At 67.4% G+C, this 115343-nt stretch carries 103 protein-coding genes and 1 pseudogene (2 of these 104 cut by a window edge); 70 read left to right on the forward strand and 34 right to left on the reverse strand.

The features are described 5' to 3' along the window. The 3 genes from ABD259_RS02655 to ABD259_RS02665 all read right to left on the reverse strand — a co-directional run. Positions 1-30, reverse strand: the beginning of a protein-coding gene (locus tag ABD259_RS02655; RefSeq protein ID WP_344159932.1) for a glycerophosphodiester phosphodiesterase. It extends 966 nt beyond the left edge of the window; the window shows 30 of its 996 coding nt (coding positions 1-30); it begins with the start codon at positions 28-30; its stop codon lies off the left edge, out of view. A gap of 107 nt (positions 31-137) precedes the next feature. Then, positions 138-1259 carry a phosphoserine transaminase gene (gene serC, locus ABD259_RS02660; protein ID WP_344159935.1) on the reverse strand — a complete coding sequence of 374 codons (1122 nt, stop codon included), beginning with the start codon at positions 1257-1259 and terminating at the stop codon, positions 138-140. Between the two features lie 287 nt (positions 1260-1546). Continuing rightward, positions 1547-2653, reverse strand: coding sequence for a citrate synthase 2 (locus ABD259_RS02665; protein WP_344159938.1), 1107 nt, complete (start codon positions 2651-2653; stop codon positions 1547-1549). Between the two features lie 147 nt (positions 2654-2800). Here ABD259_RS02665 and pdxH point away from each other — a divergent pair, with 147 nt between their 5' ends. The 3 genes from pdxH to ABD259_RS02680 all read left to right on the forward strand — a co-directional run bounded on the left by pdxH (position 2801) and on the right by ABD259_RS02680 (position 6929). Next, entirely contained in the window at positions 2801-3466 is a 666-nt protein-coding gene (gene pdxH / locus ABD259_RS02670; protein ID WP_344159942.1) for a pyridoxamine 5'-phosphate oxidase, read from the forward strand. A gap of 288 nt (positions 3467-3754) precedes the next feature. Continuing rightward, the gene (locus ABD259_RS02675) at positions 3755-4465 is read left to right on the forward strand and encodes an iron-dependent transcriptional repressor DtxR (RefSeq protein ID WP_344099360.1); all 711 of its coding nucleotides are present in this window, start codon (positions 3755-3757) and stop codon (positions 4463-4465) included. A gap of 196 nt (positions 4466-4661) precedes the next feature. Beyond that, positions 4662-6929 carry an ATP-binding SpoIIE family protein phosphatase gene (locus ABD259_RS02680; protein ID WP_344159945.1) on the forward strand — a complete coding sequence of 756 codons (2268 nt, stop codon included), beginning with the start codon at positions 4662-4664 and terminating at the stop codon, positions 6927-6929. 62 nt (positions 6930-6991) lie between these two features. Here ABD259_RS02680 and ABD259_RS02685 read toward each other — a convergent pair whose 3' ends face one another. Then, entirely contained in the window at positions 6992-7177 is a 186-nt protein-coding gene (locus ABD259_RS02685) for a hypothetical protein (protein ID WP_017620257.1), read from the reverse strand. Between the two features lie 38 nt (positions 7178-7215). Beyond that, positions 7216-8358, reverse strand: coding sequence for an acyl-CoA dehydrogenase family protein (locus ABD259_RS02690; protein ID WP_344099354.1), 1143 nt, complete (start codon positions 8356-8358; stop codon positions 7216-7218). Between the two features lie 286 nt (positions 8359-8644). Between ABD259_RS02690 and ABD259_RS02695 the strand changes: the two genes are divergently transcribed. Together ABD259_RS02695 and ABD259_RS02700 are read left to right on the forward strand one after the other, a co-directional pair. Further along, on the forward strand, positions 8645-10687 hold the full coding sequence (locus ABD259_RS02695; RefSeq protein WP_344159948.1) for an MDR family MFS transporter: 2043 nt from the start codon (positions 8645-8647) through the stop codon (positions 10685-10687). Between the two features lie 116 nt (positions 10688-10803). Further along, on the forward strand, positions 10804-11946 hold the full coding sequence (locus tag ABD259_RS02700; RefSeq protein WP_344159951.1) for an acetyl-CoA C-acetyltransferase: 1143 nt from the start codon (positions 10804-10806) through the stop codon (positions 11944-11946). Between the two features lie 111 nt (positions 11947-12057). Here ABD259_RS02700 and ABD259_RS02705 read toward each other — a convergent pair whose 3' ends face one another. From ABD259_RS02705 to ABD259_RS02720, 4 genes and pseudogenes are all read right to left on the reverse strand, one after another. Further along, a complete protein-coding gene (locus tag ABD259_RS02705) occupies positions 12058-13278 on the reverse strand; it encodes a winged helix-turn-helix domain-containing protein (protein ID WP_344159954.1) in 1221 nt (406 codons plus the stop codon). A 337-nt stretch (positions 13279-13615) separates the two neighbouring features. Then, the gene (locus ABD259_RS02710; protein WP_344159956.1) at positions 13616-15553 is read right to left on the reverse strand and encodes an acyl-CoA dehydrogenase family protein; all 1938 of its coding nucleotides are present in this window, start codon (positions 15551-15553) and stop codon (positions 13616-13618) included. 306 nt (positions 15554-15859) lie between these two features. After that, positions 15860-17284, reverse strand: coding sequence for a sensor histidine kinase (locus tag ABD259_RS02715; RefSeq protein ID WP_344099344.1), 1425 nt, complete (start codon positions 17282-17284; stop codon positions 15860-15862). Between the two features lie 264 nt (positions 17285-17548). Further along, a pseudogene (locus ABD259_RS02720) lies at positions 17549-18265 on the reverse strand (response regulator transcription factor); the annotation flags it as partial. A 338-nt stretch (positions 18266-18603) separates the two neighbouring features. Here ABD259_RS02720 and ABD259_RS02725 point away from each other — a divergent pair. The 3 genes from ABD259_RS02725 (at position 18604) to ABD259_RS02735 (ending at position 22600) form a co-directional block, all read left to right on the forward strand. After that, positions 18604-19407 carry an exodeoxyribonuclease III gene (locus tag ABD259_RS02725; protein ID WP_344159959.1) on the forward strand — a complete coding sequence of 268 codons (804 nt, stop codon included), beginning with the start codon at positions 18604-18606 and terminating at the stop codon, positions 19405-19407. Between the two features lie 428 nt (positions 19408-19835). Then, positions 19836-20744 (forward strand): ribokinase, encoded by a 909-nt coding sequence (gene rbsK, locus ABD259_RS02730; protein ID WP_344159962.1) that lies wholly within the window; start codon positions 19836-19838, stop codon positions 20742-20744. A 1322-nt stretch (positions 20745-22066) separates the two neighbouring features. Further along, positions 22067-22600 (forward strand): hypothetical protein, encoded by a 534-nt coding sequence (locus ABD259_RS02735; protein ID WP_344099331.1) that lies wholly within the window; start codon positions 22067-22069, stop codon positions 22598-22600. 282 nt (positions 22601-22882) lie between these two features. Here the strand turns inward: ABD259_RS02735 and argS are convergent, their stop codons facing one another. Beyond that, entirely contained in the window at positions 22883-24619 is a 1737-nt protein-coding gene (argS, locus tag ABD259_RS02740) for an arginine--tRNA ligase (protein WP_344159964.1), read from the reverse strand. 439 nt (positions 24620-25058) lie between these two features. Between argS and ABD259_RS02745 the strand changes: the two genes are divergently transcribed. The 3 genes from ABD259_RS02745 to ABD259_RS02755 all read left to right on the forward strand — a co-directional run bounded on the left by ABD259_RS02745 (position 25059) and on the right by ABD259_RS02755 (position 27289). Next, positions 25059-26168, forward strand: coding sequence for a hypothetical protein (locus ABD259_RS02745; RefSeq protein WP_344159966.1), 1110 nt, complete (start codon positions 25059-25061; stop codon positions 26166-26168). A gap of 234 nt (positions 26169-26402) precedes the next feature. Next, positions 26403-26903, forward strand: coding sequence for a DoxX family membrane protein (locus ABD259_RS02750; RefSeq protein WP_344159968.1), 501 nt, complete (start codon positions 26403-26405; stop codon positions 26901-26903). Next, complete coding sequence (locus tag ABD259_RS02755; protein WP_344159971.1) at positions 26900-27289, forward strand: thiol-disulfide oxidoreductase DCC family protein; 390 nt, start codon at positions 26900-26902, stop codon at positions 27287-27289. The genes ABD259_RS02750 and ABD259_RS02755 overlap by 4 nt, the downstream gene beginning before the upstream one ends. Before the next feature lie 43 nt (positions 27290-27332). Here the strand turns inward: ABD259_RS02755 and ABD259_RS02760 are convergent, their stop codons facing one another. Both ABD259_RS02760 and ABD259_RS02765 read right to left on the reverse strand, forming a co-directional pair. Then, the gene (locus ABD259_RS02760; RefSeq protein WP_344159974.1) at positions 27333-28055 is read right to left on the reverse strand and encodes an SDR family oxidoreductase; all 723 of its coding nucleotides are present in this window, start codon (positions 28053-28055) and stop codon (positions 27333-27335) included. Between the two features lie 278 nt (positions 28056-28333). Then, complete coding sequence (locus ABD259_RS02765; protein WP_344099318.1) at positions 28334-28744, reverse strand: DUF3224 domain-containing protein; 411 nt, start codon at positions 28742-28744, stop codon at positions 28334-28336. Between the two features lie 117 nt (positions 28745-28861). Between ABD259_RS02765 and ABD259_RS02770 the strand changes: the two genes are divergently transcribed. The 3 genes from ABD259_RS02770 to ABD259_RS02780 all read left to right on the forward strand — a co-directional run bounded on the left by ABD259_RS02770 (position 28862) and on the right by ABD259_RS02780 (position 31003). Next, a complete protein-coding gene (locus ABD259_RS02770) occupies positions 28862-29854 on the forward strand; it encodes a helix-turn-helix transcriptional regulator (protein WP_344160180.1) in 993 nt (330 codons plus the stop codon). Positions 29855-29942: 88 nt separating this feature from the next. Beyond that, positions 29943-30455 (forward strand): SRPBCC family protein, encoded by a 513-nt coding sequence (locus tag ABD259_RS02775; protein ID WP_344099313.1) that lies wholly within the window; start codon positions 29943-29945, stop codon positions 30453-30455. After that, complete coding sequence (locus ABD259_RS02780; protein WP_344099311.1) at positions 30452-31003, forward strand: TetR/AcrR family transcriptional regulator; 552 nt, start codon at positions 30452-30454, stop codon at positions 31001-31003. The genes ABD259_RS02775 and ABD259_RS02780 overlap by 4 nt, the downstream gene beginning before the upstream one ends. Position 31004: 1 nt before the next feature. Here ABD259_RS02780 and ABD259_RS02785 read toward each other — a convergent pair whose 3' ends face one another. After that, positions 31005-32345 (reverse strand): hypothetical protein, encoded by a 1341-nt coding sequence (locus ABD259_RS02785; RefSeq protein WP_344159977.1) that lies wholly within the window; start codon positions 32343-32345, stop codon positions 31005-31007. A 143-nt stretch (positions 32346-32488) separates the two neighbouring features. Further along, on the reverse strand, positions 32489-33121 hold the full coding sequence (locus ABD259_RS02790) for a TetR/AcrR family transcriptional regulator (RefSeq protein WP_344099307.1): 633 nt from the start codon (positions 33119-33121) through the stop codon (positions 32489-32491). A gap of 67 nt (positions 33122-33188) precedes the next feature. Between ABD259_RS02790 and ABD259_RS02795 the strand changes: the two genes are divergently transcribed. Then, positions 33189-34490 (forward strand): MFS transporter, encoded by a 1302-nt coding sequence (locus ABD259_RS02795; protein WP_412759332.1) that lies wholly within the window; start codon positions 33189-33191, stop codon positions 34488-34490. A 294-nt stretch (positions 34491-34784) separates the two neighbouring features. On the opposite strand, the gene ABD259_RS02800 is transcribed toward ABD259_RS02795, so the two are convergent. After that, positions 34785-35546: an SDR family oxidoreductase gene (locus ABD259_RS02800; protein WP_344159980.1), complete on the reverse strand. Its 762-nt coding sequence runs from the start codon at positions 35544-35546 to the stop codon at positions 34785-34787. Between the two features lie 307 nt (positions 35547-35853). Continuing rightward, on the reverse strand, positions 35854-36207 hold the full coding sequence (locus ABD259_RS02805) for an ArsR/SmtB family transcription factor (protein WP_344099303.1): 354 nt from the start codon (positions 36205-36207) through the stop codon (positions 35854-35856). 137 nt (positions 36208-36344) lie between these two features. On the opposite strand from ABD259_RS02805, the gene ABD259_RS02810 reads away from it, so the two are divergent. Beyond that, entirely contained in the window at positions 36345-37451 is a 1107-nt protein-coding gene (locus ABD259_RS02810; protein WP_344099301.1) for an NADH:flavin oxidoreductase/NADH oxidase, read from the forward strand. Positions 37452-37509: 58 nt separating this feature from the next. Here ABD259_RS02810 and plsX read toward each other — a convergent pair whose 3' ends face one another. Then, complete coding sequence (plsX, locus tag ABD259_RS02815; RefSeq protein WP_344099299.1) at positions 37510-38601, reverse strand: phosphate acyltransferase PlsX; 1092 nt, start codon at positions 38599-38601, stop codon at positions 37510-37512. Positions 38602-39030: 429 nt separating this feature from the next. On the opposite strand from plsX, the gene ABD259_RS02820 reads away from it, so the two are divergent. Both ABD259_RS02820 and ABD259_RS02825 read left to right on the forward strand, forming a co-directional pair. Continuing rightward, positions 39031-40395: a KamA family radical SAM protein gene (locus tag ABD259_RS02820; RefSeq protein WP_344099297.1), complete on the forward strand. Its 1365-nt coding sequence runs from the start codon at positions 39031-39033 to the stop codon at positions 40393-40395. A 189-nt stretch (positions 40396-40584) separates the two neighbouring features. Continuing rightward, a complete protein-coding gene (locus tag ABD259_RS02825; RefSeq protein ID WP_344099295.1) occupies positions 40585-41619 on the forward strand; it encodes an ROK family glucokinase in 1035 nt (344 codons plus the stop codon). Positions 41620-41696: 77 nt separating this feature from the next. On the opposite strand, the gene ABD259_RS02830 is transcribed toward ABD259_RS02825, so the two are convergent. After that, positions 41697-42437, reverse strand: a complete 741-nt coding sequence (locus ABD259_RS02830) for a GntR family transcriptional regulator (protein WP_344099293.1) — start codon at positions 42435-42437, stop codon at positions 41697-41699. Between the two features lie 238 nt (positions 42438-42675). Between ABD259_RS02830 and ABD259_RS02835 the strand changes: the two genes are divergently transcribed. The 19 genes from ABD259_RS02835 to ABD259_RS02925 all read left to right on the forward strand — a co-directional run bounded on the left by ABD259_RS02835 (position 42676) and on the right by ABD259_RS02925 (position 62841). Next, positions 42676-43686, forward strand: a complete 1011-nt coding sequence (locus ABD259_RS02835; RefSeq protein ID WP_344099291.1) for a Gfo/Idh/MocA family protein — start codon at positions 42676-42678, stop codon at positions 43684-43686. A 73-nt stretch (positions 43687-43759) separates the two neighbouring features. Then, positions 43760-44770 (forward strand): 5-dehydro-2-deoxygluconokinase, encoded by a 1011-nt coding sequence (iolC, locus tag ABD259_RS02840; RefSeq protein WP_344159983.1) that lies wholly within the window; start codon positions 43760-43762, stop codon positions 44768-44770. Beyond that, entirely contained in the window at positions 44770-45645 is an 876-nt protein-coding gene (locus ABD259_RS02845; protein WP_344159986.1) for a Cgl0159 family (beta/alpha)8-fold protein, read from the forward strand. The genes iolC and ABD259_RS02845 overlap by 1 nt, the downstream gene beginning before the upstream one ends. Continuing rightward, complete coding sequence (iolB, locus tag ABD259_RS02850) at positions 45642-46532, forward strand: 5-deoxy-glucuronate isomerase (RefSeq protein ID WP_344159989.1); 891 nt, start codon at positions 45642-45644, stop codon at positions 46530-46532. The genes ABD259_RS02845 and iolB overlap by 4 nt, the downstream gene beginning before the upstream one ends. Positions 46533-46537: 5 nt before the next feature. Continuing rightward, positions 46538-48418 (forward strand): 3D-(3,5/4)-trihydroxycyclohexane-1,2-dione acylhydrolase (decyclizing), encoded by a 1881-nt coding sequence (gene iolD / locus ABD259_RS02855; protein ID WP_344159992.1) that lies wholly within the window; start codon positions 46538-46540, stop codon positions 48416-48418. Positions 48419-48446: 28 nt separating this feature from the next. Beyond that, entirely contained in the window at positions 48447-49952 is a 1506-nt protein-coding gene (locus tag ABD259_RS02860) for a CoA-acylating methylmalonate-semialdehyde dehydrogenase (protein WP_344159995.1), read from the forward strand. A 52-nt stretch (positions 49953-50004) separates the two neighbouring features. Then, positions 50005-50925: a TIM barrel protein gene (locus ABD259_RS02865; RefSeq protein WP_344159998.1), complete on the forward strand. Its 921-nt coding sequence runs from the start codon at positions 50005-50007 to the stop codon at positions 50923-50925. Positions 50926-51098: 173 nt separating this feature from the next. Next, positions 51099-52079, forward strand: coding sequence for a substrate-binding domain-containing protein (locus ABD259_RS02870; protein WP_344160001.1), 981 nt, complete (start codon positions 51099-51101; stop codon positions 52077-52079). Between the two features lie 6 nt (positions 52080-52085). Beyond that, positions 52086-53153: an ABC transporter permease gene (locus ABD259_RS02875; protein ID WP_344160004.1), complete on the forward strand. Its 1068-nt coding sequence runs from the start codon at positions 52086-52088 to the stop codon at positions 53151-53153. Positions 53154-53170: 17 nt separating this feature from the next. Next, complete coding sequence (locus ABD259_RS02880) at positions 53171-54154, forward strand: ATP-binding cassette domain-containing protein (protein WP_344099274.1); 984 nt, start codon at positions 53171-53173, stop codon at positions 54152-54154. Between the two features lie 203 nt (positions 54155-54357). Next, on the forward strand, positions 54358-55131 hold the full coding sequence (locus tag ABD259_RS02885) for an SDR family NAD(P)-dependent oxidoreductase (protein WP_344099272.1): 774 nt from the start codon (positions 54358-54360) through the stop codon (positions 55129-55131). 12 nt (positions 55132-55143) lie between these two features. Continuing rightward, positions 55144-55908: a crotonase/enoyl-CoA hydratase family protein gene (locus tag ABD259_RS02890; protein ID WP_344099270.1), complete on the forward strand. Its 765-nt coding sequence runs from the start codon at positions 55144-55146 to the stop codon at positions 55906-55908. Between the two features lie 395 nt (positions 55909-56303). Then, positions 56304-56705 carry a hypothetical protein gene (locus ABD259_RS02895; protein ID WP_344099268.1) on the forward strand — a complete coding sequence of 134 codons (402 nt, stop codon included), beginning with the start codon at positions 56304-56306 and terminating at the stop codon, positions 56703-56705. A 69-nt stretch (positions 56706-56774) separates the two neighbouring features. Continuing rightward, the gene (locus ABD259_RS02900; RefSeq protein ID WP_344099266.1) at positions 56775-57350 is read left to right on the forward strand and encodes a hypothetical protein; all 576 of its coding nucleotides are present in this window, start codon (positions 56775-56777) and stop codon (positions 57348-57350) included. Between the two features lie 187 nt (positions 57351-57537). Beyond that, a complete protein-coding gene (locus ABD259_RS02905) occupies positions 57538-57846 on the forward strand; it encodes a hypothetical protein (RefSeq protein WP_344099264.1) in 309 nt (102 codons plus the stop codon). Positions 57847-57860: 14 nt separating this feature from the next. Beyond that, positions 57861-58223 (forward strand): hypothetical protein, encoded by a 363-nt coding sequence (locus tag ABD259_RS02910; RefSeq protein WP_344099262.1) that lies wholly within the window; start codon positions 57861-57863, stop codon positions 58221-58223. Positions 58224-58352: 129 nt separating this feature from the next. Further along, positions 58353-58589 (forward strand): hypothetical protein, encoded by a 237-nt coding sequence (locus ABD259_RS02915; protein ID WP_344099260.1) that lies wholly within the window; start codon positions 58353-58355, stop codon positions 58587-58589. Positions 58590-58878: 289 nt separating this feature from the next. Next, positions 58879-60324 carry an amino acid permease gene (locus tag ABD259_RS02920; protein ID WP_344099258.1) on the forward strand — a complete coding sequence of 482 codons (1446 nt, stop codon included), beginning with the start codon at positions 58879-58881 and terminating at the stop codon, positions 60322-60324. 1056 nt (positions 60325-61380) lie between these two features. Next, a complete protein-coding gene (locus ABD259_RS02925) occupies positions 61381-62841 on the forward strand; it encodes a stealth family protein (protein WP_344099256.1) in 1461 nt (486 codons plus the stop codon). Between the two features lie 139 nt (positions 62842-62980). Here the strand turns inward: ABD259_RS02925 and ABD259_RS02930 are convergent, their stop codons facing one another. After that, the gene (locus tag ABD259_RS02930) at positions 62981-65074 is read right to left on the reverse strand and encodes an acyltransferase family protein (protein ID WP_344099254.1); all 2094 of its coding nucleotides are present in this window, start codon (positions 65072-65074) and stop codon (positions 62981-62983) included. 530 nt (positions 65075-65604) lie between these two features. Between ABD259_RS02930 and ABD259_RS02935 the strand changes: the two genes are divergently transcribed. The 14 genes from ABD259_RS02935 to ABD259_RS02995 all read left to right on the forward strand — a co-directional run bounded on the left by ABD259_RS02935 (position 65605) and on the right by ABD259_RS02995 (position 78709). Beyond that, positions 65605-66891, forward strand: coding sequence for a phosphodiester glycosidase family protein (locus tag ABD259_RS02935; protein ID WP_344099252.1), 1287 nt, complete (start codon positions 65605-65607; stop codon positions 66889-66891). A gap of 379 nt (positions 66892-67270) precedes the next feature. Next, entirely contained in the window at positions 67271-67561 is a 291-nt protein-coding gene (locus ABD259_RS02940; protein ID WP_344099250.1) for a hypothetical protein, read from the forward strand. A gap of 1051 nt (positions 67562-68612) precedes the next feature. After that, positions 68613-70685 carry a phage tail protein gene (locus ABD259_RS02945; RefSeq protein WP_344099248.1) on the forward strand — a complete coding sequence of 691 codons (2073 nt, stop codon included), beginning with the start codon at positions 68613-68615 and terminating at the stop codon, positions 70683-70685. Next, positions 70685-71551, forward strand: a complete 867-nt coding sequence (locus ABD259_RS02950) for a phage distal tail protein (protein ID WP_344099245.1) — start codon at positions 70685-70687, stop codon at positions 71549-71551. The genes ABD259_RS02945 and ABD259_RS02950 overlap by 1 nt, the downstream gene beginning before the upstream one ends. After that, the gene (locus tag ABD259_RS02955) at positions 71538-72593 is read left to right on the forward strand and encodes an alpha-crystallin domain-containing protein (RefSeq protein WP_344099243.1); all 1056 of its coding nucleotides are present in this window, start codon (positions 71538-71540) and stop codon (positions 72591-72593) included. The genes ABD259_RS02950 and ABD259_RS02955 overlap by 14 nt, the downstream gene beginning before the upstream one ends. A gap of 137 nt (positions 72594-72730) precedes the next feature. Next, positions 72731-73789: a hypothetical protein gene (locus ABD259_RS02960; protein WP_344099241.1), complete on the forward strand. Its 1059-nt coding sequence runs from the start codon at positions 72731-72733 to the stop codon at positions 73787-73789. Further along, positions 73786-74550 (forward strand): hypothetical protein, encoded by a 765-nt coding sequence (locus ABD259_RS02965; protein WP_344160007.1) that lies wholly within the window; start codon positions 73786-73788, stop codon positions 74548-74550. Before ABD259_RS02960 ends, ABD259_RS02965 begins: the two co-directional genes overlap by 4 nt. 152 nt (positions 74551-74702) lie before the next feature. Further along, positions 74703-75332, forward strand: coding sequence for a hypothetical protein (locus ABD259_RS02970; RefSeq protein WP_344099237.1), 630 nt, complete (start codon positions 74703-74705; stop codon positions 75330-75332). After that, a complete protein-coding gene (locus ABD259_RS02975; RefSeq protein ID WP_344099235.1) occupies positions 75329-75604 on the forward strand; it encodes a hypothetical protein in 276 nt (91 codons plus the stop codon). The genes ABD259_RS02970 and ABD259_RS02975 overlap by 4 nt, the downstream gene beginning before the upstream one ends. A gap of 183 nt (positions 75605-75787) precedes the next feature. Continuing rightward, positions 75788-75943, forward strand: a complete 156-nt coding sequence (locus ABD259_RS25785; protein WP_425573475.1) for a peptidoglycan-binding domain-containing protein — start codon at positions 75788-75790, stop codon at positions 75941-75943. Positions 75944-76655: 712 nt separating this feature from the next. After that, positions 76656-77081: a hypothetical protein gene (locus tag ABD259_RS02980; RefSeq protein WP_344099234.1), complete on the forward strand. Its 426-nt coding sequence runs from the start codon at positions 76656-76658 to the stop codon at positions 77079-77081. Between the two features lie 110 nt (positions 77082-77191). Beyond that, positions 77192-77449 (forward strand): hypothetical protein, encoded by a 258-nt coding sequence (locus ABD259_RS02985; RefSeq protein ID WP_344099232.1) that lies wholly within the window; start codon positions 77192-77194, stop codon positions 77447-77449. A 113-nt stretch (positions 77450-77562) separates the two neighbouring features. Further along, the gene (locus tag ABD259_RS02990) at positions 77563-78342 is read left to right on the forward strand and encodes a peptidoglycan recognition protein family protein (protein ID WP_344099230.1); all 780 of its coding nucleotides are present in this window, start codon (positions 77563-77565) and stop codon (positions 78340-78342) included. A 118-nt stretch (positions 78343-78460) separates the two neighbouring features. Beyond that, entirely contained in the window at positions 78461-78709 is a 249-nt protein-coding gene (locus tag ABD259_RS02995; protein WP_344099228.1) for a hypothetical protein, read from the forward strand. A gap of 168 nt (positions 78710-78877) precedes the next feature. Here the strand turns inward: ABD259_RS02995 and ABD259_RS03000 are convergent, their stop codons facing one another. The 3 genes from ABD259_RS03000 to ABD259_RS03010 form a co-directional block, all read right to left on the reverse strand. After that, the gene (locus ABD259_RS03000; protein ID WP_344099226.1) at positions 78878-79420 is read right to left on the reverse strand and encodes a DUF4352 domain-containing protein; all 543 of its coding nucleotides are present in this window, start codon (positions 79418-79420) and stop codon (positions 78878-78880) included. Positions 79421-79599: 179 nt separating this feature from the next. Beyond that, positions 79600-80430 carry a hypothetical protein gene (locus tag ABD259_RS03005; RefSeq protein ID WP_344099224.1) on the reverse strand — a complete coding sequence of 277 codons (831 nt, stop codon included), beginning with the start codon at positions 80428-80430 and terminating at the stop codon, positions 79600-79602. Positions 80431-80480: 50 nt separating this feature from the next. Beyond that, the gene (locus tag ABD259_RS03010; protein ID WP_344099222.1) at positions 80481-80711 is read right to left on the reverse strand and encodes a helix-turn-helix transcriptional regulator; all 231 of its coding nucleotides are present in this window, start codon (positions 80709-80711) and stop codon (positions 80481-80483) included. Positions 80712-80892: 181 nt separating this feature from the next. Between ABD259_RS03010 and ABD259_RS03015 the strand changes: the two genes are divergently transcribed. After that, positions 80893-81366: a helix-turn-helix domain-containing protein gene (locus ABD259_RS03015; protein ID WP_344099220.1), complete on the forward strand. Its 474-nt coding sequence runs from the start codon at positions 80893-80895 to the stop codon at positions 81364-81366. 253 nt (positions 81367-81619) lie between these two features. After that, on the forward strand, positions 81620-81826 hold the full coding sequence (locus ABD259_RS03020; protein ID WP_344099219.1) for a hypothetical protein: 207 nt from the start codon (positions 81620-81622) through the stop codon (positions 81824-81826). A gap of 257 nt (positions 81827-82083) precedes the next feature. On the opposite strand, the gene ABD259_RS03025 is transcribed toward ABD259_RS03020, so the two are convergent. The 5 genes from ABD259_RS03025 to ABD259_RS03045 all read right to left on the reverse strand — a co-directional run bounded on the left by ABD259_RS03025 (position 82084) and on the right by ABD259_RS03045 (position 88376). Continuing rightward, complete coding sequence (locus ABD259_RS03025; RefSeq protein WP_344099217.1) at positions 82084-83091, reverse strand: TIGR03842 family LLM class F420-dependent oxidoreductase; 1008 nt, start codon at positions 83089-83091, stop codon at positions 82084-82086. Positions 83092-83124: 33 nt separating this feature from the next. After that, positions 83125-84540: a dihydropyrimidinase gene (gene hydA / locus ABD259_RS03030; protein WP_344099215.1), complete on the reverse strand. Its 1416-nt coding sequence runs from the start codon at positions 84538-84540 to the stop codon at positions 83125-83127. A gap of 103 nt (positions 84541-84643) precedes the next feature. Then, entirely contained in the window at positions 84644-85486 is an 843-nt protein-coding gene (locus ABD259_RS03035; RefSeq protein ID WP_344099213.1) for a nitrilase-related carbon-nitrogen hydrolase, read from the reverse strand. A gap of 345 nt (positions 85487-85831) precedes the next feature. Then, positions 85832-86581, reverse strand: a complete 750-nt coding sequence (locus ABD259_RS03040) for a hypothetical protein (protein WP_344099211.1) — start codon at positions 86579-86581, stop codon at positions 85832-85834. 436 nt (positions 86582-87017) lie between these two features. After that, positions 87018-88376, reverse strand: a complete 1359-nt coding sequence (locus tag ABD259_RS03045; protein ID WP_344160184.1) for an aspartate aminotransferase family protein — start codon at positions 88374-88376, stop codon at positions 87018-87020. Positions 88377-88695: 319 nt separating this feature from the next. Between ABD259_RS03045 and ABD259_RS03050 the strand changes: the two genes are divergently transcribed. The 6 genes from ABD259_RS03050 (at position 88696) to ABD259_RS03075 (ending at position 95964) form a co-directional block, all read left to right on the forward strand. Continuing rightward, positions 88696-90150: a gamma-aminobutyraldehyde dehydrogenase gene (locus ABD259_RS03050; RefSeq protein WP_344160009.1), complete on the forward strand. Its 1455-nt coding sequence runs from the start codon at positions 88696-88698 to the stop codon at positions 90148-90150. Positions 90151-90166: 16 nt separating this feature from the next. Beyond that, positions 90167-91318, forward strand: a complete 1152-nt coding sequence (locus ABD259_RS03055; RefSeq protein ID WP_344160012.1) for an ABC transporter ATP-binding protein — start codon at positions 90167-90169, stop codon at positions 91316-91318. 128 nt (positions 91319-91446) lie between these two features. Then, entirely contained in the window at positions 91447-92670 is a 1224-nt protein-coding gene (locus ABD259_RS03060) for an ABC transporter substrate-binding protein (RefSeq protein ID WP_344099205.1), read from the forward strand. A gap of 2 nt (positions 92671-92672) precedes the next feature. Beyond that, positions 92673-93584: an ABC transporter permease gene (locus tag ABD259_RS03065; protein WP_344160015.1), complete on the forward strand. Its 912-nt coding sequence runs from the start codon at positions 92673-92675 to the stop codon at positions 93582-93584. Next, positions 93581-94432 (forward strand): ABC transporter permease, encoded by an 852-nt coding sequence (locus ABD259_RS03070; RefSeq protein ID WP_344099201.1) that lies wholly within the window; start codon positions 93581-93583, stop codon positions 94430-94432. The genes ABD259_RS03065 and ABD259_RS03070 overlap by 4 nt, the downstream gene beginning before the upstream one ends. Before the next feature lie 104 nt (positions 94433-94536). Next, on the forward strand, positions 94537-95964 hold the full coding sequence (locus tag ABD259_RS03075) for an NAD(P)/FAD-dependent oxidoreductase (RefSeq protein WP_344160018.1): 1428 nt from the start codon (positions 94537-94539) through the stop codon (positions 95962-95964). A gap of 191 nt (positions 95965-96155) precedes the next feature. Here the strand turns inward: ABD259_RS03075 and ABD259_RS03080 are convergent, their stop codons facing one another. Genes ABD259_RS03080 through ABD259_RS03090 form a run of 3 tightly spaced genes read right to left on the reverse strand, consistent with a single transcriptional unit; the run spans position 96156 to position 99039 of the window. Then, positions 96156-97628: an ASCH domain-containing protein gene (locus ABD259_RS03080; RefSeq protein ID WP_344160021.1), complete on the reverse strand. Its 1473-nt coding sequence runs from the start codon at positions 97626-97628 to the stop codon at positions 96156-96158. Between the two features lie 3 nt (positions 97629-97631). After that, on the reverse strand, positions 97632-98246 hold the full coding sequence (locus ABD259_RS03085; protein WP_344099194.1) for an AAA family ATPase: 615 nt from the start codon (positions 98244-98246) through the stop codon (positions 97632-97634). After that, positions 98230-99039, reverse strand: coding sequence for a hypothetical protein (locus ABD259_RS03090; RefSeq protein ID WP_344160024.1), 810 nt, complete (start codon positions 99037-99039; stop codon positions 98230-98232). The genes ABD259_RS03085 and ABD259_RS03090 overlap by 17 nt, the downstream gene beginning before the upstream one ends. Positions 99040-99424: 385 nt before the next feature. Between ABD259_RS03090 and ABD259_RS03095 the strand changes: the two genes are divergently transcribed. Next, positions 99425-99958, forward strand: a complete 534-nt coding sequence (locus ABD259_RS03095; protein WP_344160027.1) for a dienelactone hydrolase family protein — start codon at positions 99425-99427, stop codon at positions 99956-99958. A gap of 359 nt (positions 99959-100317) precedes the next feature. Here the strand turns inward: ABD259_RS03095 and ABD259_RS26040 are convergent, their stop codons facing one another. Beyond that, positions 100318-101028, reverse strand: a complete 711-nt coding sequence (locus tag ABD259_RS26040; RefSeq protein ID WP_486348481.1) for a DUF8175 domain-containg protein — start codon at positions 101026-101028, stop codon at positions 100318-100320. A gap of 710 nt (positions 101029-101738) precedes the next feature. On the opposite strand from ABD259_RS26040, the gene ABD259_RS03105 reads away from it, so the two are divergent. Next, positions 101739-102062: an SRPBCC domain-containing protein gene (locus ABD259_RS03105; protein ID WP_344099184.1), complete on the forward strand. Its 324-nt coding sequence runs from the start codon at positions 101739-101741 to the stop codon at positions 102060-102062. 37 nt (positions 102063-102099) lie between these two features. Then, positions 102100-102225, forward strand: coding sequence for an SRPBCC family protein (locus ABD259_RS03110; protein WP_344099182.1), 126 nt, complete (start codon positions 102100-102102; stop codon positions 102223-102225). Between the two features lie 125 nt (positions 102226-102350). Here the strand turns inward: ABD259_RS03110 and ABD259_RS03115 are convergent, their stop codons facing one another. Further along, positions 102351-102560, reverse strand: coding sequence for a hypothetical protein (locus ABD259_RS03115; RefSeq protein WP_344160033.1), 210 nt, complete (start codon positions 102558-102560; stop codon positions 102351-102353). Continuing rightward, on the reverse strand, positions 102557-102922 hold the full coding sequence (locus ABD259_RS03120) for a hypothetical protein (RefSeq protein ID WP_344160036.1): 366 nt from the start codon (positions 102920-102922) through the stop codon (positions 102557-102559). Before ABD259_RS03120 ends, ABD259_RS03115 begins: the two co-directional genes overlap by 4 nt. 334 nt (positions 102923-103256) lie before the next feature. On the opposite strand from ABD259_RS03120, the gene ABD259_RS03125 reads away from it, so the two are divergent. The 6 genes from ABD259_RS03125 (at position 103257) to ABD259_RS03150 (ending at position 108467) form a co-directional block, all read left to right on the forward strand. After that, positions 103257-104096: a helix-turn-helix domain-containing protein gene (locus ABD259_RS03125; RefSeq protein ID WP_344160039.1), complete on the forward strand. Its 840-nt coding sequence runs from the start codon at positions 103257-103259 to the stop codon at positions 104094-104096. 7 nt (positions 104097-104103) lie between these two features. Beyond that, positions 104104-104307 (forward strand): DUF397 domain-containing protein, encoded by a 204-nt coding sequence (locus ABD259_RS03130; RefSeq protein WP_344160042.1) that lies wholly within the window; start codon positions 104104-104106, stop codon positions 104305-104307. Positions 104308-104549: 242 nt separating this feature from the next. Further along, positions 104550-105560, forward strand: a complete 1011-nt coding sequence (locus tag ABD259_RS03135) for an ABC transporter ATP-binding protein (RefSeq protein WP_344160045.1) — start codon at positions 104550-104552, stop codon at positions 105558-105560. Between the two features lie 103 nt (positions 105561-105663). Then, positions 105664-106461 (forward strand): ABC transporter permease, encoded by a 798-nt coding sequence (locus ABD259_RS03140; RefSeq protein ID WP_344160048.1) that lies wholly within the window; start codon positions 105664-105666, stop codon positions 106459-106461. 150 nt (positions 106462-106611) lie between these two features. After that, positions 106612-107865 (forward strand): sensor histidine kinase, encoded by a 1254-nt coding sequence (locus tag ABD259_RS03145; protein ID WP_344160051.1) that lies wholly within the window; start codon positions 106612-106614, stop codon positions 107863-107865. Next, a complete protein-coding gene (locus ABD259_RS03150) occupies positions 107862-108467 on the forward strand; it encodes a response regulator (protein WP_344099169.1) in 606 nt (201 codons plus the stop codon). The genes ABD259_RS03145 and ABD259_RS03150 overlap by 4 nt, the downstream gene beginning before the upstream one ends. Before the next feature lie 14 nt (positions 108468-108481). Here ABD259_RS03150 and ABD259_RS03155 read toward each other — a convergent pair whose 3' ends face one another. Further along, positions 108482-110653 carry a SpoIIE family protein phosphatase gene (locus tag ABD259_RS03155; RefSeq protein WP_344099684.1) on the reverse strand — a complete coding sequence of 724 codons (2172 nt, stop codon included), beginning with the start codon at positions 110651-110653 and terminating at the stop codon, positions 108482-108484. A gap of 344 nt (positions 110654-110997) precedes the next feature. Here ABD259_RS03155 and ABD259_RS03160 point away from each other — a divergent pair, with 344 nt between their 5' ends. Next, positions 110998-115290, forward strand: coding sequence for a HAMP domain-containing protein (locus ABD259_RS03160; protein WP_344099167.1), 4293 nt, complete (start codon positions 110998-111000; stop codon positions 115288-115290). A 2-nt stretch (positions 115291-115292) separates the two neighbouring features. Beyond that, on the forward strand, positions 115293-115343 hold the beginning of the coding sequence (locus ABD259_RS03165; protein WP_344099682.1) for a response regulator. The gene runs 594 nt beyond the window's last position; the window shows 51 of its 645 coding nt (coding positions 1-51); the start codon lies at positions 115293-115295; its stop codon lies off the right edge, out of view.

Raw genomic sequence — 115343 nt, forward strand, 5'->3', positions numbered from 1 at the left:
GATGCTGGGTTCCTGCTTGTTCCTGCGCACAGCCGAATCCATCCCCCGCGGGCCCGCAAGCCCGATCTACCCCGACATGATGATGACCGGCCCAGACGACACCGGACCGGCCATCATGTCTATACGTTTCCCGGCGGTCAGGCCAACTCGCCGACGACGTGGTCGACGCACTCGGTGAGCGCCTGCACGTCGGCCGGCTCGATCGCCGGGAACATACCGATGCGCAGCTGGTTGCGGCCCAGCTTGCGGTACGGCTCCGTGTCGACGACGCCGTTGGCGCGCAGCGTCGCCGCGACCGCGGCGGCGTCGACGTCGTCGCTGAAGTCGATCGTGCCGACGACCTGCGAGCGCTGCGCGGGGTCGACCACGAACGGGGTGGCGAACGACGCCTTCTCCGCCCAGGTGTAGAGGATCTGCGAGGACTCGGCGGTGCGGCGCACGGCCCAGTCGAGGCCGCCCTGGCCGTTCAGCCACTCGATCTGCTCGGCGAGCAGCAGCAGGGTCCCCACGGCGGGGGTGTTGTAGGTCTGGTCCTTGCGGGAGTTGTCGATCGCGGTCGGCAGGGAGAAGAACTCCGGCACGTAGCGTCCGCTGTCGGCGATCTCGGTGACCCGCGCCAGGGCCCGGGGCGACATGAGCGCGATCCACAGCCCGCCGTCGGCGGCGAAGCACTTCTGCGGCGCGAAGTAGTAGACGTCGGCCTCGGCGATGTCGACCGGCAGGCCCCCGGCGCCGCTGGTGGCGTCGACGAGCACCAGGGCGTCGTCGGCGGCGCCCGCCGGGCGGCGGATCGGCGCGGCCACGCCGGTGGAGGTCTCGTTGTGGGTGAGCGCGTAGGCGTCCACCCCGTCCTCGGCGCGCGGCTCGCCGTGCGTGCCGGGGTCGGTGGCGATGACGGTGGGCTCGGCGAGCCACGGCGCACCCGAGGTGACCTTGGCGAACTTCGAGGAGAATTCGCCGAACGACAGGTGCTGGGACTTCTCCCGGACCAGGCCGTGTGCGGCGATGTCCCAGAAGGCGGTGGTGCCGCCGTTGCCGACGACGACCTCATAGCCGTCGGGCAGTGAGAACAGGTCCGCCAGCCCGGAGCGGACGCGTCCGACGAGGGACTTCACCGCCTTCTGCCGATGGGAGGTGCCGAAGTAGGTCGACCCGGACGAAGCGAGGGCATCCAGTTGCTCGGGACGGACCTTCGACGGGCCGCAGCCGAAACGTCCGTCTTTGGGCAGGAGGTTCGCGGGAATCTGTATTTCGGTCACGCGGACAGGGTACTTGCCGGGGTTGTCGCGCCGCAGGTGAGGGGGTGGGCCTCCAGGGGGTGAAGAAGGGGGGATTCCGTGCTGAAAATCCCTTTCTGCGGAGTTCGTCGAGTGGAAGGTTAATTCCACCGCGGAAATGTGTGCCGAGAAGTGACGGGACACCGCGACGTCACATTCGGAGGGTGGTTGTGCGGGTAGATGACGGCGTGCTGCTGGCGACCGCGCGCCCGGCGTCGCGGGGTCGGGCGCTGGTTGTCCGCCTCCCGGCGGGGTCGCCTCGGGCGTGCCTAGACGCCCTCGGCCAGCGCCTCCTCGGCGCCGGGGACGGTCGACAGGTCCCGCTCCGCCGGACCGATATAGCGGGCGCTGGGCCGGATCAGCCGGCCGGTCCGCTTCTGCTCCAGGATGTGCGCCGCCCACCCGGCGGTGCGGGCACTGGTGAACATCGACGTGAACAGCGCCGGGGGGATCTCGGCGAAGTCCAGGACGACGGCCGCCCAGTACTCCACGTTGGTGGCCAGCACCCGGTCGGGCTTGCGCGCGTGCAGCTCCTCCAGGGCGGCGTTCTCCACGGCCGCGGCGACCTCGAAGCGGGGCGCGTCGAGCTCTTTGGCGGTGCGCCGCAGCACCCGCGCCCGCGGGTCCTCCGCCCGGTAGACGCGGTGGCCGAAGCCCATGAGCCGCTCGCCCTTGTCCAGCGCACGACGGACATAGGTGCGGGCGTCGCCGATGCGCTCGGTCTCGTCCAGCATGTGCAGCACGCGCGCCGGGGCGCCACCGTGCAACGGGCCGGACATCGCGCCGACCGCGCCGGACAGCGCGGCCGCCACGTCGGCTCCGGTGGAGGCGATGACACGGGCGGTGAACGTGGAGGCGTTCATGCCGTGCTCGGCGGCGGAGGTCCAGTAGGCGTCCACCGCCTTGACGTGGCGCGGGTCCGGCTCGCCGCGCAGCTCGATCATGAACCGCTCGACCACGGACGTGCCCTGCTCGGCGCGGCTTCGCGGGACGCGCGGCGCTTCCCCGCGCGCGGTGCGCGCGATGAGGGACAGGGCGGTGGCGGCGGCGCGGGCGAGGTTGTCGCGGGCTTCGGCGTCATCGATGTCCAGCAGCGGTTTGAGGCCCCAGCGCGGCGCCAGGGTCGCCAGGGTGCTCTGCACGTCGACGCGGACGTCGCCGGTGCGCACAGGGTCGTCAATGGGGTCGGGGAAGGGAAGCCCGGGGCTGAAGTTGTCGTCGACCAGCAATCCCCATACCCGCCCGAAGGTCACCCGCCCGACGAGGTTCTCGATGTCGACGCCGCGGTACCGGAGGGCGCCGCCTTCCTTGTCGGGTTCGGCGATTTCGGTCTCGAACGCCAGGACTCCTTCGAGCCCGGGTCTGAAGTCCGACATATCGGCTTCCTCCGTCTCCTCGGTCCAGCGGATAGACGCGTCCATCCATTGAACCGGTAGGGGATTTTCCGATGACGGGTGAGGTGGCGGTTACGGGCCCCTTATAGGGTGGCGCCTACCCCGCGGGTCGTGTGAAGATGCTTCACTGTGAACCATTTTGACCCTGCTGAGCTGCGCGAATCCTATGGCCGTTCACCACTGCGCCGCTCCGACCTCGTCCCGCACCCCATGGAGCAGTTTCACACGTGGTTCACACAGGTACACGGATCCGGAGTGGTCGAGCCGAACGCGATGATCCTGTCGACCGTCGAGCCGTCGGGCGCGCCCCGGGGCCGCACGGTCCTGATGAAGGGCTACGACAGCTCGGGGCTCCGCTTCTTCACCAACTACCGCTCGCGCAAGGGCCGCGCCCTGGAGGCGGACCCGCGTGTCTCCGTGGTCTTTCCCTGGCACCACATGTCCCGTCAGGTCATGATCATGGGCCGTGTCGAACGTCTCAGTGACGAGGAGAACGACCGCTATTTCCGGTCCCGCCCCCGCGGGTCACAGATCGGGGCGTGGGCCAGTGAGCAGCAGTCGGCCCCGGTCGAGGGCCGGGCGGAACTGGACGCGCGCTACGAGCGGATGCGCCACGCCTGGCCCGACGACGTCGAGGTCCCCCGGCCCGCGTATTGGGGCGGGTACCGCGTTCACCCAGCTGAGGTGGAGTTTTGGCGGGGCAGCCCGGACCGGATGCACGACCGGTTCCGCTACCTGCTGGTCGAGGGGGAGCCGTCCGACGGGAAATGGGTGATCGAACGCCTCTCTCCTTGACGGTGTCCCCGCCTCCCGAGCCGCGCGTCTGGTAATCATCGGACCGCCGTGATATCAGGGGTTTCCGGTCGCGCCTTAGATGTGGTGCGGTGCACACCTCGTGGAATCGGCGTGTCGCCTGCCACGCTATGATGTAACCATCGGTGGCCGCTCCCGCGGCCAGGGGCGCACGGGATGGGCATCGACTCGGGGATCGGGTCAGCCGCCCACGGAATCCGCCGCCACTGGCCCGTGTTGAGAGTTCTACCGTTGTCAACTCTCAACGGGCCCATGATGGGAGGGAGAGCCTTGACCGCACACGGCCTTATCGACACCACGGAGATGTATCTCCGTACGATCTTCGAGCTCGAAGAAGAGGGCATCGTGCCGCTTCGGGCGCGGATCGCGGAGCGTCTCGCGCAGAGTGGCCCCACGGTCAGCCAGACGGTCGCCCGCATGGAGCGCGATGGTCTGCTCCGGGTCGAGAACGACCGCCACCTGGTGATGACCAGCGAGGGCCGTCGGCTCGCGACGCACGTCATGCGCAAGCACCGACTGGCCGAACGCCTGCTGGTCGACGTCATCGGGCTGCCCTGGGAAGAGGTCCACGTCGAGGCGTGCCGCTGGGAGCATGTCATCTCCGAGGCCGTGGAGGAGCGGCTGGTGCGGTTGCTCAACGCCCCCTCGGTCTGTCCGCACGGCAACCCCATCCCCGGGCTGGACGAGCTCGGGCTTGAGGACTATTCTCCCGAGCCTTTCACCGACGACTCGATCGTGCCGATGCTGGACGTCGCGAACGGCACGGAGACCAAGGTGACGGTGCGGCGGATCAGTGAGCAGCTGCAAAGCGACACCGATGTGATGCTGGATCTGAAGCGTGCCGGGGTACAACCCGGGAAGGAAGTGACGCTTCTGCTGAGCGATGAGGGCGTGCGCGTGATTGGTGGTAGCGACAGGGATGGCGAGCGCAGCGAACTGGATCGGCATATCGCCGGCCACGTTTTCGTCGCCAAGCCATAACTACGTCGCGGGGTGCCCCAGGGTGTCCCGCGATGCCGGAATGTCGCGTTGTTAAGCGGAGATCTCCATGCGGGGGCTATGCTCATGCCATGGCCAGGGCCGGTCGGCATGATCTCTCGTTCGCCCGTCCCGCAGGGGCGATGTGGATCGCGCAGGGCATCGTGAAGACGGTCCATGACGGCAAGGTGGCTGCTGTATGAAGCGGTGGGGGGAAGCCTTCTACGACGATGGCGCGCTCTCCGGTGCTGAGGTCTTCGAACAGGCGCAGATCGCCGTCTTCGTGGCCGACCGCTTCAGTCACCTCATGTACTGGAACACCTACGCGCGCGAACTGCTCGGCTTCGCGAACGACCGCGACCTCCTGGGCATCTCCCTCCTCGACATGGGCGTGCACGAGGCCGACCACGAGCGCGCCGCCCAGCTCGCCCGCCGTGTGCTGAAGGGCGAGACGTGGGAGGGCACCTTCGCCGTCCTCCGCTCCGACTCCACCTGGATCCACCTCCGCTCCCACGCGGTGCCGCTGCGCCACAGCTCCGGGTCGATCGAGGGCATCGTCCTCTTCGCCCACGAGGCCATGCGCTACGGGCGGGTTGAGGAGCAGTACGGCCTGCTCGACCGGGTGGGCAGCCGCCTGGCCAGCTCACTGGAATTCGACACGACCGTGAAGGCGGTCGCCGAGATCCTCGTCCCCCAGTTCGCGGACCACTGCTTCGTCGATCTCTTCGACCACGACCGCCTCGTCCGCCGTGTCTCGGTCCACGCCGAGGGCTGGACCCCGCCTCCGAACACCTGGTTCGACGTCGGTGAAGAGGTCCGATATCCGGATCGGCACTTTGTCTACGAGGCGATGCGGACCCTGCAGACCCAGGTCGTCACCGACCGCGTGCACCCCGTCGACGTCGCTGGAGAGCGCTCGACCCAGGTCTCCGAACAGGTGGGGGTGACATCGGCGATCGCGGCGCCGCTGCGCGCCCGCGGTGAACTGCTGGGCGTGCTCACCCTCGCCCTGTCCCACCTGTCCCCCCGCGAGAAGACGAGCTACGGGGGCTTCGACCGCGACCTGGTCGGCGCCATCGCGTCGCGGGTCGCGCTCGCCATCGACAACGCCCGGCTGTTCGAAGAGGAGCGCAGCACCGCGCTGGCGTTCCAGAACAGCCTGCTGCCCAGCTCCTTCCCGCAGTTCGACGGCCTGTCGATCGCGCACCGCTACGTCCCGGCCAAGCCGTTGGAGGCCCACGGCCACGGCGTCCAGACCCAGGTCGGCGGCGACTTCTACGACGTCATCCCGCTGTCGGCGGGACGGGTCGGGCTGGTCGTCGGCGACGTTGAGGGCCGCGGCCCGCACGCCGCCGCGGTCATGGGCCAGCTGCGCGCCGCCCTGCGCGCCTTCGCCCAGGCCGACCGCGAGCCCGCCGACATCCTGCGGGAGCTCGACGAGTGGGTGCGCCGCCTCGGTCGCCCGGACGGCGATGGCGGCACCTGGGTGCCCAGCGTCAGCTGCCTCTACATGGTCTACGACGCATGGTCGCGGTCGCTGTCGTACGCGAACGCCGGACACCAGGCGCCGCTGCTCATCAGTGACGGGCAGGTGTCGGAGCTCGCCCTCGAAGTCTCCGACACGCTGCTGGGCGTCAAGCACAAGGGCGTCCCCTTCGACGACGCCATCTACCACCAGGCCGACGTGACCCTGCCCCCCGGCGCCACCCTGCTGCTCTACACCGACGGGTTGGTCGACCGCCGTCCGCTGGGCGGCACGGTCAACCTGCACCGGTCGCTGGCCCAGCTGGTGGAGGGTGTGCGCGCGGTCGCGGAGAAGGGCGTCGAGCAGATCGCGGAGGCCGCCGTCACGGCGGTTCCGGGGGAGATGGACGACGACACCGCCCTGCTCGTGGTCCGCTCTCACCCTGAGGAACTGGCGATCCAGGAGGGCTGGTTCGTCGCGGAACCCGCCACGGTCGGCGAGGCCCGCCACATGGCCTCCAGCACCTTCCGCAGCTGGGGGATGGACCGCGATCAGGCCGAACTGGCGTGCCTGCTCGTGTCGGAGATCGTCACCAACGTCGTCATCCACGCGACGCCGACGCCGGTCCAGCGGGAGTTCACGACGGACGGCGTCAAGGATTCCGAACTTCCCTTCGCTCCTGGTAGCGCGATGGGCCTCGACGACTTCGACGAGGACTGGTCGGATCTGCTGGAGGAGGTCCAGGAGGCCGAGGCGTCGGCCGCGGCGGAGGAGGACGACGAGCGCCGCCGCTTCCTTCTGCGCCTGCGCCGGGGAGCGTCGTCGGTCTGGGTCGAGGTGTTCGACCACGACCTGCGCCTGCCCCGGATCCGCAGCGCGGGCGCCGACGACGAGGGCGGCAGAGGCCTGTACCTCGTCGACCAGCTGGCATCCAGATGGGGATCGCGTCCCACGCCCGATGGCAAGGCCGTGTGGTTCGAAATCCCGCTGAAGGGCGAATGACGCCAGGAGCTGATCCGTGGTGCCGTGCGGCTGGCTGATGGTCCGATGATCCGCGAGTGGCCTCAGCGCCAGGACCAGGCCCACAGCAGCAGACAAAGAAACACGAAGAACACGACGATCCCACCAGTCGTCCAGGGGATGTGAACTCGGGGGCGGAGCTTGCGCACGCCGAGGACGAGGAGGATGACCAGGAGACCGAGGACGATCAAGCCGTCCCACGCGCCGCTCGCCGCAGCTGCGACTGCCATGCGATGTGACCCTTTCGCCGAGACCCGTCGGGAGGCGGCTACAGGCCGAGCGAGCGCCCCACGATCTCCTTCATGATCTCGGTGGTTCCTCCGAAGATCGACTGGATTCGGGCGTCTTGCCAGGCTTTCGCCACCGGGTACTCCATCATGTACCCATACCCGCCGTGCAACTGCAGGCACCGGTCCATGACTTTGTTGGCCAGCTCGGTGGTCCACCACTTGGCCTTGGCCGCGTCCTCGATCGTCAGCTCACCGCGGTTGTGCAGCGCGATGGCGCGGTCGACGTAGGTGCGCGCGATGTCCACCTCGGTGGACAGCTCAGCCAGGACGAAGCGGGTGTTCTGGAACTTGCTGATGGGGCGTCCGAACGCGGTCCGCTCCTTGCAGTACTCGATCGTGGCCTGGAGCACGAACTCGGCGCCGGCCACCGCCGCCACGGCGATCGACAGGCGCTCCTGCGGCAGGTTGTTCATCAGGTGGATGAACCCCTGGTTCTCTTCCCCGATGAGGTTGGCGGCAGGGACGCGCACGTCGCTGAAGAACAGCTCGGCGGTGTCCTGCGCCTTCAGGCCGATCTTGTCCAGGTTGCGCCCCCGGTCGAAGCCGGGCATGCCGCGCTCGACGGCGATGAGCGAGGTCCCGTGCGCGCCGCCGTCCTCGCTGGTGCGGGCCACCAGGATCACCAGGTCGCAGTTGATCCCGTTGGTGATGAACGTCTTCTGGCCGTTGACGATGTAGTCGTCCCCGTCGCGGACCGCGGTGGTCTGGATGCCCTGCAGGTCGCTGCCCGCCCCGGGTTCGGTCATGGCGATCGCGGTGATCAGTTCGCCGCTGCAGAAGCCGGGCAGCCAGCGCTGCTTCTGCTCCTCGGTGGTCAGCCCGACCATGTAGGGCGCCATCACGTCGTTCTGCAGGGTGAAGCCGAGGCCGGTGGCGTGCGCGCGGCAGATCTCCTCGCTGACGACGGCGTTGAACCGGTAGTCGTTCGTTCCGGAGCCGCCGTACTCCTCCGGGACACCGAGGCCGAGGATTCCGACCTTTCCGGCCTTCTCCCACACCTCGCGGGGGACGATCCCCTCCTTCTCCCACTCGGCGTGGAAGGGGGTCACCTCACGTTCGAGGAACTCCGCCACCGATTCGCGGAACAGGTCGTGCTCGGTGTCGAAGAGTTCCCTCTGCATGGACTCGCTCCTTCACTCGCGCCGGTGCGGCGAAACGGGGGCACTGGGACCGTGGGCTCTACGGTAACCGAATCGTGTTCGGTTTTACAGGGGCCGGGTCCGTGTAGAGCTATGACGCGGCGGAGCGGTGGCGGTGTCGTGAGCGACCGGGGTCTGGGCCGGGCGCCGACCGAACCGCGCCCGCGGGGAGTATGCGGAGGGCAAATACGAGGTGTCGCTCCCGCCGCGCCCACGCTGGTGAAGCGTAAGGTCAGGCTGCGGATTCGATGCTGGACGGGGGATCAGCATGCAGGCACGGGCCGCGGATCTTCGCGAGCGCAGGGAGGGCGGACGACGTCCCGCCGTCCTCGTCATCATGGGGGCGCTCCTCCTGACGGTGCTGCTCGCCGCCCTGGACCAGACCATCGTCTCGACGGCGCTGCCGACGATCGTCTCCGACCTGGGCGGCCTCAACCACCTCTCCTGGGTGGTCACCGCCTACCTGCTCGCAGTCACCGCGAGCACACCGTTGTGGGGGAAGCTCGGCGACCAGTTCGGCCGGAAGTGGGTCTTCCTCGGCTGCATCGCGATCTTCCTGGCGGGCTCGGCGCTGGCCGGGATCTCCGCGACCATGCTCCAACTCATCTGCTTCCGCGCTCTGCAGGGCATCGGCGGCGGGGGCCTGATGGTGTTGGCCTCGGCGATCATCGGCGATATCGTCTCGCCGCGCGAGCGCGGCCGCTACCAGGGACTCTTCGGCGCCGCCTTCGGGCTGTCGAGCGTCGCCGGGCCGCTGATCGGCGGCCTGTTCGTCGACCACTTCACCTGGCGCTGGGTGTTCTACGTCAACATCCCGCTCGGATTCCTCGCCTTCGTGGCTGTGCTGTTCGTCCTGCCCGCCAGCGCCTCCGCGCGCGAGCGGCACCGCATCGACTATCTCGGGACCGCGCTGGTCGCCGCGGCGGCCGTGTGTGTCACGCTGCTGGCGTCCTGGGGCGGGAGCACCTACGCCTGGACCTCCCCGGTCACCATCGGCCTGGGTGTGGCGGCGGTGGTCCTCGGGGTGCTGTGGTGGCGGAGCGCGAAGCGCGCGGCCGAGCCGGTGCTGCCGCTGCGCCTGTTCTCCTCCCCGGTGATCCGCGTCGGCATGGCGATCAGCTTCTGCGTCGGCTTCGCGATGATGGGATCGATGGCGTTCCTGCCGCTGTTCCTCCAAGTCGTCCACGGCTACTCGCCGACAGCGTCGGGGCTGTCACTGCTGCCCATGGTCCTGGGCATGCTGATCACGTCGATCGGCAGCGGGATTCTGGTGACCAAGACCGGGCGGTACAAGGTCTTCCCGATTCTGGGCGGCGCCGTCCTCACGGTCGCCCTGGCCCTGCTCTCCCTCCTCGGCCCGGACACGAGCCTTCTGGAGATGGGGGCGTACTTCCTGCTCCTCGGCCTGGGGTTAGGACTGGCCATGCAGGTGATCGTGACGGCCACCCAGAACGCCGCCGAATACCGCGACCTGGGGGTGGCCACGTCCTCCGCCACCTTCGCCCGGTCGATCGGCGGGGCGTTCGGCACTTCGGTGTTCGGCGCGGTGTTCTCCGGACAGCTGGCCGGCAACCTGCGGGAGCGCGCGGCCGAGATCACCCTGCCGCCGGGCGTCACCTTCGAGTCGATCGAGGGGAACCCCCAGGTGGTGGACCAGCTTGCGCCCTCCGTCCAGGCGGGCTTCCTCACCGCCTACGCCGACGCGATCGACATCGTCTTCCTCGCCGCGGTGCCCGTTGCCCTCCTCGCGTTCGTCTTGGCGCTCATGCTGAAGGAGATTCCGCTGCGCACCACGGTGGCCTCCCCCGACCTGGACGAGGCGGTGGCACCGGTGTGGACCTGCCGGGAACCGCTCGACCGGGTGGAGCGGGCCGTGTACCACGTCGCCGACGAGCAGGGCGCGCGCAAGATCTACGCCGACCTGGCGCGCGCCGCCGGGCTCGACCTCTCGCCGGGCAGCTGCTGGGTCCTGACCCACCTGGCCTGCACCGGTCCGATCACCCCCGAGGAGCTGGCGCGGCTCGCGCACTGCCCGCCCGGCGTCACCGAGGAGGTCCACGACGAGCTGCGGCTGGCCCGACTGCTACGCGAGGAGGGTGGCCCCGCCTGGGAACTGAACGCGCGCGGAAGGGACGCCGCCCGGAGGCTGTATGACGCGCAGCGCACGGTCCTGCGCGCGATGCTGGAGGAGTACGCGGCACAGGAATACACCGAGCTGGTCGCCCTGCTGGAGGAACTGACGCGGGACACGCTGGGTGACGAGCATGACGCCGGCCTCGTCCGCGATCCGGTGCCCCACCGACCCCTGTGAGAAGGGGCTGGCGTTTCGGGTGATCAGCTGAACAGTGCCCCGCCCCCTTGCCAGGGGAGCGAAACCGAATATGGTTCGGTCAAGACGTACATCCGAGGTCCCTCCAGGAGGACACCGTGGCTGATGCATTCATCGTCGGGGCCGTTCGTACACCAGTAGGCACCAAGAAGGGCGCGCTCGCGGGCGTCCACCCGGCCGACATGGGGGCGCATGTCCTCAAGGAGCTCGTGAACCGCACCGGAGTCGACCCGGCGGCGGTCGAGGACGTGATCATGGGCTGCGTCAGCCAGGTCGGGCCGCAGGCGCTCGACCTCGCGCGCACCGCCTGGCTCTCGGCCGGGCTTCCCGAGACGACCGCGGGTGTGACCATCGACCGCCAGTGCGGCTCGTCCCAGCAGGCCGTTCACTTCGCCGCGCAGGGCGTCATGTCCGGCACCCAGGACCTGGTGGTGGCGTCCGGGGTGGAGAACATGGGCATGGTGCCGATGGGCGCCAACGTGCAGTTCGCCATCGACAACGGGCTCCAGCTCTTCGGGGAGGGCTGGCTGGAGCGCTACGGGACGCAGGAGATCTCGCAGTTCCGCGGCGCGCAGCTGATGTGTGAGAAGTGGGGGTACAAGCGCGACGAGCTGGAGCGGTTCGCGCTGGAGAGCCACCGGCGGGCCGCCGCCGCCCGCGATGCCGGGCACTTCGACGCCGAGATCGCGCCGATCGGCGGGGTGACCCACGACGAGGGCGTCCGCCCCGACACCACCCTGGAGAAGATGGCCGAACTCCAGGTGCTGCGCGAGGGCTGGGAGCTGACCGCGGCCGTCGCCAGCCAGATCTCGATCGGCGCGGGCGCCCTGCTCATCGCTTCGGAGCGCGCGGTGGAACAGCACGGGCTCGCCCCGATGGCCCGCATCGTCCAGCTCGCCCTTCAAGGGGACGACCCCGTCTACATGCTCACCGCGCCGATCCCGGCCACCCGGGTCGCCCTGGACAAGGCCGGTCTGGGCATCGACGACATCGACGTCACCGAAATCAACGAGGCGTTCGCCCCGGTGCCGATGGCGTGGACGCAGGAGCTAGGCGCCGACCCGGCCCGGGTCAACCCCAACGGCGGCGCGATCGCCCTGGGGCACCCGCTGGGCGCCACCGGTTCGATCCTCATGACCAAGCTGGTCCACGAGCTGCGCCGCACCGGCGGGCGCTACGGCCTGCAGACCATGTGCGAGGGCGGAGGCCAGGCCAACGTCACCATCGTCGAGCGGGTCTGACAGAACGACGAACCCCAGCAGGTTCGGACCCCTCCCCGTTGATCTCGGCGATATCGACCGAATAATCGCCGACATTCGGTCGATATCGCCGAGATCAACGGGGGAAGCGGGTCAGGCCGGTTTCGGTCCGTCGGCGATGCCGTCCTCCAGGCCCAGCCACGCCGCCATCCGCTCCAGCTCGGCCCCCAGCTCCTCGTTGGTGTCCGGTGGAGCGTGGTCCTCCAACGTCGTGCGCCGCACCCGGAGCAGACCGGCCTTGCGGTCGGCCTTGAGGTCGACGCGGGCGACCAGCCGGTCCCCGAGCAGGAACGGCAGCACGTAATACCCGTGCACGCGCTTGGCGGCGGGGACGTAGATCTCCAGCCGGTAGCGGAATCCGAAGAGCGCCTCGGTGCGGTCGCGCTCCCAGACCAGCGAGTCGAACGGGCTGAGCAGGGCGCGGGCGTCGACGCGGCGCGGAACGCGGGCGTCGCGGTGCAGGTAGGCGGGGCGCTGCCAGCCCTCGACGCTGACCGGAACCAGCTCTCCGGCGCTGACGAGGTCGTTCAGGGCGGCTCGGGCCGGGGCGGATTTGAGGCGGAAGTAGTCGCGCAGGCACGGTTCGGTGGCGACGCCGTGCGCGCGGGCCGCGATGGCCATCAGCTCGCGCCGGGCGCCGTCAGGGTCGGGGTCGGGCGCGTTCCACACCTCGGCCGGGAGTACCCGTTCGGGCAGGTCGTAGCGGCGTTCGAACTGCTTGGTGCGGCCGTTGGCGGTGACCTCACCGCACCAGAAGAGATATTCCAGTGCCTGCTTGACCAGCGACCAGTTCCATCCCCAGTGCTCCTTGGCGCGCGGGGCGTCGTGCTCCAGGACCGCCTCGACCTCCCGCGAGGTCGCCGGGCCGATCCGCTCCACTTCCGCGCGTACCGACTTCGCGAGCTCGGGGTGGCTTTCGGCGATCCTGCGCATGGGTCCCCACGCCTCCTCGCGGGCGCGGCGCATCCGCCAGCGCAGCAGCCGATGGGTGGAGGGAGGGATGAGGCTGGCCTCGTGCGCCCAGTACTCCACGAGCCGCCCTCCCCGCCGCGTGCTCGCGTGGTCCAGCAGCCCGCGGTCGTAGTCGCCGAGGCGCGCGAACACGGGCAGGTACTGGCTCCGGGACAGCACGTTCACACTGTCGATCTGGATGACCCCGACCCGGTCGATCACCCTCTGCAGGTGTCGCGCCGTCACGGCCCCCGACGGCCGCCGATCGGCGAACCCCTGCGCGGCCAACGCGATCCGGCGCGCTTGGGGGAGGGAGAGGGCGGAGTCACGCCGGGGGTGCGGCGCGGGGGGAGATTCGCACATGCGTACTAACGTACTGGCGGTGATCGTCGCGTGCCACCTGTGGTCCTGAGACCGGTGGCCACCGGGGGGATCGGGTCTGCCGGGCGGCCCGAACGTCGGACTGTGGGCCGCTGCGCGTCGGGTATGTCCGGCTTGCCACACGTTCCCGGCGATGATCATGGGAACGATCCCGGTTTTGCCTTGTATGTCGGGATTATTGCCATGATCATCGCCGGAGGAGCCTCCCGGCCAAGGCCGCTCAGCAGACGCGGGTTCCGCGCCCCGCCGCATGCCGCGGTGATCACGGCGACAAGAACCAGGAGAATCGCCGTGACCATCGCGGGGCGCCGGTGCCGGGTCAGCCCATCTTGCGGTGCACATCCTCCTTCACCGTGGGGCCGGGGGTAGCGGGGGCGATCAGGGGGCCGGGGACAGAGGGGTCGAGGATGCCCTCCTCCATCCACGTGTACTGGTCGTTCAGCACACGGCGGGCGAGCTTGCCGTCGATGGTGTCGGTGTTGGACCACAGATCGTTGAAGAGCCGATCGATGCGCAGGCGCGACTGGTGGCAGAAGGTGTCGGCCAGCTCGTGGGCCCCCTGCCTGCGCTCGGGGCGCTCCTGGCCGTCGCTGTGGGCGCGGAGCACGACCGCGGACATGGCGAACAGCTCCGCGCCGATGTCGACGACGCGGGACAGGAAGCCCTCCTTGGTCTGCATCCCTCCTTGCCAGCGCGACATGCCGTAGAAGGTGGAGCGGGCGAGCTTGCGCGCGCTGCGCTCGACGAACCGCAGATGTCCGGCGAGCGGCCCGAACTCGGTGAAGGAGGACGGGTTGTGTCCCTGGCCGACGATCAGCGTGGGGAACCAGGTGGCGTAGAAGCCGCTGGCGCGGGCGAAGGCCTTGGCCTTGGCCGCGTTGTCCGCGTCGGGGTCGATGATGTCCCCGGCCACGGACAGGTGGGCGTCGACCGCCTCGCGGGCGATGAACAGGTGCATGATCTCCGTGGAGCCCTCGAAGATCCGGTTGATGCGCAGGTCGCGGAGCATCTGCTCGGCGGGGATGCCGCGTTCGCCGCGCGCGGCCAGCGAATCCGCGGTCTCGAAGCCGCGCCCGCCCCGGACCTGCACGAGTTCGTCGGCGACCTTGTAGGCCATCTCCGAGGCCCAGAGCTTGGCGATGGCGGCTTCGAGGCGGATGTCGTTCCGCTCGTCGTCGGCGAGCTGCGAGGCCAGGTCGACCATGGACTCCATGGCATACGTCGTGGCCGCGATGAAGGAGATCTTCTTGGCGACCTCCTCGTGCTCGCCGACCGGCCGCCCCCACTGCACGCGCTCGCGCGCCCACTCGCGGGCGATCTTGGTGCACCACTTGCCCGCGGAGACGCACATCGCCGGCAGGGAAAGCCGACCGGTGTTGAGCGTGGTCAGAGCGATCTTCAGGCCCTGGCCCTCCTCGCCGATGCGGTGAGCCGCGGGCACGCGTACCTGGTGGAAGCGGGTCACGCCGTTCTCCAGGCCCTTCAGGCCCATGAACCGGTTACGGTTCTCCACGGTGATGCCCTCGGAGTCGCCCTCCACGACGAACGCCGTGATACCGCCGCGGTGCCCCTCGCTCTTCGGGACGCGGGCCATGACCACGAGGAGGTCGGCGACCACGCCGTTGGTGGTCCAGAGCTTGACGCCGTCGAGGAGGTAGGCCTCGCCGTCCTCGGTGGGGGTGGCGGTGGCGCGCAGCCGGGCCGGGTCGCTGCCGACGTCGGGTTCGGTCAGCAGAAAGGCGCTGATGTCGCTGGTGGCGCAGCGTGGCAGGAACCGCTGCTTCTGCTCCTCGGTGCCGAACATCTTGATCGGCTGCGGCACCCCGATCGACTGGTGGGCCGACAGAAGCGCGCCGATGGCGGGGGAGACCGACCCGACGAGGGTGAGGGCGCGGTTGTAGTACACCTGGCTCAGCCCGAGCCCGCCGTAGGCCTGGGGGATCTTCATGCCGAGCGCGCCGAGCTCCTTCAGGCCTCGCATGACCTCGTCGGGGATGCACTCCTCGCGTTCGATGCGCTGGGCGTCGATGGTCTCGCAGTACTTGCGCAGCCGGGCGAGGAACTCCTCGCCGGTGCGCTCCGCGGCGACGTCCGGCCGCGGGTAGGGGTGGACGAGGTCGAGGCGCAGGCGACCGAGGTACAGCTCCTTGCCGAAACTCGGGCGGCGCCATTCCTTTTCTCGCGCGGCCTCGGCGACCGCGCGGGCCTGCCGTTCGTCCACGCGCTCGGGGCCGACATCAGGATTCACCGCGGTCATACGGGGATCACCTCATCACGGGGGAGCCACGCGCAACGGACCCGGCGAGCGGTGGTGCGGGCTCGGTGCGCGGTGGTGCCGGGTATGTGTGCGTCTGTCTGCGTCGTCCCACGTGCTGTTCACGTGGCGTGTGCCACGTTATTACCCGCCAGTAGTCGGGCTGAAGCATCCTGTCGCGGCGTTCTCGCGTGCGAGTCGGTGCGGGTTCGCGGACTCGTTCCGCCCCTGACCCCGTCGGCCCCCCTGACCCCGTCGGCCCCCTTACCCCGTTTCCCCGCTCCTGTCCGCGCGGGGCGGGGCCGCGGCTCACGGTGCCGTGTCGTCGTGTCGGAGCGGAAGCCGCACCGTCACCGTGGTGCCCGCTCCGGGCTCCGACGTGATGTCGACGTCCCCGTCGTGCGCGGAGGCGATGGCGTGCACGATCGACAGCCCCAGCCCGCTGCCGCCGCCCGGCTCCCGGGTGCCCCGGTAGAAGCGGTCGAAGGCGCGCCGCAGGTCTTCCTCACCCATCCCCGGACCCTCATCGCTCACCTCAAGTACGGCGATGCCTTCGGCGTCCCTGCTCTCCAGCCGTACCGCGGCCGGTGTTCCCGCGGGCGTGTGCTCGCGGATGTTGGCCAGCAGGTTCGCCACGACCTGGCGGATGCGCGGCTCGTCCACATCGCACCACAGCTCCTCGGGGACCTCCAGCGAGATCGCGCGCTCGGGCTCCAGCGTGCGCGCGTCGTCGACCATGTCGCGGACTGCCAACGCGAGGTCGGCGCGGCCCAGGTGCAGGGAGCCGACCCGGTCCAGCCGGGCCAACTCCAGCAGCTCGGCGACCAGACGACTCATCCGCTCCGCCTCGTTCTCTATGCGGCGCATGGCGTCGGGCAGCTCCTCGGAAGGGATCGCCCCCTGCCGATAGAGCTCGGAGTAGCCGAGGATGGTCGTCAGCGGAGTGCGCAGCTCGTGCGAGGCGTCGGCGGCGAACGCGCGGACGCGCTGCTCCGAGGCGCGCTGGGCGTCGAAGGCGTGTTCCAGGCGGCGCAGCATCGTGTTGATCGCGCCGGCCAGCCGCCCGGCCTCGCTGGAGGACTCCGACCCCGGCATTCGGGCGGACAGGTCGGAGCCGGTACTGATGCGGTCGGCGGTCGTCGCCATATGGCTGAGCGGTTCCAAACCGCGGATGATCAGCCAGCGTCCGGCCAGAGTGAGGACCGTCAGCAGCAGGAGCACGGTGATCAGCTGGGTCAGCACCAGCTGCCAGGAGTACTCCTCGCGGTCGTTGGTGGGTACTCCGGTGACCAAAATCGATCCGGTCCGCAGCCGCGCGGTCGCCCGGTGCGGGGGAACGGACGCGTTACCGCCCTCCAACTGGAAGATCTCGCCGTCGCGGGCGCGGGCGGTGAGCTCCTCCAAGGGGAGCGCCGCGATGCGGTCCAGGACGACGTCCTCGCGCATGGCGTCGCCGAACACCTGCTGGACATCGCCGGTGCGGGGGTCGAGCAGCACCACGATGTAGGGGGATGAGCTGGGTGCGTCCACTCCCACGGGCGGGATGTCGTTGTCCAACCGCACCATGGCGCGCTCGGCGGCGAGCACGAGCTGGGCGTCGAGTCGCTCGGTGATGAACGTCCGCAGGGTGAGGAAGCCGACGACGCAGGTGAGGAGCAGACCGGTACCGGTGACGCTGAGCAGTCCGATGAGGAGCCGCGCTCGCAGCGATCGGCCGGGCACTCCGTGCAGCATCTGGTTGGGTCCGTGCTCCTGCTTGTCCGGTGTCGGTAGGCGGTGGGCGGGGCGGGTTGGCGGGTCGTTCGCGGCCGACGGTCGCTCGTGCCCGGTCTAGCGCTCCGGTCCTGCCTGGTCGTCCCGCGTGCGCGGACCGGTGCCATCCCCTGTGTCAGCGTCGGACACCGGCCGTCCCTCGCCACCGCCATCGAGATCGGGCGCGTCCGGTGCCGTTTCCCTCCGGTCCGCCTCGCGGTCGGCGGAGGCGTACACCTCCGCCTTGGGCACGCGGATCGAGTACCCGACGCCGCGCTTGGTGTGGATGAGGGCCGGGCCCAGCGGGTCGAGCTTGCGCCGCAGGTAGCTCACGTACGTCTCGACGATCTGGGACTGACCCGCGTAGTCCCATCCCCAGACGTTCTCCAACAGCTGCGCGCGGGTCAGGATCCGCCCGGCGTGGTTCATCATGTAGGCGAGCAGGCGGAACTCGGTGGGCGACAGCTCGACGGGCACACCGGCCCGGCGCACGCCCCACGTGCGCTCGTTGAGTTCGAGGTCGGCCACGCGCAGCACCCCGTGCTCGTCGCGGGTCGCCTCGGTCAGGGCGGTCTCCTCGCGTCGGGTGCGCCGCAGCATCGCGTGGATCCGGGCGATGAGGGCCTCCACGGAGAAGGGCTTGGTGACATAGTCGTCACCGCCGAGGGACAGTCCGGTGACGGTGTCGGAGGGGGTGTCGCGGGCGGTCAGGTAGATCACCGGGACGTTGTCGCCGGCGTGGCGCAGCCGCTGGCAGATCTCGAAGCCGCTGATGTCGGGGAGCATGATGTCGAGCAGAATGAGGTCGGGGTGCCGCTCGCGTGCCAGGGCGAGTCCGTCGCCGCCGGTCCCGGCGGTACTCACACTGAAGTTGTGGAAGCGCAGTGCGGCTTGTACGAGTTCGCGGATGTTGGGCTCGTCGTCGATCACGAGCACGTGGGGGTGTGTCGTGGCCTCGATCATGTGTCACCTCGGAGATGGGGCCCAATGCCCCAGCGGATTCCGTCCCCATGATGCCGTAGAGCGGCGACGCCTTCGGTGGGACACATGCGTCACGCTGGGCAATCTCCCGATTTCATGGCGCGAATCCGCGGGATCTTGTGAACCTGGAGGCCGCGCCGGACATCACATCTGACGTGGCGGACCGCGGTTCGTGCGCGTGCCGGGGTACGTGCGGAGAGGTCTCGGTGTGGAGGACGGCCACACCGAGACCTCGTTCCACTGTTTCGGCACTGTCCACGGGTTCCGTGCACCGCCGTCGGACGCCTCCGCGCGGGCGCGAGGGGCGCTAGCCTGGCGGTGTGCGAATTGCTACGTGGAACGTGAACAGCATCCGGGCGCGAGCCGAACGGGTCGCCGCCTGGATCGAGCGCAGCGATGTCGACATCGTCGCCATCCAGGAAACGAAGTGCCGCGACGACCAGTTCCCGGCGACCGTCTTCGCCGACCTCGGCTACGAAGTCGCCCACCACGGGCTGTCGCAGTGGAACGGCGTCGCGATCGCCTCCCGCGTCGGGTTGGACGAGGTGCGGATCGGTTTCCCCGAGCAGCCGGGGTGGGGCGACCCCGCCGCCGCGGAGGCCCGCGCCATCGGCGCGACCTGCAACGGCGTCGAGGTATGGAGCCTGTACGTGCCGAACGGGCGCGAGATCGACGACCCGCACTACATCTACAAGCTGAACTGGCTGGAGAGGCTGCGCGCCTACGGCGCGGCGCGGTTGGCCGAGCGGCCCGACGCGCGGATCGCGCTCTGCGGTGACTTCAACGTGGCCCCGCAGGACGACGACGTGTGGGACATGGCGGAGTTCGAGGGCAAGACGCACGTGACCAAGGCCGAGCGCGAGGCGTTCGCGGCGCTCGTCGACGCCGGATTCGCCGAGGTCGTCCGCCCCTACGCCCCCGGTCCGGGTGTCTACACCTTCTGGGATTACCAGGGGCTGTCCTTCCCCAAGAAGAAGGGCATGCGCATCGACTTCGCGCTCCTGTCCCCGGCGCTGGCCGGACGGGTGTCCGGCGCGAAGATCGACCGCGAGGAGCGCAAGGGCAAGGGGGCGTCCGACCACGCACCGGTGATCGTCGACCTCGACGGCCTCTCCGACGCCTAGGGAGCCCACAGGGGCCGAGCGCGCGAACAGGCGCCCCCGTTCGCGGCGGTGCCGCGCTCCGTCACGGCTTCGCCCTCTGAGTGCGGGCGGAGCCGGACCGCGCGCCAGCTCCGGGGCCGGTTCCACCCGCGGGGCGGTACGTCCGCTTCCTCCTGCGCCACGTCAACTCCTGCCGTTCCACCGCCGACGTCGCGGTCCCTCCGCCCCCGTTGACCTTTGCGACCAGCGGGAACGGAGGGGCGCGGCGGAAACCGACATCGCGCGTGCACAGCCCGGGAGGAAAGCGCTGCCGGGGGCGAGAAGTGCGCCTGCTCATCCTCGCGTATCCCGACGGCCGGTGCTGTGCGGTATCGCCCTGACCGGCCCGCGTGCCGCGGTCCCTACAGCCGCAGCGGCGACGCGGTCAGGCGGCCGGTAACGTACCTTTCGTGACTGGAGCAGCAGCGCCGCGCATCGCGGTATTCGGCAGCATCAACATGGACCTCGTCGCCTATGTGGACGTGGCCCCGTCCAGCGGGGAGACGGTCAGCGGGACGGCGTTCCGCGAGGTCCCCGGGGGCAAGGGGGCCAACCAGGCCGTCGCGGCGGCGCGGGCGGGGGGCAACGTCTCCTTCCTCGGAGCCGTGGGCGACGACGCGTTCGGCACGCAGCTCCGCAGCAACCTGGTGGAGACCGGGGTCGACGTGTCCGGGCTGCGCACGGAAGAGGGGTCGTCCGGTATCGCGCACATCGTCGTCGAGGACAGCGGGGCCAACCGCATCATCGTGGTGCCCGGCGCTAACGGAACGGTGACCTCCCTGCGCGCGGGTGACGACCGGCAGATCGAGGGTGCGGCCGCGCTGCTGCTGCAGTTGGAGCTGCCGATGGACGGGGTGATCGCGGCGGCCCGCGCCGGACGGGACCTGGGCGTTCCCACCGTCCTCACCCCCGCTCCGGCGCGCGAGCTGCCCGACGGGCTGCTCGACGCCGTCGATCTGCTCGTGCCCAACCAGCACGAGGCCGCCGCCCTCACCGGCGAGGCCGATCCGCGCCGTGCGCTCGATGCGCTGCTTCAGCGGGTCCCGGAAGCGATCATCACGCTGGGTGATGACGGTTCGATCTACGGCCGACGCGGCGCGGATCCCGTCACGGTCCCCGCCTACACGGTGACCCCGGTCGACACGACGGCCGCCGGCGACACGTTCTGCGGCGCGTTCGCCGTGGCTCGGGCTGAGGGGCGCGCTCCGGCCGACGCGCTGAGCTTCGCCTCGGCCGCTTCCGCCCTGTCGGTGCAGCGCCAGGGCGCGGGGACGTCGATGCCCACGCGCGCGGAGATCGACGCGTTCATCGCGGGTTGATCCTGCGGTGGTTCTCCCCTCGTCGGGAAGACCGCCGACCGGAGCGTGGGGGCGAGATCTACGCACGATCGTTCAGTCGCCCACGCGACTGTCGCGCGTCCAGCAGCGGCGGCCCGTGGATCTCATACCGCGATATAGGTGAAAAGGGCCCGGAGCCGGTGATTGCGTGTTGTGTTCATCACACGGCAATGGTGGAAAGCCAGCATCGGGCGGTGATTGCGACGATTCGTCGCTCATGGGGGGCTGTGGGGGATTCGAAGTTTTTCTACAGTTCTGCGGAGGTGTGGCCGCTGAGGCGTAGTTAGCCCGCGGCCGCCAATCGGAACTCCTGGCATCACCCGCGGACCGGTGGGTGCCAGGTGCCCTCCCAACGAGAGAACTAGCGAACCCCCATGAGCGGTGATCACCCAGGGCCGCCCGGCCCATCCCGGAGCGCACGGCGCCGCCAGGAGCGCCGACGCAGGCGCAGGCTGATGCTGGCCTCGGTCGGCCTCGCCGCTGTCGGCTTGGCCGGCGGCGGTGCGGCGTTCTTCAGCGCGAATTCGTCCGCGGAGCCCGAGGTCCAGGTGGACGACCCGCCCGCGCCGACTCAGCCGCCATCGGCGTCCGCGGAGGGCGGCGGGAGCGGCGGAGGCGGCGCCCCGATCGAGGCCTCCGCGAACGCGAGTGCCCAGGTCGACCAGGGGGCCGCGGGCACTGACGGACGATCAGGCGCGGGTACGGCCGGGCGCGCCCCGGACACGCCCCCGAATTCGGGCCCGGAACGGGGGACGTCCGGAGGGGACCGCTCGTCGACCGACGCGGACGGCCCGACACCGAAGAACTCCGAGAAACCAACGGATCGGTCCGAGAAACCACCGAAACGCGATCCCGCTCCCGGCCCCGAGCCTCAGCCCGACCCGAGCCCCGGCCCGCCGGACCCGGATCCCGGGCCCGATCCAGAGCCGTCGGGCGGAGACGACGGGGGACAATAATGGTCCTCTCCCGGACAACACGCACCTAAGTGCGGTATACCGGAATCACCGGTGTGTCGGTCGAGAGGGCGTGAGCCGCTCGACGCGCGTCCGTCTCGACTCCCCTGTCAGGTGATCCCGCGGGTGAGTAGACGCCGACGGCTTGCCAGAGCACGTCCCGTTGGATGTGGCCGAACGCTGGAGACTGTCCGATAGACGACCTGCCGCTTCCGAGGGCCCTGCGGGCCTCGGTGCGCTAGGCGCCTCCCCCCATCGAGAAGTCTGCGATCGATGTCTATGAGCGGTGACCCCCAACTGTCGCGGCGTGCGTTAAGGCGCGAGCGGCGACAGCAGCGGCGAAGGAACAGCATGCGGCTGGCCGGCGCCGGCCTGCTGGCAGTGGTCCTGGTCTTCGCCGGTGCGGCGCTGGCCGCGTTCGACCTTTCCGGCGCGCCTGAGGGGTCGAAGGGCGATGATGCTCCCCGGGATGCCTCGATCTCGGAGCTCCAGGGAAACGACGACGACAGCGCCCCCCTGGAGCCCTCAGTGGACCCCAGCCCCGTCTCGGTCGGCAGCACGACCAAGGAAGAGGGCGAGGACGAGACGGAGGAAGACGAAGACGACACCGAGGAGGAGAGTCCGGAATCGGAGTCCGGTACCGGGCCGGAGGCGTCCGAGCGTGACGCGGTGACGTCTGGCCCCCAGCACCCCAAGGACCCCCAGTCCGATGGGGCGGCCGAGGACCCCGCCCAGTCCTCGAACCCCGAGACCGCCCTCGATCCCGCCCCTGACACCACCTCCGACTCCGGCTCGGATTCCGAACCGGAGCCCGAACCCGAACCGACAAAGGACGATTCCGGCGGCAACGACGACTCCTGTACCGCCTGGTGGCTCTTTTGCTAGGCGGGGTGCCGTTCCTTCCCCATCGCGGAGGCGGCCGGAGCCAGGACGTGGTGGTGGCGTTCGCGGCGGATGTTCGGGGGTGGACCATGGTCGCCCCCGATCGCCGCAGGAACGGACGCCTCTGAGTCCGCGGAGTGGTCGGGGAAAGCACATCGCCGCGGAACAACAGGATGGGGGTGGCCCCGGCAAACGGGGCCACCCCCAACCTGATTCGCGCGGTGGACGTTCCCGGCCCGTGACGGGCACACGTTCATCCGTGCGCGGGCGCAGGAGCGGTTACACCTACATCTGCTCCGGCGCGTGCACACCGAGCACATCGAGTCCTTGGACCAGGGTGCGCAGTGTGGCCGCCGTCAGGGCCAGGCGGGAGGCGCGCAGCTCGCCGTCATCGGCCTTGAGGACCGGGCACTGGTCATAGAACGAGGTGAAGGCCTGGGCGAGGTCGAACAGGTAGGCGCACAGCCGGTGCGGCTCCAGGGTTTCCCCGACCTGCTGGACTGTGGGAGCGAAGCCCAGGAGCGCGAGCGCGAGGTCCCGCTCGGCCGGCTCCGTCACCTTGATCGTGCCCTCAGCGGCTTGCTCCGGCGTCACTCCGCCCTTGCGGAAGATCGAGCGGATACGGGCCTGCGCGTACTGCAGGTACGGGCCGGTGTTGCCGGTCAGCGCGAGCATGCGGTCGAAGTCGAAGACGTACTCGGTGTCGTGCGACACCGACAGGTCCGCGTACTTCACCGCGCCGATGCCGACCTCGCGGGCGATCCGGGCGCGCGTCGCGTCGTCCAGGTCGGGGCGGTTCTCCGCGACGACCTGCGTGGCGCGCTCGACCGCCTCGTCGAGCAGCTCCATCAGGCGGATCGACTTGCCGCTGCGCGTCCGCAGGATCTTGTGGTCCGACCCGAGCACGTTGCCGATCTGCACGTGGGTCGTCTCGACGGTGTCCGGGACCCAGCCCGCCGTGCGGGCGGTGTCCCACACCATCCGGAAGTGCAGGTTCTGCGGCGCTCCGACCACGTACAGGATGCGGTCGGCCTTCAGCTCCTCAACGCGGTACTTGACGGTGGCGAGGTCGGTGGTGGCGTAGCCGTAGCCGCCGTCGCTCTTGCGGATGATGAGCGGTACGGGGTTGCCCTCGCGGCCGGTGTATCCGTCGAGGAACACGCACAGCGCGCCGTCGCTGACCTGGGCCAGGCCCTGGCGCTCCAGCTCGTCGCAGATCTCGGGGAGCATGTCGTTGTAGGTGCTCTCCCCGGCGAGATCGTCGTCGGTGAGGGTGACGCCGAGGGTGGAGTAGACCTTGTTGAAGTAGACCTTCGAGAGGTCGACGAGCTCCCGCCACAGGCGCAGCGTCTCGGTGTCGCCGCCCTGCAGCAGCACCACGCGCTGGCGGGCACGGGTGGCGAACTCCTCGGAGGCGTCGAACTTCGCCTTGGCCGCCTGGTAGAAGGCGTTCGGGTCGGTCTTGAGGAGGTCGGCCTCGGCGGAGTGCTCACCGGCGTCGAGCAGGTGCTCGATGAGCATGCCGAAGGGCGTGCCCCAGTCGCCGATGTGGTTCTGCCGGATGACGTTGTGCCCCAGGAATTCCAGGGTGCGGGCCAGTGCGTCGCCCACGACCGTGGTGCGCAGGTGCCCAACGTGCATCTCCTTGGCGACGTTCGGCGCGGAGTAGTCGATCGGGATGTTCTGCGGCTGCGGCCGCGCGACGCCGAGACGGGGGTCGGTCAGCAGGGCCTGGGTCTGACCGGCGATCCAGTCGTCGCGCAGGGTCAGGTTGATGAAGCCGGGCCCACTGATCTCGACCTCTCGGCAAACGTCGTCGACGTCCAGACGCTCCTCGATAGCGGATGCGACATCGCGCGGCTTTCGGCCCAGTCGTTTGGCGAGCGCCAGCGCGACGTTGGCCTGGTAGTCGGCGAACTGCGAGGGACGGATGACGGGGTCGGTCTCAGCGAACTCAGCACCGAAGGCGGCGCCGAGTGCGGATTGGACCCGTTGCGAGAGAACTTCCTGCGGGTCGGCCATTCCTCAAGCCTACCGACATCCCCTATCCCCCACCGACATGTTGTGATCTGCCGAGATCACGTCCGCCTCGCGGCCCCGCGCTTCCCCCTGCCGCGGGGGCGCCGCGCGGATCCGCGGCGGCTCGGTGCGGCCGAGCGCCGTCGGTGGCGGGCCACCGGTAGGACACTCGACATGGGCCGGGGCGGCGTGCGCGTCACGCGGCTCGATGACATCCCGCGCGACGCGTTCGGCGCCGAGCGCTCAGCACGATTCTCGCCGCATTCCCGCGGCGGCGCGGGGCAAAGGTGTGTCCTCGGGCCGAGGCGGGGAAAGATCGCCGTGGGCGATCACCGGGGGCGATAATCCAGTGACACGAGCGCGTAGGACGGGCAAGTGCGCACGGTTCGGCAAGGCGCTGGCACGCTATCTGCGAGATGTTCTTACCGAGACCCACAGAGCCATGTACGTCCCGGTGGTCTGGTCGCTGGTCGTCGTCGGCGTCGTCGTGGTGGCGGGCCGGTGCTTCTTCCAGGCGGGGATAGGCGAGGGAACCGTTCCCGTGCCCTCCGCCGCGGGGAGTGCTGAGCGGCGGTCCCTGGCACTGCTGGGCCTGAGTACACGGGCGATACCGGACCTGACGACGCCGTGGATGATCTGGTCGGTCGCGGCCGCGTTCACGGTCGCCGTATCCGTCGGGCTCTTCGGGTGGGGGGTAGGCCAGGTCGTCTCTCTCACGCGCGCGGGCACGCGCCCCGACTACGGGCGGCACGTGCTGTCCCTCGCGGCGTGCGCGGCGGTCCTCGCATTCGCTGTCTTCCGGTCGCTGTACGGCGCCGCCGCGAGTATCGGGCCTGCGAGCGCGGACTTTTCGGTCCCTGGGGTTGGCCGCAACATGATGTGGGTGCTCGCCCTGGGCGTGATCGCCGCGGTTCCCTGGATCACGCTCACGTGGATGCTGCACGCGAAGTGCCGTCTGCTCGGCCCCGATGACGGGTCGAGGGCGGTGCCTCCGAAGGATGGCACCGCGCGGTCGAGCCGAACCGGGGGCCCCGAAGAGACCACGCGCACGGGCCCGAACATGGGGAAGGAGCCGGAGGGGGTCTGCGGAGAGAACCTGGCCCTCCCCATCGGCCGACTCAACGACCTCTGGCACCGCATCCGGTTCTGCGTGACGAGCTTCCTGATGCTCGCCATCGCGGCGATCGTCACCACCGGCGCGCTGCGCGGCGTCTACCTGGCGGAACACGAGGGCAGCCACGCCAGGGCACTGGCCTTCCCTGCCGAGAACGTGCTCGCGCTGGGAGCGGCGCTCACCGGGGTCGTTGTCGCGGTCGCCGCACCACTGGTGCACGCCTGGTACTCCACGGCGAGGAGACTGCTCAACGCCGGAGTCCCCGTCCTCCCGGCCGGCGAGGTCGCCTCGACGGAGTGGATCGAGCGTCGACAGCGGCTGGTCCGGTACCTCGGCCTGAACACACCCGAGATCCGCAGCCCACTGAACTACCTCAGCCTGGCGGTCCCGCTGGGTGTAGCCGTGCTGACGGTGGTAATTCCCCAGCTGGTGCCGTGATCCCGGAACGTCGCGTCGGTGGCGGATGCTCCGCCGGGAGCGCTCCACCGGCCAGGTGGTGGCGGTGGACGCGGACGGGCTGGGCGGCGGTCCGACTTTCGTCGGGCCGGTGGGGCTCAGCGATCGCCCTTGGTCCGCTGTGGAACCCCTCCCGCGGGGGATGTGGACGCGGGGGAGGTACGGGAGAGTCAGGGCTGTCCCAGAACCCGTCGACCCTGCCAACGGTGATCGCTCATGGACAGGCTGCTGGATCTGCTCAGCGACATGCACGCCCGCGTACGCCAGGTCGTGTGGTTGCACTACTTCACCTGGTTTGTCCGGATCATGCTCGCGTTGGCGTTCCTGCCCTCGGGGTTCAAGAAGGTCATCAACGAACGCTTCACCCGGGGCGAAGCAGGCGAGATGAACGTCATGTTCAACGCGCTCTACGACCACTTCGGGGCCCTGTACGTCGTCATCGGCATCTGCCAGCTGACCGCGGCTCTCCTGCTCCTCGTGCCGCGCACCGCCGCGCTCGGGGCGCTGATATACCTGCCGATCAACATCGGCATTGTCGTCATCACCACCTTCCTGGACTTCGGCGTTGGGACCCCGGCGGTCACCAGTCTCATGCTCCTGGGCACGGTCTACCTGCTGTGCTGGGACTGGCACCGGGTGGTGGGGATCGTCTCGCGGCCCGGCCTGCCGCAGCGGTCGGCTCCGTCCGCCACGGCGGAACCGGGGGCGCGGGTATGACCAGGGCGGCCCCGATGCTCATCTATGACGGAAACTGCGGTTTCTGCACGCGCAGTGTCCGCCTCACCGAACGGCTGCCGGTGCGCGTGACACTGACGCCCAGGCAGGAAATCGACCTCGCGGAGGTGGGTGTGGACCAGAGCCGGGCCGAGCGCGAGGTGCTGTGGGTGTCTTGTTCCGGCAGGGTGGCGGGCGGCGCCGACGCCGTCGCCGAACTACTCACGCACGCGCGCGGTGTGTGGCCGCTGGCCGGACACATGATGAAGCTGCCGGTGATCCGGCCGTTGGCGGCGGGCGTGTATCGGGTGGTCGCGTCGCATCGGTACCGCCTGCCGGGCGTCACCCCGGCCTGCCAGCTGCCGCCGGAGCAGCGGCCGGGGCGGTGAGCGTAGGCGGGGCAGCAGCGCCGCGCCGCGGGCGACGGATGTGTCACACGGCCTGGCCCGTGGCGGCCAGCGCGATCTCGCGGATACACACGTTGTGCGGCTGACGGTAGGCATAGAGGATCGCGTCAGCGACGGTGGTCGCGCTGAGTCCGCCCTCCAGGGCCGCCTCGGCCGCCTGGTAGTTCGCGCGAACGTCCGGGTCGGTGATGTGCGAGCTCAGCTCCGTGTCCACGAAGCCGGGGGAGATCACGATGACCCGGACACTGCTGGGCGCGACCTCCGCACGGATGGCCTCGGAAGCGGCATGGACGGCGTGCTTGGTGGCGCTGTACACGGCGCTGCCGGGGAAGGACTTGCGTCCCGCGATGGAGCTGACGTTGACGATCGTGCCGTGCTGGCGTTCCGTCATCCCCGGGAGAACGGCGTGGACACCGTTGAGGAGGCCGCGGATGTTGATGTCGATCATGCGGTCCCACTCATCGGGGTCCTGCGCGGCCGCGGGGTTATTAAGCATCACCCCCGCGTTGTTGACCAGCACGTCGGCGGGGCCGTAGGCGTCCTCGGCCTCCTTGACCGCGGCCATGACGGCGGAGCGGTCGGTAACGTCCACGGCGCGACACATCGCGTTGGGAAGCTCCAGCTGCCGCATCCTTTCCATCCGCCGCGCCAGAAGAAGCAGCGGATGCCCGGAACCGGAGAACGCCCGCGCCGTCGCCGCGCCGATTCCGGAACTCGCCCCCGTGATTACTGTCAGTGATTTCCCCATGTGCGACATGCTATGAACTGCATCTCAGGATTCACAAGAGCGCGTTTCGGAAAGATTCCAACATCATCCCGTCTTCAGGCGTGGATTGTCCGCGCCGCCACGGCAACTACCGCTGAGCAGGTGTTCGGGTCGTTCCACTCCGTTCGGGGCCGCCTCGTAACCGCGTGGCCGTCGTGGCTGTGGCCGCAGCCAGAACCCCCCGAGAACTGTCGCCGCCCCTCTGGCCGTGCCGGGCGAGGGGCGGCGTGGCGTTGTCATGTCGACACGGCGCCGACTCCTCAGCCGTGGCCGTAGTCAAACGTGTAGCGGGTGGACGGCTTGCCCTGGTGGGTGGTGAAGTGGCCCCTCCCGGTCAGGCCGGTGAGCTCATCCGTTCCGGAGCCGGGAACGACCTCGAAGGTGCAGTGCACACTGCTCTCGGCGTCAAATGATCCGCGCTCCTCAAGGACGAAACTTCCCTTGCGGCCGTCAAGCACGCCATTGACGAGTTCGAGGCCGGTGAAAGTCCCCGTCGTCTCGGTCAGGTAGGCGATGGTGTAGGCGCAGGTGGTTGTGGCCGCCTCCATGCCGCCGGAGAAGGTGTTGGTGACGGAGGCGTGGGCCAACTTTGGGCCGTCTTCGAGCTGTCCGATGGTGTGCTCTTCCCAGTTGGCGAAGGTGAATTCGCCGGTCGTTCGTGTGGTCTGCACGGGGTGCTCTCCCTCAACGGCCACGCGGCGGTTCCGCGCGGTAGGCGGTAGATCGTGATCATCACCCTGGTGGCCGTACATGTCATCTGCTGTCATGTACGCGGGGAAAATGGCACTATGCGCGCCGACCGGCTGATGTCCCTGCTACTGCTGCTCCAGACCCGCGGACGCATGACCGCTGCCGAGCTGGCCGAGGAGCTGGAGGTGTCGGTCCGCACGATCCACCGGGACGTCGAAAGCCTCAGCACGGCCGGGATTCCCATCTACGCCGATCGGGGGCCGCTTGGCGGCTTCCGCCTGATGGAGGGCTACCGCACCCGGCTTACCGGTCTCACCGGAGCCGAAGCCGGATCTCTCTTCCTCGCCGGGTTGCCCGCCGCAGCGGCCGACCTGGGTCTCGGCGCCGAACTGACCACGGCGCAGCTGAAGCTCCAAGCCGCTCTCCCCACCGAGCTGGGCGAGCGGGCCAAGCGCATTCAGGAACGATTCCACCTCGACGCGACCGCGTGGTTCCGGGAGGCCGACGCGGTGCCGTGCCTCGCGCAGGTCGCCGAAGCGGTATGGGGGCAGCGTGTTCTCCGCGCTCACTACCGCCGGTGGCGCGGCGAAGTGTGCCGAGACCTGCGTCCGCTCGGCATCGTCCTGAAAGGCGGCATTTGGTACCTGGTGGCTCTGGTCGCGGGAGGAGCGGGAGCCGCATCGGAGGACGCGGTTCGCACGTACCGCGTCTCGCGGTTCATAGCGCTCGACAGCACGGAAGAGCCGTTCGAGCGGCCGACGGGATTCGACCTGGCCGCCTACTGGGAGGAGTCATCCCAACGGCTCGAAGCGATGCACCGGCAGGGAACCGCCATCCTTCGCGTCTCTCCGCGCGCCCTGCGCCTGCTGCCCATGCAGTTCGGTGCGGTGGGCCGACAGGCCGTGGAGACTTCCGGGCCGCCCGATGCCGACGGCTGGGTGCGGGTGGAAATGCCCGTCGAAAGCCAGCCGGTGGCCGTGTCCGACCTTCTCCGCCTGGGCACTGAAGCAGAGGTGCTCGGCCCACCAGAACTGCGCGATGCCCTCACGCGGGCGGTGGGCGTGCTGGCGCGCCGCTATGGGGTGTCGTAGGTCGTCCGGGACGGCGCCCGGCGGCCTAGCCTTGGTGGGCTAACTTTGTTAGCTTAGAGTTGGACTAACAAAGTTAGCCGAGGTTGCCATGCTCGTTTTCGTTGCGGTTCTTTCTGCTGCCCTGTTCCTCGTCGCCGTAGCTGGCCTCTACATCTGGACGCGGCTCAGGCCGCGCCGGATACGTGCCGAGGTGGAGATCGACGCCTCCGCCGAGCTGGTCTGGGAAGTGCTCACCGACTTCTCCGCCTACCCGGAGTGGAACCCGTTCATCGTGAAGGCGACCGGCCAACCCAGTGCGGGGGAGAAGCTCCGCGTGGAACTGTCGACTGGCAGCCGTGAGATGTCGTTCGCCCCCACGGTCCTGGTCGCCGAGCCGGAGCGCGAGCTCCGATGGATAGGGCGCTTCGGCGTCCCCGGTGTGATGGATGGCGAGCATTACTTCTCCATCGAGCGCATCGAGGACGGCCGCGTCAGGTTCATCCACGGGGAGACATTCACCGGTGTTCTCGTGCCGTTCGTCGGCAGAGCACTTGACGTGGAGGGCGACTTCACCGCGATGAATGCGGCGTTGAAGGATCGCGTTGAGAAGATGCGCCGATGAGTAACCACCCCGAACTCGCGCCCTTGACAGCGCGAGCGGCGCAGATCGTCGGGGAGGCCCGCACGCTTCTCGAAGAGGAGGGGCACGAGGCGCTGACACTGCGTGCGCTGGCGGCGAGGCTCGGTATCCGGGCGCCGTCGCTGTACAAGCACATCCCGGACAAAGCCGCGCTCGAAGTGGCGCTCATCGAGCAGGGCCTGGCCGGACTGGGCAGCGTCCTGCACGCGGCCATGAAGGAACCGGACCCCTTCGCCGCGGTCCTCCGCGGGTACCGCGAGTACGCACTAGCCAACCCCAACCTCTACCGCTTGGCCACCGCTGGGCCGCTCGCCCGCGGGCGCCTCGCCCCCGGCCTCGAAGACTGGTCGGGGGAGCCGTTCTTCCTTCTCACTGGCGATCCGGAACGCGCGCAAGGGCTGTGGGCGTTCGCCCACGGCATGGTGATCCTGGAGATCGACGGCCGCTTCCCGCCGGGGTCTAATCTCGATCGCACCTGGGAGAAGGGGAGCGCGGCATTCCGAGCGAGCGGCGGCGAGGCCGGAGAGTAAGTCAGGGCGTGGACGCCGCGGCTCGACGTTCTCCGGAACAACGACGGACACAGCGGCGCCCGGCATAGATGGCCGCCGACCACAGCAGAAGCAGCGCGACCGCGGTGCCGACGTGCCAGGGGGCGCGCCACCAGTCGGGGACCTCGGCGGTGGGGTTCCTTCCGGCATGGGCGGACTCCCCTTCGGCGGTCAGCGACCAGACGAGGAACGCGTCGCCGACGGCTACGACGCCGCCGAGATACGAGCGCTGGCCTCCGTACTCGATGGCCATGCCGGCGGCCTCAGCGAACCCGGTGAGCGCGTCGGCGGCCGGTGTGTCGTGAAAGAGAACAGCGTCGCCAAGGGCGACGGTACTCGCTGATGCCGAAAGACCGAAGAGCAGTGGGCCGGAGTCCACATCGCCTGGTGAATCATTGCCGCGCGGGTACTCCCGGACACCGGGCATCATGCCGATGTCCGAGGTGAAGTGGGACCGGAACACGCGGTAGTCCTCGGCGGCCCCGTCCGGGTCGATCTCGGCCAGGAACCGCAGGAGAAGGGCCTGCGAGCTGCCTCGGGCCCCCTGGACCGGCTCGCCCGTCGCAGGGTCGACCTGGTGGGGGATCAGCCCGGTCTCCGGGTCGAGGCGTGCTTCGACGGCGTGCTTCCAGGCGGTGATGGTGGCGGCGTGTGCGTCCGAGTCACGGAGGCGGTCATCGAGCTGGAGCGCCGCCATCGCCACGACGCTGTCCACAGGCCATGCCTGACCGGGGTAGGCGGTGAGGTAGGGCGTTTGGGAGTTGAGCGCCGCGTCGAAGGCGTCGTGGAGTTCCGTCGCGGCCGATGCCAGCGCCCGGGCCTCGTCCGGAGCTTCCTCGGGGCCACCTGACAGCTCGACGATTCGACCGCGGAGCCAGGCCGTCCATCCCGCGTAGAACACCCCGTAGGCGGGGGCGGCATCCGCCGGGAACGGCCCGGTGCCCGCGGGGGACTCCAGCCGGGACAGCGACCATCGGGCTTCCCGGAGCGCCTCGTCCCGGTGGTCAGCGTCGAGGGTTCCAACATTGATCCAGCTCAGTCCGTGCAGGACGTGGGTGAAAAAGAAGCCCTCGGGAAACAACGCCTGCATCCGCTCGCCCGCGCCGGACTCCAACTCCGACCGGAGGAAGCGGAGCCGCGGAAGGGCATCCGCGGCGACCTCGGGCCCGCTCTGAGACAGGGGAGACGACGTATACGACCGCACCGTCGAGAGAGTGACCACGGCCGTCGCCACCATCGCGAGTATGACCAGGAGGGAGAACACGGCGAAAGCCAGCGGTCTCCGCTCGGCTCGTTCTGGTGAGACCGATGGGTGCAAGCGCACTGGCGGAGGTGTGGGTGACGGTGAGGGGCGGGGAGTCGAGGACATTGGTCGGCGAGCGTTTCCGAGTGGGCGAACCTCGGCACATCGTAGGCCTTACCCGCTCGACGTTGGGAGCGCGGGGGTGAGACGTGTCGGTCGCTGGCTCACCGGTCCTCTCGTGCGTCCCGGTCACGCCCTTCAGCGCCGTCGCCGGTGCGCTGTGCTCCCACACTGGCGTCGATCCAGGCGCACAGGTCGTCGAGAGCCGTTTCCGTCCGCTCCCGGTCACCGGTCATCAGGTAGTCGGTTTCCAGGCCGCTGAAGGCAGCGTTGAGCATCGTTGCCTTCACCAGCGCCGCGTCGCGCTGCATGCCCCGAGCGACCAGGCAGGAGGCGACGAACTCGGCGCGGCCTCGGACGAAACCCGGAATGGGGTGGGACAGCCTGTCCGCTGCGGCCAAACCCTCGATCTCACGGATGAGTCGAGTCGCCGCCAGCTCTTGGGGGCCCAGGTTGCGCTCCCACGTGGCCTTGACGATGGTGCTGACCGGTACGGACGGGTCATCCCAGCCGGGTGTGGTGCGCAGGGCCTGGTGCTGCTGCTCGTCGAGCCGCTCTAGGACGGCCGTGACCAAGGCCTCCTTGTCTGCGAAGTGGTGTGTCAGCACGCGCGTGCTCTGGCCGAGTCCCTCGGCCAGAGCACGCAGCGAGAAGTTGCCTATGCCTGTTCGGGCCAGTTGCTCGATGACAGCGTCGACGACGTCGCGCCTGCGCCGGGGGTCTGCGATTCGCGGCATGGGTCGCCTCACCTCCGGACAGGTACTCTGACACACGCATTAGGGAAACAGGTGTTACCTTTATGCCATGAGTACATCCCGACGACCCCCCGCGTGGTTGCTCGCCCTGGCACTGGCGGCCTTCGCGGTCCAGACAGACGACTTCATCATCATTGGTGTGCTCCCGGCGATCGCTTCCGATATCCACGTATCGGAGTCCGCGGCCGGGCAGCTGGTCACCGCCTACTCACTCGTTTATGCACTCACCGCTCCCATCTGGGCGATCCTGTTCGCCCGGGTGCCGCGCAGGAGAGCCCTCTTCTGGGCGCTCACCACCTTCACGGGGGCGAACGCTGCTGTTCTCCTCGTGGACGTCTATCCCGTCCTCATGGCGCTGCGGGTGGTGGCCGCTCTGGCCGCGTCCGTGGTCTTGCCGACGGCCCTGGCTGCGGCGAGTACGCAGGCGCCGCCAGACCGCCGAGGCCGCTACCTGGCCCTGGTGATGATGGGTCTGACCGGCGCGATCCTGGCGGGTGTCCCGCTCGGTACGTGGGTTGGCGCTCTCCTGGGGTGGAAGGCGACCTTCGCCTTCGGCGGCCTCATGGGCGGTCTCTCCCTACTCCTGGGGCTCGCTACCCTGCCCGCTGGCGCCGACGCGACCGACGAGGAGCGCCGCACCTTCGCCGATCTGCTGCGCCCCCTGTTCGACAGGGCCGTGGCCGTCGTCCTCATCCTGACGATCCTGACCGTGGCCGGGAATCTCGCCTTCCAGACCTACATCGCGGTGATCCTTTCCGGTCTCGCTGGAGTCACCCCCTCCGTGCTGGGCGTACTGCTGGTGTGCTCTGGGGTTGGCGGGCTGCTCGGCACCCAGGCGTCCGGCCGACTGGTCGACCGCTTCGGCGCGCTTCGCTCCTTCCTGGCGGCCGGTGCGGTCTTCGGCCTGGCGATGGCCGGGCTGGCCCTCCTATGGCTGGTCAGCCCAGTTCCCGTCTGGGGTGTAGCGCCGATTCTCATGGTGTGGTCGGCCGCCGCTTGGGCGGTGCCGCCCAGTCTCCAGGCACTCATGCTCGACCGGGCGGGGGCCGAAGCCGCGTCCCAGGCGATGGCCGTACACAGCAGCTCCGTCTACGTCGGAGCCGCAGTGGGCGGTGTACTCGGTGGTGCGGCAATCGCCGTCAGCCCCGGACTCGTCCCAGCCGCGGCTGCGGCTGCGGCCGTGCTCGGCCTCGCCCTGAGCCCACTGGCGCGCCGCCCCGGCGGGCAGGGCGCTGATCGACCGCGAGTTGTACCCGCCGCAGACGGCCTTCGCGGCCAAACCGGTCCAGGCGCAGGCGATGCTGGAGCGTGCTCTGGACGCCCGAACGCCGGCGGTCGGGGTGACCGCTGATGGGGCCGACGGGCGGGACTCCGTGTTCCGCGGCTTTCCCCGGCACTTCCTTGCGGCCACCTGACCGCTCGGTGATCCGCCCACGCGACCAGGCGGTCCACCCCGCGTGGAACACGCCGTAGGCAGGGTCGGCATCAGTCGGGAATAGTGCCGTACCGAGCTGAGGGCTCCAGCTCGGACCATCATCAGCGGGCCTCCTCAATCGCCTCCCCGACGGTGATCAGAATCCACATTCCCGACGTTGAGCCGGATCAGCCCGTCCACGACATGGGTGTCTGCCGCCCCACGCGCCCCCTACACCTCGCTGGAAGCAGCCCCACCGGCCGACGGGGAGGCCGTCGGCTCGAAAGCGAAGGAGCGGATGAAGCAGTCCCGGGGCTGGTTGACGGCGAAAAGGACGCAGTCGAGCAGTGACCGGGAGGTGAGCTGGGAATCCGGCCCCCGCTCGGCCTGATCCCACTCCTCCCGGAGCGGGTCGATGTTGCGGAAGTCCGGCGGGTAGAGGGAAATGACCCGGACACCCAGGGGGCGGAGGCGCTGGGACATGATCTCGGCGAAGTTGGCCTGGGCGCCCTTGGCGGCGCAGAAAGCCGGGTTGCCGACGCCCATGTCGCCGCGTGGCGAGGCCACGGACGAGATCAGGTTGACGATGTCGGGCCGCTCCGAGGCGCGCAGCAGCGGGAGGAAGTGCTTGGTCATCAGGACCGTGCCGGAACCGCCCGAGGCGATCGTGGCCGTGATCTCGTCGTCGCCGACAGCGTCCAGGTCGGTCGCGTCGAGCCACCGCGCGCCGTTGTTGAGCAGGATGTCCACTCGGTCGGTCCGCTCGCCCACCTGCCGCGCGAACTCGCGGACCGACTCGGGATCGCCGAGGTCGCAGGCGAACGCGTGCACGTGGTCACGACCGAGCGCCCGAATCTCGTCCCGCGTCGCCTCCGCCGCCGTGAGGCTGCGGGCCGATAGGAAGACCTCGGCGCCCAACTCGGCGAAGCGGATGGCCAGCGTCCGCCCGAAGTCGCGCGCGGCGCCGGTGACCACTACACGAGTGTTCTGCATGCGCTTCCTACTCCTCATTCTTCGGTTCGCGGTCGGATCCGCTCACCGTAGAACCTCAACCGCACCGCAGCTCAAGTAGGGCTGAACGGGTGACCGCCGTCGGTTTCGCAGCGAACAGCAGGCCGCATACCCGGCGTGGGCCCGTGTGCTCGTAGCGGTGGGGGCGGTGCGTTCGGTCATTGCGCCGGGCTCGGTCGTTGAAGGGGAGGGCGCTTGAGCGCACGGATCACCCGCACGGGGTCAGCGGAGGCCGCGTGGCGTGTGTGGGCGGTGGGGGATTGCGGTTGAACGCACGAAGCGTCGTTCGTCAGACGGGGCGGTGGGATCGCCGGTAGGCCTCCAGGACCGCTGAGAGGAGGCCGGGGAAGAGTGCTTCCAGGTCGTCTTCGCGCAGTCGGCTCATGCGTGCCGTCCCCTCGTAGTGCTGGCGGATGACGCCCGCCTCTCGCAGCACTCGGAAGTGGTGCGTGCACGTGGACTTGCTCACCGGCAGCTCGAAGGCGATGCAGGCCATCTCGGTGTGGCCGTCCGCGAGCTCGCCCGCGATGCGCAGTCGGATGGGATCGGCCAGCGCGTGCAGCACGGTCTCCAGCCTGATCTCCTCCCGCTCCGGGTGCGCTAACCGGCGCCCGGACCCGGCGGTCGGCTCGGGGGTGTGCATGGCGACCTCCGCGCGTTGAGACTCACCGCACAAAGTACGAGCATCGTCATACTTTGACAAACATCGTAGTACGTAGATTATCGTACTAATGGCTGGCCGGTCGTGGTCAGCCGCTTCTTGTAGCGAGGAGACCATCGGTGAGTGCTCTGTTCACCCCCGTGACCCTGCGGTCGCTGGAGATCCCCAACCGCGTCTGGATGTCCCCGATGTGCATGTACTCCGCGGCGCCCGAAGGCCCGGAGACCGGCGCCCCAACGGACTTCCACCTCACTCACCTGGCCGCCCGCGCCGCTGGCGGCGCCGGGCTGGTCATGGTCGAGGCCACGGGCGTGCGCCCCGACGGTCGCATCAGCCCGTGGGACCTGGGCCTGTGGAACGACCGCCAGCAGCAGGCGTTCGCCAGCGTCACCTCGGCGATCCGCGAGTACGGGGCGGTCCCCGCCATCCAGCTCGCACACGCCGGGCGCAAGGCCTCGACCGACAAGCCCTGGCTGGGCGACCGGTACCTGCCCGAGGCCGAGGGCGGCTGGCCAACCGTCGGCCCCACCGCGGAGCCCTTCCCCGGACTCCCGGCGCCCCGCGCGCTGACGCAGGCGGAGATCGGCGAACTCGTCCGCGACTTCGCCGACGCGGCCCGGCGCGCGCTCGCCGCCGGCTTCGAGGTCGTGGAGGTGCACGGCGCCCACGGCTACCTGATCAACTCGTTCCTCTCCCCGGCCGTCAACGACCGCACCGACGCCTACGGCGGCAGCTTCGAGAACCGCCTGCGCTTCCCGATGGAGGTCGTCGATGCCGTGCGCGAGGTGTGGCCCGACCACCTTCCGGTCTTCTTCCGGACCTCCGCCACGGACTGGCTGTCGGAGAACCCCGCCGACGCCCGCGAGGGCTGGACGGGGGACGACACCGTCCGGCTGGCCAAGGAGCTCCAGGCGCGCGGCGTCGACCTGCTCGACGTGTCCACCGGTGGCATGGCCCCCGACGCCCAGATCCCGGTGGAGCCCGGCTACCAGGTCCCCTTCGCCGCCCAGGTCCGCGACGCGACGGGGCTAGCCACCGGAGCCGTGGGCCTGATCACCGAGGCGCGGCAGGCGGAACAGATCGTCGCCTCCGGCCGGGCCGACGCCGTCCTCCTCGGCCGGGAACTGCTCCGCGACCCCTACTGGCCCCAGCACGCCGCCACCGAACTCGGGGCTGACCCGCGCTGGCCGGAGCAGTACGGTTACGCCGTCCGGCGCCGCGGGTGAGGTGATCGCGCGGCGGGTGCCGTCACCCCGCCGCGCGCCGGGACAGACCGGCGGTGGGCTATTCCTCGCTGTGGCTCAGGCGGTGCAGCCAGCCATGAGGGCGAGGAGTGGTGTGGAGGCGGCGGCGGACCTGGTCGACGATGTGGCCGCCGGCCAGGTCGTTGGCCAGCAGGCAGGCGCGTTCGATGCCCCGGGGGCTGCTGGCGCCGTGGGCGATGACGACGGTGCCGTTGAGGCCCAGCAGCACGGCGCCGCCGTAGGTGTCGCTGTCGAAGCGGTCGGTGAGCTCGCGGAGCGATTTGCGTTGCAGCAGGGTTCCAGCCTTGGCGAGGCGGCTTGAAGTGAGGGCCTCCCGGATGGTGTCGAAGGCGAAGCTGACCGCCCCTTCGACGGACTTCAACGCCACGTTGCCGGTGAATCCGTCGGTGACCACCACGTCGACCTCGCTTGACAGCAGGTCGTGGCCTTCGATGTTGCCTCGGAAATCGAGGCGGGGCGCGCCCGCGGTGGTGTCCGCGGCGGTGGCGTGGAGGAGTTCGGCGGCCTTGCGCGCGAGTTTGTTGCCCTTGCCCGGCTCCGAGCCGATGGTCAGCATCCCCACCCGCGGTTCGGCGACGCCGTAGGCGGTCTGCGCGTACGCCGCGCCCAGGTGGGCGAACTGCACCAGCATCTCCGGTTTGGCGTCGGCGTTGGCCCCGGCGTCCAGCAGGATGGTGGGAACCGGGCGGGTCGGAAGCGCCACGGCCAGTGCGGCGCGCAGCACTCCGGGCTGGGTGCGCAGCCGCACCGTGGACGTGGCGACCACCCCGCCCGTCGATCCGGCCGACACGAGCGCGGCGGCGTCCCCCTGCCGGATGAGTTTGCAGGCGACGGCCACGGTCGAGCGCGGTCGCCGCCAGCTCGCCAGCGCGCCCTCGTTCATGGCGAGCGTGTCCTCGGCGTGCACGACCGGGATCTCGCGTGTGGCCTCCTGCTCGGCGAGCAGCGCCGTGATCTCCCGTGCCCGTCCGACCAGTACCAGCCGCAGCCCGTACTCGCGGACCGCGTGCACCGCCCCTTGGACGACCGCGGCGGGCGCATGGTCGCCCCCCATCGCGTCGACCGCGATGACCGGCGCTTCGGAGCGTTTCACCGGGGATCCGCCGCTCAAACGGGTTCCTCGCTCTCCATTGGACAGCGCTCTCCACGCTCTCCACACGGTCCGACTGGCCTGCCGGCTTTGCCCTGGGGCGGTGGGGACGGTGAGGGGCGCTGTGGCGACCTCCGGCTTCAACGGCCGGACGTCTGCTCCCCGCGCCGCCCTCCCCGGGGTCAGGCTACGGGAGAGCTGGGAGTCTCCCGCAGGCGGCCCGAATAAACCCAGGTCAGCGGTTTATCTTCGTAAAGTGGGTAAGTATCGCCCTAGATCGGGTATGCCCGTTCGCTGGCCCGGTTTCTGCATCACCCGCCGGGCCCGGTTTTAACCACATTGTTCACGTTATGGGTGGTCCGCTGGCGTGCGAACACGCCGGGATCCCCGTGTCAGCGCCGCCCCGTGGACCCGCCTGGGCGGCCTGCCGGTTGTCATGAGAGGAGACGCGTGAGCTTGACGCACGACGCGGCACTGTCCCCGTCCGCCGGACGTCGGTTTCGTGCCTACACGACGAAACATCTGGACGAACTGACGGCCCGTGCCGGCCTGAGCGCGGAGGAACGTCTGGCGGCGCGGGCGGTGGCCACAGTGCTGCCGTTCCGGGTCAACACCTACGTCATCGACGAGCTGATCGACTGGGACGCCGCACCCGACGATCCGATCTACCGGTTGGTGTTCCCGCAGGCGGACATGCTCCCGAGCGAGGACGTCGACAGGATCGCCGACCTGCTGCGTCGGGAGGCCCCCCGCAAGGAGCTCAACGAAGCCGCCAACGAAGTCCGTGCGCGACTCAACCCTCACCCCGCCGGGCAGATGGAGCTCAACGTCCCCAAGATCGGCAACGAGGACCCCATCCCCGGCGTACAGCACAAGTACGCCGAGACGGTGCTCTTCTTCCCCAAGCAGGGGCAGACGTGCCACGCGTACTGCACCTACTGTTTCCGCTGGGCCCAGTTCGTCGGCGACGCCGACCTGAAGTTCGCCTCCAGCGACATCGACCAGCTGGTCGAGTATCTGCACCAGCACCCCGAGGTCACCAGCGTCCTGTTCACCGGCGGCGACCCGATGATCATGGGCGAGGGCGTCCTGTCGCGCTACATCGAACCGCTCCTCGGGATCGAGACGCTGGAGTCCATCCGGATCGGCACCAAGGCGCTGGGGTACTGGCCGCAGCGCTTCGTCACCGACCCCGACGCCGACGAGACCCTGCGCCTGTTCGAGAAGGTTGTCGAATCCGGCAAGAACCTCGCGTTCATGGCGCATTTCTCGCACCCCAACGAGCTCCTGCCCGACCTGGTGCACGAGGCCGTGCGCCGGATACGCGACACGGGTGCGGTGATCCGTACGCAGGCCCCGCTGATCCGGACGATCAACGACGACCCGGCCACCTGGGAAACCATGTGGCGCACCCAGACCCGCATGGGCATGGTCCCGTACTACATGTTCGTCGAGCGCGACACCGGTCCCCAGGACTACTTCGCCGTTCCGCTGGCGGAGGCCTACGAGATCTATCGCCGCGCCTACATGAAGGTCTCCGGCCTGGCCCGGACCGTGCGCGGCCCGTCCATGTCGGCCACGCCCGGCAAGGTCTGTGTCGACGGCGTCACCGAGATCGCCGGCGAGAAGGTCTTCGTGCTCCATTTCATCCAGGCGCGCGACCCGGAGCTCGTCGGCAAGCCGTTCTTCGCCAAGTACGACGAAACCGCCAGCTGGCTGTTTGACCTGGAACCGGCGCTGGGGGCGACCCACTTCCCCTACGAGTCGGCGCCGCCGACCGACGCGTCCGCGCTGGTGACCCCCACGCGGTTGTAGCGACCCTGGCGGTGTGTGGCGGCGGCGTGAGATCGGCTGGGCAAGGGGGCGCCCCCACCACGGACCACCGGCCGTATCCGACCCGAAGGGTCGCCGGGCCCGGCCCCGTCCTGTCAACGCGATGCGACGGGGCCGGGGCCTTTGCCGTGCAGCGTCCGCGCCGCGCGGCGCCGATAGAGTGAGCGGGTTATGGCTTTCTCCAGGGGAACCGGTCGGCACGTTCGCGGACTCACGATCGGCATCGACATCGGCGGAACCAAGGTCGCCGCGGGCGTCGTGAACCCGTCGGGCCGCGTTCTGGCCCGGCGGCGCGCGGAGACGCCCGACAAGAGCAAGAGCCCCAAGGTCGTCGAGGACACCATCGCCTCCCTCGTCGAGGAGCTGCGCCGCGCGTACCCCGTGCACGCCGTCGGCGTGGGTGCGGCGGGCTTCGTCGACGAGCACCGCGCCAGCGTGCTCTTCGCTCCCCACCTCGCCTGGCGGAAGGAGCCCCTGCGCGAGGCCCTGACGCAGCGGCTGGATCTTCCCGTTGTCGTGGAGAACGACGCTAACGCCTCCGCCTGGGCGGAAGTCCGCGTGGGGGCCGGACGCGGCGTCGACGACATCGTCGTGGTGAACCTCGGCACCGGTATCGGCGGCGCGATCATCCTCGACGGGAAGCTGCACCGCGGCCGCTACGGCATCGCCGGAGAGTTCGGGCACATGACCGTCGTCCCTGGCGGTCACCGCTGCGAGTGCGGCAACCGCGGCTGCTGGGAGCAGTACGCCAGCGGCAACGCGGTGACCCGCGACGCGCGCGAACTGGCGGCGGCCGACTCCCCGGTGGCGCGCCGCCTCATCCAGGCGGTCGGCGGCGACCCGGCGCTGATCACCGGCCCTCTGGTGAGCGACCTCGCCCGCGAGGACGACCGCGCGAGCGTGGAACTCCTGGAGGACGCGGGGGGCTGGCTCGGTGTCGGCCTGGCCAACCTGGCCGCGGCCTTCGACCCGGAGCTGTTCATCATCGGCGGCGGCGTCTCGGACTGCGGCGAGCTGCTGCTCGGCCCGGCCCGCACGGCCTTCCGCCGCCATCTCACCGGGCGCGGCTACCGGCCGGAAGCCCGCATCGTCCGGGCCGAGCTGGGCAACGAGGCCGGGCTGATCGGCGCCTCCCTGCTGGCCCGGGACGCGACCACGCGCCGCTTCCCCCGGCGCTCCCGCCGCGCCCGCTTCCGGGCGCGGTGACGGGGCGCCTCAGCCGCCGTCACCGCCCCACCCGGTCCCCCGTTGATCTCGGCGATATCGACGGGGGCTTTGTCGTTTCAGGCTGTGAGGGTGAGTTCGAAGGAGTAGCGCGTCGCGCGGTAGACGTGCGAGCCGACCTCGACCACCCGGCCGATGTCGTCGTAGGCGGTGCGGTCCATCGTCAGCAGCGGTGCCCCCCGCGACTCGCCGAGCATCCGGGCCTCGGCCGCCGTGGCGCCCCGGGCGCCGATGCTCTGCGAGGCCATTTTCAGCGTGATCCCCGCCGCCCGCAGCAGCTGGTACAGGCCGGTCTCGGCGAGCTTCTCCCGGGTCAGTTCCACGCGGTCCAGCGTGAGGTAGTTGTGCATGAGCGCCAGCGGCTCGTCGCCCGCGTAGCGCAGGCGTTCCACCAGGTAGATCTCGGTGCCGGGGGCGACCTCCAGGGTCGCGGCGACCGCGTCCGGCGCGGGCCCCACGCTCAGGTCGAGCACCTCGGTACGCGGTCGCTGGCCCGCCTGGCTCAGGTCGTCATACAGGCTCGACAGCTCCACGGGGCGGCGCACCCGAGGCGTGACCACCTGGGTGCCGACCCCGCGTTTACGCACCAGCAGGCCGCGGTCGACGAGGTACTCGATCGCCCGCCGCAGGGTGGGGCGCGACAGGCCGAGTCTGCCGGCGAGCACGACCTCGTTCTCCAGGCGGGTTCCGGCGGGCATGTCGCCGGACTGGATGCGCTGCTCCAGCTCCTGGGCCACCTGGAAGTACAGCGGCACCGGGCTGCTGCGGTCGAGGGGGATCGACAGGGGCGACTCTGACACGCGACTCCGTTCTCCTGATGGACGTGCGGGCGCTGGGATGAACCTCTCTTTACCGCGCGTTCGGCCGCGGGAGTTCCCACCCAGTCTACGTATTCGGCATGTTGCGTGGATATCACGACGTCCATATGTCTAGACAAACTATTGACAAGATCTTCACATTCGGCGTACAAACTCTCTCAAAGGATGTGACCCACGGAACAACACCCTGTTACCTGGATCAACGTGTAGGAGGATGGGTATGCGGATCGGACTTGTCGGCACCGGCCGGATCGGCGCCTCGCACGCCGCCGCGATCTCGGCGCGCCCCGAAGTCTCCGAACTCGTGCTGGCCGACGCCGACAGAGACCGCGCCCGCGAGGTCGCCGGGCGCGTCGGCGCCCATGTCGCGGGTGACATCTCCACACTGCTCTCTCCGGGCGCCGTCGACGGCCTGGTCATCACCGCCGCGACAGCGGCCCACCCGGAGCTCATCCTCGCCGGGGTCCGCGCCGGGATCCCGGTCTTCTGTGAGAAGCCGGTGGCGCCCGACATCCCCGGGACCGTCGAGGTCCTCCGCGAGGTCGAGAAGAGCGGAGTCCCGGTGCACATCGGCTTTATGCGCCGGTTCGACGCCGGCTACACGCGCGCCCGCCAGGCACTGCGCGACGGCGAACTCGGCGAGCTGCACCGCGTACACGCGATCACCTGCGACGCCGCCCCGCCGCCCGCCGCCTACGTTCCGACCTCCGGCGGCATCTTCCGCGACTGCCACGTGCACGACTTCGACATCCTGCGCTGGGTGACCGGCCGCGAGGTCACCGAGGTGTACGCCTACGGCGCCAACCGGGGCGCCGCGTACTTCGCCGAGGCGGGGGACGTCGACACCACCGCCGCGGTGCTCCGGATGGACGACGGGACCGTGGTCACCCTCCAGGGCTCCCGCTACAACGGCGCCGGGTATGACGTCCGTATGGAGCTCGCCGGCTCCCGCGGCACCATCGCGGTCGGCTTGGATGAGCGCGCCCCGCTGGTCTCCGCCGAAGCGGGCGTCGACTTCCCGACCGGACAGCCGTGGCAGGAGTTCTGGTCCCGCTTCACCCCCGCCTACGAGGCGGAGATCGGGGCCTTCATCCGCATGGTTTCAGGCGGGGGAGAGAGCCCCTGCACCGTCGCCGACGCCCTGGAGGCCGTGCTCGTCGCCGACGCCGCCGACAGGTCCATGCGCGAGGGGCGGCCGGTCCAGGTCGCCGAGGTGCGGCCCCAGCCGTAGCGCGACCGCGCGCCGATCCCGACACCGGCCGGGCGACACAGGAAACCGGCCACCTACACCAACGGAGGTTCGAGTGAAACCCAGTGACCGCCGGCACTCTGATGGCCGCTTCGAGGTCATCACGATGGGCCGCGTGGGCGTCGACATCTACCCGGAGCAGGTGGGTGTCGGGCTGGATCGGGTGCGGTCCTTCGGGAAGTTCATCGGGGGCAGCCCGACCAACGTCGCCGTGGCCGCCGCCCGCTACGGGCGCGGCACGGCCCTGATCACCCGCACCGGCGAGGACCCCTTCGGCGCCTTCGTGCACTCCGCGCTGCGCGGCTTCGGGGTGGACGACCGCTTCGTCAGCCCCGTCCCCGGCCGCCCCACCCCGGTGACCTTCTGCGAGATCTTCCCGCCCGACGACTTCCCCCTCTACTTCTACGGCCGCGACCCCAAGGCCGCCGACCTGGAGATCGACGCCGCGGACCTCGACTACGACGCCATCCGCGCCGCCGACATCTTCTGGGTCACCGTCACCGGCCTGTGCCGGGAACCCAGCCGCACCGCCACCCTGGAGGCGCTCCGGGCCCGCGGCAAGCGCGGTACCACCATCATCGACCTGGACTACCGGCCGATGTTCTGGGAGTCGCGCGACACCGCCCGCGAGGTCGTCGCCCAGGCGCTGCCCCACGCCACCGTGGCCGTCGGCAACCTCGACGAGTGGGACACCGCCGTCGGCCGCACCGACCCGCATGAGGCCGCCGCGTCCGCCCGTGACAACGGCATCGACCTCGCCGTCGTCAAGCAGGGCCCCAAGGGCGTCCTCGCGGTGGACGGCTCCGGTGAGGTGGCGGTCCCTCCGGTCCCGGTCGACGTGGTCAACGGGCTGGGCGCGGGCGACGCCTTCGGCGGCGCCCTCTGCCACGGCCTGCTCTCCGGGTGGGACACCGAGCGCGTCATGCGCTTCGCCAACGCCGCCGGTGCCATCGTCGCCTCCCGGCTCTCCTGCTCCGACGCCATGCCCACGCAGGACGAGGTCGAGGCCAAGCTGGCCGGGACCGCCCTGGCGTTCGGCACCACCTCGACGCGCGGGAGCAGCTGATGGCGACCGACCGACTGCGGGAGATCATCGAGACGCGCGTGCACAACCCCGAGGCGATCGCCGAGGCCGCCGCGCGGCGGGTGAAGCCCGGCACGCTGGTGGGGGAGCACGGCAAGGCGATGATCATCGCCGCCGACCACCCGGCGCGCGGGGCGCTGCGCGCGGGTGCGCGGCCCATGGCCATGGCCGACCGGGCCGACCTGCTCGACCGGCTGTGCACGGCGCTGGCCCGGCCCGGCGTCACCGGGGTCCTGGGCACCGCCGACATCCTGGAGGACCTGCTGCTGCTCGGGGCGCTGGAGGGCAAGAGCGTCTTCGGGTCGATGAACCGCGGCGGGCTGGCCGGGGCGTCGTGGGAGATCGACGACCGGTTCACCGGCTACGACACCGCCGGTATCGCCGCCATGGGCTTCGAGGGCGGCAAGATGCTGCTGCGCCTCGACTACAACGACGACCGCACCCCCGCCACCTTCGAGGCCTGTGCCAAGGCGGTCGACGAGCTCAACGCGGCGCGGCTTATGGCCATGGTCGAGCCGTTCATCTCGCACCGCACCGACGGCGCCGTCAAAAACGACCTGTCGCCGGACGCGGTGACCCGCTCGGTGGCCATCGCTTCCGGCATCGGCCGCTCGTCCGCCTACACCTGGCTGAAGGTGCCGGTGGTGGACGAGATGGAGCGCGTGCTGGCCGCCTCGACCCTCCCGGCGCTGCTGCTCGGCGGCGAACTGTCCGCTGACCCCGAGGCCACCTACGCCCGCTGGGGCGCGGCACTGAAACTGCCGACGGTCAGGGGTCTGACCGTCGGGCGATCCCTGCTCTATCCCGCCGACGACGACGTCGTCGGCGCCGTCGACACCGCTGTGGGGCTGCTGTGAGCACTACCGATTCCAAGCACTACCTTCCGGCCGGGAGCACCGCCTCCGGCCCGTTCCGCACCGTCGTCACGCCCGAGTCCGCGGGATGGGGCTACTCCGGGCTGCGCGTACTGGAGCTCGCGCCCGGCGGCAGCCAGGAGGTCGCCACATCCGACTCCGAGACCCTGGTGCTGCCCCTCAACGGCGGCTGCACGGTGACCGTCGACGGCCAGACGTTCGAGGTCACCGGCCGCCAGGACGTGTTCTCCCGGGTCACCGACTTCGCCTACCTGCCGCGCGACGCCAGCGCGACCATCGCCAGCACCGGCGGCGGCCGGTTCGCGCTGCCCGCCGCGCGCTGCGAGAAGAGGCTGCCGGCCCGCTACGGCCCCGCCGAGAACGTGCCGGTCGAGCTGCGCGGCGCCGGGCAGTCCAGCCGCCAGGTCAACAACTTCTGCACCCCGCAGACCTTCGAGTGCGACAAGCTCATCGCCTGCGAAGTGCTGACCCCCTCCTCGAACTGGTCCTCCTACCCGCCGCACAAGCACGACGAGGCCACCGAGACCGAGCGCGAGCTGGAGGAGATCTACTACTTCGAGGTCGCCGACGGCCCGGTCGGCCCCGGCGTCGCCTACCAGCGGGTCTACGGCACCGAGCGGCGGCCGATCGACGTGCTCGCCGAGGTCCGCAGCGAGGACGTGGTGCTCATCCCGCACGGCTGGCACGGCCCGTCCATGGCCGCGCCCGGCTACGACCTCTACTACCTCAACGTCATGGCGGGTCCGGGGGACGACCGCGCCTGGCTGATCTGCGACGACCCGGCGCACGGCTGGGTCCGCCAGACCTGGGCCGACCAGGCGACCGACCCCCGCCTCCCGCTGTACACGGCCCAGGGAAAGGAGCAGTGAGCCCGGTGACCGAGACCGTCCGACTGACGACCGCCCAGGCGCTGGTCCGCTTCCTCGCCGCGCAGTACTCCGAGCGCGACGGCGTCGAGCAGCGCCTGATCCCCGGCGTGTGGGGCATCTTCGGGCACGGCAATGTGGCGGGCCTGGGCCAGGCCCTGCTGCAGGCCGCCACCACCGGCGAGGCCGATCTGCCCTACTACCTCGCCCGCAACGAGCAGGGCATGGTGCACAGCTCGGTGGGCTTCGCCAAGATGCGGGACCGGCTGCAGACCTTCGCCTGCACCGCCTCCACCGGCCCCGGCTCGACCAACATGGTCACCGGCGCCGCGCTGGCCACCACCAACCGCGTCCCGGTGCTGCTCCTGCCCAGCGATGTCTTCGCCACCCGCGGCCCCGACCCGGTGCTGCAGCAGCTGGAGGACACCCGCGGCGGCGACGTCACGGTCAACGACGCGCTGCGCCCGGTGTCGAAGTACTGGGACCGCGTCACCCGCCCCGAGCAGCTCATCCCCGCCGCGCTGGCCGTCGTGCGGGTGCTCACCGACCAGGCGGAGACCGGCGCGGTCACCCTGTGCCTGCCCCAGGACGTGCAGGCTGAGGCCGCCGACTGGCCGGTGGAGTTCTTCCGCAAGCGCGTGTGGCACATCGACCGTCCGCGGCCGGACACCGACACGCTGGCCCGCGCGGCCGAGGCGCTGCGCGGCGCGAAGAAGCCGCTGATCGTCGCGGGCGGCGGCGTCGTCTACTCCCAGGCCATGGCGGCGCTGTGCGACTTCGCCGCGGCGACCGGCATCCCGGTGGCCGACACCCACGCGGGCAAGGGCGCGGTCCCCTGGGACCACCCGTGCGCGGTCGGCGGGCTCGGCTCCACCGGCACCAAGGCCGCCAACACCCTGGCCCGCGACGCCGACGTGGTGCTCGGCGTCGGCACCCGCTACAGCGACTTCACCACGGCGAGCCACACCGTCTTCGCCAACCCCGACGTCCGGTTCGTCAACCTCAACATCGCGCGGCTCGACGCCGCCAAGCACCAGGCGTCGATGCTCGTCTCCGACGCGCGCACCGGGCTGGAGGCGCTGCGCCGCGAGCTCGACGACTGGCAGGTCGAGGCGGCCTACCGCGAGCGCGCCCGGGAGCTGGCCGCCGAATGGGCGCGGATCACCGATGAGTGCTATCACGCCGACCACGGCCCGCTGCCGGCGCAGACCGCGGTGCTCGGCGCGCTCAACGAGGTACTCGACCCGCGCGACGTCGTCGTCAACGCCGCCGGAAGCATGCCCGGCGACCTGCAGATGCTGTGGCGCGCCAGCGACCCCAAGGCCTACCACGTCGAGTACGCCTACTCCTGCATGGGCTACGAGGTGGCCGGCGGCACCGGCGTCAAGATGGGTGACCCCAGCCGCGAGGTGGTCGTCCTGGTCGGCGACGGCTCCTACCTGATGATGGCCCAGGAGATCGCCACCATGGTGTCCGAGGGACTCAAGGTCATCATCGTCGTGGTGCAGAACCACGGGTTCGCCTCGATCGGCTCGCTCTCGGACGACCTGGGATCGCAGCGCTTCGGCACCAGGTACCGCTACCGCGACGCGAAGAGCGGCCTGCTCGACGGCGGGATCCTGCCCGTCGACCTGGCCGCCAACGCCGCCAGCCTCGGCGCCGACGTCATCCGCGCCGAGGGCATCACGGAGTTCCGCGATGCCATCGCGCGCGCCAGGGCCGCCGACACCACCACCGTCGTGCACATCGAGACCGACCTGTACGGGCCCAACCCGCCCGGTTCGGCCTGGTGGGACGTACCGGTGAGCCAGGTGGCCGACCTCGACAGCACCCGCGAGGCCGCCGCCACCTACGCCGAGCACAAGGCGCGGCAGCGCCACTACCTGTGACGTGCCCCAACGAGAACGGACGCATGCAGTGACCACCACCAACACCATCCAGCACTGGATCAACGGGGCCGCCACCCCGGGGGCCTCCACCCGCACCGCACCGGTGTGGAACCCGGCCACCGGCGCCGAGCAGGCCGCGGTCCTGATGGCCGAGGCCGGTGACGTCGACACCGCCGTCGCCGCGGCCGCGAAGGCCTTCGAGAGCTGGAGCGAGTCGTCCCTCACCCAGCGGACCCGTGTCATGTTCCGGCTGCGCGAGCTGCTGGTCGAGCACGAGGACGAGCTGGCCGGAATCATCGCCGCCGAACACGGCAAGGTCATCGACGACGCCCGCGGCGAGATCGTGCGCGGCCGCGAGGTCGTGGAGTACGCGTGCGGCATCATCAGCGCCCTCAAGGGCGGCTACTCCGACCAGATCTCCACCGGGATCGACACCTTCGACTTCCGCCAGCCGCTGGGCGTGGTCGCCGGGATCACCCCGTTCAACTTCCCGATCATGGTGCCGCTGTGGATGCACCCCATCGCCATCGCCTGCGGCAACACCTTCGTCCTCAAACCCAGCGAGCGCGACCCGTCGGCCGCCTCCTTCGTGGCTGGGCTGTACAAGCAGGCCGGGCTGCCCGACGGCGTGTTCAACGTCGTGCACGGCGACAAGGTCGCCGTCGACGCGCTCCTGGACCACCCCGGAATCGAGGCGGTCTCCTTCGTCGGCTCCACGCCCATCGCCAGGTACGTGCACGAGCGCGCCACCGCCGCGGGCAAGCGCGTGCAGGCGCTGGGCGGCGCCAAGAACCACGCCGTGGTCCTGCCCGACGCCGACCTGGAGTACGCCGCCGACCACCTGACCGCCGCCGCGTTCGGCTCGGCCGGGCAGCGGTGCATGGCGATCTCCGCCGCCGTGGCGGTGGGCGACGCGGCCGACGCGCTGCTGCCGGTGCTCGCCGAGAAGGCCGCGGCCATCAGGGTCGGGCCGGGCCAGGACGTCGGCAACGACATGGGCCCGGTCATCACCGCCCAGGCCCGCGACCGCGTGGCCTCGTATGTCGCCTCCGGCGTCGAACAGGGAGCGGTGGCCGTGGTCGACGGCCGCGACCTCAAGGTCGAAGGGCATGAGGACGGCTTCTTCGTCGGGCCCACACTGCTGGACCGGGTCACCACCGAGATGGACGTCTACACCGACGAGGTCTTCGGCCCGCTGCTGGTGGTCGTGCGCGCCGCCGACCTGGACGAGGCGATCGAGCTGATCAACGCCAACCCCTACGGCAACGGCACCGCGATCTTCACCAGCGACGGCGAGGCCGCCCGCCGCTTCCAGCGCGGGGTGCACGTCGGGATGATCGGCGTCAACGTGCCGATCCCGGTGCCCATGTCGCACTACTCCTTCGGCGGCTGGAAGGACTCCCTGTTCGGCGACTACCACGTCCACGGCCCCGAAGGCGTCCACTTCTACACCCGCGCCAAGGTCGTCACCAGCCGGTGGCCGCACGTCTCCCGGTCCGTCGAGGCCGCGTTCAACTTCCCCACCCACGGCTGATTCCGCTGATTCCGCCGCTGGCCAGCCACACCGCACACGAAAGGTCCACGCAATGACGGAGATGAGCCAGAAGCTGGTCCTGGGCTCCGCCCCCGACTCCTGGGGGGTGTGGTTCCCCGAGGACGAGTACCAGACGCCGTGGGACCGGTTCCTCGACGAGCTCGCCGAGTCCGGATACGACTGGCTGGAGCTCGGCCCCTACGGGTACCTGCCCACCGACCCCAAGCAGCTCGCCGACGAGGTCGGCAAGCGGAACCTGCGGGTCTCGGGAGGCACCGTGTTCGGCTCGCTGCACCGCCCGGAGCGCTGGGACGACATGCTCTCCACCGTCCGCAAGGTCGCCGAGCTGACCGCCGCGGTGGGCGCGCACCACCTGGTGTTCATCCCGACGATGTTCCGCGACGAGAAGACCGGACAGTACTCGGAGTCGCCGACGCTCGACGACGACCAGTGGGCGGCGCTGAACAAGGGCGCCGACGAGCTCGGCCGGATCCTGCTCAACGACTACGACGTCCGGTTGTGCCTGCACTCCCACGCCGACTCCCATATCCAGACCCAGCCCGAGATCGAGCGGTTCCTCGACGGGACCGACTCCGACCTCGTCTCCCTGTGCCTGGACACCGGGCATGTCGCCTACGGAGGCGGCGACGCCGTCGACCTGATCCGCCGCTACTCCGAGCGGGTCGGCTACGTGCACATCAAGCAGATGGACCCGGACATCATCCGGCAGGTCAACGAGGAGAACCTCTCCTTCGGCGAGGCCGTCAAGCGCGGGGTGTGCGTGGAGCCGCCCGCGGGCGAGCCGGCCCCGGCCGCTGTGGTCGACGCGCTCAAGGAGGTCGACGCCCGCCTGTTCGTGATCGTCGAGCAGGACCTCTACCCGTGCGAGCCGGAGGTGCCCAAGCCCATCGCGGTGCGCACCCGCAAGTACCTCAACAGCTGCGGGCTCGGCGCCCGCTACCAGAAGGCGTGAGTCGCAAACACAGTGTGCACCTCGCCTGACCACCACCGCTGAAATCCGGGCCGGATTCCCCCGTCGGCCACAAGCCCGCCGCCGGCCCGGATTGCCCACACGTCGTACCACCCACCGCGACCACGAAAGGTTCTCACCGATTCACCCCGCACCCCGCCTGAGAGGTTCCCGTCATGTACTCCACCCGCAAACTCACCATCGCCCTCGCCGGTGCCGCCAGCATCGTCCTGGCCGCCTCGGCCTGCAGTTCCCAGGGCGGTAAGCAGGACACCGCCGCCGGCGGCGCCGACACCCCGGAGCTCACCATCGCGATGATCACCCACGAGGTCCCCGGAGACTCCTTCTGGGACAAGGTGCGCGCCGGTGCCGAAGCCGCGGCGGAGAAGAGCGACATCACCCTCGAATACTCCTCCGACCCGGAGGCCGCCAAGCAGGCCACGCTGATCCAGACCGCCATCGACAAGAAGGTCGACGGCATCGCGGTCACCCTGGCCAAGCCCGAGGCGCTCAAGGGCGCGATCAAGAAGGCCAACGAAGCCGGGATCCCCGTGGTCGGCCTCAACGCCGGGCTCGACCATTGGGAGGATCTCGGGCTCACCGAGTACTTCGGCACCGACGAGTCCGTGGCGGGCGAGGCCTTCGGCGAGCGGCTCAACGAGGTCGGGGCCGAGAAGACGCTGTGCGTGATCCACGAGCAGGGCCACGTCGCCCTGGAGACCCGCTGCTCCTCGCTCGCGAAGACGTTCGACGGCGACGCCGAGACCCTGTACGTCGACGGGGCGAGCATGCCCGACGTGAAGTCGAGCATCACCTCCAAGCTGCAGGAGGACAAGGACGTCGATTACGTCGCCACGCTCGGCGCTCCCTACGCGATGGGCGCGCTGGACGCGGTCGCCAACGCGAGGAGCGACGCCAAGGTCGCGACCTTCGACACCGACAAGAACCTGATGGGCGCGATCGAGGACGGCCTCGTGGAGTGGGCCGTGGACCAGCAGCCCTACCTGCAGGGCTATCTGGCCGTCGACGGCCTGTGGCTCTACAACGTCAACGGCAACGTCTCCGGCGGCGGCAAGGCCGTGCTGACCGGCCCGAGCTTCATCGACAAGAGCAACATCGACGACATCAAGGTGTTCGCTGAGAAGGGCACCCGGTGACCCACCATGAGCCAGACACTGACCGTTAGGGAGCCCGCACCACCGGCGTCGGAGAAGACGCTGCGGGTGGGCCAGCGCTCCCTGCTGAGACGCTTCATGAGCCGCCCCGAAGTGGGCTCGCTCCTGGGCGCGATCGTGGTCTTCGCGGTGTTCTTCGCCGTGGCCGAGCCGTTCCGGCAGGCGTCGTCGCTGATGACGGTGCTGTACGCCAGCTCGACCATCGGCATCATGGCCGTGGGCGTCGCGCTGCTGATGATCGGCGGGGAGTTCGACCTGTCCGCCGGTGTCGCCGTCATCACCGCGTCGCTGACCGCCGCGATCCTCAGCTTCCAGCTCAACCTCAACGTGTGGGCGGGCGCGGGCCTCGCACTGGCCCTCGCGCTGACCATCGGGTTCGTCAACGGTGTGATCCTGGTGCGCACCAAGCTGCCCAGCTTCCTGGTCACACTGTCGATGTTCCTGATGCTGCAGGGGCTCAACATCGCGGTGACCAAGCTGATCACCGGCAAAGTGTCGACCGACAGCATCCGCAACATGGACGGGTTCGCCTCCGCGCAGGTGGTGTTCTCCTCCTACGTGCCCATCCCCGGCCTGGGCGTCAGCGTCCGGATCACCGTCCTGTGGTGGCTGCTGTTCGTCGCCGTGGCCACGTGGGTGCTGATGCGCACCAAGGTCGGCAACTGGATCTACGCCGTCGGCGGCAACGCCGACAGCGCCCGCGCCGTCGGCGTACCGGTGGCGAAGGTCAAGATCGGGCTGTTCATGACGGTCGGGTTCTTCGCCTGGTTCAGCGGGATGCACCTGCTGATGGCGTCCGGCGTACAGCAGTCCGGTGAGGGCGTCGGCAACGAGCTGCTCTACATCATGGCCGCCGTGGTCGGCGGATGCCTGCTCACCGGTGGCTACGGAACCGTCATCGGCGCGGCCATCGGATCGCTCATCTACGGCATGACCAAGCAGGGCATCGTGTACGCCGGCTGGGACAACAACTGGATCATGTTCTTCGTCGGAGCGATGCTGCTGCTCGCCGTCGTCGTCAACATGTGGGTCCGCAACCAGACGTCGAAGAGGTGACCAGCGAGGTGAACACGATGACCAAGACCACCAAGCCGGAAACGGGGGTGGCCGCGCCGGCGCCTCGGCGGCGGAGCGACTCCTCGGCGCCGGTCCTGCAGCTGACGGGTGTCGGCAAGTCCTTCGGCAACATCAAGGCGCTGTCCGGGATCGATCTCAAGGTCAGTGCCGGTGAGGTGACCTGCATCCTGGGCGACAACGGCGCCGGGAAGTCCACCCTGATCAAGATCATCGCCGGACTGTACGCGCCCACCACGGGCGAGTACCTGGTCGACGGGAAGCCGGTGCGCCTCTCTTCGCCGCGCGAGGCCCTGGACCGCGGTATCGCCACCGTCTACCAGGACCTGGCGATGGTCTCGCTGATGCCGGTCTGGCGGAACTTCTTCCTCGGATCGGAACTGCGCACCGGGTTCGGCCCGGTCAAGATGCTCGAAGTCGACAAGATGCGCCGCATCGCCGACGAGGAGCTGAAGAAGATGGGCATCGACCTGCCCGACATCGACGCGCCCGTCAGCAACCTCTCCGGGGGCCAGAAGCAGGTCGTGGCGATCGCCCGCGCGGTCTACTTCGGCGCCCGCGTCCTGATCCTGGACGAGCCGACGGCCGCGCTCGGTGTCAAGCAGTCGGGGGTGGTGCTGAAGTACATCAACGCGGCGCGCGACGCCGGGCTGGGCGTCATCTTCATCACCCACAACCCGCACCACGCGTTCATGGTCGGCGACCACTTCGCGGTGCTCAAGCTCGGTCAGATGGAGCTGGACGCTCCGCGCGCCGAGCTGAGCCTGGACGACCTCACCCACCACATGGCGGGTGGCGCGGAGCTCGACGCGCTGGAGCACGAGCTCAAGCGTGGCGGGACGCCCGAGGTCGATCCGCTGCACGACGTCTCGGCCAAGGAGCTGAGGGGCGTCGGCGCGGCGATCCAGGCGGCGGACGCGGTCTCCGAGGAGGGAGCGGAGAGCGCGTCGGCGGGATCCTCGGGGCGCGCGCCGGCCGACTGAACGGGACGCGGACCGCCGACGCCCCGAACCACGTAGCAGGAGGGACCGCCACATGACCGTCGGAGTCGGCGTCATCGGCGCGTCCGCGATCACGTCACGTGGGCCTGGCCGTGCCCACGTGACGTGCCGTTTCTCTTGGTTGAACCGAACAAAACCGAACCCGGTTCTAGTTTTCGCGGCGACAAGTCTGTAGAGTGCCGCGCATGGAGCTGAATGGAGTTGCCGCCCTGGTGTCCGGCGGCGCGAGCGGACTGGGTGAAGCCACCGTCAAGGAACTGGCCACGGCCGGTGCGACCGTTGTCATCGCCGACCTGAACGCCGAGCGCGGCGAGGCGCTGGCCAAGGAGGTCGGTGGCGTCTTCGTCACCACCGACGTGTCCGACGAGGACCAGGTCGCCGCGGCGGTCCAGGCCGCCGTCGACACGGGCAAGCCGCTGCGCGTCGCCGTCTCCTGTGCCGGGATCGGCTGGGCGACCCGCACGGTCAACCGCGACGGGCAGCCGCACGACCTCGCGAGCTACAAGAAGGTCATCGACGTCAACCTGATCGGCACGTTCAACGTGGTGCGCCTGGCGGCGGCCGCGATGGCCAAGACCGAGCCGATCAACGAGGACGGCGAGCGCGGCGCCATCGTCAACACCGCCTCGCTGGCCGGGATCGAGGGGCAGATCGGGCAGATCGCCTACTCCTCCTCCAAGGGCGGGATCATCGGCATGACGGTCCCGGCCGCGCGCGACCTCGCCGCCATCGGCGTCCGCGTCAACACGGTGGCTCCGGGCATCCTGGACACGCCCATCTACGGCCAGGGGCCGGAGTCCGACGCGTTCAAGGAGCGCCTGGCCGCGCCGGTGCCCTTCCCCAAGCGCCTGGGGACCGCCGCCGAGTTCGGCAAGCTGGTCCGCTCGCTGGTCGAGATCAGCTACGTCAACGCGGAGGTGGTCCGGATCGACGGCGGCCTGCGCATGCAGCCGAAATAGGGGGAGGGCGTCATGAGCGACGAGGTGCTGTACACGGCCGAGGACGGCGTCGCCGTCATCACGATCAACCGGCCCAAGGCCAAGAACTCCGTCAACGCGGCGGTGGCGCGCGGCATCGCCGACGCGCTGGACGACCTCGACGCCCGCACGGACCTGGTGGTCGGCGTCATCACCGGCGCGGAGGGCACGTTCTGCGCGGGGATGGACCTGAAGGCGTTCATGCAGGGCGAGGTCCCCATCGTCGAGGGCCGCGGCTTCGCCGGATTCGCCCAGCGCGGACCGAAGAAGCCCCTGATCGCCGCGGTCGAGGGCTACGCCCTGGCCGGCGGCTTCGAGGCCGTCCTCGCCTGCGACCTCGTGGTGGCCGCCGAGGACGCCACGTTCGGCATCCCGGAGGTCACCCGCGGCCTGGTCGCCGGCGGCGGCGGACTGCTCCGCCTGCAGCACCGCGTCCCGCGCAACATCGCCATGGAACTCGCCCTCACCGGCGACAAGGTGGCGGCGCCGCGCATGGCGGAGCTCGGCCTGGTCAACCACGTCACCCCCAGCGGCGGCGCCCTGGCCGAAGCCAAGGAGCTCGCCGCCAGGATCGCCGCCAACGCGCCGATGGCGGTCGCGGTGTCCAAGCGGGTGATCACGGAATCCGACGACTGGCCGACCGACACCATGTGGTCCCGGCAGGACGAACTGATCAGCCCCGTCTTCACCAGCCACGACGCCATGGAAGGCGCCGCGGCCTTCGCCGAACGCCGCCCCCCGGTCTGGAAGGGCGAGTAATCACCCGGCTTTCGGATCGCCGAGGCATGAGGATGGCGCCACCCCGCCGCGGGGTGGCGCCATCGTCGTTTCGAGCAAAGAAATTCCTAGACCGTTTTCTGTCGCCCGCTGTCCCAGAATCATTCCCGGGATGGCTCAAGCGTCGCCCTCGGTCGGCTGAAGAGCTGCGCTGACCAGCAGATTCTCTCGCTTCGGGTGTCGGCTTCGGTGTGGTTGCACGACCGCCGACCCATTGGCACGATATTTCGCAGCACCACAGGTGTATCCAACGCCCGGCTGATCGCCGGGCTTTTTTCTTGCCACTTTTATTTGTTTCTCTTAGCGCGTCCGGTGGGCGGAGTTCGAATTCGTCTCAGCGGCCTGCTATCGACAGGATCCGAAGCGAGATCTTTATTGTGATCATCCAGCCTTTTGCCGATGTGGAGGGGCTCGTCGTCGAGTACCTCGAATCCCGGCTTCCCGACTTTCCAACGGAGTGGCGGTCGACCGCCGTCAGGGCCGAATCGTTCAGCGAACGGTCTCCTGGTGAGGATCCGCGGCTGTCCGTCCGCAGCGAAGAGGTGACGGGGAACTACCCGATCACCCAGAACGCGGCTGTCCGGGTGACCGCGTGGACCGACGACCGCGACAGTGCCAAGGCCCTCGCCCACCTGGCGCACGCGGCCCTGATGGAGCACGTCGGGGACCGCGACGTGGTGGCCGTCCAGCAGGTCGACGGGGTGGTCGCCGGATTCGACCCGGACGTCCCCGAGCCGTTCGCCTCCTTCACCGTGCTGGTCACCCAGCGCCCCAGCTGACCGGAGCACCCGGTCGTCACAAGCCGTCCCGCGATCGCGGGACACCACCGAATGAGAGGAAATCAATCCATGGGTAACGCCAAGAACGCCGCCGTGTGGGCCTACGCCGACGTCTACGTGGCTCCGCTGGACGCCGCCATCCCGCAGGGCGGTGAGCCGTTCGGCCCGGAGTGGGAGCAGGTCGGCCTGCTGGACGGCGAGGAGGGCTTCACCGAGGCCATGGAGGTCGAGACCGAGGACCTCTACGCCTGGGGCGGCGTCCTCGTCGCGAGCACGCACAACAACTTCAAGCTGACCCGCAAGTTCCTGCCCTTCGAGGACAACAAGGTCGTCTACGACCTGATGTACCCGGGGCACAGCGTCAGCTTCGACGGCGACGGCGGCTACTCGGGCGCGATCAACGTTCCGGATCTGCAGGCGAAGTTCAAGATCGCCTTCGAGACGCGATCGGGCAACATCATCAAGCGCACCGTCTCCGCCAACTACGCGATGGTCGCCGAGCGCGGTGAGGCCACGGAGAACGCCACCGAGCTCGCCAAGCGCGAGATCACCGTGGCGATCTACCCGACCGACGCGGACGCCGACGGCAAGTCCACGCTCTTCCACACCTACAAGGGCGAGCCGACCGCCGCGCCGGCCGAGTAGCCCCGGCCGCCCCCGACGGTTCGACCCGCACCACCGCGAGTCACCCGTCCTCAACCGGACCGGGCCGGGAGGTTCGCGCGGTTCACCCCGGCCCGGTCCCGCCCCCCATCACCTAGAACCGCGCGTCCGATGAGCGATCGCCCGACCACGGGCGGTCTGTGTCCATAGTTACGAAAGGAACCGCGCCATGACCGAGACGAACACCCTGAGCGAAGGCAGCACCGCCCCCGCGATCCAGGCCGAGGCTGTTGGGTCGACCGAGCCCAAGCGCCTCACGCTGGCCGGGGCCGAGTACCGACTCCCGGCCACCTCCGAGCACTGGCCGCTGGAGACGATGGAGGCCTTCGAGGAGGGCAAGGTCGTCACCGCCCTCCGCGGCCTGCTCGGTCCCGACCAGTGGAAGCAGCTCAAGTCCACCGGCGCCACGCTCAGCGACCTCAACACGCTCGCCGAGCAGATCGCCTCCGCCTACGGCTTCGACACCGCGGGGGAATAGGTCGCCTCCTCCGCGTGATCCGGACCCATCCGGACGCGGTGGAGGCCGACCTCGCACGCTACTACCGAATCGAACTCGCCGACCTGTGGAGGGGCCGGCTGACCCTGCGCCGCCTCGCGGTGCTGGTCCGCCACCTCCCCACGGACTCGGCGACCTACCGGGCCCTCGGTGGGGACGGCTGGACACTGGGCAACTACCTGCAAGCCGACCTGGTGCACGCCATGACCGGCCAGCCGCACCCCGCCGACCCGCGCGTCAAACAGGCCGAGGACGAGAAGAGGGCCCGCCTGGCTGAAGCCCAACGCCGCGCCGAGAAGCGCAAGCGGGACCTGAATCCCCATGGCCTCGAGGGTGGGGAGGACGGTCCAGGAGAATGACCGACGAATCCGCGGGTCCGTGCGCACCACGGCCAGCGTGTGCACGGGCCCGCGATCGTTTTTCCCTCGGGAGATCGTCATCGCAGCTGGGAGCCCAAGAACGCAAAGGAGTGGAAGAGGAGATCCCGCGTGAGTGACGAAAAGCCCTATGCGGTGGTGACGGTAGCCGATGTGTTCGCGGAGGTCCGGGCCATGTCCGGGCAGCTGTCCACCATCGGAACCCAGCTCGCAGCCATGGAGCGGCGTGTGGCTGAGCTGGAACAGCGGGCGGATGCGACGGACCGGTGGCGTTACGCTCTTCCGGTCTCGACCCTGTCCGCCCTGGTCGCCGCGGTCGCCGCGGTCCTGACGGCTGTCCTCAGTTGACAGGGGGCCGGTCGCGGTCAGCTTGGGGCCCGTTCCCCGTCGGCTATCGCGAGGGGGAACGGGCGTCGCTCCGGAGGACCCGCGGGCACTCGAGAGGTCCCCGCACTGGGATCACGCCAGAAATCTACGGCCGGGTAACAGCGAGAAAACCCCTGCGGTGTCGGATTTCCGACAGAGTTCACCGGAAATTATAGGATGACCCCTTGTCCGAGTCATTGGGTGACCTCCGTTACGCTCGCTCCTTGGGCCAACCGGCCTGACTGCAACGGAGCAGAGAAGCAGGGGATCCATGAGCGAAGAGACTCTGGAGCGTGACCCCGAGCGTTCGACAGGAACACACGTCGACGCCGGAGACGCCGGGTACAGCAAGTCGCTGCAGGCCCGCCACATCAACATGATCGCCATTGGCGGCGCTATCGGTACGGGGCTCTTCCTCGGAGCGGGCGGACGGCTGCATGAGGCCGGGCCCGCGCTCGCACTCGTCTACGCGGTCTGCGGAGTCTTCGCCTTCTTCGTGGTCCGGGCATTGGGCGAGCTCATCCTGCACCGCCCGTCATCGGGCTCCTTCGTCTCCTACGCGCGCGAGTTCATGGGGGAGAAGGGCGCTTACGTGGGCGGTTGGCTCTACTTCCTCAACTGGGGAACCACCGGCATCGCCGACATCACCGCCGTGGCGATGTACACCCACTACTGGAGCATGTTCAGCGACATTCCGCAGTGGGTGATGGCGCTGTCAGCGCTGGCCGTCGTGCTCGTCGTCAACCTCATCTCGGTGAAGATCTTCGGCGAGCTGGAGTTCTGGTTCGCGATCATCAAGGTCGCGGCGCTGGTCATCTTCATGCTGATCGGCATCGGGCTGCTGGTGACCGGCCATCAGGTGGGCGGCTACGAGAGCGGCCCGCACCTCCTCACCGATAACGGCGGGTTCTTCCCGGCCGGCCTGCTTCCCGTCGTCATGGTGGTGCAGGGCATCGTCTTCGCCTACGCGTCCGTCGAGCTGGTCGGTGTCACGGCGGGTGAGACCGCCGAGCCGGAGAAGATCATGCCCAAGGCGATCAACTCCATCATGTGGCGGATCGGCATCTTCTACGTCGGCTCGGTGCTGCTGCTGGCCATGCTGTTGCCCTTCAACGTCTATGAGGAAGGGACCAGCCCGTTCGTGACGGTGATGACCGAACTGGGGGTCCCGGCAGCGGGCGACGTGATGAACCTGGTCGTGTTGACCGCGGCCATGTCCAGCCTCAACTCCGGTCTCTACTCCACCGGCCGGATCCTGCGCTCCATGGCGATGTCGGGCTCGGCACCCGCCTTCACGGGTGTGATGAGCCGGAACCACGTCCCCTATGGCGGAATCCTGCTGACCTGCGCCGTCTACGCGGTCGGAGTCGGCATCAACTACATGGTGCCGAGCCAAGCCTTCGAGATCGTGCTGAACTTCGCCGCGATCGGCATCATCGGCACGTGGGGCATGATCCTCCTCAGCCACCTCCTCTTCTGGCGCCGGACGGAGCAGGGCCTGCTCGATCGTCCCTCCTACCAGCTGCCCTGGTCGCCCTGGACGCAGATCATCACCCTCGCGTTCTTCGCGATCGTCCTCGCCCTGATGTGGTTCGACGAACCTGCGGGGCGGATCACTGTGTTGTCCATCCCAATAATCGCTGCGGCACTGGTGACCGGCTGGTTCTGCGTGCGAGGCAAAGTCGCCGCAGTCACTCACGAGAAAGAAGGCAGCTGAGCTGCGGAAGAGGCCGACTGATCCGAAAAACGCACCAGCCACGGGTCGACGCGCGTAATTAGCACCAAGTGGTCGATAGAAGTTATGCCTGTCAAGCATTGATATGAGGCAAACTGTGATCAAAGGGCTCGTGTCGTACACTGGATACGGCTGTGTCTCATTTGCTCCTAACGACGCCGTATGGCAGCGGTGTCGCATGAGGTAGGGGTACTGCCAACGCCCTGCTGAAGAGGTGGTTGTCGGATCCAATTCGGGCCACTTGATGGCTTCGGTTCCGAGCGGTTCGGCGCCTTGCCCCACAGTTCTGGCCTCCCTGCGTGCCGGGAGGCTTCGAGGTAGCTGGACCTGGATCGACCGTCTCTTCACATCTCCCTGACCCCGTCGCTCCCCTTCCCCTTATGCAGAAGTCCCGTGTGCTTGTCCGATGCGAAGCCGCCCTACCAGTGCGCCTCGACCTGATCGAGGACTCCAGGGCTGTTCGGTCGACCGACTACAGATCGTGCCCGAAGCCGGCTCGCTCAGTCACGACCGCATTGAATCAGCCAACGCACTCTACTCGTTCGCGTTGTGTGGACGGCCGCATCACAGGTCGCCGAGTGATGCCCCACAGAGGGACTCCGGTGAAGCGTGGCCTGAGGCGAGTGAACGTCCCAACGGCGTACCGGTCCGGTTCATACGGGTGGATGACGCGCTCTCCGCCGCGTGACGGACGGATCTTGGTGCCCTGATACCCACCGATGCTCTGATCGGATTTGCATAATAAGAAAATCCGGTTTTTTTGGATTTATTCCGGCATTCTCATGCCCATTGAGAACGATGGAGGCTCGCGTGAACGTCCCACGTGAAGTTGTAAAACAGTCGCGCAAGTTCGTGGCGAGGCGAGCACCCGCTGCTGTTAAGGAATTAGTTGCGCAAAGTAGAAAGCGAGGAAGGAGAGCGGGCGATGGACCACTCCGCGTAGCTGCCTGGCGGGATTCGATGGTTGTAGCCCGAGTCTGGGACGGGCCATTCGCTATCGATAAGTTCGCCGCCCACCAGGTGGAGCGATGCGCTGACATGCTAGAAGAGCTCGATATCCCCTACTTTCTCGTGCGGGCGAGAAAACCATATTCCTGGTCTATCGGCGTCGAACTTAAATATCGCGATAAAGTGGTGGAAGGAATAGCGAAAAACTTCTCTGAATCCGCCCTATACGTAGGGGACGCTGTCAAAGGGGGGACGGCGATAGCCTCAGAGCGCAAAATATCAGAGCTTCGGAATTCTATGGCCATCAGAGTCGGTGAATACGTTGCTGGCACCGAGGGGCGTGTCATCGCGGGACCTGACCATGGATGCGTCATAGAGTTTTGGGAAGACGGTGCCGACGTAGCGAAGTCCCCAGACAAGGGGGTTGGTCGCCTCGAGTCTCTGAAGGTCGTCGTTTCCGACGAACACCTGCAAGAATCCCTGGTCGCTCCGCGGGCCAATCCGGTGGCTGGTGTGCTTCCCACGGCAGCTCGGAAATCAGCAGAGATCGAGCTGGGAGAAAGGACATATCCTACCTTCAGCGCATTCGCATGGGACCTTGTCACTGACATATCGTTTCCCATCGACGCCGTATATACATGGGTCGACGGAAGCGACAGCGAATGGGCACAGAAGAGGGATTCGTACCTTTCCGGTGCCGGAAAGCTCAACCCCCTGGCAGCATCGAAGTCTCGCTACGAGAGCCGGGACGAACTGCTGTATTCACTGCGTTCTCTCGAGATGTTCGCACCCTTCATCCGCAATGTCTATATTGTGACTGACGGCCAGACTCCATCGTGGTTGAATCTAAACCACAGTCGAGTCCGAGTTGTTGATCACAAGGACATCTTCTCTGACCCCTCAGATCTTCCCGTCTTCAATTCCCACGCGATCGAATCGCAGCTTCACCACATCGATGGGCTGGCTGAGCACTACCTCTATCTCAATGACGACGTCATGTTCGGTCGTCCGGTGACGCCGCACCTGTTCTTTCATCCAAATGGCGTTGCCAAAGTCAATCCATCAACCTATCGATTCGGGTTGGGCGAGGCTAGCGTGGACGACCAACCCGTCGATGCGGCTGGAAAGCAGAATAGCGAGCTTCTGTTCAGTGACTTTAACAAGGTGGCGATCACCAAGTTCAAACACACTCCACATCCGCAACAGAGGTCGATTCTCTATGAGCTCGAAGAGCGATATGCGGAGCGATTCAAGGAGACCGCTAGATCGCGGTTCCGCAATCCTCGTGACCATTCCATCCCCTCGTCCCTCCAGCTTTACTATGCTGTACTGACGGGACGGGCCGTCTTTGGCAGCGTGAGATATTCCTATCTGAACCTTGCCGACCCAGAAGCATTCCGGCGTCGTACTCAGGCACTACTAAGAAAAAGAAATTTCGACGCTTTCTGCGTGAATGACACGGTCTCCGTTGAAGATGATGGAGAGTCTACCCAGTTGCTGGATAGGTTCTTGCGCGAGTACTTTCCTTTCAAGAGCTCGTTCGAAAAATAGCGATGACCCGTGGGAGTCTAGTGTCGATCCCGCGCGGATTAATCGGTGATGCTGGGTGCCCCGGTCGCAGGGAGCGGGGCACCGCGATAGCTTCGAGCAACTATTTCAAATCTTTAATGAATATCGACTTCCCATGTTATTAGGCCTTCGGTAGCGCATCGTTCAGAGCTTTCCTTATGTATGGATCCAGCACCGGCGCCAGAGATTCGGAAAATGCGTAAGTGAAATGGTTGTCATCGAAGTATACCAATCGGTTTCCGATGACTTCGCGGCAGATTCCGTCAGGACATAGATGATCGGTTAGATCGACAAATGTGACATTGTTGTGGTCCTGCGAGATTTCATCGAAGGGAGGCGAATCTGAGAGCGAACGCGATGACTTGGAAGTGCAATCCTCACGCCTGTGCTGGCTCACGCATTCCGATACGTTGAATCCAAGCCGTGGGGTGTCACGGACGGCAAGAACATCGATACCCATGTCGTCGAAATCGCGCCAGATCTCCTGATATCCGTCGACGACTACTTCATGCCCATTGCCCTCCTGGTCGGTCTGTGTAGCCAGGGTGAAGACAAGATCAGGATGTATCTCAGAAATCTCCTGGAAAGCCCGAGTATTCCAGGTGGTACATGCTGTGTATTCTTTTTCGTGGCGATATTGAATCGCCGGAGTGAACTGGCAGGCGCTTTTGGTGATCATGATAAGCCGCCACCCGTTATCCTCCGTAATTCTTTCGAGAGCATGAAACCAGTGACGAGCGTGCGAACTTCCCACGAGCACGATGGTGTACTCGGCATCTGCGGGCCCGTATTCGCACGCGATGACGTCGTCCTCTGGGATTCGAGTGTTGCAATCGTCGGTGAGGGACTTTGTCCTTTTTTCGGCGATACTGGGATCCGGGTGGACGGGAAGGGTCGGCAGGCTCGTCTTGAGGTCGGAATCGGCGTAGATGGCCGCACCGGGGTAGAGCGTCGGGTTCGAGCTTTGCTCGGTGCGAGTCCTCAGCTGGTTTTCGAGGAGCCCGCCCCATAAGCCGCCAATCGCGAGAACCGGTACCAGGGAGGCTGCGATGATGCTCAGCGACCATGCTGGGGTAGTCCGGCTACGGGTGAAGCGGGTGACTCCGTCCTCGATCAGGCGGGTGGTGGCGAATGCCAGCAGTAGGGAACTCGCAATCACGTAACTGCCTCCGATGAGACTGGGGCGGACGCGATCGGTCACCTCCAAGTAGAAGATCAAGACTGGCCAGTGCCACAGGTAGAAGCTGTAGGCCCGTTTTCCCAGTGCTGTGAGCGGCCGCCAAGAAAGAATCCGGTCTGCGCCGATACGACTGCGCGTGGTTCCTGCGAGCAGGATCAGGAGCGCGCCTAACGTGGGCCAGAGTGCTATATATCCAGGGAATGCTGAGTCCTTCGGCACTAGGATCCCGCACAACACCAAGGAGATCAGCCCGGTCCAGCCCATCATTACTCTTAATTTACAGGGCAAACTGATTCGTGGCAGCACCGCTGCGGCGATTCCGCCAAGGGCTAGTTCCCATAGGCGGGCACCGGAGTCGAAGTAGGCCCAAACAGATGAATGGTGGGTGACGAAAATGGAGTAAGTGAGAGACGCGGCAAATATCGCCATACAGCTGAGAAGGACCCACGTGCGGAAGGACCATGCGGTTCGAGAAGCGAGGATCGCGGCACCGAGGACCACAAAGGGCCAGAGCAAGTAGAACTGTCCTTGGACAGCGAGAGACCAGAAGTGCTGGACTGGACTGGCGGTGTTGTTATCCGCGAGATAGTCGACGGCGCCGAATGCTAGATGCCAATTGGCGTAGTAGAGCGCTGAGGAGATCACATCGGAAATCGTTTCCAACCAACGAGAGCGCGGAAAATAGATGAACGCGCCGAGGAGGACCGCTCCGAGGACGATAGCCGCTGACGGGGCTAGTCGCTTCAGTAGCCGTGTCCAGAAGGCGATAAGAGCGATACCGTCTTGTCGATCTACCGATCGAATCAGCGAACCGGTGATAAGGAATCCGGTCAGTAGGAGGAATACGTCAACGCCACCGGAGACGCCCCCGAGCCAGACATGGTAGACAGCGACGAGAAGGATGGCGACGGCGCGAAGGCCGTCGATTTCCGGACGTTTCCGATGGCCTGGGATGCTCGAACGTCCGATATGTGGATGCGCTACCTTCGTGTAGTCGGGATGTGAGAAAGCGTTGTTTGTACTGGGGAGAGACACAAGCGACCAGGTTGAATAGGGGAATAGAAGTGCGATATGCCTAACCGGGCACACAACTGACGATAATAGGTGCATACGGTGATGGTGGGCATCAAGCGGTGCTTGCCGTGGTCGTGGCCGATAGACGGCTCACCTGACCTGGGAATCCTTATGGAGTATCGCAGAATCGTGATCGAATTGTGCCGCTATGCTTGAGTCGAGTAAGGAGTGCCGGGCTCAGGCGGTTAGGGTGATGGGCTGTGGAGGACGCAGCGAGCCGTATCTTCAGCATGGCTCGGAGGTCGCAAGCATGCCAGGTACTGATCCTTGGCCTTGGGCTCAGTTTCTTGCATGTTGCAGACATTGAAAGTGAAGTTTCAGCTCCGTTCGGTTCTGACGCCAGTATTCGGGAGGTCATCCCCGGGGTGACTCTTTACGAAGGTTGGCTTGGCCATGGTGAGGGGGACTGGGTGGTGACGGTGCGTCGTCGCGGCTCCGCTGGGTGGCAGGTTTTGCATTCGCGGCGTGAGGCACGGGGGCTACAGAGGAGGTTGAAGAAGCACGGTTTCGCGGCGAAAGCCAGTCGGCTCCTGTGGCCGGATGGCGTCGTGGGCCCCCGTCGGGTAGCGGGAGTTCGGGTACGTCTGGACGCTTCCTACGGGGAACGCGGGGACGCTCGTGATGCAGCGGATCGGCTGAAAGCGGACGGCTTCAACGCGGTGGTTGAGTGGACAGGAGCCGATCCCGACAGCGACGCGACGCGTACCCTAGCAGCCCTTCTGGTGGTTGATCCGGCGCGCGCGAATATTGGGCTCCGTCCCGACTACGGCGACGTCTTGGCCGAAGCGAGTCGAGTGCAAGACATTGCTTCCGATGCCGTGGCGGGGGTTAACGGGGGGTTCTTCGTGACCAAGGACTCTTATGGGATTCCGGGTACCCCCGCTGGGATCGGTGTCTATGAGGACGGAACAGTGCTGTCCGAGGCGACGAACGGTCGGGCGGCGGTCATCGTTCATGAGCAAAGGCCCACAGTGCAAATCAGCCGACTCTCTACGAAGATGTCGGCAAGGACGGGGAAAGAAAGCCGGGAGGTTGACGGAGTCAACCGTCGCCCGGGATTAATCCGGAACTGCGGCGGAGTGGGAGGCGACAAGCCCACAGAGATGCCGCTCCATGACGTTACCTGCACCGATCCGGACGAACTTGTCGTGTTCACGGAAGAGCTCGGCCGGCCGACTCCGAGAAGTTCCGGGGTCGAGTTGATCGTCGGCTCTGACACGATCGTGACCGAGATCAGAGAGCCTGGAGGCGCGATTCCTAGCGGCGGCTACACGATCCAAGGGACAGGCGATGCTGCCGAGTGGCTGCGGGCGAATGCCTCGGTTGGTGCCCCCTTCGAGATGGATATCCGGATCACGGATGCTGAGGGGGAGGACGTCGAGCTGGCCCCTGGAACGGGAGTTATCAATGGTGGACCGGTGCTTGTGCGCGATGGGAAGGTATCCATTGACCTCGCGACTGAGGGATTGATCCGGGAAGAGGACCGTTCGTTCCCCTATGTATGGGCTGTCAAGCGGCATCCGCGTACCGCCATCGGACTCGATGCTCGAGGGCGGATCCTTCTTCTCGCGGTATCAGGGCGTCAACCAGGGGTTAGTGATGGCCTGGGGCTGCATGAGGTGGCCGAAGTCTTGTCGACGCTCGGTGCCGACAGGGCTGTCGCTCTCGATGGCGGCGGTTCGACCACGATGGTCGTGGAAGGGGACCCGGTCATTGTGGGCGACGCTCGGGAAGGGCAGCGGAAGGTCGCTGACGCACTGACGCTCGTTACCCCATGACGGCTCCGAACCACGTGTGCCCCGGCGGTGTTCGTTCCTCTTCTGAGAAATTGAGGTGATCCCGACGAATTCGCAGCGGGAGATCCTTATCAAAGCTCACAAGGCGAAAGATCAAGCATAGGTTACCGTTTCCCTGAGATAGGGGTGGAGCCCCAGATGGAAGATGAGGTGTCGAATCTCCGTCCGGTTACCGTGAAAGGCTCCACGGACCACCTGGCGCGCCATCTTCAACGTTGGCGAGGAAGGCCTTCTCCTCGTAACGAGTCTGCTGGTCGCGGAGCGCGAGCGGCGTCGGCCTCGCACCGGCACACACCCTGACCTGCTTCCGCCAGGCCGTCCTCGTGCTACGCCACTACCGGATACGACCTTCCTCGGTGCCATGGACTCAGATCATGGCACCGGGCGCTCCACCGCCTACCGCTCCATCGACGAGGGCACCGACGTGCTCATTGAGCAGGCGCGCGACCGGCACCCGTCTCGTGGCCGGGACAATGCCCGCAGGGCGGGAACCGGCCACCTCGTCGTGGACGGCATCACGCCGCGCACCGATCGCTGCGCCGAGAAGAGCACGAGCGTGAAAGGCGCGGAAATCGATCGGGGGGACCTCCCGCCTGCGGGGGTGGGTCCACGGGGAAGGCCCACGCCCATGGCGACAACCTGCGGGGACTGATGGCTGCGGGACTGTCTCCTCTGTTCATCAGCGATGTTGAGCCCGGATTGGTGCACGATCTCAGAGCCTCCCGCGTCCATCGTGTGACCGCTCCCTAAGTGCCTATCTCATTTGGCGAGCCTGCGATCGCGGCCAGGACCTCGCGTCGCTGTGTCTGCGCCGGCCACGCCCTGGGGCGGGTGGACGCCTGGGGCACCACCCGCTGTAACAGCTCCCACAACCCATCCAGGATCAGCCGCTCGGCCATCGACGCACGGGCAGGAGACCGAGAATCCAAATGCGATGGCCTCTAAGCCGCGGCCGTTTGCGGCCTGCCCAGCCCTGGCTGACTTGGGATACGGGGGCTGGAATCGGCATCGTCACTCCGTGTAAGCGGCCCGAGGGCGGCCGTGCCTTGGCCGAGGAGACCCGGACTTTCAACCGTCTCCGGAGCGGGCTGTGCCGCAGGGGGAGAGCGGGTTTCGCGCCGCTGACCCAATGCGGGCGGCTGCTCAAGCACATCCGCGCCAGCCCAGGTGGGATCGGAGACATCGCCAAAGCCGCTCTCGCTCTCACGCATTTTGAGTGTGGTCAGCTCCAGTAGAAATTGCTGGCGTTGCCTCAGCCGAGATGCATTCTTCCTTCCTTGTGCAGGTGCCATAAGTAGGTCAGGCCTATCTCTAGTCTGTGGCGAATATGACATCTGGGAGATCAGTACTGATCGGCCGCCCCCTATATGTGCTGCTTGGGCTGGGGACTGGATACGTTGAGTGATTGTCCTGCATTCGTCTTGCGCCAGTTCGTAGGTATGTGGCACGCTATTTTCCAGCACCACAGGTGTGTCGAAAGCCCGGCTGAGCGCCGGGCTTTCGTTGTTTTGAGGTCCTGAACCGACGTTCCCTATAAAGGTGCGGGCGCGGGTTACGTATGCCGACCCCAATGTGCAGCAGCGTTGGTGGCTTGTTTTCCCCTTCGGTTGCGATTCTTCGATCGGGAAATGTTCTGTTTTCAGATGTATAAGGGGGCCAAGTTTTGTCGAAGTCAAACAATGATCGTCTAGAGGGAGTGGGGCATGGCTATAACTGTAAGCGCTGATCTATCGTCTGATTTCGAAGCGATAGGAAAACAGGCGGCACAGGCTATGAAGGGCGCTTTCGATACATTTTTCGAAAGCGCCCAAACGAATTCCGGAGGGAAAATCGGATCTCAGATTTCCGACGGCATGAACTCGGCCATCGAGGCCGGCCTCGAACAGCTTCCCGGAGTGTTCGACAATGTGGTCTCGGAGGCTGAAGGGATCATCTCGCGGCTTCAGGCCGTCGCCGAGACCAGCGGTGAGGAAATCGGGACGAAGCTCGCCGCCGGAGCAGAGAAGTTGATCACGGGGCTGAACAAGGCGCCGGACACCCTTAGCTCGATGCCCGACAAGATCGGTGACCTCCTGTCCACTGGTCTCTCGGAGCTCGGGGAGGTCAACGGCAGGGAGCTGGGCGACAAGCTCGTCTCCGGAACGACAACACGGCTTGCCGATGGCCTTGACGCCGTACCGGGGATTATGGAGCGCGTCGGAGGCAAAGCCAAGGAGGTTCTCGGGCCCGCGATCGCGGAGGGAGGCGAAAAGGCTGGCCGCCAACTCGGCGAGGGCTTGGCCGGTAAGGCGAACCAGGCAATCAAATCTGGTCTCTCCGGTATGCCCCCCATCGTGCAGGCGGTGGGTGGTGAGGTCGGTAACACTCTGACCCAGGTGCTTCCTGACGCCGGTGCGCAGGCCGGAAAAATCCTTGCGGAGAAGACCTTCGATCTATTTTCGAATGGTGTGAAGAATCGGTTCTCGACCGCGAACGAGAAGTTGGGAAATTTCACAAAAAAGCTTCGCGGAATCGGCAAGCAGGCCGGATCATCCAGTGGGTCGATGTCTCGCTTGGGTGGTGCAATGAAGAGTTACTCCAGCGGTGTGAAGCTCGCGACCGTGGGGCAGAAGGGCCTCAATACCGCAATGAAGGCCAACGCCCTCGGTCTGATCATCACAGCGCTGGTCCTTGCCTATAACGAGAGCGAGACCTTCCGCGAGATCGTCCACGCTGCAATCGACAAGGTGTTGGAGGTCGCGGGCGACCTGGCGGATTTCTTTACTGAGACCCTGCCCGCTGCCTGGGACGCGCTCGTGGAGAAGACCACCGAGGTATGGGAGTCGATCAAGGAGACGTTCATCGGGTCGGTGAACGCGATCCTGGAGTTCCTTGTGGGCGCGTGGGAGTCCATCAAGGAAACCTTCATCGCGGGTAGCACGGCGATCCTGGAGTTCCTTGTCAGTTCGTGGGAGTCGATCAAGGAGACGTTCTTCAGCGCTCTGGACAGCATCCAGGAATTCCTGGTTAGTGCCTGGGAGGCTATCAAATCGGTTTTCGTTTCCGCGTGGGAGTTCATCAAGGACACCTTTTCCTCCGCTGTGGACTGGGTAATCGGGTCGGTAACCGGGTTCCGTGACAAGGCGCTGGCACTTTTCTCTGCGGTTCGGGACCGCGTAGCCACCATCGTCGGATCCGTCCGTGACAAGGTCACCTCCGCCTTCGAAAAGGCGCGGGACCTCGCGGTCTCCGCTTTCCAGCGCATGCGGGACGGCGTCTCCGAGAAGATCAGTGCCCTGTTGGGGTTCGTGACCAGCATCCCTGGCAAAGTCAAGGGCGCCTTCTCCAACGCCAAGAATTTCCTGATGGACGCTGGAAAGAACATCATCAACGGCCTGATCGATGGCATCAATTCAATGTGGAACAGCCTCAAGAACAAGTTGAGCAACCTTACCGGCATGATCCCCGACTGGAAGGGGCCACGCCGCGTCGATATGCGGCTTCTGACCCCCAACGGTCGGATGATCATGGACGGCCTGATGGGCGGGATCGACGACCGTCTCCCGCGGCTGCGCGGGCAGCTGGGCGGAATCACCGACGACATCGCCTATGGCATAGAAGCTCCGGTTCCTCCGTCACCTGAAGTGGTTCGGCACGCACGCGCTCAGGAAGCGGCACCGGGAATTGCCTCGGGTGGCCCGGCTGTGAACATCGAGCGATTCGAGGCGACCGAGCGCATGTCGCCCCACGAGATCGGTGAGCGCTTGATGTTCCTCGCACGATCGAGGGGGATGTGATGGCCGAGCTGACAGAAGGCCAGATCCGCTGGGACGGTGTCCTGCTGTTCGACGGCCGGAGACTGGCCCTGACCGGGATCGAGGGCTGGGACGACCTACCGGGCATCGACAGCGGAAACGTCCTTCGGCCGTCACGCCACGGGGCCTGGGCCGGGCGCGGTCTCGCCCAGCAGCGGGTTGTCACTGCCACGGGGACGCTCGTGGCGGGTGATCGGGGAGTGCGCGGGGTCGAACCCTATGTGGCCGCAGTGCGACGGGCGACCGCGCTTCCCGAGGACTCCGAACAACGGGCACTGACCATGCGCATCGGTGGACAGGAGCTCACCGGCTACGGGCAAGTGACAGCCCGATCCATTCCGGGTGGCGTGGGCTATCAGGCCGGCCGACCGACGGTGTCGATCCAGTGGATCTGTCCGGACCCGCGCCGGTATGGCGAGGAGCGATCTACCACGATCGTGGCGCCGGCCCGCGCGGAGGACGGCCTGCGGTACCCCCTGCGCTACCCCCTGGATTATGGCGAACCCACCACCGGCGGGGCCGGAACCGTCCGCAACAACGGTGACACCCCGGCGCATCCCGTGCTCGTGTTCACCGGCCCGTGCGACCGGCCGCGCGTGGTCGACCAGGAAAGCGGCCGAGTCCTGGAGTTCGACCTGGTCCTCGCGGAGAGCGATGCCCTGGTTGTCGACTGCGGATCCGGAACGGTCCGGCTCAACGGGGCCGACCGCTACTACACGCTGACGTCGCGTTCGGTGCCGCCGGGGAGTTGGACCGTCGCACCCGGACGATCGACCATCCGCTTCCGGACCGTGTCCTCGGGGCCGAGTGCCTCGGTACGTATCCGGTGGCGTGATGCCTATCTGTAAGGAGGAAAAAACAATGCCCATTCGTACTCTCGCCCTCACATCTGGAGACACGACCGCCGAGGACCACCGGTTGCTGGTTGGTTCTCTGCTCGGCGGAATCGACACTACATGGCCGCTCGACCGTCGCGGCGGACTCTTTTACTCGATGGGTGCCGCCTCTCTCGACGGGGAAGGGATGGTTGCGACCATCCGACCCTTCACTGCCGTCGTTTCGGGAGCATCCTCGCCTTTGCAGGGGCCCTACCTGGTCGTCAGCAGTGAGGACACCACCGTGCTCCTGGAAGACGGTCCGGGGACCGGTCCGCGCGCCGACCTTATTGGTGTGGTTATTCGGGATGGTGCCTACGACGACTCCGGGACAGCCCTCGCAGAGGTGCGTGTCATCGACCCGGACGTCGACGAATCCTATCTTCCCCTATTCGAAGTAACAGTGCCACAGGGAGCCAGTGAGGGTACCGGTGGTATCCCGTGGGGGTCGGCTGTTCAAGACCGGAGGGTATATACGGCATCGTCGGGTGGAATTCTAACCCTGCCTGATCTCGCTGCTCGGAGCCGCCTAAGCGCCGTTCAGGATGGGACGCTGGCACATGTCGTGCAGGATGGAGATCTTTATATCAGGATTTCCGGGCGCTGGCATCCGATCGCCGGAAAGCAGGCTGAATCTGAACAGCTGGAACGACTCGACAACAGATTCCAACAGCATCCGGGGGAGTGGCAACGTGTCGAGCTTGAGAGCGGTGTTAACCACTCTGGGAGTTTTCCGGTGGAAGTGCGTCGGACCCCTGGAGGCCTCGTCCACATGCGAGGTACATTCATTATCGATGAAGACCGGGAAAAGTTGACCTCAACGTCCATTGCGAGGGTTCCGGAAGGATTTGAACCATTCCGTCTGACTCGCTGGGTGACTGCGTCCCAACAAATTACCGCTGAGGATAAGAACTCCACGAGGCTGGAGGTCAGATCAGACGGGCGTATCTGGGTATATACCCTGTACAGGCCCAGGTGGATCGGTGCAGATAATCTGACTTACTGGACAAACTGATGCCTGAGTACCGATATCAATTCTGCGACTTGGTGGATGACAGGACTATCATCGAACTCGATCTTTCTGAGGTGAAGTTCGATCGGCGTATCTGTCAGCCAGGCACGTTCTCCGGATCGATTCCAGTTACAAATTCCGTGACTGCAGAAAGGGTCGCCAGGGTGGTCGGTCGCTACGACGGCGACCTCTCGTCAGGCCCCGGTCGCACCGTCGTGCACGTGTGGCGGGGAGCCGAGATGTGGGGCAGCTATGTGATCTGGTCGGCCGAGCCGAAGAGCGACGAACGCGGACGGGTCACCGTTGACATCAGCGGTGCCTCCTTGGAGAGCTATCTCTACCATCGAGAAGTCCGTGAGGACCTGGAGTTTCAGCGGACCGACCAGCTCGACATCGCGCGCGGGCTGGTCGCCCACATGGAGCTGAAACGTCCGATCGGATTCCGTCTCGGCGGCGAGGACTTCTCCGCCGTCCTGCGGGACCGCCGGTATCGCTCTTCGGAAGCGGCGACCTACGGGGAACGCCTGGAGGAGCTGTCCAATGTCCTGGACGGCCCGGAGTGGATGATCCGTACCTACCCGGAAAGCGGTCGACGGGTACGCGAGTTCACAGTCGCGCAGCGACTGGGGCAGGACGTCACCGATCACATCTGGGCGCAGCCCGGTGACGTCCTCTCCTGGTCCTATCCGGCCGATGCCGGGGATGTCGCGACGTCTTGGCGGGCACGTGGCGACACCCCCAACGACGACCTCAGCGAGGATTCCGAGCCGTCGCTTTCGCGGCGGTGGGAGGACCCTCGCTACCGCGAGGCCGGGTGGCCGCTCCTGGAGCGAACGGTCGACTATCAGGGTGTCACGGACCGCGACACCCTGGATGACTATGCCCGATGGTGGACCCGCCGCAGTTCCGGGGCTGTTCGCTTTCCCCAGGTCACGGTGCGTCTTGGGGAATCGACGTCGTTCACGCCCGACAACCTCGGTGACCGAGCGCGGCTGACCCTGGTCAACGACTGGTTCCCTCTGGTCGCGGGGCGGCCCACGTTCTCTAAGTCGTGGCGGGTCATCGGGATCGAGGTAACCCCGGTGTCCCGCTCCAGCGGCCAGGAACAGGCGAACCTGATCTTCGAGGAACCCACCGGGGGATCGGTGGAGGAGTACGAGTCCGAACGCGGGAGAACGAACGGAACGGAGGTTGCGTGATGGCGCCGGCGTATCCCCCCGACTGGTCGAGCCGATGGAACGAGATACAACGCAAGGCCCGCACCGCCTATACCGCCGCGCAGTCGCGGGTGCGGTTCGCTGCGGTTCGTGCTGCGGGGATTTTGGTTGGGGGTGGTGGGAGTCTGCAGGTGGCGGGCCGTCGTGAGCGGGACCGGATGCTGCATGTGGGCAGTGACGATGAGGGCGGCGGTGCGCGGTTGTGGCTGGGCCGTCCCAAGGATGGTTCCGCGGTTTTGGATCTGCGTGCCGCGGATGGTGAGGCGGGGCAGTGGGCTCTGCGTGACCAGGTGGGTAACGCGGTGGTGGCCGAAGGACCCGAGGGCGTCGGGCTCGCGCGCCCGGTCATGCCGGTCGCCACCCACTGGATCACGTCGAGCGCTCAGTTCTGGCCGAGCACGACGAGTAGATCATGGCAGCGCATGATGCTCTCCTGGGCGGTGTTTCAACACACTGCGGTTACTTTCTATTTCAAGGCTTTCGGGCTGAGTGGCAAGGGTCAGATCCGGTTTCTTGTGGACGGGACCGTCATCGGCGTGCGCGATATCCCGAAGACAGTCGGTATGGAGAATGCGGTGACAGAGCGGTTCGTCGTTGACGGGGCACCTTTTCTCGGCCGGAATGGGCCTGTCCTCGTCGAGCTGGAGGGGCGTTGCCTGTCCGACAACATGGGTATGAACGTCACCCCTTTCTACAACGAGGGCGGCGGCCGAGCTCCGGAGCCTCCTGAGGGGGTGGTGTAATGCCCGTCCCCGCGTATCCCCCTGATTGGTCGAGTGCGTGGTCGGGTCTGCAGCGACGGCTCAAGATAGCGCGGACCGCCGCGCAGTCGCGGGTGCGGTTCGCTGCGGTTCGTGCTGCGGGGATTTTGGTTGGGGGTGGTGGGAGTCTGCAGGTGGCGGGCCGTCGTGAGCGGGACCGGATGCTGCATGTGGGCAGTGACGATGAGGGCGGCGGTGCGCGGTTGTGGCTGGGCCGTCCCAAGGATGGTTCCGCGGTTTTGGATCTGCGTGCCGCGGATGGTGAGGCGGGGCAGTGGGCTCTGCGTGACCAGGTGGGTAACGCGGTGGTGGCCGAAGGACCCGAGGGCGTCGGGCTCGCGCGCCCGGTCATGCCGGTCGCCACCCACTGGATCACCTTCGACAAGGGTCAGGTTCGCTGGGACGCCCACGCGTTCGGTGGAGGCAGACAGAGCCTGATGCAGTGCTGGGCGGTGTTCCAGCACACCGTCATCAGCTTCGCCTTCCTCGCGTCGGCCGCACCCAGGGATGCGACGCTCGAACTGCTCGTCCACCAGGGTGGAACCGCCCATAGCGTCGGTGTGCGACGTGTAGCGGTGGGCGGCCCCTCCACGGGACGTACCGTACGGTTCGACATTGACGGTAGGCGGTTTCTCGACTACTCCGGACCTCTTCTCGTGGAACTCGTCGCGACCACACATGATGATGGCTCGTCCGGACTCAACGTCGCGGTCCTCTACAGCCATGGGGCGGGACGAGTCCCGCAGGCCGAACCAGTGCAATGAGCGATGAACGCCCGTATGCGGTGGTCGCCATCACCGTTGTCTATGGTGAAGTCCGCGAGATCTCAGGATCCCTGGCCGCGATAGGTGTGCGGCTCGACGGGATGGAGCGCCGCGTTACCGAACTCGAAACCCGCGTCGACGCAATTGACAGGCGGCGATACGCGTTTCCAGCGTCCGCGCTCTCCGACGCGCGGGGCGTAAGCTCGCGATGCGCGGGCATCGTGACATCAACAGCACGTCGTGTCCGGGTGACCAGCTCTACGCCGGGGTGAAGTCGGGCATGCCGGTGGACAGAAGGTCGACCGACTCCATTGCTGCGCAATCGGCCGGGGTGAACAAAGGCGCCGACTTTTCCGCTGCCGACCAGATGGGCGTTTGGCCCGCGTAGTGGGCCAAACTGGATGGTATCGGGGCTCTACTCGCACCGTTCCAATTTACTGAGGTGGCAGCGGCGCATGCGCGGCCGCGGCTGGAGTATCACGACTGACAGGCTCTACGGGCCGCGGACGGAACGGGTCGCTCGTCAGTTCCAGCGAGAGAAAGGACTCACGGTCGACGGCCTAATTGTCAAGACGACATGGGAAGCGGCCTGGGTGAGTTCCATCACGTGAAAGACGGCCGGGTCGAGTGCCGCCAAGTCGCGCCATCCGTGTGACCTGAGCTGATGGACGCTGATCATATCCGCATGAGGAGTTTGAGGAGTGCTTCCGTCCGCGATGGCCGACTCTGGCCAAGATCCTCGGCGCATGCGGATACACGGTGACATTAGGGTATAGATCGCCATTAGGTGATTATGATCCGCATATGGTTGTTCTTGGGCAGGGATTCATTCGGAGTCTCTTCCCTCTGCCATGCGGCGGACATCGGTCTCGACGCCCCGGTGCTCCGCATATTCCCTTCGGCTCGCTTTGTGACACGACAGGTAGGAAGGACCGTAGTTTTGGCTGTATCCCCCAGTGAGTCGTTCCCTTGTGCAGGCGAGGATGACCCTGCTGATGAGGACGAATATGTGGAAGGCGAAGAGTTTTACTATGACGATGATGGAACTTTCGGTGTGGGGTATCGTATTTAGTGATCGATTGGATGAGAGTATTTTTTAGATCATTCATCTGTCGCCGCTGACACGCTATTATTTAATAGCAATACGTATTCTTAGTTGGGTGCCCCTGCCTTCGGGTTGTGGCGCCCTTGCTGTCGGGGCGAGTGCGGATTTCGCTGTGGCGAATGTCTGCTCGCCCCGATGCTCATCGATGCCTCACGGCCCTGCCCCATGGTGGGGCTTTTTTAATGGAGGGAGTTGCCTTATGCCAACTGGGGAAAACAGTGGCGATGCCCGTCGCCACCCACGGGATCACCTATCGGGACGGCGAGATCGACTGGGATATCAGTGAAGTATTCGGGCCCGATTTCTGGAGCATTGCGCAGTGTTGGGCGGTGTTCCAGCACACCAGCGTCACCTTCGCCTTTCTGGCGCGTACGTGGTACGCGGCGGGAGAGCTGGAACTGGTGGTGCACACGAGCGGTCAGCGGCACACGGTGGGGACCTGGTCCCTCCCGTACGGAAAGCCCAGCCGTATACAGCGCGTCCAGTTCCCCATCGATGGGACGCAGTTTCTCGACTACTCGGGCCGCTCCTCGTGGAGCTACTGGCGCGTGCGGACAGAGACGCACCAGAAACAGTCATCGAAGGTCTCACTTCTGTACAGCCACGGGACGGGCACCGTGTCCCAGGCGGAGAAGTTTGTCTGATTCCAGGACGCCCCCGCCTGCATGACCTCAAAACGTGGGCGAGGTGCCGTCGCTTACCTTGCGGCATCCAGCACCTTGTCCCAATTGATAGAAAAGGAAGGATGTAGATTATGAGTTTCAGTTTTGGCCGCAAGGGGATGCCCTACTACAATATGAGGTTCCTTCCGGAAATGGAAGACATCATCATTTACAAGGGCTCCCTTCGTCTCTCCCTCGAAGGGAATGATCGGGTTTCCGTCTACAGTGAGGAGGATATTGACCGGGCTGTCACCGCCTTCTGTTCGGTCTTGCACAAGGTGAGTCCTATCGAGGCGACCAAGCATATCGCGGCGAGCGGATATGACCCAGAGTTCTCATTTCCTGAGTAGTTCGTCATTCTCTTGAAGGTCTCCCATGGTGAAAATCGGGGAGATTTTTTGTTTTCGGGCCCTGGCTCTTCTGCCAGGGCCCGATTTTGCGAGCAGACAGGGAGGGAATCGCTATGGTCTCCATCCGACCGCGCTCTGCGTGGGGCGCGCGCGGTGCGCGGAACCGCCGACGGGTCTCGTGGTCGCGGCGTACTGAGTTCACCGTGCACTACTCGGAGGGGCCGACCACACAGTCACCGCGGCAGATCCAGGATTTTCACATGGATTCCAACGGGTGGGCCGACATCGGATACAACTTCCTCGTCGACCGGGCGGGCGTTGTCTACGAGGGCCGTGGTTGGAACGTGGTCGGCGCCCATGCGGCACCGCGCAACGTACAGGGGATCGGGGTGTGTTTCATCGGCCGCGACGGTGATGCGACCGACACGGCGAAGCGGAGCATCCGTGCCCTGTACGAGGAAGCGTGCCGCAGGGCGGGGCGGGTCCTGGCGATGCGCGGTCACCGTGACATCAACAGCACATCGTGCCCGGGGGACGAGCTCTATGCCTGGGTGAAGGCCGGGATGCCGGTGGACGGGAGGCCAAGCACTCCCGTCTCGGAGCAGCGCCTCGGGGCGGCGGAGGCTCCGTCGTTTCCGCTTCCGGCGCGATGGGCGTTCGGTCCGCGTACGGGCCCGAACTGGATGGTATCGGGGTATTACTCGCACCGGTCCGATCTCCGACGGTGGCAGCAGCGCATGCGCGACCGCGGATGGAATATCGCGGCCGACGGTCTCTACGGGCCGCGGACGGAGCGCGTCGCTCGGCAGTTCCAGCGGGAGAAGGGGCTCTCGGTCGACGGTCTCATCGGCAATAGGACCTGGGAGGCCGCCTGGATAGCTCCCGTGACCTGACACGGATACCCGTCCGCTAAGGAGTCGGGAGCCGTAGCGCACCCGAATGTACAAACACGATGATGCGAGGTCCCGTACGCCGGGGCCTCTTTCCATGGAAGGGAGCCGCGACGTGTCGATGTCGGGGAGTGAGAATGAGGCCAGACGGGTCGCTCTGAGATCCCTGGTACAGGCGATCGCCGTCGTTGCGCTGACCGGCGCGGGGACGGCCGTATCCCAGCTGACCGGCCCCGCGGATGCGCTCACGCTGAAAACGGTCGCCACCACCGCGCTGGCTGGGGCCGGGTACGCCGTTGCCGCCTACGTGCACAAACGTCTGGATGGCTATCGGGCGGGGCGGCGCGTGGAGGGACATGGAGGCATGTGACGCCACGACCAGCCTGGCGAGGAGTCGGTCTCGGCACTCCGCGTGGGAATCGCGCCGGTTTTAGACACTGAGTTCGAGTCGTCGGGTAAGCACGACGTGTATCTATGGAGGGCTCGACTGAGCCACCACGCCCCCGGCCTTCGGGCCGGGGGCGACTTCTTTGTTGGGTCAGTTGACGTCGACCTTGATGGTCTCGCCGAAGGGGATGTCGAAGGTCACGCTGGCAGGGGTGAAGGAGCCTTCGCCGGTGATGACGCCGGACACGTTTTCGTCCGGGGCGAGGGTGACGGATTCGATTGCGTTTTCGTCCTCAATCATGCCCTTGGTGGCGTCGTGCTTGGTGCCGTCGGTGTCGGTGATGGAGAAGTAGGCCGCGTTGACGTCGACATTCTCATCGCCGTTGTTGGAGACGGTCACCTTCACGCTGGTGAAGTCCCCGCCGTTGTGCAGGACGCTGGGCGTGAACTCGGTCGACTCGGCTTCGATCTTCACGGGGCCGTCTTCGGCGGCCTCGTCGCTTCCGCCGTCGCCGCCCGAGGGGGCCGAGTTCGAGGAGCCGTCCTTCAGTACCTCCTCGGCGGAGTTGCCGAGGATCGCCATGCATCCGCCGCCCACGAGAAGGAGGACGAGGGCTGCCCCTCCGCAGCCGAGGCAGCCCCACAGCCAGGCTTTGCTCTTCTTCGGTTCGGGCGGCATGTGCTGTCCGTGCACGGGGGACTCCTGTTGCTTTCGTTGAATCAGTTGCGACCCGACGAATCTACGTCGACCAAATCAGTCACACGTCAACAAACCACCCAAATGTCCACATGTGGACCCCATGACAACCGGATGCCGCCCCTAAGCGTCGGTCACGCTGAGTGAAGGATTTTCCGAGGTGTTCGCCTTATGATTCACGCTGCGGAGTCGGGCAGGGCGATCGCGAGGACGTCGCCGAGACGGTAGAGGGGGCGGCCGGCGCTGCCGGTTTCCTCGGCGCGGATGTGTCCCCGACGGGCGTACCCGCGGATCATGGCGTCGGTGATCTCGTGGCCGATGGCGCGCAGGGCGCGGGCGGCTTCGGCGGCGGTGACCAGCCGGTCACCGGCCTCGCGTAGGATGCGTTCGCGTTCGGTGCCCACGTCGTGCTGATCGCCGCAGCTGCCGCAGCGCACCCTCTCCGAGCCCGGGCGCGCGTAGCAGGGTGCGCCGCAGGTGCGGCACTGGCCGGCGAAGACCCGCTGCTCCGGGCGGTCGACGGTGCGCTCGGCGAGCCGCACGGCGGCGGTGATCTCGTCGACGCACTCGCCGCCGAAGTCCGAGCGGCGGATCCAGTCGATGAAGCGTTCCAGCCAGCGGGCCATGTCGCCCAGCGTGTCGTTGGGGAGGCGCCCGCCCACCTCGCCGTGGAGCATGCGCACCCATGTCGAGAGCGTGTTCCGGACGACGTCGACGGTTTCGCTCGCTCGTTCATCGAAGTCCACCACGGTGGTGGAGGATCGGCGGCCCATGTTGCTCTCGCCGGTGCGGCCCTGCCGCGTGACGGCCAGGTCCAGTTCGGTGTCGAGGCCGCGGTCGTTGCCGCGCGGTCCGCCGTGCAGTGCGTGGAGGGCGATCGCTAACTCGTAGCCGCATCCGGCGCAGACCGGAGAGTCATCGGTGAGGGGGGAGTCGCAGTCGGGAACTTCGCAGAGCGGTTCGGCACCGGGTGTGGCGGGGTCGGTGGACGTGGGCGATGGCGTCATGGGTTTCCTTCGTTGGTGACTGGGTGGTGAGAGTGGCGGGATCCAGGGGCTCAGGACGCGTGGGCCGGCGGGGCGTCGCTGATGAGCAGGTCGCCCTCGGCGGCTTCGAGTACCTGGGTCAGCGCCCGGTACAGGCGGGGGGAGGGCTGCCGTTGGCCCCATTCGATGCGGTAGAGGTGCTGAGCACTCGCTCCAACGTGTTCCGCCAGTTCGGGGACGCTGTAGCCCTTGCGTTCACGGATGCGGCGGAGTGCGGTCCGGTCGATGCGATGAGCGATCATGCGAGCAAAGTTAGCAAAAGTTTGGCGCGAATAAAAGGTTATTTGGCGCAACTTCTGGCGCGGGTGGATGCGTGGCGGTTACTGGGGCGGCGAAGGATTGAGCGGTTGGTCTGACCGGCGGTAAACCGAAACTGGGCCAAAGTTGTTCCTATATAGCTTCAATTTGGCTTAAGCTTGGGTCATGGCTCACGACACCTCCCCGGCCCCTGGCTCCAACTACGACCTGCTGGATCGCGCTATGGACGAGCGCCGCCTCGAACTAGGGCTGCGTTGGAAGGACGTCGCTGTTCGGGCGGGAACCTCGGAGCAGGCGCTGCGTGACATTCGTCGCGGACGCAGTTTCCCGCGGGACCTCACGATCCGTCGGCTGGAAGAGACCCTGGGGTGGGCCCCGGGGGCGATCCGGGCGGTCCTCGGCGGTGGCGAGCCGCCGGTGGCCGCGCCTCCGGTCGACCGCTCGGTGCCGTCCGTACCGACGGAAGAAGGGCTCTCGTGGACGATCCAGGACGGGTATCCCGTCTACCACCTCACGCGGATGATCAGGGGAAATCCCGTCACTGTCTCCCAGGTGGTCCGCGACCAGCGCTCGCGCGAGCAGATCGAGAGCGAACTCAATCAGCTGATGGACATGGCCGGGATCATCTGGCGGGAGTGAGTGGGTTTACGCTGCGTGGTGGCCACATATGGTCACATCCGAAAGCGGGGCTATGAGCAGGCCCAGAACCCCCTAAACGGGGGGATCAGGTGATCGAATACGCGTACGAATAGACAAGAGGACTTGCAAAATCGTCGCTTTGGGTGATCATCTACGGGTGATGCGTCGGCCTTTCGGCGCCTCCACGAACGGATGCCTTTAGAGGGAGCCTGATTTGACGGCGGCAGACTGCCCCGAGACGGAGTCGATTGGCGTGGACTTAGACATCCACGTGACCAGCGGCATGTCGACGCCACTGAGTGTCGTGCGACGGGCTGTCGGCGTGCTCGTCCTCATTTCCCCTGAGGCGGAGCCCGATGCCGTCATGATCGACGCACGGCGGATGCTGTCCCCCCGCGAGCGGATGCTGCTCCGAATCTGGCTGGAGGGGCGGTCCCAGCGGGGGGACGCCCGCGGGTGAAGTACTTCCCCCGGGCGCGGGGCGCCGGGATCCGTCCTCAGGTGACCGCCGATCGCCCCATGGTCGCTGGCCCCGCGCCGGCGCCGCTGATCGCGAGCGGGGCGGGCGATGGTTCGTGAGACAGGAGTGATGTGAGGCGCAGGTCCTCGCGCTCCTTGTCATCCCATGATCGGGCAAGCGACGGTGGAGTCAGTGTCGGGCCGGACGCCGTGCGCCGGAGTAGCGGCGCCCGACCCGGGTCTGCCCCGGCCGCCGCGTCACAGCGCCGGGATGACGTGCTTCCCGTAGGCCTCGATCGTGCCGTCGATGTCGTCGTGCATCGCGTAGACGGCGAACTGGTCCACGCCCAGCTCGCGCAGCCGCCGCAGCTTCTCGACGTGCGCTTCGGCCGGGCCGGTCAGGCAGAACCGCTCCACGATCTCGTCGGGCACGAATGCCGTGTCCGGGTTGCCCGTCCGCCCATGGTGGCGGTAGTCGTACCCCTCCCGCTCCTTGATGTAGGCGGTGAGCGCCTCGGGCACCACGCCGGAGTGCTCGCCGTATCGGGCGACCAGGTCGGCCACGTGGTTGCCGACCATGCCGCCGAACCAGCGGCACTGCTCCAGGGCGTGCGCCCGCTGCTCCGCGCCGCCGTCGGTGACGTACGCGGGTGCCGCCACGCAGACGGTCACGTCGTCCGGGTCGCGTCCGGCCTCCGTCGCCGCCTCCCGCACGGCTTTGATCATCCACTCGGTCAGGTAGGGGTCGGCCAGCTGCAGGATGAACCCGTCGGCTTGGCGCCCGGTCAGGGCCAGCGCCTTGGGTCCGTAGGCTCCCATCCACATCGGCAGGCGGCCGTCGCGCACCCACGGAAGCCGCATGGGCGACCCGTCGACCTCGGCCTCGCGCCCTTCGGCCAGTTCCTTGATGGCGTGCATGGCCTCGCTGAGCCGGGCGAGCGTCGCGGGCCGCCGCCCGGCCACCCGCATCGCCGAATCGCCGCGCCCGATACCGCAGATCGTGCGGTTGCCGTACATGTCGTTGAGCGTGGCGAAGGTGGAGGCGGTCACCTCCCACGTCCTGGTGTGCGGGTTGGTCACCATCGGGCCGACGACCATCCGCTCGGTGCGGTCAAGGACGCGGCTGTAGATGACGAACGGCTCCTGCCACAGCACGCAGGAGTCGAAGGTCCACCCGTGGCTGAACCCGGCCTGTTCGGCGCTGCGCATGCGTTCCACCAGCGTTTCGGCTGGCGGGTCGGTCTGGAGTACGAGACCGAAATCCACGGTTCCTCCCCGAAGGTCAACGTCCAAAAAGCGTCAGATGAGGTAGTCGCAGGTGGAACGCGGCACATAGCGCCCGTGGCCCGGACTGCCGATGTAGGCGTCGTCGTCGATGATCACCCGTCCCCGCGACAGCACGGTGCGCGCCATGCCGGTGACCCGCTTGCCCTCGTAGGCGGAGTAGTCGACGTTCATGTGGTGCGTCGCCGCCGAGATCGTGTGGCGCGCGTCGGGGTCGTAGACGACGATGTCGGCGTCGGCGCCGGGGGAGATGCTCCCCTTGCGCGGGTAGAGCCCGAACATGCGCGCCGGGGTGGTGCAGGCGAGCTCGATCCACCGGCGGCGGGAGATGTGCCCGTCGACCACCGCCTGGTGCAGCAGGTCCATCCGGTTCTCCACCCCCGGCAGCCCGTTGGGGATCTTGGCGAAGTTCCCGCGGCCGAGGTCCTTCTGCCCGGCGAAGCAGAAGGGGCAGTGGTCGGTGGAGACCACCGACAGGTCGTTGGTGCGCAGCGCCCGCCACAGCGTCGCCTGGTGTTCCGCCGGCCGCAACGGAGTCGAGCACACGTACTTCGCGCCCTCGAAGCCCGGCTCGGCCAGGTTGTCGACGGTCAGAAAGAGGTACTGCGGGCAGGTCTCGCCGAAGACGTTGAGGCCCATGTCGCGCGCCTGGGCGAGCTCGGCCACCGCCTCGGACGCCGACACGTGCACGACGTACAGCGGCGCCCCGGCGACGCGGGCGAGTTGGATGGCGCGGTGCGTCGCCTCTGCCTCCAGCAGTTCGCGGCGGACCTCGCCGTGGTAGCGGGGGTCGGTCTTGCCGGCCGCCAGCGCTTGCTCGACCAGGACGTCGATGGCGATGCCGTTCTCCGCGTGCATCATGGTCAGCGCCCCGTTGTCGGCGGCGCGCTGCATGGCGCGCAGGATCTGGCCGTCGTCGCTGTAGAACACGCCCGGGTAGGCCATGAACATCTTGAACGAGGTGACGCCCTCGTCGACGAGGCTGTCCATCTCCTTGAGGGTGGCGTCGGTGACGTCGGAGACGATGGTGTGGAACGCGTAGTCGACGGCGCACGTGCCCTCGGCCTTGGCGTGCCAGGTGTCCAGGCCCTCGCGCAGCGAGGAGCCGACGGACTGCACCGCGAAGTCCACGATCGTCGTGGTCCCGCCCCAGGCGGCGGCCCGGGTCCCCGTCTCGAAGGTGTCGCTGGACTGGGTCCCGCCGAAGGGGAACTCCATGTGGGTGTGGGCGTCGATTCCGCCGGGGATGACGTAGTGCCCGGCGGCGTCGATGACACGTGCGTCCCCCGACGTCCACGACTCGGCGAGGGGGCTGCCGGTGGCGGCCAGCGCCGTGATGCGCTCGCCCTCGACAAGGACGTCGGCGTGCACCTCCTCGGTCGCGCTGACGACGAGTCCGCCGCGGATGACGGTTCGGCCGGTGTCGCTCATATGGATATGCCTCCCTGTTCGCCGTTCGCCCGATCCGCTGCCGCACTGCGCTGCTGGCCCTTCTGCTCGACTGGTCCGCGGATCGGCTCCTCCGCGGTCCCGGTCAGCCCTCGGTGAGCAGGCCGTAGGCGTCCGGCCGCCGGTCGCGGTAGAAGGCCCACTGGTGGCGCACCTGGTCGATCAGGTCGAAGTCGAGGTCGCGGACCACCAGCTCCGCCTTGGAGTCGGAGGCGACGTCGCCGACGAACTGCCCGCGCGGGTCGACGAAGTAGCTGGTGCCGTAGAAGTCGTTGTCGCCGTACTCCTCGACGCCGACCCGGTTGATCGCCGCGATGAAGTACTCGTTGGCGACGGCGGCGGCCGGCTGCTCCAGTTTCCACAGGTAGGCGGAGAGGCCGCGGTGGGTGGCCGAGGGGTTGTAGACCAGCTGTGCACCGGCCAGGCCGAGGGCGCGCCACCCCTCGGGGAAGTGCCGGTCGTAGCAGATGTAGACGCCGATCCGGCCGACCGCGGTGTCGAAGACCGGCCAGCCGAGGTTGCCGGGACGGAAGTAGAACTTCTCCCAGAAGCCGCGGACCTGGGGGATGTGGTGCTTGCGGTACTTGCCGAGGTAGGAACCGTCGGCGTCGACGACCGCGGCGGTGTTGTAGTAGAAGCCGGGTCCCTCCGCCTCGAAGACGGGCAGGACCATCACCATGCCCAGTTCTTTGGCCAGCGCCTGGAACCGGACGATGGTGGGGCCGTCGGGGACGGGCTCGGACCAGCGGTAGTGCTCCTCGTCCTGCACCTGGCAGAAGTAGGGGGCGTTGAAGACCTCCTGGAAGCCGATGACCTTGGCGCCCTGGTCGGCGGCGGCGCGGGCATAGGCCTCATGCGCGTCGTTCATGGACGCTGTGTCGCCGGTCCATTCCGTTTGTACGAGTGCGGCACGAACGGTGTGCGGCATGGCCTCTCCTTTGCGCTGTGCCGACCTGGTGCAGGGGGTTCCGCTCAGGAAGGCAGTGGTTGCGGACGCGCATCGGACCGCGTGCGTCGAACTTAGATACGCAATGTCATAAAGGTCAATACGTGCGATGTTTCGCTCGCAAGGCGGTCGTGTTTCCAGGATTCGGATTCACGGCATTTTGGGTGAAATGTCCGTCGCGTGTGGGTGGGGAGGATTGTAGGTTCCGACCAGCACCTCCACCGGTGGCGGCGCTAGTCGGTGATCGACTGCAGATGGGGGCGAAGCGGATCGCCACCGCCTCGCCCCCACTGGTCGGCTCCTCAGTTATGAGAGAAGCGTCCCGGGTCAGCGCGCATGTCGACCGCGAGGGCGACGGCGCTTGGTGAGCTTCATCAGCGCGGCGCCCAGCGTGGCGGATCCCATGGCGAGGAGTCCGAGCCCCGCGACCGGCGCACCGGTCACCGGAAGCTTGGGCTTCTTCGGTGGCTCCGGTTTTGGCGGCTCCGGCTTCGGTGGCTCCGGCTTGGGCGGTTTCGGCTTGGGCGGCTCCGGCTTCGGTGGCTCTGGTTTCGGTTTCGGTGGTTTGGGTGGCTTAGGTGGTTTCGGTTTCGGCGGTGGCTCGTAGCCGTCGTAGTAGCCGTCGAACCCGCCAGGATGGCTGAACCCAGGAGGCCCGCCATGACCGTCGAACGGATGCGGCGGCGGCCCCGGGATGTCGAACGGCGAGAACGGCTTCGGTATGTCGAACGGCGGAATGAACGGCTCGGGTGGAACGATCGGCGGCGGAAAGGCCTTCTTATCGCCTGAGTCGCCCGACGCGGACGGCGTGTCGCTGGACGACTCCTGCGTCGGTTCCTTGGCCGGCTTCTTCACCGGCTCCTTCGCCGGCTTCTTTCCCGACTTCCCCGACTTGCCCGACGACGCGCCGGAGGACTCACTGGATGAGCCCTTGGGCGCCTTACTGGACGACTTGGCGGAAGACTTGCCGCTGGTGCCGGACTGGAGCTCCGAGACGTCAGGCAGGATCTCAGCCACCTTGGTGGTCTTCTCTGCCTTGTCCGTCACCGGCTCGGCCACCGGTTCCGTGGCAGGCATCCGGACCCTCTCGTCCTCCGCCAGGGCGGTGGGCGCCCCGAGGGCGACGACGGCCGATGTGATTCCCACCGCTGTCATTCCGATTATGGGTCGCATCAATTTCCCCCCAATTTCGGTAAAGACGACGCGTGCCCGGTGACGAGACATGAACCGTCAAAAGCGTCATCTCTGCGTACATGTGAACATCCGAAATAGGAGTTCTTGATGCAGGACACGCCGGAAAGCTGATATCAGCTGCGCAGGTGGGAGGGTATGTCGGAGTCGTACCGATTGTCCGTTGAATGTCCGCTCAGCGGGATTCTACCCCTGCGGGAGCAGCGTCGAATCTAGGCCGGGGAAACGTCGGTTTTCGTTGCCGGAGAGGGGGTTGCGGAATGCGCGAGGGGTTCGGCCCGCGGTCGGGACGAACCCCTCGTTCCGTTCGTTCCGTATCGGGCTAGATCCTGCTCCACGCCTCGCTGAGGACCCCGCGCAGGATTCGCTCGATCTCGTCGAAGTGCTCCGGGCCGCAGATAAGCGGCGGCGAAAGCTGGATGACGGGGTCGCCGCGGTCGTCGGCGCGGCAGATCAGTCCCGCGTCGAACAGCGCGGGCGACAGGAAGCCCTTGAGTAGGCGGGTGGCCTCCTCGCCGGTGAAGGTCTCCTTGGTCGCCTTGTCCTTGACCAGCTCGATGCCGTAGAAGTAGCCGTCGCCGCGCACGTCCCCGACGATCGGCAGGTCGAGCAGCTTCTCCAGGGCGGCGCGGAACGCCGGTGCGTTGCCCCGGACATGGTCCAGCAGCTTCTCCTTCTCGAAGATGTCCAGGTTGGCCAGTGCCGCCGCGGCCGCCACCGGGTGCCCGGCGAAGGTGATGCCGTGGAGGAACGCCGCCCCCTTGCGATGGAACGGCTCCATCAGTCGCTCGCGGGCGATGACCCCGCCCAGCGGGACGTATCCCGAGGTCGCCCCCTTGGCGAAGGTGATCATGTCCGGCAGGTAGCCGAACCTTTCCGCGCCGAAGTAGGCGCCGACCCGCCCGAACGCGCAGATCACCTCGTCAGAGACGAGTAGCACGCCGTGCCGGTCGCAGATTTCCCGCACCCGCGCGAAGTACCCGGGCGGCGGGGGGAAGCAGCCGCCGGAGTTCTGCACCGGTTCCAGGTAGACCGCGGCGACGGTCGCCGGGTCGTTCTGCACGATCGCCTCCTCGATCTGGTCGGCGATCCAGCGGCCGAAGGCCTCGGGGTCGTCGCCGTGCGTCGGGGCGCGGTAGATGTTGGTGTTCGGGACCTGGACCGTGCTGGGCACCAGCGGCTCGAACTGGGTCTTCAGCGCTTGCACGCCGGTGATCGACAGCGCGCCGAGCGACGTGCCGTGGTAGGCGATCCGGCGGCTGATCACCTTGTGCCGGGTGGGCTGGCCGATGGCCTTGAAGTACTGCCGTGCCAGCTTCCACGCCGACTCCACCGCTTCCGATCCGCTGGTGGTGAAGAAAACCCGGTTCAGGTCACCGGGGGCCAGCGTGGCGAGGCGCTCGGCGAGCTCGATGGCGGCGGGGTGGGCGTAGGTCCAGATGGGGAAGTAGGCCAGCCGCTTGGCCTGGTCCGCGATGGCCTCGGCGATCTCGGTGCGCCCATGGCCGACCTGGGAGACGAACAGCCCGGCCAGGCCGTCGAGGCGGCGCCGCCCGTCCGCGCCGTAGACGTAGGCGCCCTCGCCGTGGGTGATGACCGGCACGTCGGTGTCGACGTAGGAGGCCATCTCGGTGAAGTGCATCCACAGGTGGTCCTTGGCCGCCTGCTGCAGCTCGGGCATCGAGCGGCCGACGGTTGGCTGTGCTGTCACGTGGCTCCCCCTGGGGTGGTGTGGAGATCGCGGGGACCGTGAGCCGTTCGGTGGCCGGTCGTCGCGGGGGACCATCCGGTGGTCGACCCAATGAAATAGTCGCACTGGATCGAGTTCTGTCAAGTATCAGTGGTGGAAACCGATTTTTACTGCGGAATCCCTTGCGCAGGTCGAGGGTGTCTGTCAGTGTTGCGAATCACAACCGATCCGCGACCCAACCACAGCCCCGCACCCCCCGCACCCCTGTCACCCCGCTCGACGACCAGCAGACCAGCAGAGGAGATGGCGCGTGTCCCAGCACCCCGAACCGCCCCGGCGACTGCGCAACTTCGTCAACGGCGCCTACGTCGACGCCGCGGACGGCCGCACCACCGACATCGTCGATCCGGCCACGGGGGAGGTCTTCGCCGAGGCGCCGCTGTCCGCGGCCACCGACGTCGACGCGGCCTTCCGCGCCGCCGTCGACGCCTTCGAGAACGGCTGGCGCGACACCACCCCGGCGGAACGGCAGATCGCGCTCAACAAGTTCGCCGACGCCGTCGAGGCGCGAGCGGACGAACTCGTCGCGGCGGAGGTCCGCAACTGCGGCAAACCGGTGCAGGCCACCAAGGACGAGGAGATCTGGCAGGTCACCGACGCACTGCGGTTCTTCGCCGGTGCCGCCCGCACCCTGGAGGGCAAGGCCGCGGGCGAGTACATGGCCGACCACACCTCCTGGATCCGCCGCGAGCCCATCGGCGTCGTCGGCCAGATCACGCCGTGGAACTACCCCATGGCGATGGCCGCGTGGAAGATCGGCCCGGCGCTGGCCGCCGGGGACACGATCGTGCTCAAGCCCTCCGACACCACACCCGTCTCCACGCTCCTGCTCGCCGAGATCGCCGCGGAGTTCCTGCCGCCGGGCGTCTTCAACGTCGTCACCGGCGACCGCGATACCGGACGCGCCCTCGTCGAGCACGCCGCACCCCGGCTGATCTCGCTGACCGGCTCGACCCGTGCCGGGTTCGAGGTCGCGCGGAGCGGATCGGCCGACCTCAAGCGCCTCCACCTGGAACTGGGCGGCAAGGCCCCGGTCATCGTGTTCGACGACGCCGACATCGAGAAAGCGGCCGAGGGCATCGCCGGGGCCGGGTACTTCAACGCGGGCCAGGACTGCACGGCGGCCACCCGCGTTCTCGCCGCCCCGGGCGTCCACGACGACCTCACCGCGGCGCTCGCCGAACAGGCCGCGAAGACCACGACCGCCGGACCGGAGGTGACCGACGCCGACTACGGCCCGCTGAACAACGCGAACCAGCTCGACCGCGTCAGCGGCATCGTCGACCGGGCACCCGACCACGCCGAGGTGCTCACGGGCGGGTCACGGGTGGGTGAGCGCGGCTACTTCTACGCCCCCACCGTCGTGTCCGGCCTGCGGCAGGGTGACGAGATGGTCACCGACGAGATCTTCGGCCCGGTCATCACCGTGCAGCGGTTCGACTCCGAGGACACCGCCGTGAACTGGGCCAACTCGGTACGCTACGGACTGGCCTCCAGCGTGTGGACCCGGGACCACGCCCGCGCCCTGCGCGTCTCGCGGCGGCTCGACTTCGGGTGCGTCTGGATCAACACCCATATCCCCCTCGTCGCGGAGATGCCGCACGGCGGGTTCAAGCACTCCGGCTACGGGAAGGACCTCTCCCTTTACAGCCTGGAGGACTACACGCGGATCAAGCACGTGATGAGCTACATCGGCCAGGACTGACAGGAAACCACGGACCATGGCGGCAACCTTGCACGAGACCCCCGCCCGCCCGGCGGCCGACGCGGCGGCGCGGGCAGACGCCCCCGCCATCAGCCTGGAGGGCGTCGCCAAGACGTACCGCACCGGCCACGAGACCGTGACCGCCGTGTGCGGCATCGACCTCACGATCCCGCAGGGGGAGTTCTTCTCCCTGCTGGGGCCGTCCGGCTGCGGCAAGAGCACGACGATGCGGATGATCGCCGGGTTCGAGGAGCCCACCGCCGGAACCGTGCGGCTGGCCGGCCAGGACGTCACGCACGGCCCGCCGAACCGGCGCGACGTCAACATGGTCTTCCAGAGCTACGCGCTCTTCCCGCACATGACCGTTTACGACAACATCGCGTTCGGGCTGCGCCGCAAAAAGCTGTCCGAGCCGGAGATCCGGCGGCGCGTCGGAGAGATGGTGGAGCTGGTCGAGCTCGGCGGGCGGGAGAAGACCCGGCCCGGGCGGCTCTCCGGCGGGCAGCAGCAGCGGGTGGCGCTCGCCCGCGCCCTGGTCAATCGGCCCAGTGCGCTCCTGCTCGACGAGCCGTTGGGAGCGCTCGACCTCAAGCTGCGCCAGGCCATGCAGATCGAGCTCAAGCGCATCCAGCGCGACATCGGCATCACGTTCGTCTACGTCACCCATGACCAGGGCGAAGCGCTGACCATGTCGGACCGGATCGCCGTGCTCAACCAGGGGATCATCGAGCAGCTCGGCACACCCGCCGAGATCTACGAGCGCCCGGCGACCCGGTTCACCGCCGGGTTCATCGGCACCTCCAACCTGCTCACCGGGACCGTCGCGGAGCGGCGGGGTGACGGCGCCGTGCTCGACTTGGGTGAGGCCGGGCGTGTCATCGCCGCCACCGACGCGGCCCCCGGGGATGAGATCGACGTGACGGTACGGCCGGAGAAGATCACGCTGGCGGCGGAGGAGCCGACGGGGGAGTGGTCGCGGCTGCGGGGGACCGTCACCGAGGTCGTCTACCGGGGGTCGACCACCCACTACACCGTCCGCGCCGACAACGGGGCACAGATCGTGGTGTTCCGCCAGAACGCCTGTGACGCCAGCGCCCTGAGCTCTCGCGGCGACAAGGTGTGGCTGTCCTGGCGGCCGGAGTCCGCCTACGTCCTGCCCCGCCCCTGACACCACCCCCACTCCTCCGTTGATCTCGGCGATATCGACGTAATCTCGTCGAGAATTCGGTCGATATCGTCGAGATCAACGGAGGATCTGCGGAAGTTCCATCCCCCAGCACCGAAAGAGTCAGCGCCGTGACCAGATACGATCCCGCACTCGCACGCGGACTGACCCGCGCCCGCCTCAGCCGCCGATCCATGCTCCAGATGTCCGGCCTGACCGCCGCCGGACTCGCCCTGACCGCCTGCGGTGTGCAGGGCCAGGGAGCGAAGAAGGCCCCCGACGCGTCCTTCTGGGAGGGCCGGAAGAGCAACGGGAGCCTGGCGTTCGCCAACTGGCCGCTGTACATGGACTCCGAGCGCACCCAGCTCACGCAGTTCACCGAGCGGACCGGCATCAAGGTCACCTACGACGAGGCCGTGCAGGAGAACCACTCCTGGTTCGGCAAGATCCAGCCCAAGCTGGCCAACGGCGAGTCCATCGGCTACGACCTGATGGTGCTGACCAACGGCATCGAGCTCACCAAGCTCATCGAACTGGGCTTCCTCGCCCCGCTCGACCACGAGCAGCTGCCCAACTTCGATGCCAACGCCGGGGAGCTGTACAAGAACACGTCGTACGACCCCGGGAACACCTACACGGTTCCCTACACGTCGGGGGTCACCGGCATCGCCTACAATCCGGAGTACGTCGACCGGGAGATCACCTCCATCGCCGACCTGTGGGACCCGAAGTTCGAGGGCAAGGTCGGGATGATGCGCGACCCGCAGGAGATCGCCAACTTCGGGCTGCTGCTCAACGGCGTCGACCCCGCCGAGTCCACGGAGAAGGACTGGAAGAAGGCGGTGGAGAAGCTGGAGGAGCAGCGCGACAAGGGGATCGTGCGGCGGTACTACGAGCAGGACTACATCCAGCCGCTGACCAACGGGGACGTGTGGATGTCCATGGCGTGGTCCGGCGACATCTACCAGCAGAACGCCGAGGAGGGCACGAACCTGGAGTTCGTCGTCCCGGAGGAGGGCGGGACGATCTGGACCGACTGCCTGATGATCCCGGTCACCGCCAAGAACCCGGTCGACGCGCTGATGCTGATGGACTTCCTGTACGAGCCGGAGATCGCCGCCGGGCTGACGGAGTACATCACCTACATCACGCCGGTTCCCGAGGCCCAGGAGATCCTGAAGGAGAAGGCCGCCGAAGCTTCAGGGAAAGAGAAGAAGGAACTCGACGGCCTGGTCGACAGCCCGCTGGTGTTCCCGACCGAGGAGGACTACGCCCGGCTGCACAACTACGTGCCGCTGACCACGGACAACGAGAAGTCCTTCACGCCCCTGTTCCTCTCGGTGACGCAGTCCTAGCCATGGCCATGGAAACGACGACGCCCCCCGAGGGCGGACCGGCCCCGACGCCACCGCGACGCGGCGCGGCCGCCGCCCCCTACTTCCTCGTCCTCCCGGGCTGGCTGTGGCTCGCGGTCTTCTTCGTGGTGCCCATCGTCAGCATGGTCACGATGTCGCTGATGAGCGGCAGCCTCGTGCGCGGGTTCAGCCTCACCTTCGAGTTCGGCAACTACGCCGACGCGGTCGCGACGTACTGGGAACAGATCCTGCGCTCGCTCTTCTACGGCGGCTGCGCCACGCTGCTGTGCATCGCCATCGGCTACCCGGTGGCCTACTGGATCGCGTTCCGCGGCGGCGCCTACAAGTCGACCTATCTGCTGCTGCTCCTGCTGCCGTTCTTCGTCTCGTTCGTGCTGCGCACCATCTCGTGGGGGTTCCTGCTCGCCGACGACGGGGTGCTACTGGGGACGCTGAAGGATATCGGTCTGCTTCCGGACGGCACCCGCGTGCTCAACTCCGCCCCGGCGGTCGTGTTCGGCCTGGCGTACAACTTCCTGCCGTTCATGGTGCTGCCGATCTACGCGGTGCTGGAGCGGATGGACCACCGGCTGGTGGAGGCCGCCCGCGACCTGTACGCCGGGCGCGTACAGGCGTTCGTGCGCGTGGTGCTGCCGATCTCGCTGCCGGGCGTGTTCGCCGGGGTGATCATGACGTTCATCCCGAGCAGCGCTGACTACATCAACGCCAAGGTGCTCGGCGGCACACATAACACGATGATCGGCCAGGTCATCGAGTCGCAGTACCTGGTGAACAACGCCTACCCGATGGCCGCGTCGATCACGTTCATCCTCATGGCCGTGCTGCTCATCGGGATCTTCAGCTACGCACGGGCGCTGGGTACCGAGCAGGTCATGGAGGCGCAGGCACGATGAGCACTACGGACATCCCGGTCTCCACCGACGCACCGGATCCGTTCGAGCGGACGGGGCCGGCCCCGCGGCGATCGCGTCGGGCCGTCGACTGGGGCAAGTACTTCACCTGGCTGGTGCTGGCCTGGCTGTTCGCGCCGATCGTCTTCATGATCGCGTTCAGCTTCAATGACGTGCAGGGGCGGCACAACGTCACCTGGCAGGGCTTCACGCTCCGCTGGTACGAGGACGCCCTCGCCTACCCCGATCTGACGACGGCGCTGCTCAACTCACTGGCCATCGCGCTGCTGACGATGGTGATCGCCGGCGTGCTGGGCAGCCTGCTCGGCCTGGCACTGGGCCGCTACCGGTTCCGCGGGCAGGGGACGACCAACCTCGTCATGTTCGCGGCGATCTCCGCGCCGGAGGTGGTGCTGGGGGCGGCGCTGTTGTCGCTGTTCCTCACGATGAACGTGGCCACCGGCTTCCTGACCATCCTGCTCTCGCACGTGATGTTCACGGTGTCGTTCGTGGCGATCACGGTCCGGGCGCGGGTCCTGACCCTCGACCCCAGCCTGGAGGAGGCCGCCCGCGACCTCGGCGCCACGCCGCTGACCACGTTCCGACTGGTGACGCTGCCGATGCTGGCCCCGGCGATCATGGCGGGCGGGCTGATCGCCTTCGCGCTGTCGATCGACGACTACATCATCACGTCGTTCGTCAGCGGCAACGTCCAAACCTTCCCGCTGTGGATTTGGGGCGCCACGCGCGTCGGTATCCCTCCGCAGGTCAACGTCATGGGGACACTGATCTTCGCGGTCGGCGCGGTGCTCGCGATCGTCAACATCGTCCTGGCCCGGCGCCGGGCCTGATCGCCACCTCCTCCAGCGGGCAGAGGGGAACGCCGCCCCTGGAGGTCACATCCCCCGGTCATCACATCGCGCAATATCATGACAACGGAGTGAAGTGATGCGTCGTGTCCGCGCCTGACCCGTCAACCGCCGCTACGGCGGCCCTGGCCGGGGCCAAACCCCTGGCCTTCTGGCTGGACCCCGAGGTCGAGGGCCACGAGGTGCCCGAAACAGCGTCGGCGTTGTCCGGCGAGATCACCACCGACCTCGCCGTGGTCGGGGCCGGATTCAGTGGACTTTGGGCGGCACTGATCGCCAAGGAGCGCGACCCCGGCCGTGACGTCGTGCTGATCGAGGCCCGTACCGCCGGATGGGCTGCGTCCGGGCGCAATGGAGGGTTCTGCGCGTCCAGCCTGACCCACGGCTTCGCGAACGGGGCGAACCGCTGGCCGGACGAGATCGCCGACCTGGAGCGGCTGGGGCGTCAGAACCTGGACGAGATCGAGGCGGCCATCGCGCGCCACGGGATCGACTGCGAGTTCGAGCGAACGGGTGAGCTGCTGGTCGCCACCGCACAGTGGCAAGCCGACGATCTCGCCGTAGAAGCCGCCAACCTGAGGGAACTCGGCTACACCACGGAATTCCTCACCGAGGAGCAAACGAGGGCCGAAGTCGACTCCCCGACCTACGTTGGCGGCATGTTCGACCCGGACGCCGTCGCCATGCTCCACCCGGCCAAACTCGCCTGGGGCCTGCGCGCGGCGTGCCTGCGACTGGGGGTGCGCATCTACGAACAGACCCCCGTCCGCGATATCCGTTCGATCTCCGGCGGCCTCCGCCTCGAAAGCAGAAGCGGTGCCGTAACGGCCCGCCGCGTCGCCTGGGCGACGGGCGCCTTCCCCGGCCCGCTGCGCCGAATTCGCCACTTCGTGGCACCGGTCTACGACTACGCCCTGATGACCGAGCCGCTGAGCGAGGAGGAGATGGCCTCGATCGGCTGGAAGAACCGCCAAGGGCTCTCCGACTCGGCCAACCAGTTCCACTACTACCGACTCAGCGCCGACAACCGCATCCTGTGGGGCGGCTACGACGTCATCTACCACTACGGCGGCAAGGTCCGCCCCCAATACGACCAGCGCCCGGAGACCTTCGAGCGGTTGGCCGAGCACTTCTTCGCGACCTTCCCCCAACTCGAAGACCTGCGCTTCACCCACGCCTGGGGCGGCGTGATCGACACGTGCAGCCGCTTCTGCGCCTTCTTCGGCCTGGCCTACGGCGGCCGCCTGGCCTATGTATCGGGCTACACCGGCCTCGGCGTCGGCGCCACCCGCTTCGGCGCCGAAGTCATGCTCGACCTCCTGGCGGGGGAGGACACCGAACGCACCCGCCTTGAGATGGTCCGCTCCAAACCCATCCCGTTCCCACCCGAACCCCTGCGCTACACGGGCATCGAACTCACCAGACGCGCCATCGCCGCCGCCGACCGCAACAACGGCCGCCGCAACCTGTGGCTGACCACCCTGGACAGACTCGGTCTCGGCTTCGACAGCTGAAAATTCCGACTGCAGAAGAGAATAAGGACGCGCTTCGCGCGCAGTTCTCTTTTATGCTGCCGCGTTGTGGCTGGGGTTTCCGTCCCCACCGCCCACCGCGGTAGTGCACGTCTGCTGGCGGACCCACCCACCCCCCGATCGAGCCGCTCGGCCTTCGCTGTCTCGACCGGGGCCGGGTACGTCCCGCCGTCTTATCGCACGTGATTCTGTCCTTGAGGTGTTTCTGCGAGTTCGATGCCGATCGCTACGACGCCGAGCGCCTCGCGCTCCGGCGGGTAGATCTCGCGGATATTGCGCAGCTGGTCCTCCCTGGTCGCGGTCGGGTTGACCGAGGAGACCGGCTCGTGGTCGAACATCTCGTCGAAGTCGGCGTAGCGGGCGATCCTCGTCACCCGCGTGAGGACCTCCTCATCGCGACACCGGAACCGGATCAGGTCCCCAGACCTGATCCGGGCACGTGAGGAGTCGTTGACACGGATCTCCGTTGTCTTCGTGCCTGCCTTGATCAGGTCGAAGTACCGCTTGTAGATCCCCATCTCGTGTGCACGGGGGCGGGCTTCGAGGTCTGCGGGTCGGTTGCTCATCAGTCGGCCGAGTTCCTTGACGGTGAAGCTACGGAAGAAGTGCTTGGGATCGGAGAGAAGTTCCGCGACGAGCCAGATCAGGGCATCCACATAGTTGTCGGTGTTGCCGTCCCAGGCCGTGGTGTTGAGCATCCAGGGTTCCACATCGGCGGGCAATGCGTCTTCACCACGCTCGCGCAGCAATGACTTCGATAGTTTGGCGCCGGTGTGCGCCAACACCTGCGGGGTGAAGATGCGCAAGGGCATATGTGATCCGGGCGTACCGAGGACGGTGAGCGCTCCATCGACAAGCTGGCAGCCGAATGCCCAGTCACCGCCCTTGAGCATGACGTACAGCGTTCTGCTGTCGCGCCCGAGCGCACGTTCCTTCACGAGATTGCGGTAGAGCGTCGCCAGATCGAGGTAAGTGTCGTTCTCCGGATCAACAGGGACCTCGTAGTCGCCATGGTCGAGACACACAGCCGTGAACAGGGCCCCGTCCTCATCGAGATGGATCAGCCTGGTCCGTTCCGCCCGTTTCTCCGCCCACCCGCACTCCGGGCAGGGGAGGCGCGTGTGCACAATGCCGTGGGACGGTGCCATCCACCACCGGATCTCGTCCAACCGTTCGAGCGTGCGCAGGAACTCAGCGCGGAAGCCAGGAGCGGCCTGCTGGTCGGTGTAGCTCTCCAACTCGTAGTCAGTGCTCGTGGCATCGGCCAGAGAATCGAAGAACCCACGGTAGTAGGTGTCGATCAGCGCCCCCACTCCGGACTTGCCCAGGGAGTGGTAGTAGGTCTGCTGGTAGGCGTGGTGGGTTTCAGGATCAAGAACGACGTCGTAAGGCGCGTTGTCGAGCGCGCCGAACTTTACCGACGTCTCGACGGAGAACTCCCGCCGGGCGATCTTGGCGAGCAGGAAGGCCGTTGTTTGTACGAGGTTCGTCCCGAGATGCGGGGCGCCATTGATCTGGGTCCCCACCACGAATGCGATCCGCTTCGGGCGGATCGCGTGGACGCGGGGACGAAGCAGGTCGACAGAGCGCAGCAGAGCGTTAGCGAGTACCGAGTTGGGTGAGACCAGCAGGGGGGTGGTCGCCACGGTTCACCTCTCACGCTTAGGTTTGGGTATCCGCAGGTTGTTGAGGATGAAGTCGAGCCGCGTCGCGGCGGCTTCGGCCGGGACGAAGACAGGCTCGTATCCGGCGTCGTAGTAGCCCTGAACGACCAGCTCATGCACCCGCCGGATCTCTCGGTCCTTGGCCCACACGATGTCGTCGGGGTCCTCGAAAGTGTCGAGGGGGTCGAGGACGAATACGGCGTCGTAGCGGTAGACACGGTTGGCCTCTTCCAGCTGTGGCGTGGGCGAGAGCCCGAAGAACCGCTCCCAGCCGTAGGAGTCGGGGATGCCTCGGTTGTAGAAACGGATGCCGTGCTTATGGCCCTCGAACTCGGCGATGAAAGCCTCCAGGACCTCGGCCGCGTACTCGCGGCGGTCCTCGGCGCGCAGGTGGCGCCCCAGCCGCTGGCGGTGCTTGCGGTAGATGGCGCGGCCTGCCTCCGACTCCATGCACGGGATTCCGTGCTTGATGATCTCAGCGATCACGTCGTCCTTTCCGACGGACGGGCCGCCAGTAATGACGTAGCGGCGCGGATCACCCATGGCTGTCTCGGCGATAGCGGAGGTGAGCGGGTCGGGGGACTCAGTTGTCGGTGTCATGGCCTTCCTCGTTCTTTGTCCTGCGGTCAAGCCAGGGCTGTGACCACGCCTCGCCTAACTCCACCTCGGCCCTGAGTGACGAGGTGAAGCCGTCCCGGTCGGGATTCTCGGCTGCCGCGAGCACCAGTAAGGAAAGCTGCTCGTCCCTCATAGGAGGCGTCCAGCCAGCCAAGTCGACAATGTCGTCAACAGAAAGTTCGCCGAGCGCGCCGAATGAGCCGGGTGGGTAAACCTCCCTGTACCGCTCCGCTTCGGATCGCAGAAGGCCGTACCGCCATGCCGCAGTGACGGCCTGGCGCGTGATCGCTTGGAACCCTTCTTCCATGCTCGCCATTCGGTCCATGGTCAGCAGCTCAGCCCGAAGGGCATACACAGCGGCCCATACACGGCTGAGGTGCTCTTCGTGCTCGGTGAGTTCCCAAGCGAAAACATCGTTCGGAAGACGTGACTGCCCCTCGGCTGGAGCCAGGCGGGGGGCAAGAGCGCGAGTGCCGCGGAACTGCTCAGCGTCACGCTGGAGCATCCACGCCAGCCGCTCGATGAGCCGTGGCTCGACGCGCTTGCGGAAGTGGTGAACCTCGTTCCCACATGCCCGCGCGGCCGCCTCGCGGCGGGCGGTGAGGGTGGTACCCGCTTCACCCGGAGGAAGGCCAAACAGGGCGCGGGCCGAGCGGGAGTAGCGGGAGTCGTCGAATCGAGCGAGAGCTGCCTTGAGGACCACGTCCAGGGCGGCGAGAAGCGAGGAATGATCAGAAGGGTCGGCGGCGCGGGCAGCGACTCCACGCAGTCCCAATAGCTGGGGGGATACTTCATCGGGAACGGTTGGCAGACCTTTGCGCAGTAGAACCTGGGATGGGTGGGCACGCTTGCACACCTGCACCACAGCGGTGAGCGGTGGGGATGGAAACCTCAGCCACGGGGCGGCAGCCTAGAAAAAACTGCGCGCGAAGCGCGACAACTCACAGAACTCTTCAGATGGCCTCCGAAGGCGCAGGCCTTGTGCACGGTCAGGGCGGATGGGCCACATGATCGGATGCCTCTCCGCGCTGACACGCTTTCCCCGGAAAAGAGCCGCCCGGCCCAAGCGGAGGGGTCAATGCCGGGCGGCTGCAAGCGGCCGCCATCTTCTCCAGCACGGGGCGGATGCCGAAGGCGTCCGTGTATAGCAGTACCCCCGGGTGCCGGTTGGTCAGGTCGGGCAACTTCTACCGAGGACCGAACTGGCCGAGCACGGCTACTACGTGCTCGTCCCCAACCTCTACTACCGGCACGGCCCGGCACCGGTGATCGAACTTCCCGAGCACATCGGAGAAGAGATCCGGCCCGCGGTCTTCACCCAGCTCATGCCCTTGATCGAGGCGCACACCACCGAACGCGCCCTGCGCGACGCCGACTCCTACCTCAGGTTCCTCACCACCCAGCCCGAGGTCAGCGCCGGACCGGTCGCCGTGACCGGCTACTGCATGGGCGCCGTCTTGGCGATGCGCACCGCGGCGGCCCACCCCGAACAGGTAGCCGCAGTCGCCGGATTCCACCCCGGCCCCTTGGTCACCGACGCGCCCGACAGCCCGCACCGCCTCGTCCCCAATCTCACCGCCCGAGTCCACCTCGGTCTCGCCGAAAACGACCTGACTGTGCGGCCCGGTCGAGGTGGGCCTGGACCTGGGCGAGGTAGGGGTAGGTGCGTTTGTTCCCTGTCTGGTGGTGGGTGAGGGTGAAGCGCCATCCGTCGTCGGTGCGGTACCAGGTCAGTGTGCGGTCGAGGGTCTCGGCCAGGTGGCGGACTTCGAGGAACACGTCGCCGAGGTGTCCGGGCGGGCTCTGTCGGGCGATCACTGGGCTGCTCTCGCAAGGAGATCGAGTTCGGTCCGTTCCGCAGCCGCTTCCGGGCGGTGCTGGAGCGCCCACCTACCCCCAGGTCCTCTGTGGCACGCGGCGTGTGGTCTCCTGCGGCTCCGTCACTGGGCTGAGGCTATTGGACCAAAAGAACAGCTCATTTTGAAATTCCCACTCTCCTCAAATCTCCGCGCATGGTTTTTAGGAAACCAGCGAGGATTTCGCTCCAGAACCATCATCCTGCGAGCGTGTAACCGTCAAGCGAGGTGATCAAGGAAGCCTCAAAGAGATCACCTTGATCATTGAAGGCGACCTTCCAGTCACCCCGTTCCCACCTGAGGTTGACGCGGATCGACGCCATGCCTCGGGATTGTTCTTCTATGACGAGGGCCACCTCCATATCCGCGCGGTCGTGACCATAGGCGAGCATCTTCACCCCAGCGATATAACCTCCGTACTCCTCGGGGGCGTGCGGTCCCTCTTCTTCGAACTCGGCGAGGGCTGAATCCTTCCTGGGGCCGTCGGCTAGCATGTCCGGAAGCATTTCCGGTAGGGCCTCGGGGTCGTCGGTCATGGCGATGAAGTTCGTCGCAGCGATCACCGCGCCTTCGGGGGTATTGGCATAGCAGTGCCGATAGCCGCTGTCCTCGGTTTTTCCCGGTCCGTGATCGGGTGATGTCGGGGCGCGCATGGTTCCAACCCCTTCCCAATGCGTGTCCTCCGAGAAGCCGTTGAAAAACGCGTCCGCTTCGGCTGGGGGGCGTTCGCAGGGTGGGGTAGTTAACGTCGCCTGTTCCTCAGAATCCCCACCGGACGCGGCCCCTGACACATCTCTTCCGCCGTGCCTTCCGTCAGCCTGAGCTTCTGGTTCGTTGTCGTTTCCGACCGCTGTTCCTGCGACGAATGCGATAGCCATAGCCGCGAAGACGACTAGTGCCGAGATCATAGCTACTGCCACCCAAAGCGCAGGATTTCGTCTCGATGTGGCGCTCGGATGCGCTTCTCGTATACCCGGATCAGGGGAGGTCACGTGGACTCGCTTTCGTGTCTATATCAGGGTGGATCTCTCAGTATCCAACGATGTTTTCTACCATGTAGCTCATGTGATCCGGACACCGGGGGTTATAAGCGCAGGTCGGGCTGGCGGCATACCTTTCAGGTGTTATGTCCAACCTGGATGCTGCGACTTGTAAAGCGGGGCTAGGGTGCAGCAAACGATAGGGGGTGGGCGTATCTGGTGAGCGCCTGTAATAAGACAGGCGCTGAGGAGCCTAATGCGGTTTTACTGGAGATGTCATCCAGTGCCATCCTGTGGGCTCTTCAGTCCGGGAAGCGTCGTTAAACAGCCTGCTCGGAACCACCCGGTAACGAGGGTTCGTGTTCAAGCGTCAGGTATTGAGCCTTCCGGAAGCCGTCTGGCCTTGGTCCCTCAGCAAGGCCGCACGGATTTTTTGAGGAAGGCAATCAACTCTGTGGGGATTTGTCGAGATGGGTCTCGAACTGGACGGACCCTGTACGTGATCGTGAGGGATTCAGTGTTCCGGGTGTGTGCGGTGACGCGGCGGATGGACTCGTGGGCGTCGAGGGTCGCATCACTTCGGGTGCCTCGGCGTGGCGGGTGGGCCCGCCCTGGTGCGTCCGGGGTTGAATCCTGGCGTGGAGACCGACACCTTCCGCTACACGATCCACATACACGCAGCGCCCAAGCTGCTCTGGCAGGCCTTGACTGATCCTGCCCTCACCGCCCAGTTCTGGGGAGGCACGGTCTTCGAGACGGACTGGGAGGAGGGCTCGCCCATGGTGTGGAAGGTGAACGGTGCAGAGATCACCCACCCCGACCAGCGCGTGCTCGTCAGTGACCCGCCCTGCCAACTCTCTTACACATGGCACACCTTCACCCCGGAATGGGCCAAGCAGGTTGAAGTCGAGGAGGAGCTGCGCGCCCGACTGGCTTCTGAGCCGCGTATCCGCGTCACCTAACGAGATCGAGCCGATCGGCCCGGTAGTGAAGCTCACCGTGACGCACGAAGGATTCGAGCGTGGCGGCACCATGATCGGCATGTGCAGCGAAGGCTGGCCGATGATCGTGTCCAGCCTCAAGACACTGCTGGAGACCGGCCGCTTTCTGCCCGAGGAGAAGTGACCAGGGCCGGTTGCGTCTCCTGGATGACTTCTGGATCAGACCTTCGACAGCTGAGACGTCTGTGGTCGTGGAGCCGCCCGGCCTTGACCCCTCATCAAGGCCGGGCGGCAGTTTGGGGGAACGCGTCAGCTGCGTGCGGCCCTGTCGAGCTGGGCTTGTACTTGGGCGAGGTAGGGGTAAGTGCGCTTGCTCCCCGTGGTGTGGTCGGTCAGGGTGAAGCGCCACCCGTCCTTGGTCCGATACCAGGTGAGTGTGTGGCCGAGGGATTCGGCTTGGTGGCGGACTTCGATGAAGACGTCGCCGAGGTGTCCCGGCGGGGCCTGTGGGGCGATCATCGGGCTGCCCTCGCGAGCAGATCGAGATCGGCGCGTTCCTGGTCTGCGGTCGGTCGGTGCTGGTGGGCCAGCCGGTAGTAGCGCCGAACGGGGTTGGGAAGCCTGATGTCGTCGAGCACGTGTTCCAGGCCTTGGACGCTGGAGGCCGCGACGCTCACTCGTGGCTCGACGCAGTTTGTGGCGGTGTAGGGGGCCTTCGACGCGGAGCGGTCGTAGGTGAAGTGCCACCGGGATGCATGTCGGGAGAGCTCGGCCAGTTCGTAGAAGGCGTCGCGATCTGGGATACGCGGTTCTGAGGCTGGCTCCGGTTCGCGTTCCGGGGCGTAGGGCCGAGGCCGCTTCGACTGAGTTGCTGGAGGCATGGTCTCGGCGGTCGATGCCTCGTCTGTGGCCGACGGTCCGCGCCCGGTGCGTGCGTGTCGTCCGGTAGGTGCAGGCGCATAGCCGGTCATCTGCAATAGCGCGGTTGTGAGGGCGAGTAGGAACAGCATGATTCGCATGTGAACCCCTCGGGGGTAGGGCCAGATGGGAGGTCTGGCAAGTCGGGATTTCGAGTACCATCAATGATGGAACCTGAAATTCAGGTTTGCAATCTAATCCTGAAATCCCGTCTTATAAGTCCCGGAACGTCTGGTTCGGGCAGGACCTTCGGCAGCTCTACGATCGGAGCAGTACGCCATGCTGGGGAGTCCATTAGTGACTGAGCGATACAGCCCGACTGTCCGCCGACGCCGCCTGTCGGAGGCGCTGAAGAGTCGTCGCCTTCAAGCGCGCATGACTTTGGATGATGCCGCTAAAGCGACCGAAATCTCCCGAACGACCATCAACAACATCGAGACGGGAGAAAAGAAGAAACCGAAGGTCATCGAGGTCAAGGCGCTGCTCGACGCCTACGGGTCACACGGCGAGCGTGAGCGCGAAGAGATCTTGACACTGTGTCGCCAGTCGCAGCAGACCGGATGGTGGTCCCGCTACACCGATGTCCTGAAGGGCGACTACATCGGTTTCGAAGCCGAGGCATCCGTCATCTCCAACTGGGAACCGCTGGTCGTCCCAGGCTTGCTGCAGACGCCGGAATACACCGAGCTCTTGGCCAAGACGGCGTTGATGCGCGACCCGAAGGACATCCAGCGCACTGTGGATGCCCGGATCGAGCGTCAGAAGATCTTGAAGGAGAATCCGCCGGAACTGTGGGCAGTGTTCGACGAAGGTGCCCTACTACGTCTGAAGGACTGGCCAGAGATCCAACGGCGCCAGGTGGAGCATCTCATCCATATGGCTGAACATCCTGGGGCAACGACCTTGCAGATGACCATGAGCAGCCGCCTCAACCCGGGGAGCGCGGGAGCTTTCGTGCTCATGGACTTCCCCAGCAATGTCGACCCGTCCTTTGTCTACCTGGAGACGGACACGGACGGCATCTACCTCGAAGACCATGAGGAAGTGGCGCGATATCGTCATCTATTTGGGCATATCCGTATTGCGGCCCTCACCCCTCAGGAGACCGTGATGAGGCTCCGAGAGATGATCACTTAGGAACCCGATGACGTACGAGCGTGTCCCCGACCGGCTGTACCGCAAGAGCAGCTATAGCCAGCCCACCTCGAACAACTGTGTCGAGGTTGCCGATGTCCCGGGCGCATCCAGCGTCCGCGACAGCCAGCACCGCCACCTTGGCTCGCTGGTATTCGAGGCGGTCGAGTGGGCTGTCTTCGTTAAGGCGGTCAAGGCCGACGAACTCGCCTGACGCAGAGACACCGGAGCCCTGCAGCCAGCCTGGCTGCAGGGCTCCGGTACTCGAATATCCCGCATTCACTCTATCCTGCCGATACGTCTGTCACCAGCAGTTGGTTCCGGCCAGAGGCCACGCAGCCTGCCCAACGGACAGACGTCATGACATCTGTCATCGCGTCGCGCTGAGGAGTTCACGGTCGAGCGGTGACAGCGGCGTCTGCCCCGTGCCCGGGCAGGTTCGCGAGACTGCTGGGCATGAGTACGGCACAGCAGAGCCCATTCCCAGCGAGCGACGCGCACCCCGGTGGTGACGCCGACACCGGCGCCGCGGTCAGTGTGCGCGACCTTCGGCAGAGTTACGGCGACTTCGAGGCGGTCAAGGGCATCTCGTTCGACGTCGTTCCCGGAGAGCTGTTCGCCTTACTCGGCACCAATGGTGCTGGAAAGACCACCACGATCGAGACGCTGGAGGGCTTTCGGCGTCCTACGAGCGGAACGGTGCGGGTCTTCGGTAGCGACCCGTATGGGCAGCCGCCTGCCCTGCGGGAACGGACGAACGCGGTGCTGCAGCACAGCGGCCTCTTCGGTGAGCTGACCGTTGCCGAGACCATCGACCTCTCCCGGGACCTGTGCGCCGACCCGTTGGGGCGCGACGAGGTGTTGGCGCTGACCGGGTTGGCCGACAAGGCCCGGGTCGCCGTCCGGCAGCTGTCCGGAGGGCAGAAGCGGCGACTCGACCTCGGGCTGGCCGTACTGACCCGGCCCGAGGTGCTGTTCCTGGACGAGCCGACCACCGGCATGGACCCCGAGGCGCGCCGCGAGACGTGGACGCTCATCGCCGACCTCGTCGCCGACGGCGTCGCCGTCCTCCTCACCACGCACTACCTCGAAGAAGCCGAGCGCCTGGCCGACCGGCTCGCCATCATGCACCGGGGTGAGGTCAAAGTGGCCGGGACGCTGCGCGAGGTCGTCGTCGGCCACGGCGACCGGATCGCCTTCCGGCTGCCCGCCGATGTCCGCTTCGACGACCTGCCTGGGCTTCCCGGCGCCACGGCGGAGGTGGAGATGCGCCAGGAGGAGGCATGGGTCAGCTACACGGTCCGGGGTGAGGACACCGAGGGACGTGCCCACGGCGCGCTGGCTCCGCTGCTCGCCTGGGCGGACGTCCACAGCACCACCCTGCACCGGCTGGAAGTGCGCAGTGCCTCGTTGGAGGACGTCTTCCTCAGCGTCGCCGACGGAGCCGCCGATCTGGTGTCCGGTTAGACCCCCCGAACGCACCCGACTCGCCCCCACACCGCGAAGGACCGACGCCATGGCCACCACCGCTCCGCCCACAACCGACACGCGCCGACCCCCACGTGCACCCGTGAGTGCGGTACGCCAGCTCCTCCGGCTGACGCGCACAGAGCTCACCCTGTTCCACCGCTACCGAACCGCGCTGTACATGGCGTTCATGCCGCTGGTGCTGCTGCTACCCGCCTTCACCATGCCCGAGGCGGAGGTCGCGCCCGGCATCCTCAACCGCGCGTACCTGGTGAGCGGGCTCCCCGTCCTGTCGGCGATGACCCTGGCGGTCCTGCACATGCCCAACGTGTACGCCGCGCGGCGCGAGATGATGATCCTCAAGCGGTTCCGGGTCAGCGGCGTCCCGCCCGCCGCCCTGTTCGGTGCCACTGGAGTGGCGGTGTTCGCCATCACGGTGGCGATCTCCGTGCTGGTCGGCGGACTCATGGCGGCCCGCTTCGACACGCTGCCGAGCGATCCGCTGCTGCTCCTACTCGCCGTCATGCTGACTACCGCGATCGTGAGCATGCTCGGGTTGGTCTTCACCAACCTGGCCCGCAACGCCGAGAGCGCGCAGATGATCAGCATGGTCCCGTTCCTGCTGTTCATCGCCATCAGCGGCACGTTCGTCCCGCCGGACCTGATGCCCGCCCCGGTAGCCAACGCCCTGTCCTACCTCCCCATGCTTCCGGCGATCGACATCGCCCGCAGCGCCTACTTCGGCCTCGACACTTTCGGTGGAGTGGAGGGCGCCACCTCCGCCACCGGGCTCGACCTGTGGGTGGCCGCCGCACCATCGCTGCTGGTCCTGCTCGTCTGGCTGGGGATCGCGACCTACCTGCTGCGCTTCTTCCGGTGGGACCCGCGTCAGGCGGACTGAGCCGGAGGAGAGCAGCACACCACCGTCGGGTGAAGCTCGGGCGCGCCTCCCGGCGGTACGGTGAGCGGCGGTCGGGAGGACGGACCGGCCGCCGCGTACCGCTTCGTCGCATGCGCGCGGGCGAGCGGTCAACGCACAGGGAGGGGTCGGATGCCGAAGGCCGAGGAACCTAACCGGGTGTCCATGACGGTGCCGCAGTCGGCGCACCGGCGGCTGCGCCATGCACGGTGGGTCGTGATCGGCAGCTTCGCCATCTTCGCGCTGTTGATCCCCGTCTTCGGCCTCACCCAGGTGGCGAACGCCGTCAGGAGCGAGGGCGTGTCGCTGCCGGGCGCCGTCGTCGGTGCGCTCCTTTCCCTGCCGCTCGCCGGGATCGTCATGTGGATGATGCTCGTCCGAATGAGGCGGCGAACGGACCCGCAGAACGTTGCCTACTGGACGTCCTTGGCACTGCTCGCCGCCGTGTTCGTGGCGATCGGTGTGTACTATTCGAGCCTGCTCATCGCTTCCGTGTGGTGGGCCACGGTGATGATGGTGCGGCCCCGTCGGCGGACCGTCGTCGTGACAGTCGCCCTCCTCGTCGGGCCGTGGGTCAGGTTCCTCGCCTTTCCGGAGTCCGACGTGGCTTTGATGGCGTTTGTCTGGGGCATCCCTGTGGTCTGGGCGGTGCTCATGCTCGTGACCAACTACGGCGTCCTGTGGCTCTGGGAGGTCGCCAACGAGGCGACCGCAGCGCGCGAAGCACAGGCACGGCTCGCCGTCACCGAGGAGCGGCTCCGGTTCTCCCGCGACATGCACGACCTGCTCGGGCACAGCCTCTCCGCGCTGTCGGTGAAGAGTGAGCTCGCGGCCCGTCTGGCCGAGCGGGCGCCCGAGCAGGCCGCGCGGGAGATGTTGGAGGTGCAGCGGCTGGCGCGTGAGGCGCTGCGCGAGGTGCGCACCGCCGTCAGCGGGTATCGGGAGGTCGACCTCGATGCCGAGATCGCCAGCGTGCGCTCGGTTCTCGGTGCCGCCGGGGTCGACTGCACGGTGACCGGTGACGACATCGACGCCCCTGCCGACTTGCGGGCGCTCACCGCCTGGCTGGTCCGCGAGGCGGGCACCAACGTGCTGCGGCACAGCACCGCTTCCCGATGCGATATCACGCTGCGCCGTGACGAGCGGGCACTGGTCGTCGAGGTGTACAACAATGGTGCGCGTGCCGCGCACGACGGCGAGGTGCGCTTCGGGAACGGCCTCACCGGTCTCTCCGAACGTGCCGCCGCGGTGCGGGGGGAGGTGTCGGCCAGCTTGAGCGGCAAGGACGGTTTCCTGCTGCGGGCGGTGCTGCCCTTACTGTCCCGAGACGTCGGGCGGCGGCCGGACCCCGCGCCGCTCGGAGATCGAGAAGGAGCGACGGGTTGATCCGCATCGTCCTTGCCGACGACGAGCACCTGATCCGCGGTGCCATCGCCGCACTGCTGGGGTTGGAGGAGGACCTGGAGGTCGTCGCCGAGGTCGGCCGCGGGGACCAGGTGGCTGCGGCGGTGACCGAGAACAGCGCCGACATCGCGGTCCTCGACATCGAGATGCCCGGCGCCACCGGCTTGGAGGTCGCCGCCGAGCTGAAGCAGACCGCCCCGCACTGCGGCGTCCTCATCCTGACCAGCTTCGGCCGCCCCGGCTACCTGCGCCGCGCCCTGGCCGCCGGCGCTCGCGGGTTCCTGGCCAAGGACGCCCCCGTCGAGCAGCTCGCCGGAGCCATCCGCAAGGTGCACGGCGGCGGACGCTATATCGACACCGAACTCGCCGCCGCCGCGATGGCTGCGGGCGAGAGCCCCCTGACCCCGCGCGAGGCCGACGTGCTTCGTGCCGCGGCCGACGGCGCCTCGGTCGCCGCCATCGCCCGAACGCTCCACCTGGGGGAGGGAACGGTACGCAACTACCTGTCCAACGCCATCAGCAAGACCGGCACGGACAACCGCATGTCCGCCATCCGCACCGCCCAGGACATGGGGTGGCTCTGACCGGCCGTGCCGCCCTACAGGAACCGCAGCACCAACATGGCCGTGTCGTCGGTGTGCCCGCCCGGGGCGAATTCCTCCAGGTCGCGGTCGAGGCGGACGATGACGGCCTGGGCTGTCAGCCCCGAGCAGTTGGAGTAGATGCGCATCAGGCCCTCGTCGCCGAGCATCTGGGTGCCGTTGCGGCGTTCGGTGACGCCGTCCGTGACCGCCAGGAGCACGTCGCCCGAGGCGACCTCGATGGTCTCGGTGTAGAAGTCGACGTCCTCGAACGCGCCCAGGAGGGGCTGGGACGTTCCGGCCGGTGTGACCTCGCCCTTCTGGTTGAGGAGCAGCGGCAGCGGATGGCCCGCCGAGACCAGGCGGATCCGGAAGCCCTCGCCCGGTTCGCCGATCGGGGTCATCTCCCCGTAGAGCATGGTCAGGAAGCGGGTCGTGGTGTTCTCGTCCAGGATGGCGAGGTTCAGCCGGTGCATGATGTGCGCCGGGGAGAACCCTTCGCGTGCCAGGGCGCGCAGGGTGTGGCGGGCCAGTCCGGTCACGGCCGCGGCGGCCGGGCCGGTGCCGCAGACGTCGCCGATCGCGAAGCACCAGCGGCCGTCGGTGGCGAACAGGTCGTAGAAGTCGCCGCCGACCACGTTGCGCTCGTCGGCCGAACGGTAGAACACGGCGTGGTCCACGCCGGGAATGTCCGGCACTTTTTCTTTGGCTGGGAGGAGGCTGCGCTGCAGGGCCTCGCTCATCGAGGTCTGGCCCGCGTACAGCCGCGCGTTCTCCATCGCCGAGGACACCCGGCGCGCGAGGTCGTCGGCCACGTCCACGTCTTCGCGGGTGAAGTCCTCGTCGGGCTTCTTGCCCATGGTCAGCCGACCCAGCGTCTGGCCGTGGGCCACCAGCGGGATGCTGATGGCCGGCGACTGCGCCAACTCGTGCGTCAGGTCGTCCTCGATGCCCGACGCCAGCAGCATGTCCCGGCTCCACAGCGGGCGGGGCGTGTGCTGCTCGGGCGGCGGCAGCGTGGACAGCAGCGACTGCAGCACGTCGTTGTAGTTCTCGTTGCTGTGCACGACGTAGGCCAGCCGCGAGGCCCCGAGGTCGTTGTTGACGTGCACCGCGCACCAACTGCCCAGCCGGGAGGTGATCAGCTGTGCCGCCAGCGCCGCGGTCATGTGTTCGTCGAGCGTCCCCGTCAGCAGGTCGCTCGCCTCGGCGAGGAAGCTCAGCGACGCCCGCCGCGCCAGCTCGACCTCGGCCAGCCGGGCGCGCTCCACGGGCAGGGCGATGCGGTCGGCGCCGTCCTGCAGGCGCCGGGCCGCGGTCTCGCCGAAGTGCCGGATGCGCCGCGAGGCCACACCGATCAGCCCGGTGATCCGGCCGTCCACGATGAGCGGGGCGGTGACCAGCGAGCGCATGCCCGCCTTGGAGAGCCGACCGCGGTGCGCCCGCGCGATCATCAGGTCGTCGTTGATGACCGGTCCCGGGGCCGGGGCCGCCGACGGGAAGGTCTCCTCGGTCCGGCTGCGGAACGCCCGCCAGGGGCTGTTCGTCAGCCCGACGGCGGTGCGCACCTCCCACTCGGTCTCGTCGGTGGTGGCCAGCGCGATGTAGGCGGCGTCCCCGCCCAGGGCGGTGCGCGCGTAGTCGACGGTCCGGTCCAGCAGGTCGGGCAGGGACAGCCGGGCCGAGAGCGCGGCGTCCAGCGGCGCCCACGGTCCGGGGCGCTCGGGACGCCGCCGGTTGGGGCGTACCGGAAGCGGCGGGGCGAGCTCGCCGTTCGCGTCGGCCGCCGCCTCGTCCTGCATCCGGACCCAGACCGCCTTGTCCTCCTTGCTGTAACTGACGCCCCACGAGGTGGCGAGCGCGGAGGCCAGGGCCAGCCCCAGGCCGCCGTGGCGTTGGCCGTCGGTCGACGGGGCGACGTCCACCGCCAGCGGTCCCGCTTGCGGGACCGCGCGCTCGGGCGCTCTGTCGGCGACGACGACCTCGATCGAGTCCGGAAGCCGCCGTACGGTCACCTCCAGCATGCTCTGGGCATGGATCACCGCGTTGGTGACGAGCTCGCTGACGAGCAGCACGACGTCGTCGCACGACCGTTCGACGCCCCACTCCTCCAGCATCTCGCGGACGAAGAGGCGGGCGTCGCCTGCGGTCTCGGGGGCCGGGGAGAACTCCCGGCGGGCGACCTTCATCGCATCATGTGGCATTGTGAAGCCGTACGGTTTCTTTCAGCGTCGAACAGGGCGGATGAGTCCGTTGGCGGCATCGGCATGTTTGACCCCTACCCCCAATCTCGACTTCCGCTGGGCCTGCGGTGTCGGAACAACGACTTTCGTGGGCACAGTAGGAACAACGCAGTCATGATGTCAGAACGTCCATGTAAAGAGCAGCCCGGCCGACCTTTTGCAGGTGGCACGATCCGTCCGGTGTCGGAGGATACGGGGCGCGCGAGCAGCGGAGCCCCCGCCGACTCTCTCCGGCTCCCCTGCCGGACGGCTGGGGTCGGCGTAGGTAGTTGCTGAAGGAGGGGGACTCCATGCCCCAGCAGGCCGGGGCGGTGGCCTCGGAAGCACAGATGGATGAGCTTCTCGCGGCCCTGTACAGCATGCGCGACGGCGACTTCAGCGTGCGGCTGAGTTTCGGTGAGGGCGCCAAGTCCGGCGAACTCGCGTCCGTGTTCAACCAAGTCTTGGACCACTGCGAGCAGCTGAGCAGCGAGCTGCAGCGGCTCGGCACGGTGGTCAACAGTGAGGGCCGACTCACCGAACGGATCTCGGTCAGTCCCGCCCGGGGCGCCTGGGGCAAGAGCATCCGCGCCCTCAACCAGGTGCTCGACGAGGTCAGCGGGCCGGTGACCGACGTCGCGCGGATCCTCGACTCGGTCGCCGATGGTGACCTGTCGCAGCGCGTCGGGCTGGAGACGCGCCATGGCGAACTCCACGGCGACCTGCTGCGTCTGGCCACCTCCGTGAACCGCATGGCCGACCAGATGCAGGGCTTCACCAACGAGGTCACCCGCGTGGCGCGGGAGGTCGGCACCGAGGGAAAGCTGGGTGGCAGCGCCAAGGTCGAGGGCGTATCCGGGGCCTGGCGCGACGTCACCGAGTCGGTGAACCAGATGGCCTCGCGCCTGACGGCGCAGGTGCGCGATATCTCACAGGTCACCTACTCCGTCGCCCAGGGCGACCTGAGCCGCAAGGTGAAGGTCGACGTGCAGGGCGAGATGCTCCAGCTCAAAGACACCGTCAACACGATGGTGGACCAGCTGTCCATGTTCGGTGACGAGGTCACCCGGGTCGCCCGCGAAGTCGGCACCGAGGGCAAGCTGGGTGGTCGCGCCAATGTCAAGGGCGTGTCGGGGATCTGGAAGGACCTGACCGACAACGTCAACTCCATGGCCGACAACCTCACCAACCAGGTGCGCGACATCTCACAGGTGACCACGGCCGTGGCACGCGGCGACCTGAGCCGCAAGGTGACCGTCGACGTGCAGGGCGAGATGCTCTCCCTGAAGAACACCGTGAACACCATGGTCGACCAGCTCGACTCGTTCGCCGACGAAGTCACCCGGGTCGCCCGCGAGGTGGGCACGGAAGGCAAGCTGGGTGGTCGCGCCAATGTCAAGGGCGTGTCGGGGATCTGGAAGGACCTCACCGACAACGTCAACTCGATGGCGAACAGCCTGACCTACCAGGTCCGCAACATCTCCCAGGTCACCCGCGCGGTCGCCAGTGGTGACCTGACCAAGAAGATCACCGTTGACGCCCAGGGCGAGATCCTGGAGCTGAAGGACACCGTCAACACGATGGTCGACCAGCTCTCCGCCTTCGCCGATGAGGTGACGCGCGTGGCGCGCGAGGTGGGGACCGAGGGCAAGCTCGGCGGCCAGGCCCACGTGCGCGACGTGTCGGGCGTGTGGAAGGACCTGACCGACAATGTCAACTCCATGGCCAACAACCTGACCCACCAGGTGCGGCACATCTCCATCGTCACGCGCGCCGTGGCCGCCGGCGACCTCACCAAGAAGGTGACGGTCAACGCCAAGGGCGAGATTCTCGAACTCAAGGACACCATAAACGTGATGGTGGATCAGCTGTCCGCCTTCGCCGACGAGGTGACCCGGGTGGCCCGCGAGGTGGGGAACGAAGGGAAGCTGGGTGGTCGCGCCGACGTCAAGGGCGTGTCGGGGATCTGGAAGGACCTGACCGACAACGTCAACTCGATGTCGCACAACCTCACCACGCAGGTGCGCAACATCGCACAGGTGACGTCGTCGGTGGCCGCGGGCGACCTGAGCAAGAAGATCACCGTCGACGCGCAGGGCGAGATCCTGGAGCTGAAGGACACCGTCAACACCATGGTGGACCAGCTCTCGGCGTTCGCCACCGAGGTCACCCGCGTGGCCCACGAGGTCGGCAGTGAGGGCCAGCTGGGCGGCCAGGCCAAGGTCGACGGCGTCTCGGGCACCTGGGAGCAGCTCACCGACAGCGTGAACGAGCTGGCCCGCAACCTCACCACCCAGGTGCGCGCGATCGGCGACGTCGCCAGCGCCGTCACCCGCGGCGACCTGACCCAGAACATCCAGGTCAACGCGCGCGGTGAGATGCTGACCCTGAAGGACAACATCAACCTCATGGTCAGCAACCTGCGCGAGACGACCGCCGCGCAGCGCGACGAGGACTGGCTGAAGAGCAACCTCGCCCGCATCTCCGGAAAGATCCAGGGCCACCGCGACCTCAACGAGCTCGCCCGGCTGATCATGACCGAGGTGACTCCCCTGGTCGACGCCCAGCACGGCGCCTGCTTCCTCCCGGAGGAGAAGGACGACGAGGAGACCTTCCGTCTGTACGCCGGGTTCGGCTTCCAGCCGGAGGAGCCGCGCCGCCGCATCCGCCCCGGTGTGGGCCTGGCCGGGGAGGTCTTGGCCCAGCAGCGGGAGATGGTCATCCACAACGTTCCCGGCGACTACGTGAAGATCGAGTCCGGGCTGGGCGAGGCCCCGCCGCTGACGTTGGCGATATTCCCCATACTGTTCGAGGGGCGGGCGCTCGGCGTCATCGAACTGGGCTCGTACGGCGAGTTCCGCGAGGTGCACCTCGACTTCCTGCGCCAGCTGGTCTCGCACATCGGGACCACGATCAATACGATCCTCGCCAACTCCAAGACCGAGTACCTGCTGCTGCAGTCCCGCCAGCTGACGACCGCGTTGCAGGAGCGCTCCAACGAGCTGCAGCGCCAGCAGGAGGAACTGCGCCGCAAGAACGCCGAGCTGCACAGCAAGGCGGGGCAGCTGGCCAGCCAGAACCGCGCCATCGAACTGCAGAACCGGCAGATCGAGCGTGCCCGGCGCTCGCTGGAGGACCGCGCGCACCAGCTGCAGGTGTCCTCCAAGTACAAGTCCGAGTTCCTTGCCAACATGTCGCACGAGCTGCGCACGCCGTTGAACAGCCTGCTCATCCTCGCGCGGCTGCTGGCCGACAACACCGAGCAGAACCTCACCTCCAAGCAGGTGGAGTTCGCCCAGACGATCCACAAGGCCGGCAACGACCTGCTCCAGCTCATCGACGAGATCCTGGACCTCGCCAAGGTCGAGGCCGGACGGGCGGAGGTGCAGCCGGCCAACGTGTCGATCACCCAGCTGGTCGACTACGTTGAGGCGTCGTTCCGCCCGATGACCAGCGAACGCGGGCTCGCCTTCGCCGTCGAGGTCTCACCGGACATCCCGAACTTCCTGTGGACCGACGAGCAGCGGCTGCAGCAGATCCTGCGCAACCTGCTGTCCAACGCCGTGAAGTTCACCGGGGCCGGGGAGGTACGGCTGCTCATCGAACCGGCCTGGGCGCTCGACGACGCCGACCTCGACATGTTCGGGGAGAACGAGGAGGTCATCGCCTTCTCCGTCGCCGACACCGGGATCGGCATCCCCGATGACAAGCTGCAGGTCATCTTCGAGGCGTTCCATCAGGGTGACGGTACGACCAGCCGCCGCTTCGGCGGCACCGGGCTGGGGCTGTCGATCAGCCGGAACTTCGCCCGCCTGCTCGGCGGCGAGATCCGCGTCAGCAGTGTTGTCGGCGAGGGCAGCACGTTCACTCTGCTGCTGCCGGTGCGGTTGCCCGAGGGCACGGCCGAGCGGTTGGAGGACCCGCTGGGCGCGGCCGCGGGGCTGACCTCGGACGGCACCCCCGACATCGAGCCGCTCACCGAGATCGACATCACCGAGAGCCCGGACGACGTCGGCGTCGCGGAGGAACCGGAGATCGATGAGCCCGCGGAACCGCCGGCCGTCCCGGTTCTCCGCCAGATCGAGCCCGACCCGGAGAACGGCGATCTGGGCGAGGGCCAGGAGGTACGCAACGACCCCGACCGCGAGGCGGTGCTGGCCGGGCGTAAGGTGCTCATCGTCGACGACGACGTGCGCAATGTGTTCGCCCTGACCAGTGCCTTGGAGGCGAGCGGACTGGAGGTCATCTACGCCGACAACGGCCACACCGGGATCGAGAAGCTGGAGGCCAACGAGAACGTCGCCCTGGTGCTGATGGACATCATGATGCCGGAGCTGGACGGTGACGCCACGACCCGGGCCATCCGCGCCATGCCGCAATTCGCGGACCTGCCGATCATCTCCCTGACCGCCAAGGCGATGCAGGGCGACCGGGAACGGAGCCTGGAGGCAGGGGCGTCCGACTACGTGACGAAGCCGGTGGACCTCGACCACCTGCTCGATGTCATACGCAACTGGCTGGAGCCGGAGTCCGAGGAAGACGGTACCGAGGCGGACGGTACTGACGCGGACACTTCCGAGACCGAGAATGAGCAGGAGCAGTGACCGTGCCGCGTAAGGCCAACATCCTCCTAGTGGACGACCGCGACGAGAACCTG

It is taken from the genome of Nocardiopsis rhodophaea (genome assembly GCF_039530945.1).
Classification (GTDB): Bacteria; Actinomycetota; Actinomycetes; order Streptosporangiales; family Streptosporangiaceae; genus Nocardiopsis_C; species Nocardiopsis_C rhodophaea.

Bases quoted from the DNA above. Each gene is read 5' to 3' on its own strand.
- ABD259_RS02925 (WP_344099256.1), top strand. From the start codon at position 61,381: ATGCTAGAAGAGCTCGATATCCCCTACTTTCTCGTGCGGGCGAGAAAA.
- ABD259_RS02780 (WP_344099311.1), top strand. From the start codon at position 30,452: ATGAGTAACCACCCCGAACTCGCGCCCTTGACAGCGCGAGCGGCGCAG.
- ABD259_RS02945 (WP_344099248.1), top strand. From the start codon at position 68,613: ATGGCTATAACTGTAAGCGCTGATCTATCGTCTGATTTCGAAGCGATA.
- ABD259_RS02715 (WP_344099344.1), bottom strand. From the start codon at position 17,284: ATGCTGCACGGAGTGCCCGGCCGATCGCTGCGAGCGCGGCTCCTCATC.
- ABD259_RS02950 (WP_344099245.1), top strand. From the start codon at position 70,685: ATGGCCGAGCTGACAGAAGGCCAGATCCGCTGGGACGGTGTCCTGCTG.
- ABD259_RS02705 (WP_344159954.1), bottom strand. From the start codon at position 13,278: ATGTGCGAATCTCCCCCCGCGCCGCACCCCCGGCGTGACTCCGCCCTC.
- ABD259_RS02760 (WP_344159974.1), bottom strand. From the start codon at position 28,055: ATGGGGAAATCACTGACAGTAATCACGGGGGCGAGTTCCGGAATCGGC.
- ABD259_RS02710 (WP_344159956.1), bottom strand. From the start codon at position 15,553: ATGACCGCGGTGAATCCTGATGTCGGCCCCGAGCGCGTGGACGAACGG.
- ABD259_RS03065 (WP_344160015.1), top strand. From the start codon at position 92,673: ATGGCCATGGAAACGACGACGCCCCCCGAGGGCGGACCGGCCCCGACG.
- ABD259_RS02835 (WP_344099291.1), top strand. From the start codon at position 42,676: ATGCGGATCGGACTTGTCGGCACCGGCCGGATCGGCGCCTCGCACGCC.
- ABD259_RS03155 (WP_344099684.1), bottom strand. From the start codon at position 110,653: ATGAAGGTCGCCCGCCGGGAGTTCTCCCCGGCCCCCGAGACCGCAGGC.
- ABD259_RS02745 (WP_344159966.1), top strand. From the start codon at position 25,059: ATGTACGTCCCGGTGGTCTGGTCGCTGGTCGTCGTCGGCGTCGTCGTG.
- ABD259_RS02680 (WP_344159945.1), top strand. From the start codon at position 4,662: ATGAAGCGGTGGGGGGAAGCCTTCTACGACGATGGCGCGCTCTCCGGT.
- ABD259_RS03085 (WP_344099194.1), bottom strand. From the start codon at position 98,246: ATGACACCGACAACTGAGTCCCCCGACCCGCTCACCTCCGCTATCGCC.
- ABD259_RS02905 (WP_344099264.1), top strand. From the start codon at position 57,538: ATGACCGAGACGAACACCCTGAGCGAAGGCAGCACCGCCCCCGCGATC.
- ABD259_RS02865 (WP_344159998.1), top strand. From the start codon at position 50,005: ATGACGGAGATGAGCCAGAAGCTGGTCCTGGGCTCCGCCCCCGACTCC.
- ABD259_RS03145 (WP_344160051.1), top strand. From the start codon at position 106,612: ATGCCGAAGGCCGAGGAACCTAACCGGGTGTCCATGACGGTGCCGCAG.
- ABD259_RS03035 (WP_344099213.1), bottom strand. From the start codon at position 85,486: ATGCCGCACACCGTTCGTGCCGCACTCGTACAAACGGAATGGACCGGC.
- ABD259_RS02735 (WP_344099331.1), top strand. From the start codon at position 22,067: ATGCGGCTGGCCGGCGCCGGCCTGCTGGCAGTGGTCCTGGTCTTCGCC.
- ABD259_RS02770 (WP_344160180.1), top strand. From the start codon at position 28,862: ATGCGCGCCGACCGGCTGATGTCCCTGCTACTGCTGCTCCAGACCCGC.
- ABD259_RS03070 (WP_344099201.1), top strand. From the start codon at position 93,581: ATGAGCACTACGGACATCCCGGTCTCCACCGACGCACCGGATCCGTTC.
- ABD259_RS02805 (WP_344099303.1), bottom strand. From the start codon at position 36,207: ATGCACACCCCCGAGCCGACCGCCGGGTCCGGGCGCCGGTTAGCGCAC.
- ABD259_RS02975 (WP_344099235.1), top strand. From the start codon at position 75,329: ATGAGCGATGAACGCCCGTATGCGGTGGTCGCCATCACCGTTGTCTAT.
- ABD259_RS02800 (WP_344159980.1), bottom strand. From the start codon at position 35,546: ATGCAGAACACTCGTGTAGTGGTCACCGGCGCCGCGCGCGACTTCGGG.
- ABD259_RS02665 (WP_344159938.1), bottom strand. From the start codon at position 2,653: ATGTCGGACTTCAGACCCGGGCTCGAAGGAGTCCTGGCGTTCGAGACC.
- ABD259_RS03135 (WP_344160045.1), top strand. From the start codon at position 104,550: ATGAGTACGGCACAGCAGAGCCCATTCCCAGCGAGCGACGCGCACCCC.
- ABD259_RS02755 (WP_344159971.1), top strand. From the start codon at position 26,900: ATGACCAGGGCGGCCCCGATGCTCATCTATGACGGAAACTGCGGTTTC.
- ABD259_RS03160 (WP_344099167.1), top strand. From the start codon at position 110,998: ATGCCCCAGCAGGCCGGGGCGGTGGCCTCGGAAGCACAGATGGATGAG.
- ABD259_RS02795 (WP_412759332.1), top strand. From the start codon at position 33,189: ATGAGTACATCCCGACGACCCCCCGCGTGGTTGCTCGCCCTGGCACTG.
- ABD259_RS03040 (WP_344099211.1), bottom strand. From the start codon at position 86,581: ATGCCTGCCACGGAACCGGTGGCCGAGCCGGTGACGGACAAGGCAGAG.
- ABD259_RS02685 (WP_017620257.1), bottom strand. From the start codon at position 7,177: ATGGCAGTCGCAGCTGCGGCGAGCGGCGCGTGGGACGGCTTGATCGTC.
- hydA (WP_344099215.1), bottom strand. From the start codon at position 84,540: ATGAGCGACACCGGCCGAACCGTCATCCGCGGCGGACTCGTCGTCAGC.
- ABD259_RS02990 (WP_344099230.1), top strand. From the start codon at position 77,563: ATGGTCTCCATCCGACCGCGCTCTGCGTGGGGCGCGCGCGGTGCGCGG.
- argS (WP_344159964.1), bottom strand. From the start codon at position 24,619: ATGGCCGACCCGCAGGAAGTTCTCTCGCAACGGGTCCAATCCGCACTC.
- ABD259_RS03055 (WP_344160012.1), top strand. From the start codon at position 90,167: ATGGCGGCAACCTTGCACGAGACCCCCGCCCGCCCGGCGGCCGACGCG.
- ABD259_RS26040 (WP_486348481.1), bottom strand. From the start codon at position 101,028: ATGATCTCGGCACTAGTCGTCTTCGCGGCTATGGCTATCGCATTCGTC.
- ABD259_RS02875 (WP_344160004.1), top strand. From the start codon at position 52,086: ATGAGCCAGACACTGACCGTTAGGGAGCCCGCACCACCGGCGTCGGAG.
- ABD259_RS03045 (WP_344160184.1), bottom strand. From the start codon at position 88,376: ATGCCCGAGCTGCAGCAGGCGGCCAAGGACCACCTGTGGATGCACTTC.
- ABD259_RS02845 (WP_344159986.1), top strand. From the start codon at position 44,770: ATGGCGACCGACCGACTGCGGGAGATCATCGAGACGCGCGTGCACAAC.
- ABD259_RS02825 (WP_344099295.1), top strand. From the start codon at position 40,585: ATGGCTTTCTCCAGGGGAACCGGTCGGCACGTTCGCGGACTCACGATC.
- ABD259_RS03010 (WP_344099222.1), bottom strand. From the start codon at position 80,711: ATGATCGCTCATCGCATCGACCGGACCGCACTCCGCCGCATCCGTGAA.
- ABD259_RS02900 (WP_344099266.1), top strand. From the start codon at position 56,775: ATGGGTAACGCCAAGAACGCCGCCGTGTGGGCCTACGCCGACGTCTAC.
- ABD259_RS03015 (WP_344099220.1), top strand. From the start codon at position 80,893: ATGGCTCACGACACCTCCCCGGCCCCTGGCTCCAACTACGACCTGCTG.
- ABD259_RS03120 (WP_344160036.1), bottom strand. From the start codon at position 102,922: ATGCCTCCAGCAACTCAGTCGAAGCGGCCTCGGCCCTACGCCCCGGAA.
- ABD259_RS02870 (WP_344160001.1), top strand. From the start codon at position 51,099: ATGTACTCCACCCGCAAACTCACCATCGCCCTCGCCGGTGCCGCCAGC.
- ABD259_RS02995 (WP_344099228.1), top strand. From the start codon at position 78,461: ATGTCGGGGAGTGAGAATGAGGCCAGACGGGTCGCTCTGAGATCCCTG.
- ABD259_RS02920 (WP_344099258.1), top strand. From the start codon at position 58,879: ATGAGCGAAGAGACTCTGGAGCGTGACCCCGAGCGTTCGACAGGAACA.
- ABD259_RS02890 (WP_344099270.1), top strand. From the start codon at position 55,144: ATGAGCGACGAGGTGCTGTACACGGCCGAGGACGGCGTCGCCGTCATC.
- ABD259_RS02690 (WP_344099354.1), bottom strand. From the start codon at position 8,358: ATGCAGAGGGAACTCTTCGACACCGAGCACGACCTGTTCCGCGAATCG.
- ABD259_RS02940 (WP_344099250.1), top strand. From the start codon at position 67,271: ATGGACTCAGATCATGGCACCGGGCGCTCCACCGCCTACCGCTCCATC.
- ABD259_RS02880 (WP_344099274.1), top strand. From the start codon at position 53,171: ATGACCAAGACCACCAAGCCGGAAACGGGGGTGGCCGCGCCGGCGCCT.
- ABD259_RS02750 (WP_344159968.1), top strand. From the start codon at position 26,403: ATGGACAGGCTGCTGGATCTGCTCAGCGACATGCACGCCCGCGTACGC.
- ABD259_RS02790 (WP_344099307.1), bottom strand. From the start codon at position 33,121: ATGCCGCGAATCGCAGACCCCCGGCGCAGGCGCGACGTCGTCGACGCT.
- ABD259_RS03115 (WP_344160033.1), bottom strand. From the start codon at position 102,560: ATGATCGCCCCACAGGCCCCGCCGGGACACCTCGGCGACGTCTTCATC.
- ABD259_RS02985 (WP_344099232.1), top strand. From the start codon at position 77,192: ATGAGTTTCAGTTTTGGCCGCAAGGGGATGCCCTACTACAATATGAGG.
- ABD259_RS02885 (WP_344099272.1), top strand. From the start codon at position 54,358: ATGGAGCTGAATGGAGTTGCCGCCCTGGTGTCCGGCGGCGCGAGCGGA.
- ABD259_RS02775 (WP_344099313.1), top strand. From the start codon at position 29,943: ATGCTCGTTTTCGTTGCGGTTCTTTCTGCTGCCCTGTTCCTCGTCGCC.
- ABD259_RS25785 (WP_425573475.1), top strand. From the start codon at position 75,788: ATGCGCGGCCGCGGCTGGAGTATCACGACTGACAGGCTCTACGGGCCG.
- ABD259_RS02955 (WP_344099243.1), top strand. From the start codon at position 71,538: ATGCCTATCTGTAAGGAGGAAAAAACAATGCCCATTCGTACTCTCGCC.
- ABD259_RS03005 (WP_344099224.1), bottom strand. From the start codon at position 80,430: ATGACGCCATCGCCCACGTCCACCGACCCCGCCACACCCGGTGCCGAA.
- ABD259_RS03130 (WP_344160042.1), top strand. From the start codon at position 104,104: ATGACGTACGAGCGTGTCCCCGACCGGCTGTACCGCAAGAGCAGCTAT.
- ABD259_RS02695 (WP_344159948.1), top strand. From the start codon at position 8,645: ATGCAGGCACGGGCCGCGGATCTTCGCGAGCGCAGGGAGGGCGGACGA.